Below are 115,343 nucleotides of genomic sequence, written 5' to 3' on the forward strand. Positions count from 1 at the left end.
TTGGTTCGTGCCTTGCCTGCAGAAGTCGACTTGCTCATAGCTACGAAAATACCCGTCGCATTCGACTTGGGAACACGACGGGCATAACCCCTATGGAAGCTTCACACGGGAATCCCTCCCATGTTGGCCAACCAGTGGTTACTTCATGTACTTCTTGCAGGCCTTGAAGGCGGAGTAGCCAGCGTACTGAGCGGTGGAGCCCAGCTCCTCCTCGATCTCCAGCAGACGGTTGTACTTGGCGATACGCTCGCCACGAGCGGGGGCACCGGTCTTGATCTGGCGGGTGTTCTTGGCGACGGCCAGGTCGGAGATGGTGGTGTCGGGGGTCTCACCGGAACGGTGGGAGACCATGGAGGTGAAGCCGTTGGCCGTGGCCAGCTCGATGGCGTCGAGGGTCTCGGTGACGGTGCCGATCTGGTTGAGCTTGACCAGGAGGGAGTTGGCGGCCTTGAGGTCGATGCCCTTCTGCAGGCGCTTGGGGTTGGTGACCAGGAGGTCATCTCCCACGAACTGCAGGCGGTCGCCCATGGCTGCGGTGATCTTCTGCCATGCGTCCCAGTCCTCCTCGGCGAAGGGGTCCTCGATGGAGACCAGGGGGTACTTCTCGACCAGGCTCTGGTAGTAGTCCAGCATGTAGTCGGCGTCGCGGTCGTCACCGTCGAAGCGGTACTTGTTGGTCTCCTTGTTGTAGAACTCCGAGGAGGCCACGTCCAGGGACAGGCCGATCTGCTTGCCGGGCTCGTAGCCGGCCTTCTCGATGGCGTCCATGATGTACTTGAGGGAGTCCTCGTTGGACTTCATCTTGGGGGCGAAACCACCCTCGTCGCCCAGACCGGTGTTGAAGCCGTCCTTCTTGAGGACGGACTTCAGGGTGTGGTATACCTCGACACCCGCACGCAGGGCCTCGCTGTAGGTCTCGAATCCGTAGGGGGAGATCATGTACTCCTGGATGTCCGTGGCGAAGTCCGCGTGGGCACCACCGTTCATGATGTTCATGTTGGGAACGGGCAGGATATGGCCATTGGTGCCGCCGATGTAGCGGTAGAGGGGAAGCTCGGCGGACTCGGCCGCGGCATAGAGGGCGGCCAGGGAGACGCCCAGGATGGCGTTGGCGCCCAGCTTACCCTTGTTGGGGGTGCCGTCCAGCTCGATCATGGTCTCGTCCAGGGCGCGCTGGTCGCTGGCGTCCATGCCGATGACCTTGGGGGCGATGATCTCGTTGACTGCCTTGACGGCGTCAAGAACACCCTTGCCCATATAGCGGGACTTGTCGCCATCGCGACGCTCCCAGGCCTCGGCCTCACCGGTGGAGGCGCCGGAAGGCACCAGGCCCAGTCCCTGAGCACCATCAACGGTATCCAGAACGACCTCTACGGTCGGGTTTCCACGGGAATCAAGAATTTCGCGCGCGTATACGCTTTCAATTGCTGCCACAACTACTCCTTTAACGTTTGGTTGATTGACACTCATCAGGATAGTTGCTTTTGTGGACGAGAGCAGGCAAATCAGCCACAAAGTTACGTTAGCGCTAACAGTCCATGTTTTGCAATACACTACAACTTGGCTTACCTGGCAGGTCCATCAGCATAGACCGCCGACCTGGAAGCCATTCCTGGCCCCGCCTGAACCCTAGAGCAGCATCTCCATGGTGGTCTTCTGTGGTTTGAGTCCCAGGGCCCGGTAGAAGCCAAGGGCTTGCTCGTTGCCCTCCCAGACATTGAGCGTCAGATTGTAGCAGCCTATGGAGGCCGCATACTCACGAACATGCCTGAACAGGGCCTGGCCCAGATGTCTGCCCCGTGCCGCCTTATCCACGCATAAGTCATCCAGGTAGAGGGTCCACAGGGGGTTCATGGCTCGGTTGCCGGAATCCTGGACCAGCCGGGTGAAGGCATAGCCAAGGACCTTGCCACTGTGCGGGGCCACCGCCGCGAAGACCGGACGGTCGAAATCCTCCAGAATCCGGGCCAGGTCCCCCTTGTCGTACTTGGCGCCATCGGGGTGGAAGAGGTCGGGACGCAAGCTGTGGTGCAACTGCAGTGTCTGTCTGAGCAAGCTATGAATCCCATCAATATCGTCAGCTTGCGCACTGCGCACCTCAACGGACACATCTTTGTCGGCAGTCGTCATTGTCTGCACCTTCCATCCTGGTATGCGGCGCCCAGACAGGTCTGAGCGCCGTTGGTACTCACACCCTAACCAAGAGTGACAGCACAGGCCCCATCCTTCCCATTATCCGATATGTGCTTGTAACGGATATGGATGGACCAGCGCAGACAGATCCACTGCCAGCCTGCAGACCCACCCGAGTTGAGCGGCTAGGCCTTGACTCCCCCGGTCCAGGACAGGTCCTCCAGAAGCTGGCCAGTCCATTCCACAATCTCCCGGCTGTCCATGGGCTTGGAACCCAGGGAACCGGAGAATGGGGCCGGAACCAGCAGGGTATGGGTGAGGGCCCGATACTGGCATCCCGGGTATATACGATTCATCCTCATGACCAGGGATTCCGGTGGATCGATCTTGCCTACCCTGACCTTGGAACCCTGACCAGCTATCTCGCTGATGCCCATGGCCCGCGCCTTGTTCCTCAGGCGAGCCACATCGAAGAGCGACTCGAATTCCTGGGGAGGTTTCCCATAGCGGTCGGTCAGCTCCTCAAGAAGGTCCTTGAGATCCTCCTCATTGCGGGCGGAGGCGAGCTTGCGGTAAGCCTCGAGCCGCAACTTGTCGGAATCAATGTAGGAGACGGGAATGGAAGCCTCAATGGGCAGGTCTATGGTCACGGAGACCGCTTCGATCCGCTCGGGCTCCTTGACCTGTTCCACGGCCTCAGAGACCATGCGCACGTAGAGGTCGAAGCCGACCCCCTCGATATGGCCGCTCTGCTGGTCGCCCAGGAGGTTGCCGGTGCCACGCAGCTCCAGATCCTTCATGGCCACGTCATAACCGGCCCCCAAGGCCGTGTTCTGGGCTATGGTGGTCAGGCGCTCGTGGGATTCCTCTGTCATGGGATGAGTGGGGTCGTAGAGGAAGTAGGCGTAGGCGCGCTCCCGGCCACGGCCGACCCGCCCCCGAAGCTGGTGGAGCTGGCTGAGGCCGAAATGCTCGGCCCGGTCAAGGATCAGGGTGTTGGCATTGGAGATATCCAGCCCTGTCTCGACAATGGTCGTGCAGACCAGCACGTCGATGTCCCTGTGCCAGAAGTCACGGATGGTGGCATCCAGCTGCTTCTCCCCCATCTTGCCGTGTGCCACACCGACTCTGGCCTCGGGGACCAGTTCGTGGATCCTAGCGGTGATCTTGGCGATGTCCTGGACACGGTTATGGACGTAGAAGACCTGGCCGCCCCGTAGGAGCTCGCGCCTGATGGCCGCCGTGACTTGGGCATCCTCATAGGGGCCCACATAGGTGAGGACCGGCATGCGGTCCTCGGGAGGGGTGGCCAGGGTTGACATCTCCCGGATGCCGGTGACCGCCATCTCCAGCGTGCGCGGGATGGGCGTGGCGGACAGGGAGAGCACGTCGACATTAGTCCGCAGGGCCTTGAGGGTCTCCTTGTGCTCCACGCCGAACCGTTGCTCCTCATCAATGATGAGCAGGCCCAGATCCTTGAACTTGATCTTGGGATTGAGCAGCTTGTGGGTGCCGATGACCAGGTCGATGGTGCCATCCTCCAAGCCGGCAAGGGTCTCGTCGTTCTCCTTCTTGGTCTGGAAACGGCTCAGGGCCGCCAGCTTGACCGGGAACCCCTCATAGCGTTCGCTGAAGGTCTCGTAGTGCTGCTGGACCAGCAAGGTCGTGGGCACCAGCACCACCACCTGCTTGCCGTCCTGGATGGCCTTGAAGGCGGCCCTGACCGCTATCTCGGTCTTGCCGAAGCCCACGTCCCCGCAGATAAGCCGGTCCATGGGCACCGGCTTCTCCATATCGGCCTTGACCTCGTCGATGGTGGTCAGCTGATCGGGGGTCTCCTGGTAGGGGAAGGCGTCCTCGAGCTCCTTCTGCCAGGGGGTGTCGGAACTGAAGGCGAAGCCTGCGGCCGCCTGCCGGGCCGAATAGAGCTTGACCAGGTCCTGCGCTATCTCATGGACGTGCTTGCGGGCCTTGGCCTTGGTGGAGGCCCAGTCTGAGCCTCCCAGCTTGTTGAGCTTGGGGGCCTCGGCGCCGATGTACTTGCTGATCTGGTCCAACTGGTCGGTGGGAATGAAGAGCTTGTCAGCCGGGGCCCCACGCTTGGAGGGCGCGTATTCGATGACCAGGTACTCTCGGGTGGACAGGTTCTCCCCCGAGCCGATGGTGCGTTGCCGCATGCCGACGAAACGGCCGATGCCATGCTGTTCGTGGACGATGTAGTCGCCGGGCTTGAGGTCCACCAGATCGATGGCCTTATGCCGGCGCTTGGGGGTCTTGACCCCGCCCGAGGCGCTGTTGTGACCGGTCAGGTCCCGCTCGGTCAACAGGGCCAGTTTGGCCGCCGGGTCGATGAAGCCGTCGATGGCATGAGAGCGGATGACATCGAAATTGCTAATGCCGGTTTGACTGATCACGCGCTTGAGTCGGTTGAGGGTGCCCTGGGCCGGCGAGGTCAGGGTCAGCGAGAAGCCGGCATCGACCAGCCCTTGGATGCCGGCCGAGGTCTTGGACTCGTCCCCCCTGAATTCCGTGGGCGCCTGGGCGTCAAGCTGGAGCTTACCGGCCTGGGACTGGTCCACACTCAGGGAAGTGAGCTTCCAGACCTCATGATCGGCATACTCCAGAGAGTCGATGGTCTCGTCATAGTCCAGGAAAGAGGCCTGGTCGAAGCTGATGGGGGCTCCGGAGCCTTGGCCACTGGCGGCCACATGCCAGGAGGCGGCCAGGAACTCGTTGGCCGTCTTGGTCAGGTCACTGGCGGCCCGCAGGAGGATCTCAGGGTCGTTGAGCATGATCAGGGCGTCTTTGGGCAGCAGACCAGCAACACCCTCCATGTCGTTCACCAGGGCGGGCATGAGGGATTCCATACCCTCTACCGGTATGGCGTCGGCAAGGGATTCCAGCATGTCATCGGCGTTGGGTATCTGGCCGATCAGCGACCTGGCCCGCTCCCGTATGGCATCGGTCAGCTGGATCTCCCGGCAGGGGGTGGCCCAGATGGCCGTCAGCTCCTGGCCGTAGGTGCGCTGGTCGGAGGCGTGGAACTCCTTGATGGAGTCAATCTGGTCGCCAAAGAATTCGATACGGACCGGATGGGAGGCTGTGGGCGGGAAGACGTCGACGATGCCACCGCGGACAGCGAACTGGCCACGGTCCATGACCAGATCGACCCGGCTGTAGGCGTTCTCCACCAGACGACGGCTGGCCTCCTCCAGTGGCAGCTCCTCGTCGCGCCGGAAGACCAGTGGTTTAACCTCTGCCAGTCCCCTGACGATGGGTTGGATGAGGGAGCGGACCGGCATGACCAGGATGCGGATCGGCCCGAACATGTCACTGCCGGGTTCCGGATGGCGCAGGCGGCGCAGCACGGCCATCCTGCTGGCCACCGTATCGGCCCTAGGCGAGAGCCGCTCATGGGGCAGGGTCTCCCAAGCCTCGAATTGGGCTATGCTCCGGGGGTCACCCGAGTACCAGGAACGCAGGGCCTCAACGGTCTCCTCGGCCTGCCTACCTGATGCCACCACAAGCACCACGGTCCGCCGGGCGGCCAGGGCAGCCACCAGGGCCGGTCTGATGCCCTCGGACGCGGCGATGGTCAGCTCACGCCTCTGGTCGGATAGGTCCTGGGCCTCCTGGCCTTCGGTCAGCTGGAGGAAGGCCGGGTCCTGGGCCAGCTGTGCCAGGAGACCTGAGAGTGCACCCTGATCGGGGGAAGCCTGGTCCAGTTGCCGATCGGTCATACCGCCGCCCTGCCTTCCACCTGTTCGGGCATGTGATGGTTGAGTTCCTTGATCTGCCTGGGACTCACCTGCCATTGAAGCGCTCCTGGGCCTCAGCCAATCCGTCAATGACGACGGTCTCCACCGCGTCGGCCCCATCGGCCAGGAACTCAGGCAAGGCCTTGCGCTGGTCGGCATTGAAACCGCCCAAGACCCAGTTCACGGTGTTCTCGTGGGCATGGACCCCCCTTTGCGCATGGCCCACCCCAAGTCGAACCCGTGCGTATTGATTGCTTCCCAGGGAACGATCAATGGATTTGATGCCATTATGCCCGCCGGCGGAACCACCCACCTTGATCTTGATACGGCCGAAATCCAGGTCCATGTCATCATGGACCACCACGATGTGTGCGGGGTCAATATGATAGTAGGAAGCTATGGAGGCCACGGCATTACCGGACTCGTTCATGAAGGTCAAAGGCTTGGCCAGGAAGAACTTGACCTGCTCACCATTGAGGCTCATGACACCCTTGCCAAGCTTGGCGAGGCCCTTGTGGTCCTGCATGGTCAGAGACCAGCGTTCGGCCAGCACATCGGCCGCCATGAAGCCCATATTGTGACGGGTTCCCTCGTACTTGCCGCCAGGATTGCCCAGACCGGCGATCAACCAAAATTCAGAACCCATGACTTATTCCTCCTCTGCCGCACGGCCATAGAGATTCTACACAAAAGAAGCGACCGCTGCCCCTAGTGCGAAAGGGGGCGTGGAACTTTGGGGACTATAGGGACAGGTACCAGTAGGAGACATCATGCATGCGCCGGCTGTCCCTGGCCGCTGCGGGCAGGCACCCACCATACTCGAAGGCGAAAGGTTCCAACACATGGCGACTGGCGAGATTGTCGTCGAAGATGTAAGCCACCATCAAGCCCAGGGACAGGATCCTGGATTGCTCCAGGAGCGCTTGTACCAGGTGGGAGCCAACGCCACTGCCCCGGGCGTCGGAGGCCACGTAATAGCTGATCTCCTGGTCTGCTCATAGCCTGGGCGGAAGGAATATGGCGACAGGGAGGCATACCCCAGTACCTTGCTCCCTCCCTGGCCACCAGCACCGGAAGTATGGCTGAGGCCTGGTGGAGCCGAAGCCAGGCCGTTCTGTCCTCAAGGGTGACCGACACCAGATCGGCCGTGGATCCGCCTTGGATAATGGCCTCATTATCAATGGCGAGGACCGATGGCAGGTCCTCATCCCTGCATGGACCTATGGCAAGTCCCTGAAGGGGTCCGGCCCCAGTCAACCCATCGCAGCCAGGAGGCTGGTCACTCACCGCTCGCCACCCCACTGAGCTGGGTCGCCTTGCCCAAAGCGTCCTTCAGACGGTTCTGCGCCTCACCATAGGCGCTGAAGTCACCCTGCTTGAGGGCCTTGTCTGAGTCCTTCATGGCCTGTGCAGCCTTGTCCAGAGACTCCTTGAGTTCGGGGCTCAGGGTGCCCGTCACCTTACCGGTCTTGGCCTGGCCGGCCGTCTGGTCTTCAGCGCCTGATTGGTCCTGGCCGTTCATGCTGGCGTCGACCTTGCCGGACCTGGCGTTCGTGGCATCACCCGCCGAGGCCCCGGAGTTCCCTCCGAAGACCTGGTCCAGGGCCTCGTCCAGGGTGTCGGCGAATCCCACCTGGTCGCCAAAGGCCACCAGGACCTTCTTCAAGAGGGGGAAGGAGGTCGAGCCGGAGGATTGGACATATACCGGTTGGACATAGACCAGTCCACCACCCAAGGGCAGGGTCAGCAGGTTGCCCCTGTTGACCTTGGTCGAACCGGATTCCAGGAGGTTGAGCTCCTTGGAGACGTCCGCCTTGGAATTGAAGTTGTTCTGGGCCTGGCCCGGACCCGGCACGTTGGAATCCTTGGGGAGCTCCTGGAGCCGGATGGTTCCGTAGCTGTCACCGATCCTGCCCTTGCTGGAGCCTGCGTCCGAATCCACCGACAGGAAACCGGTCAGGATCTCACGCTTGGATTCACCCGCGGGAATATACGTGGAGGTCAGGGAGAAGAGGGGCTTGCGACTGCCACCGGTCTGCAGGGTCAGATAATAAGGTGGTTGCAGGATGTCGCGCTGCTGGGCCTCCTTGGACTCGGTCGGATCGACCGGAGTCTGCCAGAAATCCTCACCGGAGAAGAACTGTCCAGCAGAATTCACATGGTATTGGGCCAGGAGCTTGCGCTGGACCTTGAAGAGGCTCTCCGGGTAACGCATATGGCTCATGAGGTCACCCGAGATGTCGGAGATCTGATGATACTGGCCGGGGAATATCTGCTCCCAAGCCTTGATGACAGGATCGGTCTTGTCCCAAACATAGAGGTCCACCGATCCGTCATAGGCATCGACCGTGGCCTTGACGGAGTTGCGGATGTAATTGGCTCCCTTGGAACCCAAGCCCTTCACTGTCGAGGAGGAGACTGTGGTGGAGTCAGCCGTAGCCTCCCCCAGGTCCGTCATCTGCGAGTAGGGGTAGGCATCGGAGGTCGTATAGCCGTCGACGATCCACTTGACCCTCCCGTCGACCACCGCCGGGTAGACACGCCCATCCAGAGTCAGGTAGGGAGCGACCTTGGCCACGCGCTCCTTGGGGCTGCGGTCGTAGAGGATCTGCGATTCGGAGGTCACTCTGTCGGAGAAGAGGATCTGGTCGGAACCGAAACGGATGGCATAGAGGATCCGGCTGAAGAGGTTGCCCACCGACGGGCCTCCCTGCCCCTTGAAGCTGTTGGTGGCACCCTCGGAGCCTGTCGGGTAGTCGAACTCCCACTTGCCCCTGTCGGCCGGCGCCCCAACAATCGAGTATTGGGGGGCGTTGGGAGAGAAGTAGATTCGGGGCTCGTAGTGCTGGCTGTCAGTCAGCTTGCCCTGGGTGGGGATGCCGGACTCGAAGAACTGGGGCTGGCCATCAGCGGTGACCTTGTTGCCATAGGCGGCCACCACTCCGTATCCGTGGGTGTAGACGGTGTGGTCGTTGACCCAGTTGCGGTTGTCGTTGCCGTTGAGGTCCAACTCACGGGCGGCGATCACCGTGTCCTGGCTGCTGCCGTCCACATCGTACTTGTCGACGGCCAGTGTGTCGGCGAAGGTGTAATACTGCTTGGACTGCTGGAGCTGTTTGAAGGTGGGTGAGACGATCTGGGGGTCAAGGAGGCGAATCTGCGCGGTGGACTCGGCATCCGAGGCCAAGGCGCCGGACTTGCCTTCAGTGGTCGCCTTGTACTGGTCGACCTTGAGCTTGGAGAGGCCGTAGGCCTCCTGGGTGGCCGTGATATTGCGCTGGATGTAGGCGGATTCGGTCTCCTGGGCATTGGGGTCAACCCGGAAACGCTGGAGGAGCATGGGCCACAGGCCTGTAAGAACCAGCGACAGCACCAGGCTCGTGGCGATGGCGACCACTGGGGTCCGCCAGGCCTTGAGGGCAGCCATGGCCCGCACTGAGGTAGGCGCCGGACCCTCCAGGGCATGGGAACGCATGAGCCAAACACCAAGCACAATGCCCAGAACCACCGTCAATGCGGCCATGACCAGGGTCAGGGGGATGGTGGCGTGGACGGAGGTGTAGGAGGCGCCGGTGATCCGGTCGCCATCCTGGGTCAGGCTGCCGAAGACACCGACCGCCTGCTGGATGCCCCAGAGGGTCATGTTGAGCATGAGCCAGATGGCCAGCTGCCGGCGGGCCCGCTTGGTGACCCTGAAGAATCCCCGTCCCTCGACCGGCATGGTGATGCGTATGCCGCCCATGAGCACATGGGTTACCAGGGAGAAGACCAGGCCAACCAGCAGCAGGAGGCCAGCTGCCGACAGGAGCATCCGCAGACCGGGCAGCACGAAGACGTAGAAGCCGTTGTCCAGTCCAAATTGCGGATCCTTGCTGCCGAAGGACTGGCGGTTGAACATGAGAAGAATCTCTGACCAGTTGGAGTTGAAGCGGGAGCCGAAGAAGAGACCCACCACCAGGGAGACGACCACGGCGACCCGTTGGGCGGTCTTGGAGGAGATGCCCTTGCCGACCTCGACGATGTCACCCCGGATGCGGAAGGTCGATCCATCTGAGGAATCGGGCCTGGCCCGAATGGCCAACCTGGCAGCCAGGTATGAGACCAGGGCCATCAGTATGGCATAGGCCAGCCACAGACCGATCTTGGTACCCAGCTGGGTCCAGACCACGCTCTGGAAACCCAACTGCCCATACCACATGAGGTCAGTGATGAAGTGGTCCAGACCGAAGAGCAGTCCCAAGAGGACCACCAGGGCCAGGACCAGGCCGATGAATATCTTGGTGCCCCTGCCGACTCCTTGACCCTTACCGGGCTGGTAGGGAACGCGGGTGAGCCGAGGCGCGCCAGGGCCTTGTGGTGGCCGTGACTGGCCACCGGCGGTAGGTCCGTGGCCGTCACCATCGACCTCGACATTGAGGACCACCGGATCATCGTCATTGGTCGATTGCCGGCGGGAGGACGTGCGGGGGTCCTGGTCGGGGTCGAACAAGGGGCCGAAGATATCAAAAAAGGACATACCACAAGGGTAGCGGCAGGTAGGGAGCTTACGCCATCAGCCGTAAGGCTGATTCCGCATGTCCCAAGCCTGGTGAGGCTCGGCACATATGGGGAGGCGGAGGTGGCAGAAGGCACATGTTGAAGAACCGTGACCGATCCTTGGCTCATACATGCGTGTTGTGACGGCCCTTACGCCTATTATTGGTAATTCGTTCCCACAAGCCGAACCCACATGGGACTGGACGGAACGATGATGAGCAAACAGTAGGCCCAAGCGGAAAACAACCGTCACACAGAGAGCGAAAAGGGACATCATGAGCGACAGCGACTCAGTCAACCATTTGGGCAGCCGCCAGAGGCTGCTCTTGACCTTCACGTTCTTCTCCATGTTCTTCGGAGCCGGAAACCTGATCTTCCCTCCCCTCCTTGGAGCACAGGCCGGTCAAGCCACACCCCTGGCAACCCTGGGTTTCATCATTTCCGCAGTGGGCCTGCCCATTCTGGCCGTTCTGGTCGTGGCCAAGGTCGGCGGTTTCAGCCAATTGGCTTCCAGGGTCTCCCCGCGCTTCGCCCTGGTCCTGGGCGTGGTCATCATGCTGGCCATCGGCCCTTGCTGCGCCATACCGCGCACGGCCACCACCTCCTTTGAGATGGCAGTCGGCCCCTTTGCCGGTTCCCAGAAGGCCTGGCTGGCCCGCCTGGTCTACTCTCTGGTGTTCTTTGCCCTCTCCTTACTCTTCAGCCAGCATCCCGAACGTTTGTCGAAGGTCCTGGGACGCATCACCACGCCTCTGCTGCTGGCCCTGATTGTCATCCTGTTCATAGCCTGCCTCCTGCAACCCCAGCATGAGTTCAAAACCCCCATGGGTCCATACGCCACGGGTCAGCTGACTAGGGGCTTTGTCGATGGCTACCAGACCATGGACCTGTTGGCGGCCCTATATTTCGGCATCGTCATCTCGGCCAATGTCCACCAGCTCGGCATCTTGGACAGCAAGGGCAACCGGCATGAGACCGGACTGGCAGGGGCTGGCACCGGCGTGCTCCTGGTCATCATCTATGGGGTGCTCTCCTACATCGGTGCCTTCTCGGGCTCCCTCAAAGCCATCAATCCGGCCAGCGACACAGGGGCCACGGTGCTGACCAATCTGACCGGTCAGCTCTTCGGCAGCTATGGGACGGCTTTTGTGGGCCTGATCTTCGTCATCGCCTGCTTCAATGTGTGCACCGGACTGATCTCCACCTGCTCCAGCTACTTCGCCGAACATTTCCATTCCCTGGGCATCCATCAGCTAACCTACCGATTCTGGACCATCCTCTTCGCCTTCTTCAGCTTCCTGGTCTCCAACGCCGGGCTTTCCGCCATCATCACCGTGTCTCTGCCCGTCCTGAGCGCCCTCTACCCCATCGCCATCGTACTGGTGCTGCTAGGCTTCGCCCACCAATTCTCCGACCGTTTCAGCCGTGTCTACGCCTGGACCGTGCTGCTGGTCGCCATCTACAGCATTGTGAACTGCCTGCTGGAATTGGCGCAGGTCTTCGGCTTCGCTCCGGCAGGTGCCCTGGACCTCATGGGATCCCTGCCCCTGTACAGCGAGCAGTTGACCTGGTTGATTCCCGCCCTTCTTGGCCTGGTCATCGGTACCATCGACTCTCTGATTCGCGGGCCGCAGGACCTGCACAAACTTCTGACCAGCGCCAAGAGCTAGGAAAGCCGGGTCAGACCACCAGGGACAGGCCCAGTACCGACAGCAACCCCATGAGGGACATAACCGTGGTGGCTGTGGTCCACGACATGAAGGTCTCCTTGAGTGTGAGCCCAAAGTATTCCTTGATCATCCAGAATCCTGCGTCATTGACGTGGTCCGCTATGACCGAACCAGCCCCGACAGCCAGCACCATGAGGGCCGGGTTGACTCCGGTGGCGGCAATCATCGGCGCCACTAATCCGGTGGCGGTCAGGGAGGCAACCGTAGCGGAGCCCAAGCACACACGGAGAACGGCCGCCAGCAGCCAGGCCGCCAGCAGCCAGGCCGCCAGCAGCGGGGGCATATTGATGTTGGTGAAGATCTCTGAGACATACTTGGCGATACCTCCATCAACAAGCACCTGCTTGAAGGCGCCACCGCCACCGATGATCAGGAGCATCATGGCTATCTACTTGACTGACTCGGTCATGGAGGACGCAATCTCGGGCATCTTCCTGCGCTGGGCGAATCCCATGGACCACATGGCGAAGAGCATGGACAGGAGCATGGCGGCATCCGGAGCGCCGATGAATTGAATGACCATGTTGACCGGATTGCCCTTGGGTAGGGCGAAGGAGCATATGGTGGCCAGGGCAATCAGGAGCACAGGCATCATGGCGGTCAGTACGGAGATGGCAAAGCCAGGAGTGTCATCATCCTTGTATTCCTTGAACTCACCCAGTACGGCAACATCAATGTTGGTCCGGTACAGGCGGGGCTTGGCGCGGTGCAGGACCATATTGAACAGCGGACCAGCCACAAGGACCGTGGGAATGGCCACGATGATGCCATATATGAGGACCTGCCCCATATTGGCTCCAAGCGATGCCGTGATGGCGGTCGGTGTCGGATGCGGCGGCAGGAAGGCATGGGCCACATTGAGTGTGATGGCCATGGGAATGCCCAGGTACATGAGGGGCATATCCAATTCACGGGCGATGACAAAGATGATGGGCAGCAGCACCACCAGGCCCACCTCGAAGAAGAGCGCGATGCCCACAATGAAGGAGGCCAGGACTACGGCTATCTGGATGTGCTTGCGCCCAAACCGGTTAATCAGCGTCTTGGCGATGCGATGGCCCCCACCTGAGTCGGAAACCAGTTTGCCTAGCATGGAACCGAATCCGAAGATGATGGCCAGGTGCCCCCAGCTGGCCTCCGATACCGGTCTCTATGGTGCCGGGAATCTTATCCACCGGAATCTGCAGCACCAAAGCCGTAAGGAAAGAGGTGATGACAAGGGATACGAAGGTGTTGAGCTTACATTAATATCAGCACTGCTACGGCGCAGGCCACGATGACTAATGGCATGATCATGCTTTCTGTGTGTGGTGAATATCCTGCTGGCGGCGCCCAGCGCCCACAAGGCCCGAATCAGGCGGGGAAGAATCTGCTATGACCTTTCCCTAAGTCTGACGGTTCATTGGCACTGACCAGAAATGGGATGGTTGGGTCTGAGCCCTGTGCGCATGACCTGTGCGGCATTACACAGGGGGAGGAAGGAGCAGCTTAGCGAAGCAGATAGCCTCCATCGACAGGCAAGGTGACACCGTTGATGTAATCGGAGGCATGCGAGCAAAGAAAGACCATGGCTCCCATGAGTTCCTTGGGTTCTGCCCAGTGGCCGGCGGGGATATGCTCACGGATTTCAACGCTACGGACGGGATCCTCCTGGAGGGCCTTGGTCATGGGGGTGTTGATATAACCGGGAGCCAAGGTGTTGACCTGAATATTGTGGGGGGGGGGCCAGGGCATCGGCATAGGCCTTGGTAAGCCCCACCACCGCGTGCTTGCTGGCCGTATAGGGATAGATGACCTTGCCGGCTCGGAATGATTGCATGGAACCGATGTTGACGATTTTTCCGGAACCCTGGTCGATCATGATCTTGGCCACCTCGTGAGAGAGATAGTAGAGCGCATTGAGATTGAGGTCGATGACCGCCTTCCAGTCCTCATCGGGGAAGTCGACCAATTCGTGACGACGCTGCATACCGGCATTGTTGATGAGCACATCAATGCGACCATACTCCTCCGTCACCTTGTTGACGATGGCCTGGGCCGCAGCCTCCTCGGTGATGTCCTGTTCCATGAAGACCACCCGACGGCCAGCATCCTCCACCTGCTTCCGGGTCTCCTCCCAACCCTCACGGCTGGAGGAAACGACGAAGACATCCGCTCCCACCTTGCTTACAGCCTGGGTGTAGTACTTGCCAAGACCGCTTGCTCCACCGGTGATCAGCACCACTTTCCCTCTCAAGGCGAAAGCGTCAATCGAAAATTCAACCATGGGCTGCTCCTTCCTTGCGTCTGCCGCCGAATGCCGGCCAGAATCAATCCTCTTCGACCGACAGACTAAAATATCGTTACACCTAAATACTGTTCTTTCAGTAACGACATTTGGTGTATCGTTTCCCCTACTATAGGATCGACAGTGCAACTTGTCAAGATTAGCAGCACCGGTAAGATGGCGCTAAGCACCCAGAGGAGGGAACATGGCCAAAGCGACCATAGCCGATATAGCCCGCGAGGCCAATGTCTCGGTGACAACGGTCTCCCGCTTCATCAACGGGAACTATGGCAAGATGAGCGAGGCGACCAAGAACCGCGTCCAAGAGACCGTCGATCGCTTGCAATACCACCCCAGAGCATCGGCACAGAAGATGCGACAGGACCACACCCATGTGGTCGGTGTCATCGTGGCTGACATTTCCAATGTCTTCTCCTCCCTGCTGTTCAAGGGCATCTACACGGAGCTTCAACCAGCCGGCTACGATGTCATGCTGATGAACTCAAACAACAGCCTCGGTGAGGAATCGGACGAAATAGGCCGGCTGCTCTCACAAGAGGTGGATGGACTGATCATCCAACCCAATGCCAGGGATTTCTCAGCCTATGCCTCCATCACCGACAACCGCACCCCCCTGGTCATGGTCGACAGGCGCAGCGAGGGGCAGCCTGCCACGGTCTCATCGGTGACCGCCGACAATCGTGAATCATGCCTACGCTTGGGACTGGAACTGGCAAGACGGGGCTATGAGAACATTCTCCCCCTGAGTCGAACCGGCAGTCAGATCTCAGCCCAGTCGTCTCGCGTGGAGGGCTTTCAGGAGGCTGGGGAACGGACCGGAAGCTTGGTCATGCCCATGGAGGTCGGCGACCACGGGCAGGAATGGATTGGCAAGGAGCTGGACAGGACGGTCAGTCATCTCAAAGGCAAAACGGCGATAATCTCCCTGATCGGCCCCCTCCTCTTTGACCTTCTTGATGTCTTCAAGGGGCTTGACTGGAGTTTCCCGGAGGATATAGGTCTCGTCAGCTTTGACGACTGGTCCTGGTCGCGTTATGTAGGCGATGGAATCTATCTGCTCCAGCAGGACCCCCAGGCCTTGGGGCAGGCCTGCGCCCACAATCTCCTTGAACAGATGGGGATAGCCGCCGAAACGGGCGAAGGGGACCCCTATGGTGCCAGCCGGCAAATAACGCTGCCGGTCGCCTGCATAGAGGCCCCCTCCATCTGAATCCACTCATGCCAAGCTGCCGAAGTGGTTATTCGCCTCGGCAACCAGCTGTTTCAAGGGTTCCTTTAGGCATCCTCACCCCTGGCGATGACGCCGGTGGCGTGGCCCAGGGCCTTGAGGCCGTGGTATACCACGAGGACCACGACGGTGCCTATGGCGATGCCGTTGAACTTGACGCCCGATATGGCGAAGCCGAAGTCGGCGATGCCGATGATCATGACCACAGCTGCGGTCATGACGTTCAGGGACTTGTCGAAGTCGACATGGTTGTCGACCCAGATCCGCACACCCATCATGCCGATCATGCCGTAGAGGAGGGTCGTCACCCCGCCCAGGACTCCAGCGGGGATGGTGTTGATCACGGCCCCGAACTTGGGGCACATGGATAGGATCAGGGCAAAGGCGGCCGCACACCAGTAGGCGGCGGTCGAGTAGACCTTGGTGGCCGCCATGACGCCGATGTTCTCGCCGTAGGTGGTGGTGCCGGAGCCGCCGCCGAAACCGGCTATGGCGGTGCCCAGACCGTCGGCGAAGAGGGCGGTGCCGATCTGGTCGTCGTAGTCACGGCCGGTCATCTGGGCCACGGACTTGACGTGCCCAACATTCTCCGCGATCAGGACCATGACCACCGGTATGAACATGGGCAGGATGGAGAAGTCGGCTTGGGGCATATGGAAATGGGGCAGACCCACCCAAGCCGCCTCACCGACGGCCGCGAAGTCGACCTGGCCCCGGATGCAGGCATAGATATAACCGACCAGCACACCCAGCAGGATGTTCAGGCGTCCCAGGAGGCCACGAAAGAGCATGGCGATGACCAGGACGGCCACCAGGGTGACGATGGCGGTGTCGGGAGCCTTCTGGAAGTTGCCCCAGACCGAGGGGGCCAGATTGAATCCGATGATGGCCACGATGGCCCCGTTGACCACCGGGGGCATGACCAGATCAATCCACTTGGACCCGGCGAAGTGGACCAGGATGCCGACCAGGGCCAGGATCAGACCGGTGACCATGATGCCGAAACTGGCTGCGGGCAGGCCCTTATGGGCAGACGCCACGGCAGTAATAGGGGCTATAAAACCAAAAGAGCTGCCTAGATAACTAGGCAGCCGATTGGAATTAATCAGGAGGAACAATGCCGTGGACATTGCCGTGAAGAACAATGTCGTCGCCGGATCGAAGCCGGTCAATATGGGAACGAGGAATGTGGCACCGAACATGGCGACCACATGCTGGGCACCAATGCCGATCGTGCGCCCCCAGGTCAGGCGTTCATCGGGTTCGACCACCTCGCCCGGTTTCAAAGTCTTTCCATCACCATGCAGTTTCCAAGTGAAGAGACTACGCACCAGTTGTTCTCCTTTTGCTCACGGCGTGGGCCCGGACTGCCCGCGCGCCCTGGGCCATTGTAGTGGGCACCTGGACAAGACCCCGTAAAAGTCAGACCCGCTCCCCCAGAATGGAGCCCCTACAGCGGCCGGAGAACCAACCGAAAGCTGGGCAGGCTCGCCTCTTGCAGGCATCGAAGCAAGCGGCTCAATTCAGATGGGGCTTGATGGCCCTGACCTTCTCCATAAGATCCTCATTGGAGAGCTTGGTCCGTTGGAAGGTCCGCCAGGCTTCCACATGGGTTGACCATTGCCCAGTCCGGGAATCCTGCTCGGGCCAGGCCGTCTGGACCCAACTGAGCGTGGCGCCCACATGCCCTGTCTTGGGGTCCCGCCGTGTGTAATGCAGGCAGATGCAGTTATGGAACTCCCATGACCTGTTGGAGATTCGAAACATGAACTCCTCATCCGAGAGGTCCTCAAGCACCATCATCAGCGCGTGCATGAAGTCCCCGTGGGCAACAGCCATGACCTCCTGCCCATCAGCATTGGCATCAAGCCAACGAACGAAGGCCGAGGCGCGGACATCGGCCACATCGGCTATGGAATCACCGGCCGGTGCCCGCCAGTACATGGGGTCCTCCCGGCGCAGGATGGCGTTTCGCCTGTAGTCCCGCTGATATTCCTCAGGGACGATGGTGACGATTTCACCCAGGGACCGCTCCCTCATGGTCCGCGTCTCCAGCCATTGGGCATTAGGCAGCTTGAGGAGGGCGGCGGTCTCCCTGGTCCTGGTGTAGGGGGAGACCAAATAGGTATCGAAGACCTGACGCTGGCCCCTGATCCAATCCCCCATGGCGGCAGCCTGGAGCCTACCCATAGCGGTCAGCCGCCAGCAGCGGTCGGGAACGGCTATGTTCGCTTCGGTGAATTGCGAGTCATCCCCACCGCGCAAGGTGGCATCCATGGCGTTGGCTTCTGATTCCCCGTGTCGCATGATGTATAGATCCATCGGCAACCCCATTATGTACTCCTTCAACGTCGTTGGTGACACTCGTACATCAATCGTTTTACTAGACACCAGGACTTGCCCTCACCCACTGCAACTAAGCCTGGCGGGACAGCCCGCGAAGCACAAGCGCAGGTTCTGCTTTCCGCCAGTATGACTGAGGGTGAACAACCCCGCTTCGCGCGCCGCTGCTGGCCACCCCACATACTTGGGAGGGTGGCCACTTCTCGTTTTAACGGGGCCCTGTCCTACATGTGCGGCTCTTGGGCACGGACCACAGCGGCCAGCTCCTCATTGGTCAGCTCCATATGCTCGAAGCTGCGCCAAGGTTGGGAGTGGACGGTCCATTGACCGCTCTCGGGATCAGGGACCGGCCAGGAGGCCTGCACATGGGAGATAGTTGCAGATACATGGCCGCTGTGGGGATCGCGGCGGGAATAGTGCAGGCAGATGCAGTTGTGAAAGTCCCAATCATGGCTGCTGATCCGATGGATGAACTCCTCATCGGGAAGATCCTCCAACAAGAGCATGAGGGTATGCATGAAATCGCCATGGGAGACGGCGATGACCGACTGGCCCTCAGCCCGGGCCTGCAGCCAGTTGATGAGCCCCTGGGCCCTGACCTCGGCGACCTGTGCCAGGGTCTCACCGGCCGGCGCGCTCCAGTAGAGGGGGTCTCCCCTCCTTACCACTGCATTGCGGTGGTAGACCTCCTCATAGTCATCGGGGCGCATGTTGTCGATCTCGCCCAACGAACGCTCCCGCATCAGCCGGCATTCACACCAATGGGCACCGGGCAGGCCAAGCTCAACCGCGGTCTCCCTGGCACGCATATAGGGAGAGACCAGGTACCTGTCGAAGGCAGGGCCCTTGCCTTGCAGCCAAGTGCCGATGCAGCGTGCCTGCTCGCGCCCCTTGGCGCTCAGCCTCCAACCCCGGTCGGGAATGGCCAGGTACTCCTCGGTGAAGCGCGAGTAGTCCCCCTGCCTGCCCTGCTCCTGGATGACATTGGCCTCAGACTCCCCGTGTCTGACCAGGTATAGATCCATTGGCATACCCATATGTACTACCTCGTTCCTGATGCTGTGAGGGACAAGCCCTAATCCCGATCATGGTCTCTACCAGGCATCACTGCCTGGAAACAATCTCTGTAGGCACCAATCTACAACATGGCCCGCAAAAGATAGTCCCGCAGTACCACGGCCTGGTTATGGTCCTGGTCCTTGGCGGCATAGAGCAGGGTTATTCTGGGGTGCTGCCGGCAGATCGCGGTCAGGTCACCGACCAGAGGTCTGCGCCCTTCCAATTCCTGACAATAGAGACTGGCATATTCAGCGAATCGCTGCGGGTCATGACCATACCATGTTCTCAATCCGTTCGAGGGCGCTATCTCCTTGTACCACAGGTCGACAGCGGCCTTCTCCTTGGACAGGCCACGGGACCAGGGCGATCGACCAGGATACGGAACCCATCGGCTTCGGCTGCTGCCTCATAGGTTCGTTTGATGACAATACCCATAGCTCTCCCATTCCCGGCACAGCACTCAAGCAACCCAAACTGCACCAGAGCCAGACTATATCGAGGCCAGGCAGGTTGGAAAGCCCCGCAGTGAAAACCCCGCCACCAGCGAAGACCTCATACCCTGCAAGCCTTGCCTTGATCGTAAGCGGCCACAGGTTCCGCAAACCGCAATCGTCAGGCGAGGAAGCTCGGACCATACTGGGCACAGAAATTCCCATGCACCTGTTCGCCGAGGGGTATGACAGGCCTAGCCTAACAGCAAGGCCAGGCGATCAGGAATCGGTTCATCAGCGGCTCTCACTAATTTGACGGGGAACATAGTATTCAGCACCATCTTTTATCAGCACGATTGCTATTCAACCCCTTCGATACCCCAGAGCCCATCTATCGAAGATTTCAAGAATGTTAGTGACATACTTGCAAGATTTCGAAAATATTAGTGACGTGTACTGGTTCAGCATCCTGTGAACACTCCCTTAATATGCCGAGAGACGAGGGCAGCTAGGGTTTCCGCATGGTCTTCGGGGGCACAGGAGAATCCCGCGGACGAGAGAGGGGCCATTTCGCTTCCTCAGGTGAGTGGAAACGCTATGGCCCCTCAATGCGTTCAGTCGGCTGATGGACGGGACTCAGACATTGAACTTGAATTCCACCACGTCACCATCCTGCATGACGTAGTCGCGACCCTCCTGGCGCAGCTTGCCCTCCTCCTTGATTCGGGCCATGGAGCCTTCGGCGGCCACGAAGTCCTCGTAGGAGACGATGTCGGCCTTGATGAAGCCGCGCTCGAAGTCGCTGTGGATGGCTCCGGCGGCCTGGGGGGCGGTCCAACCCTGGTGGATCTGCCAGGCCCGTACCTCCTTGACACCGGCGGTCAGGAAGGTCTGGAGGCCCAGCACGTCGAAGCCCACCCGGGCCAGCTGGTCCAGGCCGGATTCCTGGAGGCCGGCATCAGCCAGCATCTCGTGGGCGTCATCCTCATCCAGCTCGGTCAGGTCGGACTCGAACTGGGCGTTGAGGAAGATGGCCTGGGCTGGGGCCACGGAAGCGGTAAGCCGGTCCTTGAGCTCCTGGCGCTGCAGTTCGTCGTCATCCACATTGAAAACGTAGATGAAGGGCTTGGCGGTCATGAGGTGGAGGTCGTAGAGGTCCGCCTTGTCGATCTTGCCTGCAGCTGCGGCATGGTCGATGGTCTCCCCGGCCTCAAGGATGGCCTTGGCCTGGTTGACGGCCCCGATGTATTCCTTGGTCACCTTGCCGCCGCGCTGGTCCTTCTCCAGCTTGGGCAGGGCGTTCTCGATGGTCTGCAGGTCCGCCAGGATCAGTTCGGTGTTGATGGTCTCGACGTCGTCGGCGGGGTCGACCTTGCCGTTGACATGCACGATGTCCTTGTCCTCGAAGGCACGGACCACCTCGCAGATGGCGTCTGCCTCACGGATGTTGGCCAGGAACTTGTTGCCCAGGCCCTCACCTTCGGAGGCCCCCTTGACGATGCCGGCGATGTCGACGAAGGTGACGGTTGCCGGCACAATCTTCTCCGTGCCGACCAGCTTGGCCAGGACCGGAAGCCGCTTGTCCGGCAGGGGCACGATGCCGGTGTTGGGCTCGATGGTGGCGAAGGGATAGTTCTCCGCCAGAACGTTGTTGCGGGTGAGCGCGTTGAACATGGTGGACTTGCCCACGTTGGGCAGGCCGACGATTCCGATAGTTAAGGACATGTATTCCAGTCTAAGGCCACACTGGACGGAAGCCCCCAAGGTCGGGTCAGTGCTCGCAGATGACCTCCGCGTGGTCTCCCCGAACAAGGATGGCCTGGTCGTCTCGGATGATCCTGAGCTTCAGGATCTGCAGGTACTTCCTGATGATGGCGGCCGTGGCCGGATTGGCCCAGGGGGTTCCATAATGGGGCACCACCGAGAAGTCCACCAGGCCCAAGCCCTGGGTATCGCTCAGTTCGGGAGCCCTCCCGGCATCATCCATCTCACCGATATAGGCGATGTCGGGAGCGGTGATGACGGCTCCAGCGGATTCACCCACATAGATCTTGCCCCGACGCACCTGGTCGACGAGCATCCTGTCGGCACCGATCCGTCGTAGCTCCTGGAGGAGATAGAAGGTGTTGCCGCCGCCAATATAGATGATGTCGCAGTGGGTCAGAGCCCGGTGGACCAGCCGGGGTGAGACCTTGGCCACATCCACCGTGCGGACCCGCAGACCCATGCGTCGCAGGCGTCGGGCGGCCACACGGACGGCCTGCTGGTGGACTTGGGGATTGCTTGCTGTGGGTATGTAGAGCACGCTCTTGCCACGGAGCTGTGGCTCCAAATCAACAAGGAGATCAGAAACCGACAGGAACTGGGAAACAAGCAGCATCCTGATTCCCCGCCCTCCCCCATCAGCACTTGGGCGGATGCCATGGCGATGAAGTCCGGGAAGTTCGCTCAGCCTTGCCACACCCCGCCAATAGGACACCTTCCACTGATAGAAGAGGACGGTCAGCCGCTGGAGGGTATCAAGCAGGCGGACCCAGATACGCTCCATCCCCCCTTGCCTGGGACGCCGGAACCGCTTCAAGCGCATATCAACCCATGACCTTTCCCAGGCCTTCGCCACAGCCATCACCCCTGCCTGTCCACCCAGGCATGGACGCCCTTACAGCTGTGAACCGACCAAAGGACGGACTTCTTACTGGGCCCAGTGACCGTGTACTGGCCTGTACATCCTGCAGGTTACTCCTGGATGGCGTCGACTGCCGAGATGACAGCCCCACGGAAGCCGGCCATCTCCAGGGCGGACACGCCACGGATGGTGGTGCCACCGGGCGAGCAGACCGCATCCTTGAGGGCGCCGGGGTGGGCGCCGGTTTCCATATACAGTGCACCGACCCCCTCAATCATCTTGGCTGCCAGCCGGTAGGCCGTCTGCCGCTGCAGGCCATACTTGACTCCGGCATCGCCCAGGGCCTCGAGGAAAATCTCGGCGAAGGCAGGTCCGCAACCAGCCACTGAGGAGCCGATGCCCATGTACTGGCTGTCCACTCGCTCGATCAGGGAGATGGGAGCGAAGAGGGACTCGAAGAGCAAGCGCTGCTCCTCGCTATAGCTGTTGGCCGTCTCCGTTACCAGTACACCCTGCCCCACGGCGATGGGCGTGTTGGGTATGACGCATTGGATGCTGGCCTGCTCCCCCAGCAACTCCTGGTACTGGTCCAGGGTCCAGCCCGCAGCGATGGAAAGGAGCATCTTGCCCGGTTGGGCCACAGTTGCCTTGACCGGAGCCAGCACCTGTTCGATCTGGTAGGGCTTGACAGCCACCACGACCATATCCGCGGCTTCCACCACTTCCTGGGCCGAGTGCAGGGCCCGTGCTCCAAGCTCCTGCACTGTGTGCAGGAGCTTGTCGTAGTGGGCTGCGCAGGCCACGATGTGGTCGCCGGCCAACTGTCCCGATGCCACCAGACCCTGGGCGATGGCCTGGGCCATGTTCCCATAACCGATGAATCCAAGGGTCAGATTGGCCATTGCTCCGCCCGTGCCGTGGGTTGTCTCATGCTCGCCTGCCATGCCGGTTCCTTTCATACCTACGCCTGTTCTTACCATCTTGGCATATGGTCACCATACTCCCCGCCCTGCCGTCGGAACAGCGAACAGAACCTCTCAGAACAAGCCCTCCAGATCCCCGCGATCTCGAGCCTCCTCAAGCAGGCGCCCAAAGACATCGCCGCCATGAATGCCGTCATGCTCGTACTGGTTGGTGGTCCAATAGTGGGAGTGACCTATGTGGGCCAGGGTGTCGAGCTGCAGCCCTGCATCAACATACATGTCGTCGAAGTAGACAGCCGACTGCAGGGGGACCTCATTGCGGGCCAACTGGTCCTCGTCGTATATGCGACCGAAGTGGGTGTCTTGCATAAGCAGGTCCATGGCCCCCCGGAATGGCCGCAGGGCACGCTCCTCTTCAAACATCCAGGGGAATGTGGCCTCGCCGGTGAAGTTGAGGGGACGGAAGTCAATGGCGAATTCGGGATGCCGGCCCCTGACCTGCTGGGCGGCCCAGGCTATTGGCTCATCGAGTTCACCATCCGCATAGATGAACTCCTGAAGGGGCCAATACAAGGGTGTTGAGCTGGTTGCTGCCATGAAGGAGGCCAGGAAGCTATCGGAGAGCTCCAGTCCTTCCTCAACCTGTTCGTCAGCGGCCTCCGGGGACCCGTCACCTCCGACAAAGGCCTGGTCAAAGAGCCAATGGGCCCGTTCAAAACCGGCTTTCATCCCGAAGTCGGAACCCAAGCTTTGCAGGCGTTCGACCGTCAGGGGGTCGCCGTTGGGCAGGCGTACCCTGCCAGGGTTTTCCAGCAGGAAGTCGGCAACCGCTGCCACACGTTTCTTATCCTGGGGATAACGCTCGTAATACTGGCCGCATTTGGAGACCATACGGGGGAAGGTGTGTTCGTACAAGACCTGTGCAGAAGCGGGGACATGGGGTATGCCGCCGGTGGTGAAGGCCGCTTGCACACCTTGGGGGAAGAAGGAGAGGTAGGTCAGGGTCAGGAAGCCGCCAAAGCTCTGGCCCAGGGTGACCCACTGCCTTCCAGCGAATTCAGTCAGGCGCAGGTGCTCGAAATCCCTGACGATGGAATCAGCCAGAAAGTGCTTGAGATGGTCTGCCTGGTCACGGGCGGTTTCAAACCGGCCCATGACGTGCGAGTCGATGCAGGAGGACCGGCCGGTGCCCCGTTGGTCAGGCAGGACCAGGCGGAAGTGATTGAGGGCCTTATCAATCCATGGCTCACCGGACCGATTCAAAGGCCGGGGACCTGCACCACCTGGGCCGCCCTGGAGGAAGACAAGGAGAGGCAGATCATCGTGCACATGCTCAGGAGCGGACACAACCCGGTAGAAAAGGCTGATGGACGGTCCCGCAAAGCCCTGCCCAGGGGTCTTGCCCTTCCAATCCAGGGGAACCTTGATGGAATGGTCCTCAACATACATGCCGGGTACATAGGAACAGGAAAGCAGGGTCATGGCACTTCTTCTCTATAGGTGTTCTTCCGCACAGCCGTCCGCGCGGCTCCTTCTCAACGCCAACCAGCTTAGCCTGCCTGCCCTTGGAACACTGACATTGTCCATTTCACCGACCGACATGTCAGGTCGTGCCGTATGGTTCCTTGAACATCATTCCCAGGGTTGATGGTGGAGGCTCGGGCTTTCCGTTAGCCTTGGGGCATGAGTAAAACGGAGCGCTTCATTGCCTGCTGCCGGCGGCATGTGCTGCTGGTGGACAGCTTGGGGATGCTTCTTTTGGGTCTGGTCTTTCTCACCTTGGTTCCCTTGAGCACCCAGGACATGGGGACCAACGAGCCGGGACTCCTCTTCGACAATGGCGTGGCCCAGCAGCTGGTCTGGTCCTGGCTGGTCCTCCTGCCGACCGCCGCAAGACGGTGGAAGCCCGAAGCCAGCACCCTGGCATACGTGGCCTTGGTCGCCCTGCACCTGGTCTTCGGGCCCATCCTGATCTACCCGGACCTCCTGGCACCACTCATGCTCTATTCGGTCATCGTCTACGGCAACCCACAGCATTCCACGATCTACGTGCTCATATCACTGGCCATGAGCCTGTGTTCGGCGGGTATCACCGGCTGGGTATCCAATATGGGATCACTGCTGGGGTCGATCAGCGACCCTGACAGCTCTTGCTCCACCAGCGCCACCGGCCAGTTGCCGACCTGGACCTGCGCCAGGACCATACTCGCCCAGGAGGCCGTATGGCTGGCCGTAGTCCTGCTCATCATGGTATCCACCATCATCATCGCCTACTGGCAGCGAGCGCGACTGGCCACCATCCGGCTCATGCAGGAACGCAATGCCGCCCTGGAGGCCTCGCGCGAGGAGGACAGACGCATCGCCGCCCTAGCCGAACGGGCCCGGATCGCCCGTGATATGCACGATGTGGTGGCCCATACCCTCTCCATTCTCATCGTCCAGGCCGATGGGGGCAGATACGCCGGCACACACGACCAGCAACTGGCCAGGCAGACCATGGAGACCATCCGCCGGGAGGCCGAACGTGCCCTCCATGACATGAAACGGCTGCTTGGGGTCTTTGGGGGCTCCATTAATGCTGACTTCGCCGACATGGACAAGCTCTTGGACCAGGCTAGGCAAGCCGACCCCGAGTGCAGCTTCAGCTACCAGGTCACCGGTAGGCCACAGCCAGAGGCACTGGGCAGGCAAGGGTCGACCACCGCCTACCGCCTGGTCCAAGAGGCTCTGACCAACATCCGCAAGTACGCGGGACCCCAGGTCAAGGTAAGCATTGAGGCGGCCTGGAAGGGTGAGGCCCTGGAACTACAGATCCGGGACAATGGTCGCGGAGCGGCCGCAGGTCTGGACGGCCACCAACCTGGCTATGGGCTAATCGGCATGCGGGAGCGGGTCGAAGCCTTGGGTGGACGACTCTCTACGGGGCCGATTGCTGGCGGGGGTTACAAGGTGGAGGCCGTCATACCGATCGGATCAGCACCGGTAGCCAGCAAGAACCAGGATTCGACCGGTAAACCGGACCCCCATGACAAGACGCCCGCCAAAACCACCGGCGGCAAGGCCTGGCAGCTGCCAATCCCGGCCTCCCGCAGGGGGAAATTGCTGGCGCCTCTCAGGGAATTCTATGCTGGCAGGTCCCTGGACCTAGCGGTCCAACCTGTATCCCAAGATTCTCAATCGGCACTGGGGCCGAACCAGTCAGCAGCCGACACGACCATCGGCAAGCAGATCTCTGGCAGCGCACGCAGACATGCTCCCAATTGGATCGAACGGGTCTCCCGTTGGACCCAGTTGCACTATTTCGCCATGGACCTCTGCCTGGCAGCCTTCCTCATCCTTGTGGAGGCCGTCGGCTTTTGCGTCCCCCTTGTCTCCCCCCAGGTATCCCAGGTCTTCGGCAACACCGTCACGCCCCTGGAGCTCCTGTGCTCCCTCATCTCCTTCATCCCCTTGGGCCTTCGCCGCCGCCTGCCCGAAGCCAGCGCCTTCAGCATCGCCATCATGGGCTTGTTGGGGCTTTTCTTCTTCAATGGCTATATGCCCGAAGGCGCGGTCTTTGTGCATGTCTTCATCTATTCGGTCACCCTCTACGGGTCTGCCAAGGCCCGCCCATGGACCATGGCTTTCATACTGCTGGGTTCACTGAGTCTGGGTCTTACCTTGGGAGTGCGACAGCTTGGCTACCAATCCCTGAGCCAGTTGCTGACGAACAGGGCCACGGCAGACGCGCTGCAAGTCTTCAGGCATTCCCTCTTCCTGCCCACTACGCTGGCCAGCACCGCGACGGCCCTGATCAGTTGCCTGGCCGCCATGGCCATGGCCCTGTGGCGCCGGTCCAGTGGATCCAATGCCCTGATCCTTCGTGATCGGCAGGAGGCGCTCATGGCGGAACAGGCCAAGGAACGCACCTTTGCCGCCAACTTGGAACGGGAACGTATCAGTACCGCCATCCAGTCCGAGGTCAGTGTGACCCTCACCAGAGTCATCGATCAAGCGGTCCAAGGCCTTCAGCTCCTGGATCAGGCTCAGGTGGAGGGCCGGGAGTTGCCCGCTCAGAGCATATCCCGGTCCTTCGCCTCCATCGCCCACCAGGCCCGCCAGGCCCTGGCTCGCATGAGGGAACTTCTGGGGATCCTGCGCCAAACCGGCTCCAGTGATGACGACAGTGCTCAAGGGCCAGTAGCGGCTACAGCGCAAACAGCACAGGGGCCGCAGGCGAGCCAGGGCCAGTCGGGTAATCAGGGCATGCAACTGGCCCCGTCGGCCTCCCTCGACGAGCAACTGGCGGCCTTGAAGCAGCGGGCTGACTCTGCATGATAGAAGGCGTGGAGCATCTTCGGCATTGGCCCAGTGGCAGCGGCTGGGAGTCTGGACGGATTGGAACCGCCTCCAGGACCTGCCAGCAGCTGGGCATATCCTGGGAAACCACGACGAGTCAGGTACTGTGAGGATATGGGTCAAGTGCAGAAACGAATTCGTGTGGTCATAGCCGATGACCAGAGACTGGTCAGGTCCGGTTTCGCCATGGTCATCAACTCGCAGGAAGATATGGAGGTGGTGGGCCAGGCTGGCGATGGGACCGAAGCCGTAGCCCAGGTCGAGCAGCTCAGACCCGACGTGGTGCTCATGGACGTGCGTATGCCCGGCATGGATGGCATCGAGGCAAGCAGGAAGATCACGGCCTTGAAAACGCCTGACCTGGCACATAAGGAAGGCATGGACAACGGCAAAACCGGTCCATGCACCCATGTCATCATCCTGACCACCTTCGACCTGGACGAATATGTCATGGCCGCCATCAACGCCGGGGCCTCAGGCTTCCTCCTCAAGGACACCGAACCTGAGACCCTCCTGGCCTCCATACGCACGGTCTACCATGGCAACGCCATCATCGCCCCCACGGCCACCAAAAGGCTGATCGAACAGATGATGCTGGGGACCCTGCGTAATGACCAGACCGGCAAGTACGGTCAGCCAGCAGACCCAAACCATCCCGGAGCCCAGAGCTCACAGGGCACGCAAACCCCTTATAGGGACCCGGAACTCGATGAGCTGACCGACCGGGAGCTTGAGGTCCTCATCAAGATAGCCCACGGCCTGTCCAACCAGGAGATCGCCGACAAGCTCTTCATCAGCCTGCCCACCGTCAAAACCCACGTAGCCCATATTCTGGCCAAGATCAACGCCAGGGACCGGGTCCAGGCCGTGGTCTTCGCCTACGACAACCAGCTGGTCTGACCCCACGAAGCTTGCGGGCACAACTTCAACTATCCGCACATCCGCACATCCGCATTATGACGGTTTCATCGTTTCAGACGGGAAAAAGGCCGATGATGCCACCGGGAGATTGGAAGTCTCCCTGGAAAGCACACCGGCCCAGGGTTGCCGTCAGGCGGAAGAGGTGGACCAACTGCCCCAGCCTTGGCCCAAGCATCAGCATGGCAGCTTGGGCTAGGGCTGATATGGTGCCTAGGCCTCGGCCAGGGCCTGCACCGGGGAGGTCCTGACGGCCCGGCTGGCAGGCAGCACGGAGGCTAGCAGGGCCGCGGCCACGGAGATCAGTAGAATCATGACATCGGTCCCCCAATCAATAGGGAAGGCGACCGATCCCAGGGAACTGAAGACCATGTAGGAACCCAGCCAGCCGAAGACGGTGCCCACCAGCACACCCACCAGGCTGGTGACCAGGGCTATGAGCAGGGCCTCGCCGGCCAGGGAGCGCCGCAGCTGCCCACGGGTCATGCCGATGGCCCGCAGGGTGGCCGACTCCCGGGTACGTTCGATGACCGACAGACTCAGGGTGTTGGCCACGCCGATCAGGGCTATGAGCACGGCCACGGCCAGGAGTCCCACCAGTAGACCCAACATGACGTTGATGGCCTGCTCCCAGAGCATTCTTTCAGCCACCGGCCCTGAAACCACAATCCCCTCGCTGGAGGAGGTGATTTCCTGCACCTTCTGGAGGCTTTCCGCAAGGCTGGTGTCCGAGGCTTTGGGGTCCATCCTGGCCAGAAGGATATGGCTATCGGCCGTGAGTCGTCCATCGTCGAAGAGGGTACGGTCGACGAAGATGGAGCTGCCCTGGACGCTTGCCCTGCTGTAGTCGACCTGCTGTACCTGGAAGGAACACCGAACGCCAGCATCTGCTGTCTGAGGCCTGTGGCCCTTATCCTGGTCCTGGTCCCCACTTGGGGCGGCTTCACTAGTCGGTTCAGGTTGGCTGGTCTGCGAGGCTCTCTGGTAGACATCCACATCGGCCCGGTCGCCGGTGGTCAGCTCGAGACCATCAGCTTGTTGGGGGAAGAGGGCCTGGTCGCCATGGATCTCCTTACCCTCCAGACCGACCTTCATGACCTTCTGCAGACTTGCGGCATCCTTGACACCGACCAGGGACACCCTAACCGGGTTCCCCTGCTTGTCCTTGATGTCCCTGAGCTCCCCCTGGGCGACCGGGGCGTAGAGCGTCTGCTCCACACCGGCGACTTGGGCGATTCTTTCGGCCTGGGAATGGCTGATGCCGCTGTCTTGCCCGTTAGCGGACACACTTTGGGCGATCAGGTCCACGCTGTAGCGGGTGGACAGGGCATGGTTGAGGGTCTCCTTGGCTGATGCGGCACCGGTCCCCAGACAGGATACCAGGGTCACGCCAATCAGGAGGGCCACTCCAGTGGAGGCGATGCGGCGGTGGTTCTTCTGGATGTTGGCGGAGGCTATGCGGGCCGAAGGACCTACTATGGATGCCAAGGCTCCCACCCCCCGCATCAGCAGCGGCATCCAGAAGACAGCGGTAATGATGAGACCCAGGAAAATCAGGGCACAGGCGCATACTGCCATGAGAAGCAGCTGGGCACCGCCATCGCCGTCGGCCAACTGGCCTTGGCTCTGAAGGACCTTGAGCTGGCTTACCGCCAGGAAGGCCAGGACCAGGCCCAGCAGGATCATGATGGATCCCAGTATGCCACGGACGAGGCTGGACTTTCGTTGGTCAGTGACCTCCAAGGGACGCAGGGCCTCCAGAGGGCTCACCTTGGTGGCCAGCCGGGCCGACCCCATGGAGGCCAGGAGGGTCATGACCAGGCCGAAGGCCAGGGGCATCAGCAAGACCGGCCAGGTCAGGACCAGCTGGGCTCGGACCCCAATCCCATCCAGCAGCTGATTCTTGAAGACCAGGGCCATCAATCCGATGCCCGCACCTACTCCCAACAGGGAGGAGACCAGACCAAGGCTGAACGCCTCCATGAGCACGGACTGGTAGAGCTGGGCCTTGCGGGCGCCAATGGTCCTCAGGAGGGCGAAGGTCCTACGCCTCTGCGCCACCAGGACCTGGAAGGTGTTGGCGATGACCAGGCCAGCGACCAGAAGGGCCAGGATGCCGAAAGTCAACAGAAAAGTGGTGATGACGTTGGTGCCGTTGCGTGACATGCTCTTCATGTTGACATCACTGGCCTCCTGCCGGCTCATGAGGTCATAGCCCTGGGGAATGACCCGGTTGATCTGCTCACTGGCAGCGTCCACCTTGGCTGGACCCAGATCAAGGTAGACAGTGTTGACGGGGATCTCGTCCGTGCCACCCAGGTCGGAGAAGACGACGCCGAAGACGTCCAGGGAGACCAAACCGGCCCCACCATAGGCCTCGTAGACCTTGTCTGGATCATCCGTCAGGCCCACCAGTCTGGCTGTGGCCGATGAGGAGAATTGCTCAGAGGGCTCGTCGAGCTTGACAGTGTCACCGACCTTGACCCCGATTCTTTGTGCAACCGGCTTGGGCAGGGCCACCTCCCCCTTGGCGTCCGGATCAGGCTGCCGGCCCTCGACCAGCCTCACTGGAAGCATCCTGCTGGAGTGCGAACTGAGGATGGCCTGAATGGAGTAATGCTCCTTCCCCTTGCTGGCCTGGATTTGGTTGGAGATGTCGGGGCGGATGGCCCTGACGCCGTCGATGGTCTCAATTCGGTCCAAGGGCATCTTCTTGAGTACGTGTGCACCAGCATCACTGTTGTTGACCTGATCCTTGACCCCTATGGCATAGTTGGCCTGGGCGAACTGGTTGGTGAGCTGTCTGGCCATGGCATCGTTGAGCCCGTTGCCGAAGAGGAAGGTGGCGGCGATGAAGGCGGTGCCGACCACTATGGCGATGCCGGCGGGAACGAGCATCTTGACGTTTTTTGACATGAGTTTGATGGTGATTGACCACATGGTGAGTCCTTTACATGTTCGCGGATTCGGTTCACTGACGGTACTGGGGACTCAGCCCTGTGCCCGAAGGCCATGGGCAGGGCTCTGGGCATGTCTGGTCCTGCTTCCTGCCCCAAGGGCCTGCCCTGACCTAAGGGCATTGCCAGCCCCCTCCGCCTCATGGACCAGGAGCTGGCTCATGGCCTCGGCGCTGGGGTCGGCCTGGTCGGCGACAATCCGACCATCCGCGAAGACGATGGCCCGGTCGGCATAGGAGGCGGCCACGGCATCGTGGGTGACCATGATGACGGTCTGGCCCAACTCCCGGACCGACTGTTTGAGGAAGCTCAGCACCTCAGCCGACGACAGGGAGTCCAGGTTGCCGGTGGGCTCGTCGGCGAAGACGATGGAGGGCTTGGAGATCAGGGCCCGGGCTATGGCCACCCGCTGCTGCTGACCGCCGGACAGTTCGTTGGGCCGGTGGCCCAGGCGTTCCCTGAGACCCAGGGTGTCCACCAGCATGTCGAACCATGCGCGGTCAGGCTTGTTGCCCGCCAGGGTCAGGGGCATGATGATGTTCTGTTCGGCCGTGAACATGGGTAGAAGGTTGAAACTCTGGAAGATGAAACCGATCTGTCTGCGGCGAAGGAGGGTCAGCTGCCTATCGTTCAGGCGGGTGATATCGGCTCCGTCGAAGATGATCCGGCCTCCGGTCGTCCCATCCAAGCCGGCCAGGGTATGCATGAGGGTGGACTTGCCGGAACCCGAGGGGCCCATGATCGCCGTGAACCGTCCCTTGCCGAAACGGATGTTGACCCCCCGTAGGGCATGGACCGCACCGTCCCCGCGCCCATAGTCCTTGACCAGATCGATGGCCTCGATGGCCGTGGGGGTGTGGGGAATCCCCGGACTCGCCAAGTCCCCGGAATCGACAAGGGCAGGACCTGCCTGGCCGTATCCGCCGGCATGTGTGGGGTTCAGTATTCTATCGGCCATGGGAATCAACCCTTTCTATGCTTGCTACTCCTATGTGCATGGCCCCTTCAGGGCCCATGGCCTCAATCTAGGGGAGTTGACCGGCTCCCGACATCGTGCCTGGGATTGAATTGCGCACCATATCCGTCGCCTCCCTCATCCCCAAGGACGATGCCCAAGCATCCAGCACAGCCAGCCCACCCCTTCTCAGTGCGAGTTATGAACCTGCCGGCTACTTCGAGTGCATTCGCCCAGGCATGCGAAAACGCGAGATATGGGCAAAGAGAGAACTGTCCCATATCTCGCATGTGGCTGCTGCCGGGGTAGGGTGGCGCCCCTAACGGGCCAGACCGGAGGCATGCAGGGCCTGGAAGCCGGTCTCCAGGTCGGCCAGAATGTCGTCTATGTGCTCGGCGCCGATGGACAGGCGGATGGTGCCCTCATGGATGCCTAGTCCTCCAGCTCCCCGGCGGTCTCCTGGGAGTGGGCGGTGGCGGCCGGATGGATGACCAGCATCTTCACATCAGCCACGTTGGCTAGGAGGCTGAAGAGATGGAGGCTGTCGATGAAGACCTTGGCCGCCTCCTGCCGCCCTTGATGTCCAAGGTGAAGATGGACCCGCCGCCCCGGGGAAGTATCGCTGGTGAAGCTCATGGTCAGGCCGGCCAGGGATTGCCGGATGGCAGACCGAGGCCACCTCGGGTACGGTCTGCAGGTAGTTGATGACGGTCAGGGCGTTGCTGACATGCCGTTCGACCCGCGGGGAGAGGCCCTCGGCCCCCTGGAGGAGCAGAAAGGCCGCGAAGGTGCTGAGGTGGCCCCGGTGTCGCGCAGGAGGATGGCCAGGACCCGGGTGACGAAGGGGCTGCCCCCCCGTGCCTCATAGACGTTCATGCCATGATAGGAGGGGTCGGGTTCGGTCAGTGGGGGGGGGGGAACCTCACGGGAACCACTGACCAGTCGAACCTGCCCCCCGAAGATCAGGCCTTCCAATGTGGTGCCGTGGCCGCCGATGAACTTGGCGCGATTCGACCACGATGTCGGCCCCATGCTCCAGGGGTCCTGAAGAGGTAGGGGGTGGCGAAGGTGTTGTCGACAAAACCGGAAGCCCGTGCTTGTGGACGATGGCGTCGATGGCCTCGAAGCCCGACAGGCCGGCGTTGGGGTTGCCGAAAGTCTCGAAGTAGACCAGGTTGGTGTTCTCCTGGATGGCCTGCTCGAAGTGGGCGGGGTCACGCGGGTCCACGAAGCTGGTCCCGATGCCGTCCCTGGGCAGGATGTGCCTGAATAGGTCGAAGGCGCCTCCGTAAAGGTTCTTGGAGGCCACGATGGGGTCGCCCTGCTGGAAGATGTTCCTAATGGCGTAGTCGACAGCCGCGGCGCCTGATGCCACCACCAGAGCCGCTGTCCCGCCTTCCATGGCGGCAAGTCACTCCTCAAGGATGGCCTGAGTGGAATTGATCAGACAGCCGTAGATGTTGCCGGGATCCGAAAGGCCGAAACGGTGCTCGGCCTGGTCGAAGTCATCGAAGACATAGGAGGTGGTGGCGTAGATGGGTACCGCTCTGGCTCCACTGTCCGGGTCTGGCTGCTCCTGGCCGGCATGGAGCTGGATGGATTCAAAACGGCAGTCATTATCTGCTGGGTCATGGCTCTTCCTTGCTGTTCGCTTGGACCCCATTGCCTCCGGCCGCCCGATGCGTCACACCGACTGCTGGGCGGCGGCTGGCGTCAACATGGAATCTAGGTAAGCTAGGAGGAAGGTCGAATCAACTCCGAGGCCGCCACACAGTGACCGCCTACCACTAGGAAAGAAGCCAGGCATGTCCACCACCAGCACCCTGTACCAGCGTGAAGCATCCTATATCCCCCGTGTCGCCGCCGTTCATGACATGTGCGGCTATGGCAAGTGCTCGTTGACCGCGGCCATACCGATTCTTTCGGCGGCGGGTTGCGATGTCTGCCCGGTGCCCACGGCCCTGCTGTCAGCCCACACCAAGTATGAGGACTTCACCTTCCACGACACCACGGAGATTCTGTCCGGCTACCTCGATGCCTGGCGGCAGGAGGATGTGGCCTTGGACGGTGTCTATAGCGGCTTCCTGGGATCAGCCGGGCAGGTGGCCATCATTCAAAGGCTCTACCGGGAATACCCCAAGGCCCTGCGCCTGGTCGACCCGGTCATGGGCGACGGGGGCAAGATGTACCCCACCTACACCACGGAGCTATGCCAGGCCATCACCAAGCTGGCGGACGGTGCGGATCTGCTCATGCCCAACCTCACCGAGGCGAGCATCCTGACCGGTCGGCCCTACCCGGGCCAGGATCTGGACGATGGGCTGGTGACGGATTGGCTGCAGGCCCTCCTTGACCTGGGTGCCAAACATGTTGTGCTCAAGGGCATCGACCGTGGGGATGGCAAGATCCGCAACTATGTGGCCAGCCATGAAGCCGGCGCCGGCGCACGTGAGGAACTCGTCCACGACAGGCTGCCCTACATGATCCACGGCACCGGCGATGCCTTCGCCTCCGCCATGTGCGGGGCCCTCATGGCCGGGAAGACCTTGGCGCAGTCAGCCCAGGTCGCCGGCGCGTTCGTCCGCCATGCCATGGAGCACACCCGCCAGCAGCCGAACTTCGAGGCTCGCGGGGTCAGCTTCGAGCTGGACCTGGCGGAGTTGACTGGACTGGTTGGCTGAAGGTCCACCTGGCGGCTTCCATCTGCCCCTCCTGGCCCCTGAGAGTCCAAGGCCGGTACACCCGTTGATAAGGGTGGCCGGCCTTTCCTTTGCCTCGCGCCCCTATGGCTGGCTGGACTCATGGCTGGGCGCCCAACAAGGCCGGCAGCGGACCGACGAACAGGCTGTGGATAAGTCCTGGCACTACCCACAGGTCCGTCCACAACGACACGCCGACCCCAAACCTTCGACCACAGGCCACGGTTTTACCACCGCCAGGACGGCGCTTCTGGTCGAATGGTGACATGACGAACACCAGCAAGACCACAGCAACGGTCAAGTCCCCCGCCCCCCAGTCACCAGCCGATGCCAGCACCCAGGCCCTGGCCGGCCTGCTCACCGACCCATCGGTCAGCAGCCGGCAACTGGGCCGCTTGGGTGAGCAATATGCCCGGTCTTGGCTGGAGGAGCAAGGCTGGCGAATCCTGGACCATAATTGGCACAGCCGCTATGGGGAATTGGACCTGGTGGCCTTGGATCCTCAGGGTTTGCTGGTCTTCGTCGAGGTCAAGACCCGTAGAAGCAAGCTCTATGGCAGCCCTCAGGAAGCCATCACCGCCCACAAGCGCCTGACCCTGCGCCGGGCTGGGGTCCAATGGTTGATGGACCCGGAAAACCATGTGGCCCATACCGGTAGCAGCTTCGACGTCATCGCCGTCAGCGTCCACCAGGGGCAGGTCCATCTGAACCACATACGGGAGGCTTTCTGATGGCGATCGGCAGCTCATTATCCGTAGGACTCATCGGTCTCAAGGCCTTCATCGTGCAGATGCAGGCCTTCATCTCCCCCGGACTCCCCTACTTCTCCATCATCGGCCTGCCCGACACCTCCCTGAGCGAGGCCCGCGAGCGCGTCAAATCCGCCTGCCAGTCCACTGGTTTCTCCTGGCCCCAAACGAGGGTTACGGTCAACCTCTCACCGGCCTCCCTGCCCAAACGTGGATCCACCCACGACCTGGCCATCGCCGCCAGCGTACTGAGCGCATCCGGGGCGATTCCCCATGACTGCCTGGCCAACACGGTGCTGCTGGGTGAGCTCAACCTTGATGGAACAGTATTGCCCATCAATGGACTCCTGCCGATCCTCCTGCATATCAGAGGCCAGGGTGTGAGGCGGGTCGTCATTCCCCAAGCCAACAGGTCAGAGTCCGAACTGGTGCCGGGACTGGAAACACTTTGCATTCGGCATGTGGGGGAACTGATTGAACTGATGGGTGGGCAGGCCAGCTACCATGTAACCGACGAGACGGTCCTGGGCCGCCAGGGCATGGAGGGCACAAACGTTGAGCCTGAAGGTTCCACAGGCGACATGGGCGAGGTGCTGGGCCAGACCCACACCAAGTGGGCCCTGCAGGTGGCGGCTGCTGGTGGTCACCATCTGCTGATGACCGGGCCGCCGGGATCAGGCAAGACCATGCTGGCCTCACGGATGCCTGGCATCATGTGCCCTCTGAACGAAAAGGAACAGTTGGAGGTGGCCTCAATCCGGTCCCTGTGCGGGACTTTGCCATCTTTCGGCATCAGCGACCTGCCACCCTTCGAGGCGCCCCACCATACTGCCTCCACAGCGGCCTTGGTGGGAGGAGGTTCGGGGGTGGCGCGACCCGGCGCCATTACCAGGGCCCATAGGGGCCTGCTATTCATGGATGAGGCACCGGAGTTCGCCTCCAAAGTTCTGCAGACCCTGCGCGAGCCCTTGGAATCAGGCTATGTGGCACTTTCTCGCGCCAAGGGAACCACATACTATCCTGCCCGCTTCCAACTGGTCATGGCGGCCAACCCCTGCCCCTGCGGCATGGGGTACGGCAATGCGGAACGCTGCAGCTGCAAGGAGAAGGACCGGGTCAAATATTTCTCACGCCTATCAGGACCCATCCTTGACCGTATCGACATACAGGTCGAGGTGCCGCCGGTCAGCCATATCAACCCGAACCAGTCCTCAGCCACCGACAACAGCAGCACTATGCGCCAGGAGGTGGTCGAGGCCCGGAAGGCAGCAATGGAGCGGTTCACGGAGCAAGGCTGGTCCTGTAACGCCCAGGCTTCGGGTTCGTGGCTGCGCAGCATGACCTCCGACAAGGCCGTGCGCTTGATCAATGATGCCCTGGAGTCAGGCAGGCTGAGTCTGCGGGGCGCCGACCGGGCCATGCGCTTGAGCTGGACCCTGGCCGACATGGCTGGCAGGTCCTCCCCCGGCCGAGACGAGATGCTGCAAGGCATCATGCTGCGAACGAGGACAACATGAGAGCCGCCCCCATGCAAGGAAGCCAGACGAACGCCGAATTGGCGCGGATCGACATGGAGACCCTCACCATGGCCCTGCTGACCTACTGCCTGGATGGGGCGGATGCCCTCATGTTTGCCTGCCTGAAGGGGGCCGATGATCCCAGGCAGATCCTGGGTCTGCTGCTGGCGCTCTCTGGTCGCGATCCCGGTGCCTTCGACCTGCCAGCCCCAAGAAGCCACCAGGCCGCTGCCGGAGAACTTGACCGCATCTTCTGCCTGGGCCTGAGCCGTTGGGGTCGAAGCGTCAACCATCAAGCCCTGCGTTCCCTCCACCTGTCCCGCGACAGGTGGACCCATCGTCTGGACAGTCTGCCATCGGGCAGGCTGGACAATCTGCTGCCTTGGCTTACCGCTGAAGGCAGCCAGTGGATCATCAGCCCCAGCAGCCCCTATTGGCCCCGGCAACTGGCAGACCTATCCATCCGAAAGGATTGGGCCCCTCCCCTGTGCCTATGGGGCCAGGGGGACCCGGGCGCCCTGGTGTCATGCCCCCAACCCATGGCCATCGTGGGGTCCCGCGGCTGCAACGACTATGGCAGGCAGGTGGCCTACAGCCTGGGACGGGAAGCGGGGCAGGCCGGGCACCTGCTGGTGTCGGGAGGGGCCCTGGGGTCTGATGCCAGCGCCCACCGGGGATCCCTGGCAGCCTGCAGTGAATACGGGTTGGCTCATGCTGGCAGGACCGTCGCCGTCTTTGCCGGAGGATTGAACCACCAGGGGCCACAGTCCAACCTTCCCCTCTTCGAGACCATCCTCGCCCAGGATGGTGCCCTGATATCAGAGCTGTGCCCAGGCACCATTCCCGAACCCCGACGCTTCCTGCTGCGCAACCGGATCATCGCAGCCCTGGCCTCGGTCGTGGTGGTGGCCCAGGCCCGCTTGCGCTCGGGCGCCCTGAACACGGCCAACTGGGCCGCCGAACTGAACAGGGAGGTCTATGCTGCACCAGGAGCCATCGACCAGCCCGCCAACGCCGGCTGCAACCGTTTGATCCTGGAGGGCAAAGCCACCATTCTCACCTCTTCCAAGGCCTGCACGCAGATATGCCATGAGGGGCACCGACCACTGTTCCCACAGGCCCAGGCCCCCTACTCAGGCATGATCACACCCGACCAGGCAAGCGGCAGAAGGGTTCCTATAGATGGCACACTGGTGGGGCAGGAGGGCATGGATGGCGACGGGACCCGTCAGACCAATGAACCAACCGCAAGGAGTCCCCTGGCCCAGGCCATTCTTGCCGCCCTGCGCCACTGCCGGCGGCAGAAGGAGGATGCGACCATTGACCGAATCCTGACCCTGTCCCAGCGCCGCATGGCTGAGCCAATCCCCATTGGCCAACTCAACCAGGAGCTAGGGCTATTGGAGATGGAGGGTGCCATCTTTCTGAGGGGAGGAAGCATCAGTCTTGCCACTGGCAGCGGCTGAGGTCCACCAGCCAACCCTCGGCCCCGGCATTCTTCTGGCACTTGACCGGGGGCGTGAAGGCCACACCCTCCCCCTCCAAAAGGACCCGCTGCTCCTCGGGGCCGCCAAAGGCGAAGCCTGGGGCAAGTGACCCGTCGCGGAACACCACCCGATGGCAGGGGATCATGCCGGGTTCGGGATTGACATGGAGTGCATAGCCCACGAACCTGGCATTGCGGTGGTTGCCAGCCAGAGCCGCCACCTGGCCATAGGTGGCCACCAGGCCCCGGGGAATGCGCTTGACGACCTCGTAGACCCGCTCATTGAAGGACTCAGGAGTAGACATACCTTCATTATCCGCCCTGGCACCCCCTAGCTCACCGGCAGTCAACAAGGCGGCGCAAAAACTGGGCGGAAGCTCTAGAGACCCAGAACGACACGCCTGAGGCTTGGAATTACGTGGAAAATGAGGGTCCAGTCCCTGGCTTGGCAGATGGGGCGTGCAAGAATCATGTACATGAGTCCCAAAGATCTGGAAGACATCTATGACGTGGTCATCGTGGGAGCCGGTGCGGCGGGCCTGTCAGCCGCCCTTGGCCTCCTATACTCCCCTCAAGTCGCAAACGAGCGCGAATCCGGCCAGGAACCCAAGATTCTGGTGGTCTCCAAACTGCAACCCCTGAGGTCCCATACCGGTTCGGCCGAAGGCGGCATTGCAGCCAGCCTGGGCAACAGCGAACATGACGATTGGCATTGGCACTACTACGACACCGTCAAGGGCGGAGACTGGCTGGTCGACCAGGACGCGGCACGAATACTGGCCCAGGAGGCACCGGAGACCGTCATCAACCTCGAGCGCTCAGGGGTGGCCTTCTCCAGGACCGACGATGGGCATATCGACCAGCGACGCTTCGGCGGCCATACCGCGGATTTCGGCCAGGCTCCGGTCCGTCGTGCCGCCTATGCCGCCGACCGGATTGGCCACCAGATCCTGTTTTCCCTCTGGCAGCAGTGCGTTGGTCTGGGTGTCCGGTTCGCCGAGGAATGGTATGTCAGCGACCTGGTCCTGTCATCACAGCACCACAGTAATCAGGCTGACCTGTCGCAGGAAGCTGCCGTGGCGGGCATCGTCGCCTTCGACAGCGCGACCGGCAAGGTCCATCCCATCGCCGCCCGCCAGGTGCTCCTGGCCACAGGTGGGGCCGGAAGGCTCTTCCACACCACGTCCAACTCCTGGGACCTGACCGGTGATGGCATGGCCCTTGCCCTGGAGGCCGGCCTGCAGCTGGAGGACATGGAGTTCATACAGTTCCACCCCACCGGGCTTGGCCATACAGGAATCCTCCTGTCCGAGGCTGCCCGGGCCGAGGGAGCTACCCTGCGGAACGCCGAAGGTAGGGCCTTCATGACCGACTACGCCCCCGACCATGGGGACCTCGCCGCCCGCGACGTGGTCAGCCGCTCCATCATGAGCGAGATCGACGCGGGCAGGGGTGTGGCCGACCCCAGCGACCCCCAGGGCGCCAAGGATTGCGTATGGCTGGATATGACCGACATTGATCGCGACCATATGCTCCAAACGCTCCCGCAAGTGGTTGAGACCATACAGGAGTATGCCGGACTTGACCCGACCATGGACCTGGTGCCGGTGAAGCCGACCGCCCATTACACCATGGGCGGCATTCCCATCACCACCGAAGGCCGGGTCTATCAGTGGATGGATGGGGAACGCCGGGAGATCCAGGGACTGCACGCCGCGGGGGAATGCTCCTGCCTGAGTGTCCATGGGGCCAACCGTCTAGGAGGCAATTCCCTTCTGGACGCCTGTCTGTTCGGCAAGCGGGCCGGGCTTGACATGGCCGCACAGCTGCTAGCCCTCGGGCAGACTGAGGGCGCTGTTACTGCCAGGAACCAGGTCGAAGAGGCAGCCCGGCGCCGGGAAGGCAACCTCCTGTCACTCTTGGAAAACCAGGGTGCTGATGTGCCAGGTGACGCTGCCGAATCCGCCAGCGGGCCGACACCGAAGAACGAGGGAAGCAGAGGCGATTCGCAGTCAGCGGACCCCCACAACGCCTACGAGCTTCTGGCCCGACTCGGCCAGATCATGGAGACCGCCGTGGCCGTGCGTTGTGACCAGGAGGGTATCGACCAGGCTCTGGCGGCCTTGCACGGTGAGCTGGAGCCGCAGATCAAGACCCTGCGTTCCCATAGTGACAGCAGGGTCTTCAACCAGGAAGTCACCGCCATATGGGAGGTCGGCCATTTGGCGGAACTGGCCGATGTGGTCCTGAGGGCCTCGGCGGCCAGACAGGAGTCGCGCGGTTCCCTCAAACGTGTCGATTTCCCCGACCGTGACGACCGGCGCTATCTGGTCCATTCCATGACGGCTGAAGGATCCGAGCCCAGCTGGCAGCCGGTGCACATCCTCGACATGCCGCCCCAGGCCAGGCAATACTGACCCTATCCGCCGGGACACTGAGCAGACCCCGGCTCCGCATGCCCCTGCAAGGCTGGAAGGTCCGGACCCACAGCAGCTCCATGGGCTGTTGCTGGCGTGCCGACCAGGTTCATGGCAGACTGTAATGTCGTGTGGTGGCACAGGCATTGCCTGCTGGTCAGGAGGTCCGGCCGACCGACAGCGGAAGGAAAGGTGAGTCCATGAGCGGTGATGTGGCAAAGGCCAGGGTCACCCTGCGCATCAGCAGGTTCACCCCCAGGGCCGAACAGGCCGCCAAGCGTCCTTCCAGCCCCTTCGCAGCCAAGTCCTCCTCACCCTTCGCCAAATCCACCTCCCCCTTCGGCGCCTCGTCCGCACCCAGACGTGCCCGGGGCAAACGCTGGACCCAGGACTATAGCCTCGTGGTTCGCCCTCAGGACAGTATTCTGGACTGTCTGCTGACCATCAAGCGGACCATGGACCCAACCCTGGCCTTTCGCTACTCCTGCGGTCACGGCATGTGCGGCTCGGACGCCGCGGCAGTCAACGGTACGCCCACCCTCCTATGCAAGACCAGCGTGGGCCAGTCGGCCCAAGGGGCGGCCGTGGCCGCTGGCTCGCACTGCGGCTTCCGTCATACCAGGCCTGCCGAGGGTTTTAAACAGGCGGACCAGCAACCAGACCAGCCCGTCAAGGCTACTACCGATAGGAACGACCAATATCATCAGGACAATATGATCCAGCAGGCAACCGATGGAATCGTGGATCTGGGAGTAATCGAACTGGCCCCCCTGCCTGGATTCCCGGTCCAACGCGACCTGATCGCAGACATCGACCCCATGCTGGACCAGATCACCAGGCTCAAACCCTACCTCCAGACCGACGGCAAGCTGGCCACCACCAGCGAAGGTAAGGTGGACGTCTTCGAATACCTGCAAAAGCCCGATGAACTGGCCAAGTACGAACTGCTGAGCAACTGCATAGCCTGCGGCGTATGCGAGGGCAGCTGCCCCGTCTATGCCGGCGGCAACCCCTTCATGGGCCCGGCCGCCCTGATCGCAGCCTCCAGGTTCATCAACGATTCACGCGACCAGGCCCAGGATGCCCGCTTCGATGCCATTGACACCGAGGATGGGGTGGCTGCCTGCCAGTCAGTGCGGGCCTGCAGCCGCCAATGCCCCCGTGGTATTGATGTCGGCGAGGAGATGTGGCAGCTGATATCCCGTGTCGGCCAGAGGCAGGAGCAAGACCTCGCCTAAGCCTCCGGGAGTAGTTGCCGCTACCATAGGAAAGCATGAACAAGAATTCATATAGCAACCTGGCCAAGGCTTGGGATTTTGTCGAGAACACCGTGTTGGAAGGCCAATCGCAGGATATGACCCGCCTGCGCATGGAGGCCCAGGAGGCCGGACTCCACCAGGGCTCCGCCGCCCAGGCCGATTTTCTCAAGATGCTGGTTGCCTTGACCTGCAGCACGTCCATCATCGCCATCGGCACCGGGTCTCTGGTTGAGACCCTGGCGCTCATCGACGGTTTGGACCGGGTCTATGCTGGCGGCCAGACCGGCTCTTACACACCAGGGCCGGCCAGCGACCCCAAGGAGGCACCCGGCCCTCACAGCGACCATAGCGGAGGCCAACTGACCGCCGTGGATTCGAGCGCCCAGGGTATCGAGGCCATCCGGCGTTTGTTCACCAACCTGTCAGACCACAGCAGGACCACGCTCAGGGCGGTCAATGCTCCAGCCAGCGTCTTCCTGCCACGGCTCAACGCCGGTGTCTACCAGATGATTGTGGTGGCAGGTGAAGCCGGCAACTACCAGGCCGCCTTTGACCAGGCCTCACGGCTCCTGAGCGACCACGGTCTCATCGTCCTTACCGACATGTTGGCCATGGAGGGCCCCGATGCCCAGGGCGGGCTGGTCAATCCCGCCGACCGCAGCGACAAGGCCGTCGCCATGCGGACACTCCTGGACGACCTTGTGTCGGACGAAGGCTTTGACACCAGCCTCATCCCAGTGGGAACCGGTCTGCTGCTGGCCCAGAAACGCTGAGTCAGTCCGGCGGGCGAAACTTCACGCCCCTTGCCGCCCAGGCCATTGAGCCAGGAGTTGGAGGAGAAAACCGCTGTGTGGACCTATCACGCAATCGCCACAGCGGTTGCCCCTTGGTTCTCCTCTACTGCCGGCCTCTCCCTATGCCGATCAAGGCAACCCGCACAGCCTCGTCCGGGTCGTCGGTGATGATGAACAGGTCCGGATCCAGGGGTGAGATCATCCGCCTGGCGGCCACCGGACCGGTCAGCCAATCCATGAGTCCCTGCCAGTAGTCCCGACCGAAGAGGACGACTGGAACGGACATGATCTTATGGGTTTGGATCAGGGTCAGCAGTTCGAACATCTCATCCAGGGTTCCAAAGCCACCGGGGCAGACGATGCAGCCCGATGAATACTTGACGAACATGGTCTTGCGTACAAAGAAGTAACGGAAGTTCATACCCAGGTTCACCCACTGGTTGATGCCCTGCTCGTGGGGCAGCTCAATGCCCAATCCCACAGACTTGCCACCAGCTTCCGCCGCCCCCTTGTTGGCGGCCTCCATAATGCCTGGACCACCTCCGGTGATGACGGCCACACCGGCTTGGGCCACCTGTCGCCCCATCTCCACGGCCGCCTGATACTCTGCCTCCTCGGGCTTCAACCTGGCTGAGCCGAAGATGCTGATGGCCGGCCCCAGTTCAGCCAAGGCGCCGAAGCCGTCCACAAATTCAGCCTGGATGCGCATGACCCGCCAGGGATCCATATGGAGCCAGTCGGCCGGCTGCCCGGCTTTGAGCAGGTTGCCGCTGGTCGTGTCCTGGGGAATCATGGCCCCCCGCATGACCACTGGTCCACGCCTGTATGTCTCCCCCAAGGGCGACTGTTGATCGGACTTCTGCTGCTTGTTCAACTCTCCCGCGCTCATGCTGTCCTTACTTGTTCATGCTCATCAGTGTCAGTTCTCATCTTAGGTCCGAACGTGCCAGCAGGTCCGCAGGCTCTCAGCGCAGGTCGCCTCAGCCCCCGTGGCCAGCCCATGGCCATACCCTTTTCTTGACCACACCTGGCCACCAGCGGCCCTCTTGTTGGTCACCAGCGTTATCATGCCTCTATGACCACTAGTTTGATCTCTTGGAACATCGACTCCCTCAATGCCGCCCTGACCGGCAAGAGCGACCGCTCAGCCCTAACCCGTGACCTCCTGGGATCATTGGCGGCCAGACAGCCTGACATCCTGGCCATCCAGGAGACCAAGCTACCCGCCGACACCGGCAAGGTCGACAAACTCCTCAAAGCCATCGGCGACCTCTTCCCCGGCTACGCCATCGTCCACCGGGACTCGGCTCCCCCAGCCCGCAAGGGCTACGCCGGCACCATGAACCTCTACAAGCAATCCCTACCCGAACCGAAGGTGACCTACCCCCAGATCCAGGCACCGGACAGCATGGATGCCGAAGGCCGCATCATCACCCTGGAATTCCCCGACTTCTTCGTGACCACGGTCTACACCCCCAACGCCGGCTCGGAACTGAACCGCTTGCCCGACCGGGGCCAGTGGGATGACCGCTACCGGGCCTACCTGCAGGAACTGAACTCGCACAAGCCGGTTCTGGCCTGCGGTGACTTCAACGTGGCCCACAAGGAGATCGACCTGGCCAATCCCCAAAGCAACCATTTCTCAGCCGGCTTCACCGACCAGGAGCGCGAAAAGTTCGGGCTCCTGCTCAAGGCTGGTTTCGTCGACAGTTTCCGCCAACTGCACGCCGACGCGTCAGGCTTCGACGACCAAGGCCACAGCATCTACACCTGGTTCGCCCAGCGGGTGCCCACCAGCAAGGCCAACAACTCCGGCTGGAGAATCGACTACTGGCTGGTCTCCCGGACCTGGGCCGACAGGATCGTGGACTCGCAGCCCATCGATAGCGGCCAAAGGCTGGACCACCTGCCCATCAGCCTAACCATGGACATCTGACCGCCGCCCCATACATCAGTACCCCCCCCCCATCATCAACCGAGCGCAGCACTCCGGCTACCGGAGCGCTCATTTGGAGGTCAGTGATGGTTACAGTGATGTTTACACTGCGGGCCGGGAGGCTACTGGCACATGAGATTGCCAGCGGCCTCCCGGCCCGCATGTGGTGTATGGCCATGGACTACTCGATCCAATAGGCCAGGGACTTCAGGGGCGCGGCCTCCAGGCGATCCTGGAACTCCTTGATCTGCTCGGGGTCCTTGCAGGTCTCGGGGAAGCACATGTACCTGGTGTCGAAGGGGCGCTCGCCGGTCAGCTTGACATCGATGACCGAGGCCTTGTCGGCCTTGCGGGCCTCAGCGAAGGCTTTCCTGGCATCATCCAGGGTGCGGACAGTGAAGCCCAAGGCCCCATAGCCCTCCGCGACCTTGGCCCAATCGGTGTCTGGCAGGTCCACACCGGAGAGGGGCTGGTGGGAGTCATCCAACTGCTCGGCCTCGATGAAGCCCAAGGTCTGGTTGGAGAAGACCACGTTGATGACCGGTGCATGGTACTTGAGCTGGGCCAGGATCTCCTCGCTGAGCATGGCGAAGCCTCCGTCACCAGACAGGGAGTAGACGGTGGAATCCGGGTACTCGAGCTTTGCGGCCAGGGCACCGGGAACCGCGAAGCCCATGGTGGCGTGCTTGCCGGAGACGCACCACTTGTTGGAGGGCTTGATCTTGGCCAGCCGCAGGAAGTTGATGTCTACATTGCCCACGTCGGGTATGAAGATGTCGTCGTCCTCCATCTGCTCATTGATGATGTTGAAGATGGGCTCGGGACGCAGGGGCGTACGCTCGTCGTTCTTGAAGGAGTCGATCCACTCGTCCCAGTTCTGCTTGCTCTTCAGGCAGCCGCGATAGTAGGGCTTGGCCTCCTGCTCGCTGCCGGCCTCGATGATGGCGCGCAGGGCCAGCTTGGCATCGGCCTGGATGGCCACGGAGACCTCGGGCTGGAAGCGCTTGCCCAGCTTGGCCCCATCAATGTCGATCTGGATAATCTTCGTGTAGGGGGCCACGAACTTGGACCCGAAGGGGTTGTCGGACCCCACCCAGAGCATCAGGTCGCACATGTACTGTGCCTCGGTGGCGGTCTTGGTCGCCACTCTGCCGGCCGACTGGAGGTAGGCCGGGTAGCCGTCCTCCACAATGCCCTTGCCGGGGAAGGTGGATGTCAGCGGCATCTTGTACTTCTCGGACATCTCGATGAGCTCATCGTGGGCACCCTTGGCACCCATGCCGAAGTAGAGGAGGGGGGCCTTGGCCGATTCAATCAGCTTGACGGCCTCCTCGATCAGGTCCTGGTGGGGAGGGGTGGGTAGGGGCTTGCGGAAGTTCCTGGCCGTGGCGACCGGCAGGTCGTCGATGTCGGCCCAGGCCAAGTCCTTGGGGATGGTGATGACGGAGACACCGTTGTACTTATAGGCACGGCGGATGGCCTCGTCCACCAGGACCGGCAACCCTTGGGCGTTGGTGGCGGTGCGGTTGAAGACGGCCACATCGGCGAACATGGGTTCCTCATCCATTGCCTGGAAGAAGTCGATGTTCATGAACTCCTGGGGCACCTCGCCAACCAGGGCCAGCATGGGCACGCCGTCCTCCCGGGCATCATAGAGGCCATTGAGCAGATGAACCGCGCCTGGGCCCGAGGAGCCGAAGCAGACACCGATGCGTCCGGTCAGCTTGGCCTCCGCCGCAGCCGCCAGGGCACCGCCCTCCTCGTGACGCACCTGGATGAAGTCGATCCTGTCCTTCTCGTTGTGGATGGCGTTCATCATGGAGTCGAAGGAACCGCCGGGCATGCCGTAGATGCGCGGCACTCCCCAAGCCTCCAGGACCCGCAGGACCGCGTCACCCGCATTGATCTTCGTCGCCGCACCCGCGGTGCCGTTTGCTGTTTCCATATCCGTACCTCCTTGATGGGACCGGCTAGCTATGCCGATTCTTCCTTGAGTGGCGGCATCATCCTCAATGCCACTCGCACCCTTACTAGCAGACTATTACAAATTTCTGGTTTCTAGTGGCCCATTCAAGAGGAAGTGAAAAAGTTCACACCCAGCCAGGCATCGTCACCGCTGCCAAAGGGCCACACCAGCGGGAAAAGCCCTGGCCACGGCCCGGACTTCATCTGGGTGGGTTGGCTGCTATGGGATCAATCGGTTTTCCTGCCTTAAACCATGCGATGACGATTTGCGTGCGGTCTCTCAGGCCGGTCTTGCCAGGGATGCGGCTTACGTCTCGCATCACCTAGGTGATCTCGCTGGTAAGGTGCCCGGCAATTCCCTGATTGGACAGGCCTTGGGCGATGAGTCCTGCAAACTCATAATCCCTTGGAGTGAGCTTGCCCAGTTGTCGCTTGGCTCTGGCGCCATCATGCACGTGATGGGCATAAGACCTGTCTGTGTTGATGAGTTCCGCGGTGTTGCGTGGGGTCAGTACCGCAACGCCATCGGCGACTGCCTGTATGGCTCTGTTGAGGTCTCGGGTCAAAAGTTCGTTGAGCAAGAACCCGTAGCCTCCGGCATGCAATCCATCGAAGGATCGACTCCGCGGTGTGCAGGCTGGTCAACCCTCTGGCTGGGATGGCCCGGGCTTGCATGACTGGCACCAGCATGAGTGCCAAGGCTGCCGGCAGACACAGTGAAGCGAGGATGCGATGCAACCACCCCACCGTTATGGTTGGGGTGATGGACACCGGCAAAGACTCGACTTGACTGATGCGACTGATGGTCCGGATGGTCAGCAGCGTACCGATCAAAGCCACTGTCACCCCGCATAAGGTTCCTGCGGCCCAGGACGCCAACTGGTGACTGGCAATGAAGGGCTGCCGTCCGATCACAAACTGCGACGTCGCCCAAGCATACAGGGGGCGGACCTGTAGGAAAGAGGCGGCCTGTGAGAGCAGCTGGCCGCGAGCGCCAGGATGAGCACGCGCAGGCAGGTGAGTCCGGTCAGCTGCCAGGGTGTGGCTCCTTGTAGTGCTAGGAGGGCGAGGTTGCGGCGTCGTTGTGCGATTAGCGAGGATACCACTTGCGGGATGATCAGCACGGCGGCGATGGGGAGGGCCACGAAGGGGGTCATAAGATTTTGCCAGCCTGTTCTGCCTTGCACGTCCATGTCAGGTATGGTGCTGACAGCCTTGGCTGAGGAGAGCATGATGGCGAGTAGGACCAGCATGGTTTGTGAGGCCGTCAGCACGAGCGTGACGCCGCTCCATGCCAGGGGTGCGTCTGTGATCGCATCAGACACCGGCTGCCAGTATGGAGTCCCTGTCGGCTATGGCTATATGGCCGTCGTTGAGTCGCACGATGCTGTCGCATTGTGAGACGGCTTCCGGGCGGTGGCTGACCATGACGCCTGCATGGCCTGGATGGGTGGCGAAGGCGGCGAGTTCGTTGACGACATGTCTTCCGGTGTCTTGGTCGAGGGCGGCTGTGGGTTCATCGACGAAGATGACGTCGGGATCGGAAAGCAGGGTGGGGGCCAGGGCCACTCGTTGTTGTTCGCCTCCCGAGAGGAGGGTCACGTTGGCTTCGAGTGGTTCGTCGATGCCCAGTGTGGAGAGCATGTTGGTCGCTAAGGCTTTGGGATATCTGGTCTTGCGCAGGGTAAAGGGCAGTTTGAGGTTGTCTTGCGCGCATTGAGGGCACCATGTTGTAGGACTGGAAGACGAAGCCAAGGTGTGCTCGGCGGAATCATGCCGAGGCGGTGGGCCCCATGTCGGATATACTCTCGCTCAGTATGTCCACATGGCCTGAGCTGACGGGCTCAAGACCGGCCAAACAGTAGAGGATGGTTTATTTCCCGCTGCCTGAGGGGCCGATGATGCCTGTCATGGATTGCCAGGGCGCAGTGAATTCCACCTGGTCCAAGATGGTTATGGTTTCCCTTTTTCTTGGGGATACTTGTTTGCATAGGCCGGATGTGTGGATGGGGGTTTGTCCCTGTCGGTCGGCCGGATGGTATATGTGTTCCAAAGGTAGTCCAGTGCTGGTAGATGAAAAAATGGCGGTGTGAACGTGTGGCGTGCTGTGAGCGGCTATATACTGAGCCACTCCAATCATCAGAACCGCCTCTCATCCATAATCCAAGATGGACGGTGAACCCGTCCGCCAGAACGATTCTTGCAAGCTGGGCCAGTCGAATCAACGTCGGTGGGTGCTTTGCCATCTCCAGATGGCATTCCCGATCAAGGTCAAGGCCACGGCAAGAGACGTACTCGGCAATGAACCTCACTTCCGCTCCAGAGGCAAACGATGAACAGTGGTCGAACCATCAGACCATGGAGGGCGCTCCCATGCCGTCTCGATAAGTGCGAGCCCATTTGATAGCTCTTTCCCTTGCAGTTCTCGTTGGGGGGACATGATTCCTGATTGTTATCGTCAGGGTATCCATTACAACATGGATGTGATCACTCCCTCATCGAGGGGTGCTACTCAGGGAAGTAGGAATCATGAATATCAAGGCAGCGGTGCTTTCCGGGACCAACCAAGATCTGGATATCAGCGACATCGAATTGGATGAGCCCGGAACGGAGAGGTCCTCGTCAAAATGCTGGCCACGGGAATCTGCCACACGCACGCCACGGTCAACATCGGATTGATTCCCGCCCCCTTCCCCATTGCTCCGGGCCATGAGGATGTTTGAATCGTCGAACAGGTCGGCACCGGGGTTAGCGACTTCAAGCCTGGCGACCAGGTCGTCATCGGTTTCACCTCCTGCGGCGGGTGCAAGTACTGCCGTAAGGGTCTGACCGGTGCCTGCGAGCGCTTCCCGGAGCTGAACAGGGCGGGGCCATGAAGGATGGCAGCACCGCCTGCATACCAGTGATGGCAAGGATGTCTCCATTTTATTCGGCCAGTCCTCCCTGGCCACCTATGCCGTGACCAGCGCCAACAGCCTGGTGCAGGTCGAGGATGATGTCGACCTCAGGATTCCTGGCCCCTAGGATGCGGTTTCATTACCGGCTCCGGTACGATCCTGAACTCCCCGGCCCCGCAGGCAGGCTGCAACCTAATCATCTTCGGCACCGGTGCCGTCGGTCTGGCAGGTATCATGGCGGGTGCCACCGCCAATTGTGCCCACGCCATCGCCGTCGACATCAACGACGAGCGCCTGGAGCTATCCCAAGACCCTGGGTGACACCAGACCATCATCAGCATGAATGAGGGTGTTCCCACCCGTGTCAAGGAGATTCCTGACGGCAGGGCGCCGACTGCGCCATGGATACGACAGGTGTTCCCACCGTCGTCAACAACGCCCTGCACTCCCTGGCCTTCAGGGTCCATCTGGCGACCCTGGCGGTCTCCGGCAAGCCCACCGACATCAATATGACCGACGAGCTGGTCACCCCCTCCATCAGCATTTCCGGTGTTATTGAGAACGATGCCATTCCGCAGGGCTTCATCCCCATGCTGGTCGGCTTCTACCGCAAGGGCCTCTTCCCCATCGACAAGCTGACCAAATTCTACGATCTGGACCAGATCGACCAGGCCTTCCAGGACTCCACGGACGGCAAGATGGGCATATCATTCTCGACAAGAGCTACGCGCCGGGCAAGTAGCCAGCAGGCTGCCACCTGAACAAAACAGCTGCCGCCGGCTTCCCAGTACATCAGGCAAGTTGGCGGCATACTCATAGTTTGACTCTGTACGTTGACCGCAGCAGCCACTGCGTCAGGTCAGAGCGGTCAGTTCGGTTCAGACGAAACAGCGTTCAGTCCTGTGCCAAGGCCTGGTCCAGGCCAGCAACAAGGGCGTCCATGAACCCCTCCGTATCCAGCCAGGCCTGATCGGGCCCAATCAGGGTGGCCAGATCCTTGGTCATGCTGCCTGAAGAGACCGTGCCGATGACCACATCCTCCAGGGTCCTGGCAAAGGAGGCCAGCTCAAGGTTGCCGTCCAGCTTGGCGCGCTGGCCCAGCCCTCCGGTCCAGGCGAAGATGGAGGCGATGGGATTGGTGGAGGTCTTCTCCCCCTTGAGCCACTGGCGGTAATGCCGGGTGACCGTGCCGTGGGCCGCCTCGGTCTCCATGGTCCGCCCGTCGGCCGTCATCAGGACGGAGGTCATGAGCCCCAGTGATCCGAAGCCCTGGGCTATGAAGTCCGATTGGACATCCCCGTCATAGTTCTTGCAGGCCCAGATGTACCCGCCCTGCCATTTCAATGAACTCGCCACCATGTCGTCGATCAGGCGATGCTCATAGGTCAGACCCGCCTCCTGGTAGGCCTGACGGTACTCCTCCTCGTAGATGCGGGCGAAAATGTCTTTGAAGTGGCCGTCGTAGGCCTTGAGGATGGTGTTCTTGGTGGATAGGTAGACCGGGTAGTGGCGGGCCAGTCCATAATTGAGGCAGGCCCGTGCGAAGTCCTCGATGGAGGAGTCCAGATTGTACTGGGATAGGGCCACCCCAGGGCCAGGGTAGTCGTAGACCACCCGTTCGATGGGGTCTCCTCCCCCTTCAGGGGTGAAGGAGACCGTCAGCCTGCCCTTGCCTGGCACACGGAAGTCGGTGGCCTTGTACTGGTCGCCGAAGGCATGGCGGGCCACTACGATGGGCTTTGTCCAGTTGGGCACCAGGCGGGGGATGTTGTCGATGACGATGGGTTCGCGAAAGATGGTGCCACCCAGAATATTGCGTATGGTGCCATTGGGCGAGCGCCACATGCGCTTGAGGCCGAACTCCTCCACCCGGGCCTCATCGGGGGTGATGGTGGCGCATTTGATGCCCACATGCTCACGTTTGATGGCCTTGGCCGCATCAATGGTGACCTGGTCGTCAGTGGCGTCCCTGTTGACTATGCCTAGGTCGTAGTAGACCAGATCAAGGTCAACATAGGGCTTGATCAGGCGCTCGCGGATATCCTTCCAGATCACTCGGGTCATCTCGTCGCCGTCCAATTCCACGACCTTGCCGGCCACCTTGATCTTGCCCATCATCACCCTCCGTTAAGCATGCACTGCCGCAGTCCATGATTCCGAGCCCCTCAACCTTCCCTTTACCCAGAGACATAGTGGCATCAGTAGTCGGCTCGCAACAAATGAACATCAGTTATTCGACGGTTCCAGAGTCCTCCGGGCTGAGCAGGCATGGGTTCCGCATCAGTCTTAGGTCTATCCGCATCGTGTTACTAAACAATGCCGACTCTGATATCTCGATGTGAATGACAGGTTACCGGTGGGAAACACTCCACTTCCCGGCAACTATGCGCACACCGCCGGACCAGCCGACGGCGCACAGAAGGCAGAACCTTGCCAGATAGCCCCCTGCGAGGATCACAGCCTTACAGGGGGGTGGTGGGGTGTTAGGAGACCTGATCAAGACCCTGGTAGAGGGGGAAGTCCTGCACCAGGGAGTCAACCCGGGCTTTGAGGGCGTCCACATCGGCCCCCCTGCCAGCGATGAGGCCCTGGGCGATGATGTCGGCCACCTGCTCGTATTCGGCGGCGCCGAAACCACGGGTGGCCAGGGCGGCGGTGCCGATACGCAGGCCGGAGCTGACATTGGCCGGACGCGGATCGAAGGGAACGGTGTTGCGGTTGACGGTGATGCCGATGGAGGCCAGGAGGTCCTCCGCATCCTTGCCAGTCATCTCACTGTCGCGCAGATCAACCATGACCAGGTGAACATCCGTACCGCCCGTCAGCACTCGGATGCCCTGGGCTTGCAGGTCAGGGGCATTGAGGCGGTCAGCGATGATCCGGGCCCCCTCAAGGGTCCGGGCCATCCGGTCCTTGAAGTCACTGCCGGCAGCCAGTTTGAAAGCCACGGCCTTTGCGGCGATGACATGCATCAGAGGGCCGCCCTGCTGGCCGGGGAAGACGGCCGAATTGAGGGCCTTTGCATATTCCTTGCGGGCCAGGATGAAACCGGAACGGGGACCGCCCAGGGTCTTATGGGCGGTGGAGGATACAACCTGGGCGTAGGGCACCGGGCTCGGGTGCAGACCGGCCGCGACCAGACCCGCGAAGTGGGCCATATCCACCCACAGCTTGGCTCCGACCTCGTCGGCGACCTCACGCAGGGCCTTGAAATCCTCCACACGCGGGTAGGCCGACCAGCCGCCGATGATGACGGTGGGGTGGGTCTCCAGGGCCCGCTGACGCACGAGGTCAGGATCAATCAGGAAGGTCTGCGGATTGACCGTATAGGTTTCGGCATGGTAGTAACGGCCGGAGAAGTTCATTCTGGTGCCGTGGGTCAGGTGGCCACCGTGGTCAAGGGCCAGACCCAGGATGGTGTCCCCCGGCTTGGCCAGGGCTTGGTAGACCGCAGCGTTGGCCTGGGCTCCTGAGTGGGGCTGCACATTGGCGTATTCGGAGCCGAAGAGGTCCATGGCGCGATGGATGGCCAGCTCCTCCACCTGGTCCACGAATTCGCAGCCACCATAGTAGCGCCGGCCGGGGTAGCCTTCCGCGTACTTGTTGGTCAGAACCGACCCCTGGGCCTGTAGCACAGCCTTGGGCACGAAATTCTCTGAGGCGATCATCTCCAGGCCCGCGTGCTGGCGCCCCAGCTCCGCATCAAGCAGTCCTGCGATCTGTGGGTCGACATCGGCGATTCCAGCCTCAAAGCCACGGCGTGCCCGCAGACTTCCCGCATCTTCCATATCCGCTCCCCTTGCTCAGCCAAAGCTGCCTGCCAGGCAACGGACACCGCCCGCTGCGCCACGTGTGAGATGGTCATACTCTATCAAACAACAGGACTCCCGCCGATGTGAGCTTGCTTACTCTTCCCAGCAACACGCACATTGTCTACAATCAGCCCTCAACAGGCAACTTGGGTCCACATGATGCCGCGCCGCATTCAGCATGAAGGCCTGGCTTCCACGCACCAGGCAGATACCCCAACAGCACAGACTAACGGACACACATTTCGGCCATTAACCAGGATTCTAAAGCATCACATTCAGTTTCAATGTCCGCCATTAACCCGCAGTCTGGCCATGGCGGCACTGATACAACAAGGCCGCCGGCGAACCGGCGGCCCATGGGCTCCCGCGGCTGGGCTTGAACCAGCGACATTCTGATTAACAGTCAGACGCTCTGCCAACTGAGCTACGCGGGAATGTCTGCATGCCCAACAAGCGCTGAGCACAGTTTCAACATAATAATGAGCTGGCAGCCTTCACGCAAATTGGCGTGTCGCTATGAGCGGAGCGAGTCACTGTCGGCGCCACTCAACAGTCTCGTCAGCTGCTCTAAGTATTCCTGGTAGGCGGCGGCGCCCTTGGCGCTCAGAGTGATGTAGGTGATCGGCTTACGGCCCTCAAAGGTCTTGGACTGCTTGAGGTATCTGGCCCCCTCCAACTTGCTGAGATGAACCGAGAGATTGCCCGGAGTCATATTCAGCAGCTGGCGGAGCCGCTCAAAGGAGATCTCCTCTCCCTGGCCCACCCTGGATAATACCGTCATGATGCGCAAGCGGGACGTGGCATGGATGATCGGATCCAATTCAGACGACATGTTCGTCCCCCCGAACGCCCCGCACACGGTTGGCCCGGTAGGTCAGTAAGGCCAGGGCCAGGAAGCAGCCACCTCCCAGCAGGGCCATGACCAGGTAGCCGACCGTGCCGGCCAGGAACAGCGTGACCACACACAGCAGCAGCATGAAGACGACACACAGGAACATGGGAAGGTCGAATGAGCCCAAAGAGCTTCCGGCCATGTACTGAATGCCGACGATAAGCACCGCGACGCTGTTGTAGAGCATGGATATCTGCCAATCCTGGAGTCCGAAGTGCGTGACCATGACGGTGCACATGCTCATGCCGAAGATGAAGGCCAGGATCCACGACCACCCGAAGGCCGTGCCCCTGATGTTGCTCTCGCCACGGAAGCCACTGCCCGTCCTCACCCCAAGAACGATGCTGAGGACCACGCCCACCATGATGGCCAGGCCGTAGAGAAGAAAGGCCCAGAGGCTGGGGACCGCGTGGTTGAGCAGGGAGGAGACGGCCAGGGTCAGGTAGGCGACCATCCACACCAGCCCCCAGACCAGGCAGATGCGCTGCGAACCGGATGCCAGCATTGACGATACCCTACGGTTCTGCTCATTGACCAGCCCCAAGGCCTGGGCGGGGTTCTCTATGGCCTCGGCCTCGGCCTGGTCGCTCTGAGCCCTATGGGCCGGCAGCTGGGATGTCTTGTCGCTCATGGTCATACCTTTCGGGAAGTGCTCGCCGTCAAGCGCTCACTGTCAGGGATGACCATCCGTAGTCATCCGCTAGCAAGTACTTTATGTTGCAAAGTACTTTGTGCCAAGTACCGACATCAGGACGCCTGTTCAGCTCCCTTCAACCAGCTGCTGCTGTAGCTGAGCTTCCAGCCTCACTGGTAGATCTGCCACATGGGCATGGCGGAGTCGATGGAGAAGTCCATGGCTGAGGGGCGCACGCCGGCCTCGACCAGGTTCACGCCCAGCATGGCGACCATGGCCCCGTTGTCGGTGCACAGCTTGAGTTCGGGAATGCGGACCTCCACCCCCTGCTCCTCCCCCACTTCCAGGAGCTTGGCCCGCAGCTGGGAATTGGCCGAAAAGCCTCCGCCGACAATCAGGGTTCGGGAGTCGTACTCCTGGCAGCCCAGCATGGCCTTTCTGGCCAGGACACTCGCCACCGAATCAGCCAGGGAGGCACAGACATCATCGACCGGGATGTGCCGGCCAGCCGCCTCTTCCTCCTCGATCCAACGGGCCACGGCGGTCTTGACACCGGAGAAGCTGAAGTCGTAGGGGTGTTCACGGCCAGCCTTGCCTTGGGTCAGGCCCTGGGGCACGCGGATGGCCTTGGGGTCGCCGCTCTGGGCATGGCGGTCGATATGAGGGCCACCAGGATAGGGGAAGCCCAGGAGCCGAGCCACCTTGTCGAAGCATTCCCCGGCAGCGTCGTCCAGGGTCGTGCCGACCACGTCGACATGCTTGGCCACGTCCTCAACGTGCAGGAGGGAGGTATGGCCTCCCGAGACAATCAGGGCCAGGGTATCGGGAGGGAAGGGGCCGAACTGTAGCTGGGTCACCGCAATATGGCCTATGACGTGGTTGATGCCGTACAGGGGCTTGCCAGCCGCCCAGGCCAGGGACTTGGCACCAGACACGCCCACAGCCAGGCAGCCGGCCAGACCGGGCCCTGCGGAGACGGCGAGGGCATCGACATCGGACAGGTCAAGATCGGCTTCGGCCAGGGCTTGACTGACCACCGGCACGAAAGCCTCGGCATGGGCCCGGGAAGCGATCTCGGGAATGACACCGCCGTAGCGCGCATGCTCCTGCATGGAGGAGGCCACCACGTTGGACCGCAGCCGCCGGCCTTGGACCACAGCCGCCGCCGTCTCGTCGCAGGTGGACTCGATGCCCAGCACGATCGGTTCGCTCATAGTCCTCTTCCTTCCTTGCCTTCAGGCGCCTGGCCGCTGAAGCCCACCAGCCTGGGGGCCAGGTCCAGGGCCATGGTGTAGGCATCGACGTTTTCAGGCTGATAGTAACGCTTGCGCAGTCCAAGACGCCGGAAGCCGAATCTGTCATAGAGGGCCAGGGCCGGCCCATTGTCGACCCTGACCTCCAGCAGCATGCGTGTGGCCCCCTGCTGGCGGGCCCGCCCGATTAGGGCCTCCAGAAGCCTGGCCCCTATGCCCCTGCCCTGCTGGGCGGCCTCCACACCGATGGTCATGAGTTCGGCATCCTCGCCGTCAAACCAAAAGCCACCGTAAGCGCGTAAGTGCATATCCCCAAGGGCGGCATGGGGATTGACCGGGTCTTCCTGAGCCATCGACGATGAGCCCTCTGCTGCCGGGGAGCCAAGCCGGCCATCGGCAGCGGGAATGTCGAGCAGGTAGGTTCTCGCCGGCGCACTAAGCTCATCCCTGACCATGCCAGGAGTCCATGCCCCCGGTCCGAAGAGTTGGACCTCAAGCCGGGCGATCTGCTCGACGAGGCTATCGAGATCCACCGTGCGCGCGTCGACCAGCATCAGCGCAGCCTGTCAGCCTGACCGTTGCCCAACACCCGCTTGAGGGGGTTGGGCACGGAGACATCGGGCCGACGCAGGTAGAGGGGTTCGACTGGAGCCTGGGCAGGTTGGCCAGGCTTGGCCAGTCGACCATGCTCAGCTCGCTCGGCGCAGTGGGCGAACAAGGCAAGGCCGGGGGCTCCGGCGTCAAGGACCGAGGAGTCGATGACCTGGCCCAGATGCTCACCCACGACCTGCCAGTCCTGGGCGTACTTGGCCGCCCCATGGCCCACCAGGTCCACCAGGCACCGGCACCCATCGGCTGCCGTCAGGGCCTCCAGCTGTTCCAGCAGCTTGCTGGCGATGTTGCTGGGATAATCAATATCCATGGGCAGGAGGGTTCGGACACCGAAGGCTTGACCGGCATCATGGGATGTCTGGTCGTAGGGGGGGCAATCATAGAGGGCATAATAGAGCTGCTTGCGGCGGGCATCGTTGACGGCCAGGGTCACATGATGGATGGGCTCCTGCTGGCCGCCACTGGCCGCCGCTGACCCTAGCAGACCACTCAAGACCTCCTTGCCCGACAGCTGCCCGGCCAGATCCCTATCGGCCTGTGGGAGGGTATCCGCTCCCTTGTCGCTGCCTGCGGCACGCAGCAGGGCGGTCATGGCGGCCTGGGGGGCGAGAATGTCCTGGCCAAGCAGCTCCGCCCCGCAAGCGAAGGCCAGGGCCTTGGCAGCCACGATGCCCGCCCTCAGGCCGGTGAAGGGGGCCGGTCCCACCCCTACGACTATGCGGTCAAGGTCTGATGCCTCCAGTCCGGCCCCCTCCACGGCTGTGGCGATGTTGCGCTGGAGTCGTTCCACATGGGTACGCGAATCGGTTTCCACTATGGGCTCATGGCCCACCAGTCCAACCGTGGAACCATAGGAACTATCAATGACCAGGGTATTCATGGCGCCTCCCGCTTCTATGACCTCTAGCACTCTACAACGCCGGGCCAACGCGGTGAATGGCGATGGGCGGCAACTTCCACCGTCCGCCGGTTCTGCCAGCCCGGCAGTTCCTATAAAGACAGGTCCCGCCAGCGAGCGCCCACAGGATTGAACGTCACCAGGCGGCGACCGTCACCGGTGAGCTCCCGCTCCCCAGCGGATGCGACCCTAGCGGCGGCTGGCGGGCGCTCTATGTGGATTTCCAAACGTTCAGACCCCAAGGCGGAGGCCATCTGCTCACCCCACTCCATCAGCACGACGGTGCCCTCACTGGGGTCTTCCAGTTCCTCGTCCAAGCCCAGGGATTCCAATTCATCGAGCAGGCGCCCAACCTGGTCCTGGCCGGGGGCGAAACCGTTGCCACCCAGCCGGTAGGCATCCACATGGACCAGACGGGCGGGGCTGCCGTCGGCGAAACACCCCTGGAGCTCCCTGGCGATGGTGAAGGTTGGTGAGACGATGGGTCCGCTGATGCCCAGGCCCCGGCCGAATCCCTGGGCAAGGGTGGTCTTGCCGGCACCCAGGGGGCCGGACAGAAGCAGGAGGTCACCGCCTCGCACCTGGCGGGCCAGACGCTCGCCCAGGCTTCGCATGTCCTCTCCGGTGGGCACCTCCACCTGCCGTGGCAGGCCGCCACTGTTGCTTCGCTCAGGCAGTGTCCTCCCCATGACCTGACTCCCCTCGTTCTCGTTACCCTGTATGGCCCTAGCACCGCCCTGGCCTGCCGCGCCCATGAGCCCGGCTAAGCGACCCTGCCCTTGTGGCTGATGAGTTCGACGGCCCGTTCAACCGCATAGACCGGATCTCCGCTGCTGGTCTTGCATTCCTCATCCGCCCAGGCCAGCATCCGCAGGCAGGCGCTCAGCCCTTGGGAGGTCCAGCCCGACAGCTTGCGCGTGGAGTTTTTGATGGCCCAGGGGTTGGCCTTGGCCTCAGCCATGGATATGCTCCCCGACCGGACCGCCGAGGCCTTGGCCAGGGTCCTCAAGCCCACGGCCAGGGCTCCCACCATGGCGATGGGCTGGGTCCCCTGTTCCAGCACGGTCCGCAGAGCCACGACGGCCTGGGCGGTCTTGCCCTCTATGGCCAGGTCGGATACGGCGAAACCGCTGACCTGTGGATTGGCCGTCAGATATTGGTTGACCCGGTCAACACCCATGGGGTCGTCCTCGAAGTCGAAGCAGAGCTGGGCGCACATGGCCGCCAGTTCGCTCGTGCTCTCCCCCAGGACCGATACGAGTTGCTGGGCGGCCAATGGGTCCACCCTGCGCCCTTGAAGCTGGAACTGCCCGATGACGAAATTGAGCTTGGCCTCCGGCTTCTTCAAATCGGCCACGTTCTCTACCTGGGCTCCAGCTGAGGCGGTGAGCTGGGTGATGATCTTCTTGCCCTTGGCGCCACCGGCATGCTGGCATATGACGGCGCTGAAAGCGGAAGGATTCGCCCCTGCCTCCTTGCCATAGGCGACCATGGCCTCCACGAGCTTCTCATCGGCGTTCTGCAAGTCGGAGACCATGACTACGAAGAAGTCGCTGAGCAGGGAGGGACTGACGGCCTCATCAAAGGCGTAGTGGTCACAGTCACCGGCATTGAGCTCGATGACCTCGGCCTCCGGTCTGGTCGCCAAGGCCTCATCCCGCAGCTGCCTGAAGCGTTGGTTGTTGAGAAAGCTGTCCCCTCCCACCACAATCCGCAGCGGGGCCGGAACGCTTGCACTAGTCTTCGCCATACTATTCAATGTCGCCGTATCGCTGGACAAGTGCGGGGCAGGCAGCTTCACAAACTTGGCCAACAGTCTGCCCCGCACGGGCCACAGCTATGGCTCCTTTCCTTCTTCTTGTGTCTGCCGGCCTGGTCCCGGCCTTGACCAGTGGCCAAAGATCCTACGGGTATCGCTCCACCAAAAGCGAAGGCGGGCCATCATGGTCAACCGATGGGGTTGACCCAGCCCAGCGGCTTCGCCTGCTCGCCGCCTGCCCTGCTGCCACAGCAGATGGACGATATGGAAGGAGGCCATGATGGCGATCTCCAGCAACAGCATCAGGAGGGCCCCACCGGCCCCGCCCGCCCAGGGAATAAGGAAGGAGGTCTGGCTGCCTAGGCTCTGGGCGGTTCGCTCCATGACCAGGGTTCCAGCTGAGGAGAGCCAGGCCAGAGCATAGGCCAGGGTCTGGTTCCACGTTGCCAGGAGCAGGGCCGCCAGTCCGGTCAGGGTGGAGAAGTCCACGAAGGGCGCCACCAGCATATTGGCCGGCAGGGAGAGCAGGGGCAATTGTGGCTGCATCAGCACCTGGATGGGTAGGGTGAAGGCCTGGGCGCTCAGCGTCATGGCCATCATCTCCGCCAGAACCTTGGGTAGGTGGGCTGATAGGCCCCTAGCTATAGGTCTGGCCATGGTTCCTATGCCCAATACCGCGGCAACCGATAAAGCGAAGCCGTAGCTCCTGGACATGGCGGGATTGACGAGCAGGACACCCATGCTGGTCCAAGCGAGGCTGCTCACCAGCTGCGACGGCCTCCCCCGCCACATGCCGCAGGCCCCGATCAGCCCCATCACCAGGGCCCGGAGGACTGAATCCGACGGATACACCATCAGGGCCAAGGCGCAGTAGGAGGCCGTGACAGCCAGGGCGACCAGCTGCCGAGGTAGGAGCAGCCGGGCGCACAGACGGCGGATCAAGGAGGCCAGAAGTGCGAAATGCCCGCCGGAAACGGCCATCAGATGCATGATGCCCGCCTGCCGGAAATGGGTGGTCAGCATACTGGCATAGGTCTGGTTGACAGGTTGCCGCTCCCACAGCCCTGCAGACTCTGTCAGCCCCTTGATCGGCTTTCCTGCGTCCTTCGAGCCTTCAGAGTCAGCTGTGGCAGGCTGTCCCAGGTAGTCCTGACCCAGGAGTCCAACGGTCAGGCCAGGGACCAGCACCCGACCCTGGTCCGACAGCCTATCGGTGACCTGGAAGAAGGACCGCCAGGAGGCATGGACCACCCGCTTGATCCATGGCGCCTGTGCGAGCACCTCGATATGTCCATCCTGACCGGTCAGCCAAAGGGGCAACCGGCCTACGGGAGCCAGCCTCAACTGGCCACTGAGTTGAATATGGGAACCTGCCAGCAGTGTGGAGCAGGCCCGCTGGTCTGTCAGCAGGAGCCTGACAGGACTGTGGCTGGTGACCTGCCTACCCTCGCGTGTTATGCTCTCCAAGCTGCCATCAGCCTGGCAGAGCGCCTGCCGCATGGACGAGGCCGTGACCGGACTGGTCAGTCGCAGCCGCGCCTGTATGCTTGCCCCACCCTGGCTGGCATGGACCATGGCCGGATCGCGGGACTGCATCAGGTCCGTCGACAGTGAGGCCAAGGCCCCCAGCAGGATGGTCAGCAGCATCAGCAGCAATGACGGGCGTAGGCCACGAACCAGGCTGCTGCAGAAGGACCAGCACCTACCCGGCAACCCCCGCTCCTCACAACGGCTGAGCACCAGGACCAGGAGGACCAACAGCCCCAGGCAGACCAGTATCAGCCAAGCCTGCGGGGCCGTGAAGGCCGGCTCGCCCGTGGTCCAGGAGCCAAAGCAGCCATGGGCCAGCAGCATACCGGCCCACATGCTGATGCCGATGGGGACCATCCTCCAATCCTTGCTGCCGGCCTCCATGCGAGGGTTGGCCCCAGTCCCTGTATGCATACCCTTCACCTCCTCCATTCAATCCGCAATCCAGAAACCTTCCGGCCCCTCCCCCGCACCACTCGTTGACCAACTGGGTCGGCAAGGTCCACCAGGCGAATACCGACCCGTCGCAGGTCTGGGTCTAGACCCTGGTCTGGGGACGCAGTTTGTCCAAGGTCTTGGCACCTATGCCGTCGACCTCCAGGAGTTGGTCGACGCTGGTGAAGCGTCCTATGCGCTGCCGATATTGGACGATTCTTGAAGCCATGACCGGCCCCACCCCCTTGATGGTGGTCAGTTGGTCGACCGTGGCTGTATTGAGGTCTATCCGGGCATCAGCGCTCTGAGTGGACTGGGAGCCAGAGGGGTCTTCCCCAGCCTGCCGGTCCTCCTGTCCGGCCGGATTCCCCTCTTTCGATGGTTCCCCGGCCCGCTGGCCGCCGGCCTGGCCCACATCGGCTTGTCCTTGCTTGCCGGAGGCTGTCTGCTGGTCCTGTCTGCCGGCCCGCTCTTTCTTCCCCGCTCGGGATGCTGACGCGGCAGTGTGCGAGTCGAGGGCAGCATAGTTGAGGGACTGCTGGACGAGCAGGGTCAAGGAGGCGCACAAGGCGGCCACAAGCACAAGAATGGCGATCAGGGCATGTATAGGCCGCAAGGCCAGCCTAGGTGTGTGGCGCCTGGCATTCAAAAGTGCCTGAGGCCTCCCATCGCCGGGGCGAACCCCGACCATGGACCCCAGATCCAATCCATGACCATGGCTGCCAGCCTTATGGGTCAAGGCATCGTTGCCCCTGTTGAGCCCAGGGAAGCTTTGGTCCTCTGCCTCCTCGAGTTTGCCGGCAGACTTCATACGGGCTGAAAACTCCCCGAAAGGAGAACCCTCCTCCCCGCCCAACACAGGGGAACCAGAGGCAGCCATAGGGGCATGCAACTCGCTGGACTCGCCTGGGACCGGACAGCCACCACCGGCAAGACCTACGGGAGCATCCCTATCCGAGTCATCCCCATGGTCCGTCTCCACCCGTGGCGGCAAGGCGACAGGAGGGGCCGGAGAAGCCCTGATTCGTTGTCCTGAAAGCATAAGGTCCATGGCCCCACTATGGGGGACCATGGACCTGTTCCCCAGCCTTCAGCAGCTATGTGGTCGAAGGCTGGCACTTATCCACAAGCGGGCGTGTCGCCATTCATCCTCCCCCAGCAGCTACAACGGTCCACTGCCCGGGGCCGCCGCCTACTGGGCAGGAACGATGGAGACGATCTTGGGGGCCTTGACGATCACCTTGTGGGGCTTCTTGCCTCCCAGGCGCTCGGCGACGGCCTCCAGGGCCATGGACTCCAGCTCGTCGGCCGCGATGTCGGGGCTGACCTCCAGCTTGGCCCGCACCTTGCCCTTGATCTGGACCACGGCCGTGACCGCATCCTGACCGGTATAGCGTTCGTCCGCCTTGGGCCAGGCCTGCTGGGCCAGGGATTCCTGGTGGCCCAGACGGTTCCAGAGCTCCTCGCTGATGTGCGGGGCAATGGGTGAGAGCATGAGGATCAGGGGCTCCACGGCGGCCCGGGGGACCTTGCCTGCCCCCAGGGAGGTCAGGTGGTTGTTGAGGACGATCAGCTTGGCGATGGCGGTGTTGGGACGCATGGCCTCCATCTCCTCGGTCACCTGGCTGATGGTGTTGTTGAGGAGCTTGAGGGTCTTGAGGTCCGGCTCCCCCTCGCAGATATGGACCTGGCCGCTGTTCTCGTCGACCACGTTGCGCCAGAGCCGCTGCAGGAAGCGCATGCCGCCGATGACATTGCGGTCGTTCCATGGCCTTGACTCGTCCAGGGGCCCCATGTTCATCTCGTAGAGCCGGAAGGTGTCGGCGCCGTAGTCCCGGTACATGTCGTCTGGGGTCACGATGTTCTTCAGGCTCTTGCCCATCTTGCCGAATTCCCGGTGGGCCGGCTGGCCATGCCAGGTGAAGGTCGGCTCGCCGGAGGCATCGGGCTCCCCCTCCTCCACCTCGGCCGCGGGCAGGTACTGGCCCCGGTCGTCCGTGTAGGCGTAGGCCTGGATCATGCCCTGGTTGAAGAGCTTGTGGAAGGGTTCGGCCGAATCGACGAAGCCCAGGTCGTAGAGGACCTTGTGCCAGAAGCGGGAGTACAGCAAGTGCAGAACCGCATGCTCCACGCCTCCCACGTAGAGGTCCACACCACCGGAGGCGCCGGCGGTCTCGTTATGGTTGGGCCCCATCCAGTAGTCGTACTCGTCACGGTCCACCATCTGCCGGCTGTCAGCCGGGTCCAGGTAGCGCATGTAGTACCAGCAGGAACCGGCCCAATTGGGCATGGTGTTGGTGTCGCGGTGGTAGGTCTTGGGGCCATCGCCCAGGTCCAGGGTTACGTTGACCCAGTCCTGGTTGCGGCTCAGCGGCGCCTCCGGGTTGGATTCAGCGTCGTCGGGGTCGTAGGTCTTGGGACTGTAGTCAGGCACCTCGGGCAGGTTGATGGGCAGCTGGTCGTCAGGCACCAGGTGGGCCACGCCCTCATCGTCATAGACAATGGGGAAGGGTTCGCCCCAGTAGCGTTGGCGGGAGAAGAGCCAGTCACGCAGGCGGTAGGACACGGTGCCCTTGCCCACCCCGGCGGACTCCAGCCAGGCGTTCATCTTCCCTATGGCCTCGTCAACCGTCAGCCCGTCCAGCGACAGGGCGTCACCCTTGACCTTGGTGGCGTCGATGGAGGAGTTGACCACGATGCCCTCGTGGGAGACGTAGGGGGCCTTGCCCTGGTAGTCGTCCAGGGTCTGGCCCGATTCAGGCAGGGGCTTGACCGTGTAGATGACCGGCAGGCCGAAGCGCTGGGCGAAGTCGTAATCGCGCTGGTCGCCACCGGGCACAGCCATGATGGCACCGGTGCCATAGCCCATGAGCACGTAATCGGCGGTGAACAGGGGCAGCTTGGCGCCGGTCACGGGGTTGATGGCATAGAGTCCGGTGAAGAGGCCGCTTTTCTCCCCTGCCTCGTCGACCCGGTCCTTGGCGGTCTTGGCCTCGGCAGCCAGACGGTACTGGCGCACGGCTTCCCGGGGGGACCGGTAGCCGCCGGTCCAGGACTCCGGCGTGCCCTGCGGCCAGGATTCAGGGAGCTCGCGCAGCAGGTCATGCTCGGGCGAGACCACGGCGAAGGTGCTACCGAAGAGGGTATCGGGGCGGGTGGTGTAGATCTCCATATCCCGCTCGCCCTCGGCCGTGGGCACGGCGAAGTGGACGGAGGCTCCGTGGGATTCGCCGATCCAGTTGCGCTGCATGAGCTTGACCTTCTCTGGCCAGTCGATGGTGTCCAGGTCCTCGATCAGCCGGTGGCCATAGGCGGTGATCCGCATGGACCACTGTCGCAGCTCCCGCTGGAAGACAGGGAAATTGCCACGTTCGGAACGGCCCTCGGCCGTGACCTCCTCGTTGGCCAGCACCGTACCCAGGCCCGGGCACCAGTTGACCGGGGACTTGGAGATGTAGGCCAGACGATAGTCGTTGAGCAAATCGGCCTGTTCGGCGGCCGACAGGTCATCCCAGCTGCGCCCCTCATGACCGGGCATGGCCTTGCGCCCGGACCTGAAGAGCTCGACCAACTCCGCAATGGGACGGGCCGACCCCACTCCCCCGTCGGCGCGCTGGTAATCGGGGTCGTACCAGGCGTTGTAGATGCGCGAGAAGATCCATTGGGTCCAGCGCACATAGCCGGGGTCGATGGTGGCGAAGGAGCGTCGGTCGTCGAAGCTCAGGCCCATACGGTGGAGCTGGTGTCGCATGTTGGCGATGTTGGCCTCGGTGGTCACACGGGGGTGCTGCCCAGTCTGGACGGCGTACTGCTCGGCGGGAAGACCAAAGGCGTCGTAGCCCATGGCGTGCAGCACGTTCTCGCCCTTCATCCGGTGATAGCGGCTGACCACATCGGTCGCCAGGTACCCCAGGGGGTGGCCCACATGCAGGCCCTTGCCCGATGGGTAGGGGAACATGTCCATGGCGAAGAAGGGCTTGCGGCCCTCGGCGTTCCTGCCCTTCCCGTCGGTCAGGTCGCCGGACACGTTGGCCGCCCAGAAGGTGCCCTGCTCATCCCAGGTTTTCTGCCACTTCTCCTCTATGCCCTGCGCCATCTGCGCGTTGTATCGGAATGCCGGCTCCTCGGGGTTCTGGCCCTCAGCCGCTGTGCTTTGCTGGTTCTCGCTCATAGTATTGGATTATCGCCGTGCAACTGGACACCAGCCAGCCGGGCATTACTATGTGAAACGGCCATAGGACCGGCGCTTGGGCGCGTTGGCCTGCCAGTCCCCTATTTGAAGAGGCGCGATCGGGTCAGGAACCAAGTGACGACACCGGCCAGGACCATGGACGAGACGACCACGATGACAAAGCCCCAGGGGCTGTCGGAGAAGGGCATGCCCAACATGCCGTCTTGGAAGTTCATGCCGTACATGGAGAAGATCAGGGTGGGCACCGCCAGGGTGATGGAGATGATGGTGAAGATCCGCATCACGTTGTTGAGGTTGTTGGACACGATCGAGGCGAAGGCGTCGGTCATGTTGGCCAGGACCTGGCTGTAGATGTTGGCCATCTCGATGGCCTGCTTGTTCTCGGTGATCACGTCCTCAAGGAGGTCGGCGTCCTCCTCGTACTGCTTGATGCGGCTCAGGGTGTTCAACTTCTCCATGACGATCTCGTTGGACTTGAGGCTGGTGGTGAAGTAGACCAAGGTCTTGCTCAATTCCAGCAGCATGAGGATTTCCCTGTTCTGCATGGAGTGGCGCAGCTTGAGTTCCAGCTTGTCGGATTCCCTGTCGATGATGCGTAGGTAACGCAGGTAGGTGGTGGCGTTGCGGTAGAGCATCTGCAGGATGAAGCGGGACCTCATGAAGGTGTTGAAACCACGGATCTTGCCCTCCATGAAGGGATGGAGAATCGGGGTGTCCTGCATGCAGACGGTGATGATCATGTTCTCGGTGACGATGATCGAGAAGGGGATGGTCTCGTACCAGTCCCTGCCGCTGCGCTCCTCCACGGTGGGGATGTCCACGATGATCATCGTGTAGTCATCCTCAACATCGACGCGGGAGCGCTCCTCATCGTCCAGGGGGGCGCGCAGGTCGGCCAGATCCACTCCGGTCTCCTGGGAGACGGTGGCCAATTCCACATCGGTGGGCTGACACAAACACAACCAGCAGTCCTCCTGTGGTTGCTCGATGGACTCCACCTGGCCTTCGACCGTCTTGAACATCTTCAGCATTCGCGTCTCACCCGCCTTTCACGTGCCCTTCCCCGCAAGGCCCATCCTCACTCGGGAATGCGTCGGCCGGCAGTGGCTGGCATCTCACCGGAAGTCATATGTTTCCGGCCCATCAGCCCGGACTAACGTCCAACCGCACAACCTCACCTAGGATAGTCCATCAGCGACCCTTGAACGACACACCCGCCGGCCCTTGGGCCGGCCATCTGCCTAGAGTTCAATCCACTCCGGCATGTCTGGACCGTGCAGGTCGGCCGGACCATTTTCCCAGTCCACCAAGGAGGCCACCGCTGGGCCTTGGTTGAAGGCTTCCAGCTGCCATTCCAGGCCGCCGTTGAGACGATGGATGGGCTTCATGACCGACCAGAAGGCGTTGCGCATGCGCCCCATATCCATCCGGCTGTCAGGATCCATGCCCAGCAAGGTCGCGATGGTGGCCACAATCCACGATCCATGCCCCACCAGCAGGAGGGTCTCCGACTCCTGGGACTGCGAGCTTTGGTCGAGCATATCCAACACCGCCTCGGCCCCGCGCCGGCCGGTCGCCCCCTTGGATTCGACACCATAGGTCGGCTCTTCGCCCAGGTCCGCCTTCCATGCCGCATAGGCCTGGGCATCCATGGCCTCGATTTCCTGACGGGTCAGGCCCTCCCACTGGCCGAAGGCGCGTTCACGCAGCCGAGTGTCCAAGTGAACGGGCAGGCCCACAAGGTCGGCGAAGGCGTGGGCGGTCTGCTGGGCCCGGAAGAGATCCGAGGACACGATGGTCATCTTGCGCTGGGCCGCAGGGGCATTGAGGAATTCGTTGATGTCCGAATCCTTGTTGGCCTCCGCCCCGGGGTGGGCCAGCAGTTCGGGGTTGCGGGCCACCGCCGAGACCTTGGCCCAATAGTGGTTCTGGGCCAGCTGATAGGCGCTCTGGTCCACCTGCCACAGCCCGACGATGTCGAGGGGGATGTCGATCTGCCCCTGCATGCGACGCTGTAGATTAAATGAGGTACGTCCGTGCCTCAGGAAGATTACCTGGTCAATCATGCCCGCCTCCTATTTCCTTTCCGGCCCGGCCCCATGCTGCCAGGTCCCCTCGCCGCCCGGTCCGACCGGTTTGGCCACTGTCGTCAATCCTATCGATTTGCCTGCCGTAGTGGTGGACACCATGGGGCAGTGGCGTTGCGGGAGAAGAAAAAGACTGCCGACTGCCGTGGCCACATCCAAGCGGGCAACAGCTGACAATGGGGAAATGCTAGTCCCCTTAGCACACTACTTCCCTGCCCTCGAATTTCGCGCAGACAGAACGTTTACAGGGCTGTATTGACAGAATGTCAAACCCCTAACTATACTGGTTGCAAGGTTGTTGACATAATGTCAATGTGTCTTGGGAACCACGAACTCGTGGGACCCTCGTCACACTGATAAGGCACAGAAGAAGCGAGAGATGCAGACAGTTCCAGATAAGGGCAACCAGGGACAGCCCACCCCGGGCAACAAGACCTCCTCCATGGGCAAGCGCGAGCAAATAGTGCAGGCAGCCCACGAAATCTGCCTGGCGAAGGGCTTCACCCACATCACCGTAAGCGACATCGCCAACCGTGTGGGTATGACCAGGTCCCTCTTCTACCATTACTTCCGAGATAAGGATGACGTGGCCGAAGCAGTTCTCGACAACGCCATAAACTCCATCATCGCCCGCCTTGACGCTTGGAACGAGACCCGCGAACCCGGCAACGTGGACAAGGCCCTGGATGACATCGTCCGCTTGATGAGGAACATCATCAACGATGAGGGACCCTTCAGCCAGAGAATGGTCCAATCCGGCAACGGCGGCCTGTACATACGGTTCGTGGACCAGGTCACCGAGCGCGTGGCCGATTACATCGAGAAGACAACGGTCAAGGATTTTCTGCGCGTACACGGCGAAATACCGATTCGCTACCCGCGCGAGACCATCATGCTGCTCATCTCCGGGTCCATCGCCATGCTCAGGGAACACCAGGAGATCAGCGACAAGATCATCAAGCAGATCTTCGCCCAATCACTGCACCTGGAACCGTACCTGCAGGATTAGGCCCATGAATTTGTGACCCCGCCCCATAGGGCATCAGCTTGCTCCACGGACCCGGCCACACAGGAAAAAACAACATACACGAGATAGAAGGAAGTAAGCACCGTGTTATTCCAAGTCTACGGCTCCAACGCCGTCTACCAATGGCTGGGCTGGGTACTGGTATTCTGTGCGCTGATAGCGGCCAACGAGATTGCCCGCCGTACCAAGACCGGAGGCATTATTTGCTTCATGGCCATTCCGGCCGCGTTGACTGTCTATTTCATCAGCATCTATGTGGGCGTTGCCATGGGAGCCGAATGGGCCCTGAACAACCCGACTTACACGGAGATGAACGGCTGGTTCCACTACGCCAAACTCTATGCGGCCACCGCAGGTTGCATCGGCTTCATGATCCTCAAGTACGGCTGGGGAAAACTCGGCAAGGTCAACTGGTTCAAGTGCTTCCCCTTCATCATCGTCGCCATAAACATCCTCATCGCCATGGCCTCCGACTTCGAGTCCGCCATCCGCGGCTGGGGCGGCACCTTCGTCTCCAGCGAGGGCGTGACCCTCATGGGTGGCTGGTTCAACGTGTTCAACGGCATCGCCGGCCTGATCAACATCTTCTGCATGACCGGCTGGTTCGGCATCTACGCCTCCAAGAACAAGCAGGATATGCTCTGGCCGGACATGACCTGGGTCTTCATCGTCGCCTATGACATCTGGAACTTCACCTACACCTACAACTGCCTGCCCACCCACTCCTGGTACTGCGGCCTGGCTCTGCTTCTGGCCCCCACCTTCGCCAACTTCCTGTGGAACAAGGGTGGCTGGATCCAGAACCGCGCCAACACCCTGGCCATCTGGTGCATGTTCGCCCAGGTCTTCCCCCTCTTCCTGGATACCAACCACTCCAAGTTCGCCGTCCAGTCGGTCAACAACCCCAAGGTCAACCTGGTACTCTCGATCATCTCCCTGGTCGTCAACATCATGGCCCTGGCATACATCCTGTGGCGCGCCAAGCAGCAGGGCGTCAACCCCTGGACAAAGGAGATCTTCGGCGGAACCCGTGACTTCGAGCAGGCCATGGCCCGCGCGGAGAACCCCACCCTGGCCGCCGCCGCCAAGGCCAAGCTTCAGGTCATGAAGGCCGGCTCCACCAAGTGAGTCTGTTTGCAATCACCATGCAGCTGACGGCCCCCACTCAGCATCAAGCAGTGAGATAGCGCCAGTTGGCAAGCCCTGGAGGGTCCGAGATTCATCTCGGACCCTCCTTTGGTATGCCTGAAAAACTCGCGGGCTTTCCATGCGCCCTGGCCATCCCCTAGCCAGGAGACCCAACCCTACGATGACTTGATTGAGGGATCTCGCAAGTGAAGACCTTGCTCCCCTACGCCTGGTCCGGTCGGCGGCTGACCACCCGGCCCGCTTGCCGCAGCCTGGCGGCCAGTCCCTCCGCATCCAGACTTTTGGAGACCAGGTCCTCCACCCAACCGTACAGAGCGTTGTGACCGGGGTCAGGGGAATCGTCAATATCGAGCTCCACCCCACGCATGGCGATCAGGGCCAAAGCAATACGGATGGCGGTGCGCTTGTTGCCGTCGCCGAAGGGATGGTCACGGACCAGATAGGCCGCGAAGGCGGCCGCCTGCTCGAATATGTCAGCGAACCGGTCGGCGGGACTGCGCCCAAAGGAGGACAGGAAGGTGGAGGCCACCACCGATTGAACCCTGTCGGCCTCATCCCCCTTCTCGATGGCATAGCCACCAGTGGCGGTCATCTCGGCCATATGGGTATCCAAGACCGACTGGACGAAGGCCAGAAAATCCTGCTCCCTGTCCAATTCCAGGGCAGGCGCCAGGTCGGACCAGTCGGCTGAAGCAGAGACAATCTGAGAACTCACAGGGTCATGGCTTGCTATGGTTTCCAAGAGCTGGTCCCGATCTCCCAGCTGGCCTGGAATCCAAGCCTGCAGGACATTTCGGTAAGGGTTGAGCTTTGGCTTCCTGCCAGGCTGACTTGCTGATCCCATGGCTGACCGACCTCCTTGTCTCGCTCAAGCATTTTTCAAGATCCTAAAGGTGTTTGGCCAGCGGTAATTGACATGACCGATGGCCGAGGCCAGGCTGCCGGCATGAACAGGAAGATCCAGACCATCACGGGAGCGGATAATGTCATCTCCCGCAATCACGCTTCCATCTCCCCCCTGGTAGGCCTCCAACCAAGCCGACCCCTGCCTGCAGGCGAAGCACACCATGTCGTAGGCGGTCATGAACCCATACTTGGCCATCACCCCATCAAGGAGAGGCAGCAGGGAGGCGTCATCAGGAATGCAGCCGCGCGGCCGTGTCACCCGCCGTCTGCCGTAGCCCTTGAAGGCCTGTACCACCGCTGGTTCGACGGGTCCCACCTCCCATGCCTCGATGGCATCGGTGAACAGTGGGGTGTGATTGTTGCGCAGGGATTCAACCTGGGCGAAATAGACCAAGCTGTTGAGCATGAGGTTGGTCATGATGGTCGTGGAACCGTAGCGATCAATAAGCAGATTTGCCACATCGAGGGAATTCATGCTGTCCTCCCTCTCCAGCGGTCCTTGGTGCACGTCGAATAGCGTGCGCATTATCGCAGTCCATCTCAACCCCGCGGACAATCATACGTTGACCCTAATGACTTTGCACGCCCAGCCTTAGCGCAGCGAAGGGCCCGGTTCATAGGAAACCACAGGTAGAAATGATGGAAGCAGATGTCTGGGACTTCGCAATCTCGCTGTTCCACGTACCCAACGGCAGCGGGCAGGACCATTGGCGCCTGCGCCTTACGCCCGTTGCCACCGCCCGCCACAAGCAACAAAGGCCACAGACAAAGAGCCGGCGACCACCCACATGTATGCGGGGCAGTCGCCAGCTCTTATCATCGCTTCAAGCAACCGACCGGTCAGATGCCGAAAAACTCGGTGGCGATCTTCTCCACGGTGTCTCCAGCAAGCTGAGCTGCGTCGTTCTTTGTCTGCATGATGCGGCCAAGGAGCTTGTCAGCCTCTTCAAAATTCAAGGACTTGCCAGCCTCCTTGGAGATGGCGACGATATCGTCAACGCCGTCAGCATCGGTCAGCTTATCGATCAGTGTCTGCTTATCCATGTTCAATACCTCTTTGTGTAGTGGTTGACTACACCAGTATAGGTCCATCCCCCTATGGTCGGGCACACCATCGCCGCGGAGCCCTCTCGCGCGCCACTCCCCGCGCCACACTTGCCGCAGTGACCAGGGTAGGGCTCTCTTGATAGAGTGAATCCATCACACACGCCTCCATGAATTGTCGAATCGTGACAGAGAATTGAGTGGACATGTCATCGAATGCCAATGGATCATCACACGACGAGCCATTCACCGCAACAGCAGAACCATCCAACGGGCACAATCCAAGACCGACTCCACAGCCAGCTCCGTTGAACAACGGTCAGAATCCTGACGGCAATCCGAAACCTGCCACTCACGCCCACAGCTGGAAAGCGCTTCTAGCTTCCATATGCGCCATCGCCATCTTTCTGTCCTTGGGGCTTGGCTTCTGGCACTCGCATACGAGAAGGAACTACCAGCACTTGGAGGACTCGTACGCCAAGCTTGAACGGAAACTCGACCGCAAGGACGATGCGCTGAAATCCGCGAAACACAAGATAGATGAACTTGAGGACCAGCTTGACGACACCACCGATGCGCTCAAGACAGCCCAGGACCAGCTGCGGACTTCTGGCTTCACCCCGGCAACACCCGATGACCGCACCTTGCCTGATGATGAAAACCACCACCATCACCAGCAGCAGCACCAAGACGACCACAGTCAGCACAAAGACAGTCCAGACACTCAGGCCGACGCTGTGGGCCGCGGCGACTACTGCGACACACCTGGGGAACAGAAGCCTGCCCGCAGGGGCGGACTGCTGACCTGCAAGACCCCGCGCAATGGCGGACACCTGCGCTGGCTCTACTGACCAACACAAAGCCCCGAGACCATCCACCAAGCTGATCTGAATACCGTCGATACCCATGCCGCCGGCATCCTTCACCGCCGTTCCCCAAACCGCTGCCGCTACTTCCAGTTAGCCATCCAGCAACCAAGATCAGCAGACTCCTCGGATGGAACCCCGGCAACAGATAAGGTTCCTCCGACTGGTCCAGCCCTCGGGCCCAAGCAACCATTTACCTATGCTGATGGCCGACAATCCGGCCGGGATTGGGCGCTCGCCCATGCCCGGCCGGATTGCAGAAGTCAGTCCTGGCTAATCACCAGCAATGACTTGATGGCTGTGCGTTGATCCATGGCCTCGTAGGCCTCCTGCACATGGTCCAAATCGAACCGCTTGGTGAATACCTTGCCGGGGTCAATCACATGCTGAAGCACAGCGTCCAGGAGCAGATCCTTGTCATAGGTCGTCACCGATGCGGCACCACCACGCAGGCCGATGTTCCGCCAGAAAAGCTCGGTCGTGTTGGTCTGAGGGTTCTGGGGTACACCCACACGCCCCACCAGCGAACCAGGCCGGCCCAGCTGGAGTGCGGTCTGCACCGCCTGATCGGTTCCCACGCATTCCAGTACCGCGTCGGCAGCGTCGCCATGCGTCAGATCCATAACAGCTTTCACAGCGTCATCACCACGTTCCGCCACTATATCGGTCGCGCCGAATTCACGGGCCAAACGCTGCCTGTCTTCATGCCTGCTCATGGCTATAATCCGCTCGGCGCCACGAAGCTTGGCCGCTATGATGCCGCAGAGGCCGACTGCTCCATCACCCATGACCACGGCGGTGTCGCCCTGCGCCACTTCGGCACTGGCGGCCGCATGGTAACCGGTGGCCATCACATCGGAGAGAGCCAGCAGTGAATTGAGCGTATCGTCGGAGTAATCGGCCGGACTGCCAGGGATTGGGACCAAACCCCAGTCGGCATTGGTGTATCGCAGGTATTGCCCCTGATATCCGCCATTGCCTCCCGGCTCCTGGTTGGAACAGTTGCCATCGAATCCTGCCCGGCAGGCGGCGCAATGGCCGCAGCCATGGGTGAAGGGAACCACCACGAAGTCGCCGGGCTTGATGGCTGTGACATCATCACCCACCTCCTCCACGACCCCTATGGCCTCATGCCCCACGAAAGTGTTGGCCTTGCGCTGCGATATACCCCGGAACCACCAGAGATCCGATCCACATACACAGGCGCGAATAATACGGACGATCGCATCCGTCGGCTTCTCGATGGTGGGCATGGGAGCCTCGGCCACCACAACGGTGCCTGGCTTTACGAACATTGCTGCTTTCATGCGTTTACTTCCTTACTTTGAATACTGAAATGTGACCTGTTTGCCTTGCGAACCGGCAGGGCTCTTTCCGCCCCGCAGTTCGCCTAACAGGCCTGTTCACATTGAATGTGTGGGTCAGTAGACGGGCCTGGGCTCGCCCTGGGTGTCCGGGTCAGCCATGCCAATGCTGTCCCGCGAGTAGAGGCTTGGATCCTTGATCAGGCGCAGAACCAGGTCGGCCACACTGGCTCTGGACCCGGAGACGCCAAGATACTGCTCGTGCCTTGTGGTGACCGTGTACTTGATCTCATTGCGATCGTTGAGCCAGGGCAGTCGCAAGGTCGTGTAATCCAGACCGGATTCCTCCAGAAGCCGGTCGGAATCTATTGCAGCCTGTAGGCCCCACTTGACCTGTTCATGGTTCCAGACACCGAATTCCCCAGGAACCTCGCCATAAAGACCCAGAATGTTGGTGAAGAGCACACGGTCCACATGATTGCTTTTCATGGCTGATATGACATTCCTGGTCATGGCATTGTCTCTGTCATGATCAACCACAGCGACAAAAACCATATGCTGGCCAGACATTGCCTCTTCCACCGACTTGGGATCCTCCAGATCCGTCTCCACGACGCGAACCCGTGGGTTGTCAGCCAAATCAGCCAATCGTGGGCTATTGCGCAGGCCGAGGGTCAGTTCGACATCTGTGAAGGCCTCCTCGTGGAGGATCCTATCCTCGACAATCCTTGCAATCTGACCATTTGCCGCCAAAATCAAGAGTTTCATCCTTGTTTCCTTTCCTGGTTTGGGTAATGCATTCATGCCGGCACTTACCGACTGGACCGTCGGCTGTCGGCTTTTTACTCGGGAGATTTATCTCAATGGGTATCGCTGGCTGGCAAGCTGAGTAGCCACCGACGAAACTCATCACGCCCGACCTCGGCAAGCCTGTCCTCAACCGAGAAATTGTCCAGCAGCACTGAGGTTGGCGGCAACAGCGACTTGAGCATCTTCTGGGTATCTCCGGACCCATAACCTGCATGGGTGGAGAATGAGGCCACGGCTTTGCCTGCCAAACGACCTCCATACTCCTTCATAAAGGAACGCATCGGATTTGCGGGGGTCATATTCCATATGGGATGCCCCAGAAGAATCAGCTGATAGGAAGCAATGTCGGGCATATCATCTGCCTCCAGCTGAGGCCAGGCCCGCCCAGCTTGCTCGGCGACGGCCCGATCGACCGTCATATCGTAGTCGGCTGGGTAGGGTTGACTCACGACCAGCTCGTAGATGTCGCTGGACAGGACCTCGCTGGCAAACAGCGCCTGTTCCTCGGTGTTACCGCTCCGGGAGAAATAAACAACTAGCGTTTTCGACCCGGTGCCCAGGGAACGAACGGGACCCGCGAGCGCGTTGGTGTCCTGACCATCGGAGCGTGCTCCCCTACCCATGCTTCTGGCTGTCATTGCTTCACCTTGGTTTTCTCGGATGAAGTTCTTGCGACTGTTGAGAAACCCCCTGAGCCAGTCAGATACGGTCTCATGACTTCAGGCAGCTGATTGCGGCTGAACCCGCGAACCGCTTCCAGGGGGTTGACCATGGACTCCGCTATGGTCCAGGTCAGCACGATGCCGTACATCTGCGTCATGATGAAGGAGGACATACCCTCAACCGACAGGCCGGATCCCAGGGTACCGGCCTTCACCATCAGGTCCAGCAGGCGGCTAAGGTCTCGCCGGTCCTGGTCCCACTTCCCGTGACTGCCTGAGGCTGTGGCGATGTACCTGACCCATTGCCTAGCCAGGCCGATCCTGGCATCCACAATCACACCCATATAGGCCAGCAGATATTCCTCGACAGCCTGGACCGGAGGGCGGGTGGCATAGTCCTCGACCTTGCCGGTGACGTCGGCGAAGTGGGCCTGGCTTAGGGCCTGGATCAGCGCCTCCTTGCTCTCAAAGTAGTTGTAGAAGGTTCCCTTGGCTATGCCGCAGGCTGCAACCAGCTCATCCACGGACACATCCTCATACCCATGCTCGCCGATCATCCGGTCAGCGACCGTCAGAATCTTTGATCTGGTCATTCTGGCCTTGTCCTCACGCCTACCCATCCGAATCACCTCCAGGTCCAGCATAACCTCGCGGAGCCAAGAAAAATGACCGTCAGTCATATTTATGTTCCCAGCAGAATCCCGCCCACTCATCTGCACCCGCCTACCCAAATGTGGCAACATCGTCGCTAAGGGGATGTGCACCGAGTAATTGGTCACATTAAGGCTTGGTAAATAACAAATTACGCAGCAACATGCGCATCAGGACACTTTGTTACTTTTGGGGCAACGGACAGAGGGGCCCCATGGCATCGCTGCCGTGAGATGAGCCAGCAGCAGGGTTGTTGGGCGAAGCCGGCGGGCTTTTGAGAAGGGCGGCGCTCGATGATTACCTAAGCGCTGACCTGCACGTATCTGATTTACAACACCGACTGCCCGCTCCCCCGCAGCGAATATCCCAGACTGGTTCCAGGGAGAGGGGGGCAACACTTGTGTTGCCACTGCCCATAGAGCTCACCCAGACGCTTGGCAACCTCAATGCTGATGTATAGCAATCCAACGGCAGGTGGACCGGGAGGGCTGGCTTCATACCTTGGTCTGCCTTGGCGTGAGGGCCGATTACAGCATGGTCAATTCTTCAATGGCACGGCCGCCATGACCATGGGTTGGGCAATGACCCATGCTTGTCACCAAGCCGGGAGTCCGGAGTCACAGCCGATTAGAGCCTAGTCACAATGCATCGGGAGCGTACCGACCGTGAGAGCCCTCATGTGCCTGCCCACTTGCCGAGAAATCGATGGGCAACAGACGTATATGGATGCGGACTCACGGCCGTGATCAGCGGATGTCCGCGTGCAGGGTTCGATGGGCATCGGTAGACTGAAGAAGGTTGAACACAGGGAGGCTTCATGAAGTATTGTCCGAATTGCGGTGCCGTATTGGAGGAAGGGGCACGATTCTGCCCGCATTGCGGCCGGGCTTTGTCAGAGGCTTCCTTGGCTCCGAAAGCTGACAGGGATGAGCGGACGGACCAGCGCGACGATGATCAGACGGCATCTCCCGCAGCAGCAACGGATGCACCTTCAAGCTCCACGCAGCCCTCTGAAGCAGCAGCGACGGCAACAGACGAGGGGCAAGCACCGACGCCGACCGAAAGCACGGCGATACCCGCAACGACACCAACAGACAAGCAGGAAACAAGGGCGACAACGGATGCAAGCCAGGCAGCCCAGGTCGATACTGAGACCCAATCTGCCGACCCATCCCGCCCCCATCCCCATCGCATGAGGTTCATCGTCTTGCTCATGGTGGTGCTTGCCCTGGTTCTGAGCGTCAGTGGCTTCGCGGGCTACAACTACTACCGGTCCCATTCTCGCTCCTATGCCCTCTCCCAGTACAAGGGATCGAAGGAGGCCCTGGACAAGGCACAGCGGCAACTGGCATCGGCCATCACCCAGGCCGACAAGTCCGCAGGGAAGATCAAGCAAAACCAGGTCGACCGCCCGACCACAGTATCGCAGTACAGCAAGTCAATGTCAGCGGCGACCAAGGAGCATACGGCCAAAGCACCGACCATCAAGCATCAGGATACAGCCAGCATCGAGGAACTTAACGCTGCTGCGGCCAGCAACCTGCGGTCAGCCACCTCCATGACGGACGCGGGCAAAGACCTGTCTGACAAGGCCAAGGCCGTCGTGGACTCCAAAGCCTCGGCGGACAAGACCCTCTCGCCAGTCGACCAGAAGGTCAAGGCCGCTGAAGACCAGAAGAAGGCCAGCGACAAGGAGGCCCAGGCCCACAGCCTCGACCTCAAGGCCCTGGCAGCAGGGGATTATTCCAGTCTTGAGGGCACCTGGACCAACCAGGACGGGGCCTGGATGAAGATAGAGCAGGGCAAGGTCATCCCCCAGAACCCCATCGAGGGCACGATCCCGCCCTATCCACTGGTCCAATGCAAACGCGTGGAACCGTCGGGGCTGCCCAACGACCAATGCGTCGTGCGCCCCATGCCCGCCTCCCAGTTCCAGCTGGTCCAGCAAGGGGCCATACAAAGGAACCACGGCCGGGGACCGGACGCACAGTACACCATCCTCGCCGTCCAGAAGGGTGCCGAGCTTTACAACACCGGTTACCTCCACCCCCGCATAATCCCTGACCCCACCGACCAGACACGGGACCGAATCATCCCCGGATATAACAGCGGCCAGGGCCAAGGACCCCTGTGCGGGAACGCCAGCTGCGCCTACTACCGGGACAAGGACAGCCAGTCGCTGTCGCCGCAGACCCAACAGAAGCTGGATGCCGCCGTCAGCAAGGCCCAGAAGGCGGTTGACGGTCTGACCCAGACCTGGGCAAAGGACTCCAAAGCCGCCTTCCAATGCCGACTGGACCTGTTGACCGGCAAGAGCCAGGGCTGCCCCACCAGTTCGGCGGCCACCGAGTCCAAGAGCACCGGTGTGGCCAATCTCGACCAGATCAAGAACGGCGACTTCTCCTCAATCTCCGGCATATGGTGTGATGCCGCCAACACCTGCATCACCATCAAGAAAGACGGAAGCTACTCCCCCATTCCCGACCGTAACCATGGCAAGCTCATCCACTCGGACCAGTCCTGGCTCCAGGACGGCGGCAAGAGCGGGGTCATGGAACTCATGGATCTGAACGGCCCCCAATGCTTGGATCAAAACGTGGTCCCCGACAACTGCGACGGCGCCCACACCATCTGGCCCACCAACCTGCTGTACTTCCCCAAGGGTTCGGCACCCTGCCCCAACAGCGATGTCTGCTGGGCCTTCGGGTCGGATTCGACCCTGCAACCCACCGACTTCGACACTTCCAGCCCCTTCTTGGTCTCCATGTCCAGACATATGAACGAGATGCCCAGCAACGAGACCGTCTACCGCTTCAAGGGCCCGGACATTCCCACGCCCAAGAGCGCCATGGAACTGACCGCCCTGGGCAAGGGTGATTGTTCCTCCATCCAGGGGCGGTGGGTCAGCCCCGATGGAGCGGTTTTCGACTACCAGGACCAATGCCCCAGCTTCAGTTATGTGGATGGATCAGGCAATCCGACCCGGTGGCAGAAGCCTGTGGTCCACGAGAACTGGGCCATCCAGTCCAACACCAGCTACACGGCCGGCGGTGGCGACAGCAGGGTCTTCATACCCGCCGGACACAAGCTCCCCGACAAGTATCTGAGGCTCTACAACGCCCCCACCGACAACTCGGATGTCAGCAAGGACAGGATCTTTGAGGTTGGCGGCATGGCCGGGCAACAGGACCGGGACCCAGCACAGATCGCCCACTACCGGCAGTAAGCGCCCACTACTCCGGCTCGCCAGACGGCTGAGGGTCGGAGTAGTGGGCACCATCGGCGAGCCCGCCTGTACCGAAACCCTTATTCCTGTTTGCTGCCGTCCACTGTTCAAGCACTTTGTGGACTAAGCGGCATCAGCATTTTTGCGGTAGTCATGATTGTGCTCACAACAGGCCTCCACGCCACCACCGGCTTATTCAAGAAGATGCAACATTGAGCATCCGCGGGGAGATCAACGGTCAGGGTGGTCCTGGGTTAGGGTTCACGGGACCACACCTGGTAAAAGGACTTCGCATGGAATGCTGTTGCTTGTATTGGATTGTCTCGCCTAGTGCCCCCTATTTGAGCGGATATTCTTCACCTACGCCTAGCTGTCACCCTTCGTGCGGCCTATGAACCACTGCGCGAGCGTGATCAGCACAATCAGTATGAATGTGATGAGCCATATCAGACGGAGGCGACGACGACATCATGCCGCAGGGTCATCAGCAAGGCCGCAATATAGGTGCCTACAGATAGTGACAGATTTTGGATCATCCGCTGCAAGGCACCGATCGAACCCTGCTGCTGCACCGAAGACAGGCTTAAGACCGATGAGACGTTCGCCATCTGGAATATGCCTCCCACCGACTCCATAGAGCAGACTGGCCCACATGGCCTTACTACCTCAACAAGGAGTTCGGCATCGAAGTGGGCACCATGACCGCCACCCACGCCTACACGAGCTCCCAGATGCTCCTGGATGGACCCAAGCGAGGCAAGAAGGACCTTCGGACCATGCGCGCCGCCACAAACCACACGGTCCCCCACTCCACCGGTGCCGCCAAAGCCATCGGCCTGTTGATCCCTGAATTGGCTGGACGCTTGAATGGCCACGCCCAGAGGGTAGCAGTCCCCGACGGCTCCCTGACCGAATTGGTGACGGTCCTCAAGACCTCGAATCTCACCGTGGACCAGGTGAACGAGACCATACGCAGCCACACTGTCGGCAACGAGAGCTTCTCCTACAACGACCAGCAGATCATCTCCTCGGACGTGGTCGGCACCACCGCCGGCTCCACGACCCAACCCAGACCGAAGTCACCGGCAGCGGCCAGACCCAGATCATCAAAACCGTCGCCTGGTATGACAATGAATACGGCTTCACCTGCCATATGATTCGTGCCCTGGACCATCTTGCCAGACTCTAGCCCAGCACGGTTTTGGCGATTCCAACACTCATCACAGCGAGACTAAGCGGTCAATAAGAGGACGGCTCGTAGTCTTACAGCCCGCCCACACTGAACATAGAAACCCCTCAGAATTCCCTTGATTGCGAGGGGTTTTATGGTTGCCTGACAAGCCTGAAGAGAGTGGATGGCAGGTCTTTGCCGGAACAACACGGCCCGCCATCGACCGGATCAAGTTCCACATACCCGTCAGATACCCCAACAGTACAAGCTGACAGACACTCCATTGGGCGCATAACCCCTGACTTGTGTAGTACATCATGCATAATGTTGCACGAACTGACCATACTCGGAGAAGCAGAAACCCCTGGAAGCTAATGTCTCCAGGGGTTTTACCGTGCGCCAGACAGGATTCGAACCTGCGACCTGCTGATCCGTAGTCAGCTGCTCTAATCCGCTGGGCTACTGGCGCAAACTACTATTGTCACCAACCTGTCAGACACCTGGCCGTTTGCGACAACTCATATAAGATACCGCGACTGGGCCCGTAAGGCAAACAAGGCGTGTCGCAAAACAGCCTGAGGCTAGGCGGCACGGCGCCGGGTGGCCACCGACCGACGGACCGACCAGCCATGGGTCAGGCTCCCGCCCTCGCCTTCCTTGACCTGGGTCTGCAACACCGGTTCGCCGTCAGCCACCAGCTTGGGGCTATCCACGCCGCGCACGGCGCTCTCGTCCACAATGACCTGGATCACGTCCTCCATCTGCGGGAGGCTGAACATGGTGTCTTCCAAAGTCTTCTCGATGATGGTACGCAGGCCACGGGCACCGGTCCCCTGGTCCATGGCGGTGGCGGCGATGGCGGCGATGGCCTGGTCGGTGAAGGCCAGGTCCACCCCGTCAACGGCGAACAGCTTCTGGTACTGCTTGATCAGGGAGTTGGCCGGCTCGGTCAGCACCTTGCAGAGGTCCGCCTGGGTCAGGTCCTTGAGCACGCTGATGACGGGCAGGCGCCCTATGAACTCCGGCAGGAGGCCGAACTCGGCCAGGTCATCGGCTGTCACCTGCTCCAGGAGCTCCTCCTTGCTGACCTGGTGCTCATGCCAGGAGGCCCCGAACCCACTCTCGTGGCGGCCAAGCCTGGTCTCCACCAAATCGTCCAGACCCACGAAGGCACCTCCGCAGATGAAGAGGATGCCCCGGGTATCAATCTGCACGGTCTCCTGGTCCTTGTGCTTGCGGGTACCCTCCATGGGCACCGAGGCGATGGTGCCCTCAAGAATCTTGAGCAAGGCCTGCTGGACGCCCTCTCCGCTGACATCACGGGTAATCGAGGTGTTCTCTCCGGACTTGCGGGCTATCTTGTCGATCTCGTCGATATAGATGATGCCCTGCTGGGCCCGGGCCACATCGCCCTCAGCGGCCTGGAGGAGGCGTTGCAGTACGGTCTCCACATCATCGCCCACATAGCCGGCCTCGGTCAGGGTGGTGGCATCGGTGATGACGAAGGGCACGTTCATGACCTTGGCCAAGGTCTGGGCCAGGTAGGTCTTGCCCACACCGGTGGGCCCCATAAGCAGAATATTGGACTTTGCCACCTGCACGTCGTCCAGAATCCCGGCAGGCCCTTGCTCGGACTGGGGCTGGTCTTGCCCGCCCTGGGCCTGGGCAGCCGTGCGGTCCAGCTTGCGGGCCAAGTCCCGCAGTTCCATATTGACCCGCTTGTAGTGGTTGTATACGGCCACGGACAGCGCCTTCTTGGCCTCGGATTGCCCGATGACGTACTTGTCGAGATAGGCGTAGATCTCGGTGGGCTTGGGCAGGCTGAGCACGCTGATCTCGGCATCCTGCTTGCGGTCCTCGGAGATGATCTCCACGCACAGGGCGATGCATTCGTCACAGATGGCCGCGCTGGGCCCGGTCACCAGCTTGTGGACCTGACGTTCGCTTTTACCGCAGAAGGTGCAACGAGGCGCGTCTTCGTTGTAACTGACAACCCGTCCCATGGACTTTCCTTTCCCTGGCCACAAAGCCTGCGCAACCCTTCCACCGAGCTAGGCAAGGCAGCCCTGCATGGCGGCTTACCGGAGCTAGCGAGGGTCTACTTACGACCATACCCCCAGCAGCAACTGTAGGGGGTACGTGTTTGTGGAGATGTGATGACCTTCATGGTCGGCGCCGGCAGGCCGGACAACGGCCCGCAACGGCACAGCCCAACGGAAGGCAGGGCTTACTTGCGGTGTTCCAGCACCTCGTCAACCATGCCGTATTCCTTGGCCTGGTCGGCGGTGAGGATAGTGTCCACCTCGATGTCCTTGCGGATCTTCTCCACGTCCTGGCCGGTGTGCTTCGCCAGGGTCTCCTCCAGCCATTCGCGCAGGCGGAGCATCTCCTTGGCCTGGAGCTCTATCTCGGTGGCCTTGCCAAAGCTCTGGTCGATGGCGGGCTGGTGGATCAGCACGCGGGCGTTTGGCAGCATGAGTCGCTTGCCTTCGGCACCTGCGGCCAGGAGGATGGCTGCGGCGGAGGCGGCCTGACCCAGGCATACGGTCTGCACGTCGGGCTTGATGTACTGCATGGTGTCGTAGATGGCGGTCATGGCCGTCATGGAGCCACCAGGAGAGTTGATGTACATCATGACGTCCCGGTCGGGATCCTGGCTTTCCAGGACCAGGAGCTGGGCCATGATGTCGTCGGCTGAGGTGTCGTCCACCTGCACTCCCATGAAGATGATCCGGTCCTCAAAGAGCTTGGTGTAGGGGTCCTGGGTCTTCATCCCATAGGGGGTCTTCTCGCTGAACTGCGGGAGGACATACCTGTTCTGGGGCATGAGGCCGGATATGCCACGGGGGCCTGCCAGCCGGTCTGCGCGGGCAGCGAACTGGGCTTCTTCACTAGCCATGGATTCACTCACCTTCCTGAATCGTGCTTGAGGTGTTCATGGTGCCCGGCGTGGTGACGATCTTGTCGAAGAAGCCGTACTCCAGGGCCTGCTGGGCGGTGAACCAGTGGTCATACTCGTTGTCTCGGTAAATCTCCTCAAGGGTGTGGCCGGTCTGCTTGGCCGTCAGCTCGGAGAGGGTCTTCTTCATATCCATGATCAGCTCGGCGTTGATCCGCACATCGGTCGCCGTCCCACCGACACCGCCGGAGGGCTGGTGCATGAGAATCCGGGCGTGGGAGGTGGCGAAACGCTTGCCGGGGGTGCCCGAGCTCAGCAGGAACTGCCCCATGGAGGCGGCCATGCCCACGGCAACGGTGGCCACGTCGGGCTCGATCAGCTGCATGGTGTCGTAGATGGCCATGCCGGCGGTGATGGAGCCACCGGGTGAGTTGATGTAGAGCCAAATGTCCTTTTTGGGGTCTTCGGCGGCCAGCATGAGCATCTGGGCGCAGATGACGTTGGCGTTGTCATCCTTGACTTCGGAGCCAAGCCATATGATGCGGTCCTTAAGCAGACGATTGAAAATCGGGTCCGTGATGGATGGGGCCTCGCCCTCATCCATCGAGGGTGAGGATGTCAGGAATTCTGCCACCATGTCTCCTTCTGAGCTATATCAGCTTTTGATACCACCCACACAATACCGCCTTCAACCGACCATGCCGCTACATTTGCGCTAATTGCGTGAAAGGCGGACCTGCTGCCAATGCAGTAGCCGCTTGGACACCAAGGCCGACATGGCCACAGCCAACCCCACTGGCACAACGAGGGACATGCCACTGCCGGTCAGCTCCATGACCAGACACATGGCCATGAGCGGCGCCTGTTGCGAGGCGGCCAGCAGGGCGCAGGCACCAATCAGGGCGCAGGCCGCCAGGGAGTCTTGGGGAAAGGCCGCAATCCAGCCCAACCCCATTATGGCCCCGACCGTGGCTCCCAGGGCTATGCCTGGCTGCAGGACTCCGCCGGAGGCCCCAGAACGGATGGTCAGCAGGGTTACCAGGCCCTTGGCGACGGCAACCAGCAGCAGCATGAGCAACAAGCTGGAAAGTGCCTGGCCGGCGGTCCCGGCAGAGAAGGCCGGTTGGGCCGCGGCCCGGCCATTGCCCATGACCTGGGGAAGCCAGATGGCCACCAGGCCGGTCACCAGGCCAGCCAGGGGCATCTGCCAGAGCATGGCGCTTCCCTGAGTGGGCTTATGGGCTTCAGCCCAGTTGGACCCACAGCGAAAGAGGGTGCCACAGACCCCGCAGACCACTCCCCCAAGCAGGGCGAAGACCATGATGCTGGGGGTGGCATGGGCCTGGAGATGGGGCAGCTGGTAGAAGACCTGGTCACCTCGTATCAGCGATGCCGTGAAGGCCGCGACCGAGGAGGTTCCCAGGGCCATCAGCACGGTTTCGATGGTGATGTCCACCAGAAGAATCTCCAGGGCAAAGAAGAGACCCGCCAGGGGCGCATTGTAGACACCGGCCAATCCAGCCGCAGCGGATATGGCAACAATCAGTCGCCGATCCTGGTCCGCCAGCTTAAAGAGGCCGCTGAAACGTTGCCCCAGCATGGCACCCAACTCCCTTGGTGCCACCTCCCGACCTATGGAGGCCCCACAGCCCACAATCACAATCTGCGTGACCACATGGAGGAGGGTCTGCCAGCAGGGCATGCCTTGCCCGTCCACCGCCTGCTTGACCGAGGGAACACGAGGGCTGCGATTGCGCAAGAACCACCAGACCAGGGAGGCCAGTGTCAGCCCCAGCAGGACGGACAGGCAGCGCCGCCAGGGGGCCACATGGAAGGGACCGGGAATGGAGGGACTCTCATGAAAACCCAGGGCCAGTGATTCCACCATGGTCAGTAGCAAGCTCAGCAGACCCGCGGCCATGCCGATCAAGGCGCCCAGAAGCAGGATGGCCGACACCTGCCAGACCAGCCGGTCGGCACGCTGCAAGGACGCTGGTGACTTGTTAACAGCCTTACCCATGGCCTGCTCCTTTCCCTCGTCCGCTCCCCCACTTCCATATCGTGCCAGGCCCCGGACTCGATGTCAGCCGTCAGCTCCTGCGAATCCCCCACGCGAAAGGGGACCGGGAGCCGAGCTCCTGGTCCCCTTCTCAGGTCATCGCGTAGGGGTCACTTGACCACGCGGCACTGACTGCTTGCAGCTAGAGCCTCACTCAGCCGACAGCTCGTCAGCCACGGCCGCTGCTGCGGAGGCCGCCTCCACGCTTTCGGACTCCTCAGCCTCCTCTTCGGAACCCAGGAAGGCGCTCAGGTCAAGCTCCTTGCCCTCGCTCTTGAAGGTCACGGCACGCATACCGGCCAGCAGGCCCTTGGAACGACCGACCTCCTGCACGGCGGAACCCAGCTGGCCGTTGGAGACGATGGCGTTGATGAACTGGGAGGGATCCATGCCGTACTGCTGGGCGATGGAGGCCAGGAAGTTGGTCACATCGGCCTGGGAGACCTGGACTTCCATCTTCTCCGCCAGGGCGTCGAGCACAATCTGGTCCCGCAGCTCCTTCTCGGCGGATTCCTCCGCCTCCTTCTTCTGCTCAGCGGTGGCCTTATCGGAATCGGCGGTCAGGCCCTTGAGGTGTTCGGCGGTGGCATCCGCCTTGACACCCTTGGGAACGGGGATCTCCAGACCCTCCTGGAGCTTGGCCAGGAAAGCGTCGCGGGCGTCGGTGGCCTGGCGGGCTTCGGCATCACGCTCGCAGGACTTGCGAATATCGGCCTTGAGCTCATCCAGGGTGTCGTACTCGGATGCCTCCTGGGCGAACTCGTCGTCCAGGTCAGGCAGTTCCTCGGCCTTGACGGAGTTGACCTTGACCTTGATCATGGCCTTCTCGCCCTGGTGGTCGCCGGCCTCAAGGGTGCCCTCGAAGCTGGTCTCCTCGCCTGCGGACAGGCCCTCAAGGGCCTCATCCAGACCATCAAGCATGGTGGCGGAGCCAAGCTCGTAGCTCACACCCTCCTGGGAGTCGACGGACTCACCATCAATCTGGGCGTCCAGGTCAATGTTGGCGAAGTCGCCCTTCGTGGCGGGCCGATCGACACCGACCAGGGTGCCGAAACGCTGGCGCAGGGCATCCAGGCGCTTGTTGACATCATCATCGGAGATCTCGGCCTTGGGCACGTCAATCTCCATGCCAGCCAGGTCGGGCAGCTCGATGTCGGGGCGACGCTCGACGGTGGCCACGAACTTGAGCTTGGTCTCGTCCTTGGCGGACTCGGGAACCTCCTGAACATCAATCTCAGGCTGGGCCATGGGGCGGATCTTCTTCTCCTCCAGGGCCTTGGAGTAGAGATCCGGCACACCGGCGTTGACGGCCTCGCCAGCCACCGCCGCAAAGCCGATCCGCTGGTCAATGATGGCGCCAGGCACATGCCCCTTGCGGAAGCCAGGAATGTTGACCTGCTTGGCGATCTCCTTGCGGGCCTGGTCCAGATAAGGGTCGAACTCTTCGGGGTCGACGGTGACGGTGAGCTTCACCTTGGTGGGCTCAAGATTCCTGACGCTGATTTTCACGCTGATGCTCCTGAATACTTACGGTTCTTCGTCAATACTTCTGCCTATAGGCAACCGTTACATAATACCGCGACTCAAGGACTCAGCAACCAACCCAATCTGCCATTCCCGCGCCCCCTGTTCCCTGAGGAATCCGGGCAGATCCAGACCTTCGGTAAGATCCATCCAGCACAGGTTGCGCAGAATCTGTGGCTTGATGACCATGTCAACGGGTGTGTGGGTGTCATCGGCTATCTGGCCGATGATGGCCTTGGCCCGCCTCAGCCGCTCATAGCGTTCGGGATGACGTTCCTTCCATAGCTTCATGGACCGGGGCGCATTGACGGATGCTGCCTCCTCCTGAAGGGTGGATTGATCGGCCCACTGGTCCCGGGGCAGGTTCAGGGCCTCTTGGATAACCCGTTTCCAGACACTGGGCTTGACCTGACGCTGGATGGGGGCATAGCGCTCGAACATCTTGTCCTGCTCGGTGCCCATATGGATGCGGACCCGCTCATTAAGGGAACGGATACGACGGAAATCCTGCCCCCTCCGGGGCTTCTTCTGGGCGGCCTCGATGATGGCAGCATCCGATAGGAGCAGGGTGGGAGCAATGTCGTACTCCCTGGCCAGTCTGTCACGTTCCTCCCACAGAGCCTTGGCCACGGTCTGTCCCAGCCGGTCACGGTTGAGTTTGCTGAAATGGGAGATCCTCATCCAAGGAACTGGGTGCTGGGCCTGGTGGCCCATGCCCTTGGCCAGTCGGTACTCGAATTCCTGCCGGGCCCATTCCTCCTTGCCGGCCGCTATGAGGTCGGCGGTCAGCATGGCCTCCAGCTCGATGAGCAGTTCCACGTCCAAAGCGGCATAATTCCGCCAGTCTCTGGGCAGGGGACGATAGGACCAGTCGGCGGCGGAATGTTCCTTGGCCAGACTGATGTTGAGATAGTGCTCCGTTACAGCCGCCAGGCCAAAGTGACGCAGACCAAGCAGTCGCGCCGCAACTTCAGTGTCATAGAGGCCGGCCGGCCTCATACCCAGATCGGCGAAGCCAGGCAGGTCTTGAAGGGAATCATGCAGAATCCAGACGGCGGAACCAATGGCCTGGTTGAATTCCTCCCAGTCGGCCCCGGCCTCGCGCAGGGCAAACGGGTCGAAAAGCACAATGCCCGCACCCTGACGTTTGAATTGCACCAACCAGTCCTCATGGCCATAGCGGTAGCCGGAGGCCCGTTCGGCATCCGCGGCCAAGGGCCCCTGAGCCTGGGCGAAACGCTCACACGCCTTGTGGAAGCCCTCCAGGGTATCGGTAACCTCAGGAACACCCTCTTTGGGTTCCGTCTGCAAGCCAGGTTCACCGCTCAAGACGTGCGGCCTCCTTCTGTCTATACTGCCGTCTGGTCCTCGCTCACCCTGTTGCCAGGGTCCAATTGTGCTGCCGAACGCAGAAAATGCGCCCACACATCCACCTGCTCGCCGGCATTCCAGGAACCGGATGCGGATGAATCAGCCGGCGTCCACGATACACGCATCTGGCAACCAGAGCATGGAAGATCCTGGTCCAGCCCGAAATGCGTATCGTGGGACAAGGTCACCGTCCCGTGAATATCCATGGCACCGCCTCGGCGAAGATAGCCGGACATCTCATCCCAGTAGATGGACGGTGTCAAAGGATTGTCCTCAAGCTGGCCCAAAGGCAGATCAGCATATGCCGCGCAACGCCAGCCTGCGGGCCCAGACTCCCGCTCCCCCCGGTACAGCAGGGATATCCACCCCTTGGCCTGGCGGAATTGGGGTAGGGCCTCACCGCCCCCCTCCATGGCCATGATGGTGCCAGCTCCCCGGTATGACCCCATGGGGTCTGATTGGTAGGAGGTCGCCATGCCATCAACCATGCTGATACCGATACCGAAGTCAGCCTGTGCTTTGGGCACCGGAATCTCCCGATAGCTCATGCCAGCCAGGTGCCGTATGAGGCTGACAGACAGCACCGCCTGCCAGACCTCATCAGGAACATTATGGGGACGAACCAGCTCCCTCGCTGCCGTTCCCTCTGTCTGTCTCTCCTGGAGGTCAGATACCGCTTGGGGAAAGGTATAAATATCTGCCATACTTTCTAGGCTACGACCAGCGGGTCTGACTTAACGGATTTGGAAGGTATGTTGTCGATTTCGAGACATGTTTTCCACCCTCCACAGGCTGCACTGCGACCCAGGTCTCAGTAGAGAGGCGTCCTTCAGGATGGGCCATATTGGGTCGTTCTCTCGACCATGAATCAGTCAGAGGATCTGCCCTACTGGGCGGATGGCACACCAAGTATGCCTATAGTCACAAAGCTGCGAACATGCGGAAGGTGCACGGTAGGACCACGGTGGGCACAGACGCTTGTGGCCTGCTGCCATGGTCATGGCAGGAGACCACAAGGCTCCAGGTGAGGACAGCCGCTAGGACTCAGCCCGCACTGGCGGTCAGAGACCCTGAGGAATTAATAGACCACGAAGCCGTGACTCTCGAACTGCTCCTTGACCCTCTTCCTGGTATCAGCGGACGGGCCTTTCTTGTCTTCCAGCTTGTAGGGTATGCGCAGTTCATGCCACTTGGGCCGGCCCAGTTGGTGAAAGGGCAGCACATCAATATGCTCGACGGATTGGCCGAACTGCTCGCAGATCCTGGCGACATTCTCCACGTTCTCCACAGCGTCGGTCAGGCCTGGGACCAGCACGAAACGGACCCAAATCTTGACCCCATGCTCACGCAGACGGTTACCGAAGGCGATGGTTGGAGCCAAGGCCCCCTCAGTCACCTCATGGTAGGTCTGCTCATCGCCGGCTTTGACATCCAGCAGGCAGAGGTCTATGTCGTCGATCATCTCATCGCTATAGTTCTTGTTGAGGAATCCGGCCGTATCCAGGCAGGTGTGCACTCCCATCTCCTTGGCCGCCCGAAAGACCCTGGAGACGAAGGCTGGCTGCATCATGGACTCTCCACCGGAGAAGGTGATGCCACCGCCAGTGGCCTTGAAGACATCCTTGTAGCGTTCGACTTTCTTGACCATGGCATCCAGATAGACCGGCTGGCCATCGCGCATCTTCCAGGTGTCGGGGTTCTGGCAGAACTGGCAGCGTAGGGGGCAGCCGCTCATGAAGACCGTCATACGGGTGCCGGGTCCGTCCACGGAGGTGTTGATGTCCCAGGAATGCACAAAACCAATATCTCCGGTACGCAGGGCGTTGATCCGGTCGTGCCGGTCCAGACCGATCGGGGATTCAAAACCCGACAGTCCGCCCATCAGTGTCTGGCTGGCATATTCCTTGGACTCCTTGAGCATATGTGGCTTGGTGGTGTGGAATTGTGTGGCCAGGGCCATGCTGCCCTCCTTCAAGATCGTTGGCACTGTCTCTAGTGTCGTTCAACCAGTACAGACTACTGGTTGCGCCGAAGTATGTGTACTTGCTATCAGCCGAACATACTTACCTCACTGTGGAGCCCCAATGCCGCCCCTGTCGGCTTGTGCTGGCATAGGGAGGGCAGGGACATAGGAGCGGGGGCGGAGCCATGACTAGCCCCGCCCCCGCTGCACCTATCTCTGGCTCACAGAGCCGCCATCATCAGTCAGTGACGGAACCCTGGTGGAAGGTACGGGAGATGACATCCAGCTGCTGCTCACGGGTCAGCTTGACGAAGTTCACCGCATAGCCCGAGACACGCACGGTCAGGTGCGGGTACTTTTCGGGGTGCTCAACGGCATCCTCCAGCTGCTCCTTGCGCAGGACGTTGATGTTGGCGTGGTACAGACCATGGCCATTGCCAGCGTCCAAGATGCCCACCAGGTTGCCGATACGCTCGTCCTCGTCACGGCCCAGGCCGTCGGGGGTAATCGTATTAGTCAGCGAGACGCCATCCAGAGCGTCGTTGTAGTCGATCTTACCGACCGAGAACATGGATGGCAGCATGCCGTGGGAATCCATACCGTTCTCCGGGTTTGCACCAGGAGCGTACGGGGTGCCCTTCTGGTGACCGGAGGGGAAGGAACCTGTGTTGTGGCCATACTCGACGTTGGAAGTGATGGTCAGGACCGACTGGGTGGGGACGGCACCACGGTAGACGGGAAGGCGCTTGACCTGGCCCATGACGGTGGAGACGGTCCACTTGGCCAAATCGTCGGCGCGGTCATCATCGTTGCCGTAGATCGGGAAGTCGCCGACGGTCTTGTATCCGACCACCAGGTCGTCGTCAGCACCCTCTACATACTCAGCCTCATGGCCTTCGAGGTTCTTGGCGTCCTTGTTGTAGATCGGGTAAACCTTGGCATACTTGATGGCTGACAGGGAGTCGGCCGCGATGGACAGACCGGACATGCCGCAACCAAGGGTACGGTAGACCTCCTTGTCGTGCAGGGCCATCTCAATGGACTCGTAGGCGTACTTATCATGCATGTAGTGGATGATGTTCAGGGCCTCAACGTAGGTCTCCGACAGCCATTCCAGAGCCTTCTCGTAGTTGTCCTTGACCTTCTGGTAGTCCAGGCTGCCATCGGCTTCGGGAGTGATGGGCTCGATGTAGCCCTTGTCGATGACCTGCATGCCGGTCATCTCGTCGCGGCCACCGTTGATGGCGTAGAGCAGGGCCTTGGCAGAGTTCACGCGAGCGGCGAAGAACTGCATCTGCTTACCCACACGCATCGGGGAGACGCAGCAAGCGATGGCCGCATCGTCGCCCCAGTGGTTGCGGATTTCCTTGTCGGACTCGTACTGTATGGCGGAGGTGTCGATGGAGACACGGGCGCAGAAGCGCTTGTATCCCTCAGGCAGCTTCGGATCCCAGAAGATGGTGATGTTGGGCTCGGGGCCTGGTCCCAGGTGTTCCAACGTCAGCGTGGCCAGCAGACGGAAGGAGGTCTTGGTGACCATCGGGCGGCCGTCATCGGCGAAGCCGGCATCGGACCAGGTGGCCCAGTATGGGTCACCGGAGAAGATGTTGTCATAGTCCTTGGTACGCAGGAAGCGGACGATACGCAGCTTCATGACGATCTGGTCGATAATCTCCTGGGCGTCCGTCTCGGTGATGAGACCCTTCTTCAGGTCGCGCTCGAAGTAGCAATCGAAGAAGGCGGAGTTGCGTCCGAAGGACATGGCGGCACCGTCCTGGCTCTTGACGGAGGCCAGGTAGCCCATGTAGGTCCACTGGACAGCTTCCTGGGCGGTCTGAGCAGGACGGGACAGGTCCAGACCATACTCGTTGCCCAGCTTGATCAGCTGCTTGAGGGCGTTGATCTGATCCTGGTGCTCCTCGCGGAAGCGAATCCAGTGCTCGATTTCGGTCTCGGTGAAGTCGTTGCGGTAGGGAATCGACTCTTTGTCGCGCTTCTTGAACTCAATTAGGGCGTTGACGCCGTAGAGGGCCACACGGCGGTAGTCGCCGATGATGCGGCCACGGCCGTAGGCATCGGGCAGACCGGTGAGAATCTTGTTGTGGCGGGCGACCTTGATGTTCTTGGTGTATACGGCGAAGACACCATCGTTATGGGTCTTGCGGTATTTGGTGAAAATCTTCTTGACTTCGGGATCAGGCTCCTTGCCAGCCTCCATGAGGGCCTGCTCGACCATGCGCCAACCACCGTTGGGCATCATGGCGCGCTTGCAGGGCTCGTCGGTCTGCAGACCGACGATTACATTGTCGACCTCGGGGCTGTCAATGTAGCCGGCGGGGAAGGCGTCGATGCCAGCAGGAGTGTGGGTATCGACATCATAGACACGCTGCTTGCGCTCTACTGCCAGGTAGTTGTCGTCCAAGAAGTTCCACATGTGCTTGGTCTTCTCGGTGGCGTCCGCCAGGAAAGACTCATCGCCCTCGTAGGGGGTAAAGTTCTTCTGGATGAAATCGCGAACGTCGATGTCATTCTTCCAGTTCTCACCATTGAAGCCCTCCCAGGCCTTGGCCTGGAGTTCCTCAGCAGAGAGAGCGGTTTGATCAACTGCAGTCATTATCACTCCTTGATGCTGGTCTGCAACGCATCTTCACGCTGCGTTCGCTTTCCAGTGTAGGCGTATTCTACAAGTTATTTCTTTGCCATGAAAGTGATATTGGTCACATTTTGGGCCTTTAGGGACACAAAAGAAGCATGTGGCACTCGTCGCAAAAACCAGTTGGGCTGCTGTGAGGCTGCTCACCAAGGCTTCTGGGGCAGGTCGCCATTGGAATCAAGGAAGCCGCCGGCATGGTCTGCGCCGAGTCCACCATGCTGTTGGGTTCTTGAAGAATCACCATCATTCGACGTGAAGTGAGCACCTTGCTCCATGTCGGCATCCGTCTCCTCATCACCCTCCCAGGCGGCTCTCCAGCGACGGTCCTCCTCCTCCCAGTCATCATTGCGCCGGTCGGCTATCCGCCAGGCCTTGAGGGCGGCCTCCCGTGACCTGTAGGGTCCCATACGTTGGGTGGCGGGCGAGAGCATGCCCAATTCAGGCTGACCGGTCTGCGTATTCAGATACCACCGCAACTCTTCCTTCGCCATCGTCCAATCCCCAATCAATCGTCCATGCCCTCGGCTTGCCGGCTATTCGCGGAAGGCGTCCGTCACGGGAAGCCGCCGGTCCCGCCCGAAGGCCAAGGCGGTGACCTTGGGCCCCAGGGGGTACTGACGGCGCTTCCATTCGGCCCGGTCGACCAGCCTCATGACCGTATCGACAGTGACGGCATCAAAGCCACGGGCCAGCAGGTCCGCCCGCCCCTCCGCACACTCTATGTATGCGGCCAGCACCCGGTCCAGAAGCTCGTATTCGGGCAGGGAATCCGAATCCTTCTGCCCGGGGCGTAGCTCAGCCGAAGGGGCTTTCTCTATGCTGGCGACAGGAATCATGATGCCCTGTGGCAGCGGTCTGCCAGATTCCCGCCGCTCATTGCCGACGATCCGCAGCCCCCCAATGCCCACACCGGCCTGGGCGGCCTGGTTACGCCAGCGTGCCAGGTCCCAGACCCGGGTCTTGAGCAGGTCCTTGATGGGAGCATAGCCACCGATGGCGTCGCCGTAGATGGTGGAATAGCCGCAGGCCAGCTCGGATTTATTGCCGGTAGCCAGGGCAAGCAGACCCTTGGCGTTGGAATAGGCCATCACGATGACCCCACGGATGCGGGCCTGGAGGTTCTCCGCCGCGATGCCCTCAAGGCCGAGCTGCCTCTGGAAGGCCTGGAACATGGGCTCGATGGGTTGGACATCGTAGTGGGCGCCCAGCCTGCCGGCCAGGTCGGCCGCATCGTCCTTGGACCCGTCCGAGGAGTACATGCTGGGCATGGAGATGCCCCAGACCCCTTCCCCACCACAGGCATCAGCTGCCATGGCGGCCACCAGGGCCGAGTCGATGCCGCCAGACAGGCCCAGGCACACACCGGTGAAATGGTTCTTGTCCATATAGTCCTTGAGGCCCAGCACGCATGCGGTGTAGACCTCCTCGTCTGCCTGGGGCATGGGTGCTATGCTGCTGGTCCGCTGATGATTTGCATCCGGGTCGAAGTCGAAGTAGCTCAGGTCCTCCGTGAACATGGGCGAGCGCTCCAGGAGGCTGCCATCGGCATCAACCACGAAGGAGCCGCCGTCGAAGACCAGGTCGTCCTGGCCGCCCACCTGGTTGAGGTAGACCATGGGAGCCTGGACCTCAGCAGCCCGTTTGGCCGCCAGATCCAACCTGGTATGGGTCTTACCCTCCTCATAAGGAGAACCGTTGATGGTCAGGAGCAGGTCGATGCCCTGCTGGGCCAGGTCGGCCACCGGCCCGCCGTCCTGCCAGATGTCCTCACAGATGGCTAGCCCTATGCGGGCACCGAACACTTCCAGGACCACGGGCCGCTCCCCCGGCGTGAAGATGCGGAATTCGTCGAAGACACCGTAGTTGGGCAGGAAGTGCTTGTCGTAGCCAGCCCAGACCCTGCCCTCATGGAGGACCACCAGCCGATTGCGGGGCTTGGCGGCGGCATGGTCGGTGCCTACGGTGCCCACCATCACGTAGAGTCCGCCCAGTTGCTGGTCGGCGAGGTCACCGGCCAGCTGATTGGCTGTGTCCCAAGCGGCCTTGCGGAATGTTGCCCTGAGGGCCAGGTCCTCTATGGGGTAGCCGGTCAGGGTCATCTCCGGGAAGACCACCAGCTGGGCCCCGGCTTTGGCGGCCTGGGAGCTGTAGTCGAGCACCTTGCGAGCATTGCCGGCCAGGTCTCCCACACAGGTGTCGATCTGGGCCAGGGCGATACGAATCTGAGTCATGACTCCATCCTAACGCTGGATGCGCATGCACACAGCAGACCGCTTGCGCTCCGGGCCTACAAGCGTCTGTCTATTGTGAGAGACTGAAGGCATGAGCACTATTATCATGCACACCTCAGAAGGTGACATCAACATCGACCTCTTCGACGACAAGGCACCCGAGACCGTCAAGAACTTCCTGGGCCTGGCCACGGGTACCAAGGAATGGACGGATCCGACCACGGGCGAGGGTTCCCATGAGAAGTTCTATGACGGACTGACCTTCCACCGGATCATCAAGGACTTTATGATCCAGGGCGGCTGCCCCCTGGGCACCGGCACCGGTGGCCCCGGCTACGAGTTCGATGATGAGATCGACCCCTCACTGACCTTCGACAAACCCTACCTCCTGGCCATGGCCAACGCCGGTCTACGCAGGGGCCGTGACGGCCGCCCCCACGGCACCAACGGCTCGCAGTTCTTCATCACCACCGTGCCCACCCCTTGGCTCAACGGCCACCACACCATCTTCGGCCAGGTGGCCGATGATGAGTCCAAGGCCGTCGTCGCCAAGCTGGAGGCTGTCCCCACCGATAGTGGCGACGCTCCACTGGAGCCTGCCGGCATCGTGTCCATTGAGGTAGTCGCATAGAACTTCCACCGACCGCATAAGGCGCCCCTCCCGCATTCCTACGGGAGGGGCGCCTTATATTTGGCGCTGGCCGGCCAGCTCTTCCGGGGCACCAGAGGGCTTGACTCGGTGATGCCCGCCAGCCCTTTGTGCTTTTAGCCAAGCGCATGCGGCAAACCACACAGCGTCAACAAACAGCTGGCTCCCATACCTTCAGGTATGGGAGCCAGCTGTCTTATGTTCTCAGCCGTAAGGACTGGACCGCTACCTTATGGCCCAGGCTTACTGGCTACCGGTCAGTTCCCGAGCTTACGGACCAGTTGGAAAGCCAGTGCGGCCAGCAGGGACAGGAGTCCAGCCAGCAGAGCCGGAAGGATGGGCGAACCTGTCGCTGCCAATTTCCCCGCAGGCTTGGCTGCCGGATCCTTGTCTGCCGCATTGGCAGCGGATGGGTCTTGAGGAGCGGCCGGAGCGCTGGGCTTTTCAGGGGTTCCAGGGTTGACAGGAGCACCCGGGGTTCCGGGGTTACCAGGTGTACCGGGGTTACCAGGAGTACCGGGATTACCCGGAGTTCCAGGGTTTCCAGGAGTTCCAGGGTTACCCGGAGTTCCAGGGGTACCCGGAGTTCCAGGGTTTCCAGGAGTTCCAGGGTTACCCGGAGTTCCAGGGGTACCCGGAGTGCCAGGGTCAGTCCCCTGAACAATCCAGCGAGCCTTGACCTTGGCATCAGCCGTCATGGCCTGTGACCAGTCGAAGATGCTGCCGTCCGCCCTATACCAGTCCAGGAAACGGTAGCCTGCCTTAACCGGGTCTGCGGGCCTGACCGGGGTGTGGCCAGCAGGAACCCGCTGCACGACAGCCTGCTCCCCATTGTCAGGATCGATGGTCAGCTGGTAGGTCAACGGGGTCCCGCCAGGGTTGCCTGGGTTGTTGGGGTTCACAATCCACCTGGCCGTGGCCTGGGCATCGGCGGTGAGGGGATTGGCCCAGTTGTATGGGGACCCATTGGAGGTAAACCAACCGGCGAAGCTGAAGCCTGGCTTGCTGGGGTCGGAGGGCTTGACCGGCAGGTCACCATCGTTGACAGTCAGGACGATGGGAGCTGACCCATTGTCGGGATCCAGGGTCAGACGATGGGTGATTCGATTCCATTGGCCGTACAGCACCGTGTTGCTGGTCACCGGCGTGGTCCAAGACCAGGGGGTGGTGCCGGCCTGGTCCGTGGTCCACCCACTGAAGGTCCATCCTGACTTGGTGGGGTTGGCGGGCTGGGTGAGGGGGCTGCCCGCGTCGATGATGACCGGGGATATGGCACTTACGCCAGCTCCAGGCTCGAAGCTCACCTTGACCCGAGGGGTCCAGCGGGCATGAAGGGTCATGATGTGGCTGCTGTTGGCCTCCGCGGGTCCGATCTTGCTGCTGCCAAAGCTCCACTGACGACCGGCGGTGGGGTCGGTCCACCAGCCGGAGAACCGAGGAACCTCACCGTTGATGGGGGCGTTGGGCTTCCTGCTGGGCTCGCCCGGATTGGTGGGGCCAGGCAGCGAGTCATAAGGAATGTTGGTCTGGTCGGGGATGGTGAGGCCAGGAACACCAGTGTCGAACTTGATCGTGTACCTATCCACGGTCCAGTGCTCCTTGAGCACCAGGTCACTACCAGTGACGGTGTCGTTGGCCATATTCCATGGGCTGCCGTCTGACAGCCTGTCCCAGGAGAGGGTATAACCAGGCCGGGTGGGCAGGGTGCCGTCCGTGGGCATCTTGCCGCCGAGCTTATCACCGTCATTGACGAGGATGTCGGCCACCGAGGAGGGCGTGCTGCCGTCCTCCTGGACGAAATGGACCGACCTCAGCGCCTTGGTGATTTTCTGGGAGATCTTGCCTGAGAAGGTCAGCATCTGAGGAGACGGCGGGGCCGGCAGGTCGATATCATCCTCAAAGTTGAAGGAGTACTCCGTGCCGAGGTTGACACTGGCTGCTGGCCAGGTCACCATGCCGGTGGAGGCATCGTAGGTGCATCCGCCTGGCACACAGGTGCTGGTATCGACATCCGCGTAATAACCGGTCGACGAGTCGATAATGGCCGACTGCATGCTGAAGGGCTGGCCCATGCGGGCACCGATATCGGGTCGTTTCACATCCTTGTTGGCCCAGCTCATCACGGTCCAGGTACGCCCTGTGTCCGCATCTGTTTTAAAGACATAGACCCTAGCAAGGTCGTTCTTCAGTGGGGTCAGGTCCTCGAATGCGTTACCCATGAGGCTCAGACCGTGCAGGTTGGGCATGTTCGCTGTCACCGCTGCCACATCCGCGGCAGTGATGACAGGCTGCCCGTTGACTGAGCCGAGATTATGGATGCCCAACACGTATAGACCAGTCAAACTACTCAAGGGTGAAATGTCGGTAATGTGCGGCAGGAGGTTGCCGTTGTTGTCTGTGAGAATATCGCCAACATACAGATAGCGCAAGGAGGAGAGACCCTGCAGGGGTCTGAGGTCCGAGATCAGATTGGTATAGGCGGACAAGGTGGTGAGCGCCGGCAGGCCACTGAGTGGAGCCAGGCTTGATATCCGGTTGCTCTCCACAGACAGCTCTTTCAGTGCGGTGAGCCCGCTCAGAGGAGCCAGGCTGGTGAGCTCGTTATAGGACACATCCAGGGCTTCAAGCTTGTTGAGACCGGCGAGTGGTGACAGATCAGTCAGGTGGTCATCATGCAAGGTCAACTTCTTCAGATTATGAAGGAGCTGCATACCTTCCAAGGATTCAAGGGTCGAGTAATTCCGGGTGACCTGTGTGATGGCGTCGTAATCGGCCTGGGTGGCTCGGTAATTGACCTTGTTGGCGCCGACGAGGTTGTTTCCAGGAATCCGGTAGGCAACTGACATGGCCAGATCGGTGTTGACCCCGTTGTTGGGAAAGCAGTCAGCCACCGTGGGACCGCTGACGTGGTCTGTCCCGGGGGTACAGGTCATTGCATATGCGATGGGAGTGGGGGCCAAGATACCCAGTCCCGTCACCGTCATGATCATTACAATCAGCAGGCCCAGCATACGTGTGGCTGGTTTCCGTAAACTGTACATAGAGGAATTCGACCTTCCTGTGGTCACAGATGTTCCGTAATGTTTCCCCCCATGCATGCAGCACCTACCCCCACAAGACTGCGTAAGGCAGGGATGCTGCGGGACTGAATGTCCCAATCACTGTAGGAACAGTACACAACAAAGCTGGCAAATCCAACTCGCCAGGCGTGCTGATTACCGCCATAGCTGGTGCGAACAAAGACCGGATGGCGGTCGAAGCCGTGTGCTGCGGGCATTTATACACATTTTGGCTGTATTGCCGAGACAAGGCCTTGGGCCGTATGAGATTACCATCATACCCCTGCCCCCATTGCGATCAGCGTTCGCGAATCTTGCGCAGGCGGGACTCGGCTGAGTCCTTGGATCCGGTGATCCGGTAGACATCGAAGACACCATCAATCTTGCGCACGGCGGCAAGGACCCGGTTCAGGTGTTGGGGTTCGGCCATTTCGAAGGAGAACTGGCTGGTGGCCACCCGGTCCGTGCCTGTGGAGACCGAACCGGAGATGATGTTGACCCCGTGGTCCGAGAGCACCCGGGTCACGTCGGAGAGCAGGTGGGGACGATCCAGGGCCTCTACCTGAATCTTGACCATGAACAGGCCCTTGCTTGAGGTCCACGAGACCTCGATGACCCGCTCCGGCTGGTGCTTCTCCAGGTCCAGCATGTTCTGGCAATCGGCCCTATGGACTGAGACGCCATCGTTGCGGGTGATGAAACCGACGATCTTGTCGCCTGGGACCGGGGTGCAGCAGCGGGCCAGCTTGACCCAGACATCCCCCACTCCCTTGACGGACACGCCCAGGGTGGATTTGGAGGACTTGGCCCGCTCCACCCGGCGCAGGGGCAGAGCCTCCTGCTCGACCTCCTCGTTGACCTCATCGGAGCCAGCGTCATGGATCAGGTGGGAGATGACGTTCTGGGTGGAGATCTGCCCCTCGCCGATGGCCGCGAAGACCGCATCGGCATTGGCGAAGTTTAGCTCATCGGCGATGCCGACCAGGGCCTCGGGGGTCAGCAGGGATGAAATGGGCAGGCTGCGCTTGCGCATGGCCCGGGTCAGCTCGTCCCTACCCTCCTCGATGGCCTCGGACCGGCGTTCCTTGCTGAACCATTGGCGAATCTTGTTGCGGGCCTTGGGACTCTTCGCGAAGCTCAGCCAATCGCGTGAGGGGCCGGCCGTATCGGATTTGGAAGTGAGGATCTCGACGGTGTCGCCGTTCTCCAACTTGGTGTCCAGAGGGACCAGACGACCGTTGACCCGAGCCCCCATGGTCCGATGGCCGACCTCCGTGTGGACGGCATAGGCGAAGTCGACCGGTGTGGCCTCGGCGGGCAGGGAGACGATCTTGCCCTTGGGTGTGAAGACATATACCTCCGCCCCACCCAGATCCTGCTTGAGGGAACCCAGAAACTCATCGGAGTCAGGAGTCTCGCTGGTCCAATCGGCCAGCTGCTGGATCCATTTGAGGTTGTCGGCCTCGCTCAGCTCCTGGTTGTCGGCGTCCTTGCGCTGCCTGTCGTCCTTGTCTGGCTCGGACAGGGGCCGGCCGGCCTGGCCGTTCTCCTTGTACTTCCAATGGGCGGCGATGCCGAACTCAGCCCGCCGATGCATGTCCCAGGTCCGGATCTGAATCTCCACCGGCTTGCCGCCAGGGCCCACCACCGTGGTGTGCAGGCTCTGGTACATGTTGAGCTTGGGCATGGCGATATAGTCCTTGAAGCGCCCAGGCACTGGGTTCCAGCGGGCATGGACGGCCCCCAGGGCCGCATAGCATTCGGGGATGGAATCGACGATGATCCGCACACCCATCAGGTCGTAGATGTTCTCGAAATCGTGCCCCCTCACGATCATCTTCTGGTAGATGGAGAAGTAATCCTTGGGGCGGCCGGAGACGGAAGCCTTGATGTGCTGGGCGTCCAGGTCCTCATTGATCTCGGCCAGAATCTGTTTGAGGTAGACATCCCTCTGCCCAGCCCGACGGGCCACCAGCACCACGATCTCGTTGTAGATCTTGGGGTAGAGGCTCTTGAAGCTCAGCTCCTCCAGTTCGGTCTTGATGGCGTTCATGCCCAGGCGGTTGGCCAGGGGGGCATAGACATCGAGGGTCTCGCGTGCCTTGCGCTGGGCCGAACTCTGCTTGACATAGCGCCAGGTACGGGCGTTATGGACCCTGTCGGCCAGTTTGACGACCAGCACACGGACATCCCTGCTCATGGCCACGACCATCTTACGAATGGTCTCGGCCTGGGCGGAGTCGCCGTATTCCATATTGGTCAGCTTGGTGACCCCATCGACCAGGCCGGTGATGGTGTCGCCGAACTCCTCCCGGCATTGGTCCAGGCTGTAGTCGGTGTCCTCGACCGTGTCATGCAGGAGGCCTGCGGCCACCACGACGGGGCCCATCCCCAGGTCGGCCAGGATCTGGGCCACGGCCAGCGGGTGGATGATATAGGGCTCCCCCGATTTGCGCCGCTGTGCCGAATGCTGCCTGACGGCCCTCCGGTAGGCCCGCTCCAGCACGTCCAGGTCGGCCCCCGGGTGGTGGGAGGCGCACATGAAGACAATGGGCTCCAGGGGGTTCAGAGGGTCGTGGCTGATCTCGCAACCCAGCCTGCTGGCGGCATATTCCAGCTGCGCGGGCTTGGCCTTGGCGGGCCCATCAACCTGAGGGAGGTCCGTGGACTTCACTTGGTCAACTGCCTTGCGCCCGGTCTCAGCATCGGCCTTCGTCACCATGACCACCTCCCCTTGCTTCTTCCTGTATCCTACTTGCCGGATTACTCAGCCTTGGCCGACACGCCACTGGCGCCAGAATGGGCACTTGAGACACCCGTTGACCCGAAGCCTCGTTCCGAACGGTCGGAGCCAGGCAGCTCCTGGGCTTTGATGAATTGCGCCTGCACATAGCGCTGAATGACCAACTGGGCGATACGGTCACCTGGATGGAAGACAGCGGTATGTTCCGGGTCCAGGTTGATCAGCGGGACCTTAATCTCACCCCGGTAACCGGCATCAATCGTTCCAGGGGCGTTGAGGACGGTGACCCCCTGCTTGGCGGCCAGACCGGACCTTGGGTGTATGAGGGCCACATACCCCGCCGGCAGGGCCATGGCGATGCCGGTAGGAACCAGGGCCCGCTGGAAGGGCTTGAGCACAACATCCTCAGTGGTCCTCAAGTCCGCACCAGCATCGCCCGCATGGGCATAGATGAGTTCTGGCTCCTGTCCGTCGACCAGGGACCGGACCAGCACCTCTACGGTTTCCGGCTCATTATAGGAGGGGTCCATTGCCATCAGGCGGCGCACTCCTTGCAGACCGGCTGACCGTCGCTGGTCATGTGGTCCAGCTGACTGCGGTGCTTGACCAGGAAGCATTCGGAGCAGATGAACTCATCGCCCTGCATGGGAATGACCGTCACGGAGGCGTCCTCATTGCTCAGGTCGGCGCCGGGCAGTTCGTAGTCCTCGGCGATGGCGTTCTCGTCATCGTCGATGTCACTGCTGGTGTCTTGGACACCTTTGCTGAGTGCCTGCAGGGATTCCTCATCATCATCTTTATTGCGGGGAGAATCATAATCCTGGGCCATGGCAATCCTTCCATCTGTTGTAGGGTGTATGCGCCATAGAATACATGACGTTTACCCCGCACAGGATACACGATTTGAAATCGTCGTAAAGTACGACACGTGGGGCACAATGGAATATGGAGACTAACTGGCGGCTCCAGAATAGGAAAGTGGTGCACAAATGCCTGATAAATCGCTGGAAGAGGCGCGCTTCGACCATGTGGCGGACACGGGTGACCTCATTTTCTCCGCTGCAGGATTGAAATTCGCTGTAAGAGTGAATGACAGGCTTGAACGTGCCATCCTTGAGGCCAAGCAGATTCAGTCGGAACACCTGGAAAACCCCTATAGCAAGCCGGCCCCGGCCCTGCCCATCTCCCAGATTCAGGCCCTGATCCGCGCAGGAGCCGACCCCGCCCAGGTTGCGCAACGATATGAGCTCAGTGATGCCCTGGTTCGGCGTTTCTCAGCGCCAGTGGAGACGGAGAAACAGTATGCCATCGAGCAGTTCCTGAATGTGCCGACAGCCAAGGAGAGCCGGGTCCACAACACCTCCGAACTCATCGAACGCCACTTGGCCCTTGCCGGTATCGGAATGGAGTCTGTGACCTGGAAGGCGACGCGCCGGGGACTTGAACCCTGGAAGATCACCGCCGAGTTCGCCTCGGCCGGCCGCCAGGTCACAGCCGAATGGACCTGGAACATGCACGACAATGCGGTGGTCTGCCGCAATGCTTCGGCACAGAGCCTCTTCGGTGTCAGCAAGGCTGGCCACAAGGGTGCGGATGAGAGCATGACGAGCGACGGGAGCGGCACTACCGCATCCTCGGCCGCCAATTCAATAAGTCAGATACCAGGTGATTCCGTTCGCTCGGCCCGTATAGAACGGACGGTGTCCGCCTGGCAGCAGCAGGATGCCGGCAGTGCGCAGCAGCCGTCACAGGGAACCGGCAGAGCTCAGCACAGTAGGTCAGCGGACGAACAAGCCCAGCAGACCAATTTCCAGCCCGCCCTCCCGGATCCTTCGCCTGCCCAAGAGACCCATGGGGCTAATTCCGGCAGTCAAGGCAGTGAGCGTATAGATCTGTCGGCCCTGACACCCCACCTCCCCCACGGCTCGGCCCGACCCAGCCCTGTCAAGCCCAGCGACCAGGCCGAAGGCGGAAGCAAAACAGCCCCCACCCAGCAGCCGAAGCCGGATTCCAAACCTGCCGTGCTCTGGGAGGAGAGCCCCGACCAGGAGGCCGATAGGGATTCCCAGCGGCAAGACCAGGCCATAAGCGATACGGGCCAGGCAACAGGGACCAAGGGCAAGGCCTCCAAGCGCAAGTCCGGGCGCTCCGCCGTACCCAGTTGGGATGAGATCCTCTTCGGAGACTGAGGTCAGTCGGCAAGCGGGGACATAGGCTTTAGGTCACGGACCACAGGGACCACAGGGATGAAAGTGACCAAGTCACTCATGTCTCTGGCTCGTCTCTAAGTCCTGCCTTCAGCCAGGCCTCCCTTCTTCGCAATGCCGCAACCGACACACGGTCTGGCGCGCAGGGGTTCAGAGCACCAGCCAGGTATGCGGCCAATGTTCGCACTCCCTGGTCCTGTGGCCAGTGCGCGCTATATGAGGTCAATCAGACAGGGAATATCCTGCTCAGCGGCCGTCAGTGATCCATGGACGCTGGGCAGGCGGGTGGCCTGGGCGCTCTGGCTGCGTGAATCCACGATGGTGACCGCTTCAGCGGCGCAGACCAGCACATCGCCGATCATGGGGATGATTCGCTCCTCAACCGGCCCATAGAGTCCCAGCTCCAGGGCTTCCTGCCGGGTCATGACCCTGGCCCTGGTACCCAGATGCTCCCTCCAGCGCCTGGCTATATCATCGGCCTCCACATCCGGTTGGGCGTAGAGCATGGTGAAGCGCGGCTCACCCCCAACCAGGGCGACGCCTCGGGCCAGATCCTCTTCCTCGGCAATATCTATGCGCTGGTTTGGGTCCGTGGAGATCATGCCATGGTCGGCCGTGATCACTATCAGGCAGCCGGCCGGAGCGTTTCTGTGAAGGGTGGCCAGCTGGGAGTCGATGCTTTCCAGGGCTGCGATCCACTGGTCGGACTGCCAACCGTAGGCATGGCCGTTCTTGTCAGCGTCGCGGATGTATAGGTAGGTCAGACCAGGCACCCGTGCGGCTTGCGCGGCGTTCCTGGCACGCTGGCCCGGAGCCATCTCGCCGATGTAGTCGGAGCCACGCAGGGCAGCCTGGGTCAAGGGGGAATCGGCGAATTTAGGTAGACCCGATGACGTGACCCGTACCTCCTGGCCAGCCAGGGACTCGAAGATGGTGGGCTGTTGCTGCAGATCCAGGGGTTTGAGAGCCGACCGGAACTGGATGAGTTGGGAGAGCTTGCCGGTCTTGGGATTGCGTTGGGTGTAGCCGGTCATGCCCGTAAGGCCTGGACAGGTGCCGGTGCCGAAGGTCCCCATGGCTGCCACCGTGGTGGTCGGCGCACAGCTGGCGATGGGGCGCTGGTTGACCTCCTGACTCATCAGCGAGCGCAGGTAGGGCGCATGGCCCAGGCGGGCCTTGAGGTTCCAATAGCCCAAGCCGTCCACCAACACCACGATGGCCGAGCTGGCACTGGGCAGGCCCAGGGCCTCCTGCAGGGCCTTGGGATCCCGGTGCACTGCTGTGCCTACGGGGTGCCCCAGACTGGCCGTCAGGGCCGGCAGTAGGGAGGAAAGATGGAGGGCGCCACCACGGGGCCCTTCCAGCAGCTCCCCTCCCCCCGACTGGCCCGGCTGGGGTGAGGCCATGGGGTCCTGGTCGCCATAGGTGGCTGGTTCCCGCAGGCGCAGGAGTTCCTGGGTGCTCGGCAGATCGAGGTTCATGGCTTCCATTCAAGCACCGCAGGGCGAACAATGTCGTTTGACCGCTCGGTCCGATACCATGGTTCGGTTGGTCGTTTCGTAAGGAGTCTGGTAACAAGCATGGCAAGACGCGCACAGAAGGCTGGGCCTGGGTTCGACCCCCACACTGTCAAGGAGCATATCGTTGAGACCCCCCTCAAGGAGGAGATGAGCAAATCCTTCCTGGAGTATGCCTATTCGGTTATCTATGCCCGAGCCCTGCCTGACGCCCGCGATGGCCTCAAGCCGGTCCAGCGGCGGATCATCTACCAGATGGGCCAGATGAACCTGACACCGGACAGGCCCTACATGAAGTCCGCCCGTGCGGTGGGTGAGGTCATGGGCAAGCTCCACCCCCATGGGGACTCGTCCATTTATGAGGCCATGGTCCGATTGGCCCAGCCCTTCGCCATGCGCCTGCCCCTGGTGGATGGCCACGGCAACTTCGGCTCCCTTGACGACGGGCCTGCGGCCTCCCGGTACACTGAGGCCCGCCTGGCCCCGGCCGCCCTGGGCATGAATGCCGACATCGACGAGGATACGGTCGACTTCACACCCAACTATGACAACAAGCTCCAGGAGCCGACGGTCCTTCCCGCGGCCATTCCCAACCTGCTGGTCAACGGGGCATCGGGCATCGCCGTGGGTATGGCCACCAACATGGCCACCCATAATCTGGGCGAGGTGGTGGCCGCGGCCAAATACCTGATGCGCCACCCAGATGCCAGCCTTGACGACCTGATGCGCTTTGTACCTGGCCCTGATTGGCCCACCGGCGGCATTATCATCGGCCGCGACGGCATACGTGATGCCTATGAAACGGGCCGGGGAACCCTAACCACCCGTTCAGCCACCCACATCGAGAATGTGACCGCCCGCAAGAAGGCCATCGTGGTGACCGAGCTGCCCTTCATGGTGGGACCGGAACGTGTCCTGGAACGTATTTCCGAGGGGGTCAAGAACCATAAGCTGGAGGGCATCTCCGGGGCCATCGACCTGACTGACCGCCATAACGGCACCCGCCTGGTCATCGAGATCAAGACCGGCTTCGACCCCAACGCCGTCTTGGCCCAGCTCTTCAAGACCACACCCCTGGAAGACAACTTCACCATGAACAACGTGGCCCTGGTCGGCGGCAGGCCTCACACCATGGGTCTCAAGGAGATGCTGCGGGTCTGGGTGGAACACCGCCGGGTCGTCGTCCAGCGCCGCAGCGAGTACCGCAGGAAGAAGGCCCTGGAACGCCTGCACCTGGTGGAGGGCCTGCTCCTGGCCATTGTGGACATCGACGAGGTCATTCAGGTCATCAGGACCTCGGATGACGCCGAGGCCGCCAAGCAGCGGCTCATAGCGGTCTTCGATCTGGACGAGGTCCAGGCCCAGTACATCCTGGACCTCCGCCTGCGTCGGCTGACCAAGATGAGCCGGATCGAGCTGGAGAGCGAACGGGACGAGCTCAAGCGCAAGATCGAGGAGCTGTCAGCCATCCTGGCCTCAGCGCAGGAGTTGGACAAGGTCATTGTCCAGGAGATGGATCAGGCCGTGAAGGCCTGGGGTGACCCCCGCCGCACCCTGCTCTTAGACAAGGATGCCGACGGCAACCTCCTTCCGGTGCGGATCTCTGGCGACGAGGAGGCCAGCAAGGCCGCCGAGGCCGCCATCCATGTGGCTAAGACGGTCTCCTCGGCCTCGGCCGAACTCAAAGCGGCTGCAGCGGCCCGCAAGGCAGGTCAGGAGGACGCTGCAAAGGCCGCCCTCCAGCTTGATGACGAACCCTGCGCCGTCATGATGAGCGCATCGGGCCTCATAGCCCGTACCGGGGCCTGCGCCTTGGATGTCTGGCAGTCACGGTCATCTTCGGACATTCGCCTGGCCGACGACCAGATCGTCACCATCTTCAGGACCAGCACCCTGGCCAGCTATGGCCTGGTGACTTCAGCCGGGCGACTAGTCCTGGCCCATGTGGCCGACCTGCCCAGTCTGCCGGATGCCGAGGTGCTCAGCCTGACCGGAGGCGTCCAGGCCCAGGAACTCCTGACCCAGACGGAGGACACCGATCCCGTGGCCGGGGAACGGGTCGTGACCGCCATAGCCCTGACGGACCAGGAAGCCCCACTGGCCATCGCCACCCGCTCCGGCATGGTCAAACGTTGGAACCGTGAGGCCCCGTCGACCATGGATTCATGGCCCATCATCGAGTTCAAGGACCCCCAGGACCAGGTGGTATTCGCCGCACCCGCCCAGGATGAGGACCGTCTAGTCCTCATCTCCACCGACTCCTCGCTTCTGACCTTCGATGCCAAGCTGGTCCGCCCCCAAGGCAGGACGGCCGCCGGCATGGCCGGCATCAGACTAGCTGACGGAAGTCGCCTCCTGGCCTTCAACGTGGTGCCGGCCGGCAAGGTGAGCTGGACCTACGAGGAGGGTGACAACGGCCTTTCCTCGACATCCGGTGCGGTGGTCCTGACCGTGGCCGGCGATGCTGAGGCCCTGCCTGGCACCGAAAACGGGGCGGCCAAGGTGACGCCTCTGGAGATGTACCCGACCAAGGGCAGGGGCACCGGCGGTGTCCGCTCCCAGCGCCTGCTCAAGGGGCAGACCGCCCTGCTTCTGGCCTGCGTGGGATCCTACCCCCTGCATGCCTCGACTGAAGGCGGCAACCCCGTCGAACTGCCCAAGCCCGACATGCGCAGGGATGCATCAGGCCTTGAACTGGACGCCCCCATTGCCTATGCCGCCTAGGAGAAAGCACAGGGAATCAGCTAGCAGGGAGCTTCTGCTTGCTCCGAAGGATGGCTGGCTGGATAGATAGACTGATGGAAAGAAGATAAGCGGTAGGGGGTCAGCCCCATAGGGCTGACCACGAACCCGCCGGCAACCAGCATCCGCCAGCAGTTGGCATATTTGGATAGGGGCTACCCGTTGATGTCAAGGATGGTGGAACTTGACCTGTTCATGCTTCTTAGGGCTGTGACCTGGTTGATATGGCCGCACACAGATGGTCCTCCTGTCTTTGGAAGACATGGAGGTGGTGTCCCTTGGGGCTGTAATATGAGCACCGGAATGCCGTGAGACAACACCAAGGGTGAGCAGGATCGTCTGAACGGTTTAGGCAGGTCCCTGCCGCTATCGCCGGCATCGTCCACAGGCAGGAGCGGAGGCCAGTCGAAGACAGGCCATTGAGGTTGGCCGGATCCACGAGGTCCACCAGTAGGGACTCGGCAGCCTGGCCGACTTCCAGCTGTGAAGCCCGGTCTCGCAGCCTGTCGGCCGCTTCCTTGCCGGTGAACTGGGCTGCCGACAGTCAGTCGACAAAGAGCCCACGAATAATGGTCCCCATTCCGTCCATGGCCTTGAGCAGAGGGGAGAAGCCGCTGAAGCCTCCGGCAAGACCCTCCTTGTCAACTAGGTCGGATGCCGACAGGCCATACCGGTCCAGAAGGCCCTCCAGCTGGGCCAGGTCCTGGTGCGCCCGACCTACCGCTGCATCCGCCGACTTCACCAAGAACCACCAGCCACTCAAGTTGTCGGGCAATGGGTGCCTCTGGACCCAGTGCAGCCACATACGGACCGGACAGGAAGGCTGGGAGGTCCTACCCTGGCCCTGAAGATGAGGTCGCGGACAGGTGCGAAGAAGCTGTCGCTGACCTTCACCTGCCATACCGAGAACCAGAGGAACCGGGCCAGGCTGTCATGGGTAGGCGGGGATTGGCGAAACCCACCGGTCTGCGGGTCGACCAAAGTCTGGCGAAAGCCCCTGGCAGCCAGCAATCTCACAAGCCGGTCGGCCTGGTACGCGCGCGCAGATTGCAGGAGCTCCAGCAGTGCCTCCTCCAGGGTGTCGCTTCCTGCAGATGGGTCTGACTCCGGCCCGCAGGTCTGGGGTGGATGTGCCTCGGCGGCTGCTTCACATCCTATCGTCTTGTACCCACCTGTTCCGTTTGAGGTGATGTCCTCTTGATCGCCTCTTGGCACCAGGAGCTGGTCCAGGATCCATGTCTGGTAGCCACGAAGCCTGGCAGGCAACACGGCGAACTCCTAGAGGGCAGCCGGCAGGAGCAGGCCCACCAAGACCGCCAGCAGGTCCAACAGGTCATCCGGAGTCGCCTTACCTGAGATGGGCTCTCCCCCATACCCCGACTGTCAATCCCCCTGTCCGTCCACAAAGGACTGGAAGACCAGGGCTTCGACCGGTTTAAGCCCGGGCCTTGGCCAGCAGGGCATCCAGCTCATGGCGGCCGAGGCCGCAACCAGACCCAGGTCCTGGACCAGCTGGTCGGCGGTCAAGGGACCGTGGGTCTTCGCATAGCGGACCACCCGCCCAGGCTGGTCACTGGGGTTCAGAATGTTCGCGAAGATCCGTTCGACCAGCTCCTGCTTGACCTGCCCGACCACGTCCAGGTCAAGGGATACAGCTGATCTGGCCGCTGCCCAGAAGCCCTTCGAACACCTGAAGGTCAAGACCCAGCAGACGGGCCTGGCGCTCAGCTTGGAAGCTGTCCCCTGGTATATAACCGCACCCAGGATGCCAAAGAGAAGATGATCAGCCAAGGCAGAGGGGGGTTTGGGTGGACACCTGGATCAGGCTTACCTTGCCTGTCTGGAGGTCGGCCATGAGCCTGTGGAAACTGGGCATGCCGTAGACATCCTGCAGACATTTCCTCACCGACTCCAGAAACAATGGGAAGCCCAGCCGTGTCCTTGCTGCGGCCAGCGGCTGTAAGGACCATAGACGCTGCTGCCGGGGGAATCCTGCTTCCAGGCCGGTCTGCGGCAGGAAGAGGGACCGGTCCACACACTCCCGGAATCTGGCGGCGAAGAGGACCGAATGGCCCAGCTCCCCCTTCGCTAGCTTCACGCCCTGCCTGGATTGAATCTGAGGAGTTCCCATAGGTCGGGTAGGCTCTGCCCCTGCGGCAGGCGGATGACGATGCCCTGGTCCGCGGCGTAGACCTGGCGAATCCTTCCAAGCCAGGGGCAGCCAGAAGGCGAAGAAGTCCTCGAATCATAGGTTCCGGTCATCATGCCCATAACCAAGTCAAAGATGCCCCGGTCCAATGCTGCAAAGGGGACCTCGCCCCGGACCAGGCAGAACCAGTCATCGGGGTCCAGGTCGTCCATGGGGCGGCAGAGACAGTCTGCTGGGCCAGGATATCCAAGGGGTTGGAAATCACCCGGTGCGGTTCTATCTTGCCCGGCCTCCATAGCCTCGATAGTCGCTCCCCAGCCCTATGAGCTCCTGGCGGATCGGTGGGTAGAGGATGTCGTGGGAGCGGCCGCCGACATGGTATTCTGCCCGGCCCACCCGTTGCAGGCAGGAGGATACCGACAGCGGTGAGGCCACCTGGATCACCAGGTCAACCACCCCATGTCTATGCCCAATTCCAGGCTGCTGACGACAACCACGCAGCGCGGGTGCCAGGCCTTGAGGGATTCCTCCATGCTCATGCGACGCTCCATGGACACCGACCAATGGTGGGCCATAACGATGGTCCCACCCACGGGCAGCCGATGGACCATGTTGATGGAGGACCCCACCACCGAGTCATAAAGCCGCCTGCCACCCCCCATACTGGCCCTCTTCGGCCTCTCCACTGGTCTGATCCGACGAGGCCTCCTGCTGCATCATCTTCCCATAGAGGTCATTGAGGGTGGCGGTCAGCTTTTCCGACAGCACTCTGGCATCGACAAAGACCAGGGTGGTCCAGTTGCTGAGGATCTCCTCCACCAGGCGTGTTCGCAGACCGGCCATATCAACTTGGAGGGCCAGTCACCGGTCCCATTATCCATGGGTCCAAATGCTTTCGGCTTCCCGCCGACGCCAGGCTGAGGTAAGCCGCCGGGACGGCAATTCCAACTCTGCCAGTCATATGACGGCGTGCGCTTCGAATCGACCAGCTTGAGGTCCATCTGTGGATGAGTGCCCGGGTCCGCAATGGCCACCGGCCTGTCGCCGCCCAGGAACCTGGCCATCTCCTCGGCCGGCCTGACGGTGGCCGACAGGCCGATTCGTTGGATGAGGCGGCCGACCAGCCGATCCGGTCGCCCCAGACTCAGGATCAAATGGGCACCGCGTTTGCCGTCGGCGAGCGTATGGATCTCATCGACGATGACGGTCTGCATCTGGTCGAGGTGCTGCGGGCCTTGGAGGTGAGCAGCAGGTAAAGGGACACTGGGGGTGGTGACCAAAAAGTCGTGCGGATGCAGGCCGGCCTCCAGGCAGGTGTGGCGGATGCCCACCAGGAGAGCCCGGAGATTCTTGGCGATATCTACGCCCAGGGCCTTAAAGGTGAGAGGTAGAGGACCTTGGCACCCCGCTTCCCTTGCCTCGGACTGGGTTCTTGTGCTGTCGCTCTGGGTCCCGAAGTCCTGCCCGTCGCCTTCTGCCAGCGTGCCCACCACTCTGGCATCTGCTGGCTCAGCCGTCTTTCCCTGCCCCCTTGGGCCGGTCCGACGAGGCCTGACTGAGTCATCTATGACCGACAGGAAGACCGTCAAGGTCTTGCCGGAGCCCATGTACCAGGACCAGCACATGCCCACCCTGACCGACACAACCGGCCAGGCCGCCTCCTATACCTCAGTAGGTCCAGGGAAGGCATGGAGAAACCAGTCTCGCCATCGGTGCCGAAAAACCACCCATAGAATCGAACATATGTTCGATTATGGCAGGAAGCGACGACGGGCCACCACCAAGATGTGGGACCGGCGACCATGGATCAGACCACTCGTGTGAAGGGGCAGTATCAGTGCTTCCTGTCCGATTCCCGCCAACAGCAAGCCCACCGTCAGAAGAAGGAAGCCTACCTTGGCCCCCTTGAGGACAGCATCTCCAGGCGCTTCGCTCGGTTCCGGTATGGGATGAGGAATCGGTTGCCGGGTCCCCGTTATGATCATGCGATGTGTGTTGACACCATAAGGCGTACAGGTCATCAGGGTGACCATGTCCTTGCCCGGCACCACTGCGTACAGATGTGTGTCCTCGGGGTCAATGACATGAATCCCAATGATCCTATACCCCATGGTGTGGTCCAGGGTGTTCACGTAGAAGATATCGCCCTCTTGGAGCTCATCCAAGCGGGTAAACAGCAAGGCACCGGCAAGTCCACGATGACCGGACAGCACACTGTTGGTGGAGGAACCACCAATCGGCAGGCTGGTACCATATAGGTGCCCAGCCCCCGAAGCCAGAGCCTGGTCCGAGGTGCCATGGTAGATGGGCATCTTCACGGAAATCTTTGGCACAGAGATGGAACCCATGACACCATCTCCGATATTCAACAGACGCTGATATCGCTTGTCGCGCTGAGAAAGGGTAGGCGACCCGTCCCCCGGCGAGAAGGGATCCGATGCCTCCCCCAGGGTCTCCTGGCCGGATGCCGCAATATCACGGTTGTAACGACGCGCTGCCTCAAGTTGCCTGGATATCCGAGCACTGGGCCAAGCGCTCACCGCCTCGGCTGTGGCCTGGGCACGGGCGGACTGTTGCCGATAACTGACATACTGGACCACCGGCATCCAGAGAAGGCAGGCCAAGGCCAGGAAGAGGCACAGCACAATGCCCCATTGAAGGATCTCATCCCTGACAAGCCTACGCGAGCGTGGTGTGCCCAGCTCGACACCGATAAAAATCTCGGAGAAGGCAGCAGCACCCAAATCATCCAGCGCACATACAACCCGTCCGGCATCAGTAAGGGACAATCGACTCTGATCGGCATCGCCCGAGAACCGTTCGGCTTGCCTGACCAATCGCTCTTCCATAGTCATCTCCTGATAGCCGGGGTGAGGGACCCATTGGCCACTACCCCGACTAATTCGTCCGGCCTCTTACATAACAAGGGCCGGCCACCGTGGAGGGGGTATCCACGGAAGTCGGCCCAAGGATGGATTACATGACCTGGGGGCCCCTGACCGCAACCAGCTCAGCGATCATTCGCTGGAGGAGAGCACGGCAGGAATCTCCACATCATGGCTTGTGTCATCCCTGAATCTCTGATCCGTGACGCTTGACGACAGCCAGGCAGATGCCTGCAGCCAGGAAAAGCAAGGCCAGAAGCAGGGCCAGGAAGATGCCGGCTCCACCAGTCAGAGGTAGTTGGGAGATGGAATTGACATTGAGGACATCGACCGCATTCGGAGCAGCCGTCGGAGCGGCAACGACACCGGGGACCGGCATGGACACAGCGGCAACAAGGCCCCAGGTGTCGTTTGTGTTGGAGAAGAGGGGCTTGGATGCATCCGCCTTGCCGGCATTCACCCTAGTCTCGATTTTCTCGTCGAAGGAGGGCTTGAAGGTCCCGGAAAAACCTTCAGGCGCCTTGGTTTCAGCCACCGTATAGGTGCCGTCGGCCAGACCATCGATTTTCAACAGGCCCTTGTCGAGCTTGCCGGCATCGGTGTAGGAACCGTCCGAAACCTCCAAAGTATCGGTCGCATTGGTGTTGGCAGCTGACTGGTCAGCGGCCTTCTTGTATGAGCCGGGAATGACGACTCCTCCGGGGTTCCCGACCTTCATGAAACGGACCGAGGTACCAGTGCTCTTGTCCTTGATTTGGAACTGCGCACCAGAAAGGGAGGAACCATCGGCCTTGGCCTTCTTCTGCACGCTGAAGCTGTAGAAGTAGACATTGGATAGATCCTTGGTGTCCGGGTCGTTGATCACAGTGGAGCCACCGGTTCCATCATTGTTGGTCGGAGGGTTGGCGGGGTCGTTGGAGTACTCCAGAGACACGCCGTTGCTGACCGTTCCAGAGGTGGCTGCGTCATTAACCTGCATCCAATAGTCAATGAAGATGGTCTTGCCGTATTCGTAGGGGTCAGATTCCTTGATATGAGATGTAAGATCGACAACCAGATGATGGTCGCTCGCATCCATGCTAGCCGCGTACTTGCTGTCGGCTACTGGTGTGGAACTGGCGATGCCAGCCTCGTCAGAAGCCACATAGACCCTGACACCATGAGTGGCATCGGAGGGATCAATGACCGTCAGACCGGCCGATGGCTTATCGGTGATGCTGTACTTGTAGATGGGGAAACCGGTGGTTAGCGGAACACTGGCGGTAACCCGATAATGGACATAGTCGCCTATGGAGACACTGGAACCCTTGGCAGGGTCGACAACGACCTTCTTGGAGAGGCTAGGCACATTGTTCTTCAGCATGACCGTACCCAGTTCCACAGCAGCCGTCTCACCCTTGAACTTGGTGTAACCAGCGAAGCTGGGGCTGGCTGTTGCAGCAACAGGAGTGCCGAGCATCATGGGGATGGAGGCGGTGTCAAACTGAGTGTCTGTATTACCGGGGGCCGTGGTGTCCTCAACGAGGTAGAGCCCCTGGGCGAGACCGTTGAAGGTCAGCTCTGCATCGGCATCTGCAGCCACAGTGGCGGGAGTCTGGTCCTTCTGGGCCACAGGAGCGGACTCTATCGCACTCTGGAAGTCACTCTGCTGAGCCAAGGCGGTCACAAAGGAACGCAATTTGCCATCCCAAGCCGAGGGCTTCTCAGCGTTTGAAGTGGTGTCCTGATTACCCGAACCAGCCGCAGTCGAGTTGAAGCCCAGCCACTTGGAGGCTACTTCACCTACAGGATTACCTGCAAATCCGGTCGCCGCCGGACCACCGGTCACGGT

Annotated in this window: 95 protein-coding genes, 2 tRNA genes and 7 pseudogenes (2 of these 104 running past the window's edge); 25 read left to right on the top strand and 79 right to left on the bottom strand. The window is 61.3% G+C overall.

Annotated elements, in window-relative coordinates:
• The 7 genes from CRD60_RS02850 to CRD60_RS02885 form a co-directional block, all read right to left on the bottom strand.
• A protein-coding gene (locus CRD60_RS02850) for an FtsB family cell division protein (RefSeq protein ID WP_113859798.1) crosses the window boundary here: on the bottom strand, positions 1–38 show its start. The gene continues 523 nt to the left of window position 1, outside the view; 38 of the gene's 561 nt are visible here — the first part of the coding sequence; the start codon lies at positions 36–38; the stop codon falls past the left edge of the window.
• Between the two features lie 100 nt (positions 39–138).
• Positions 139–1,434, bottom strand: a complete 1,296-nt coding sequence (gene eno, locus CRD60_RS02855) for a phosphopyruvate hydratase (RefSeq protein WP_113859799.1) — start codon at positions 1,432–1,434, stop codon at positions 139–141.
• A gap of 195 nt (positions 1,435–1,629) precedes the next feature.
• Positions 1,630–2,130, bottom strand: a complete 501-nt coding sequence (locus CRD60_RS02860; RefSeq protein ID WP_113859800.1) for a GNAT family N-acetyltransferase — start codon at positions 2,128–2,130, stop codon at positions 1,630–1,632.
• Positions 2,131–2,318: 188 nt separating this feature from the next.
• Positions 2,319–5,873 carry a transcription-repair coupling factor gene (gene mfd, locus CRD60_RS02865; protein ID WP_236630792.1) on the bottom strand — a complete coding sequence of 1,185 codons (3,555 nt, stop codon included), beginning with the start codon at positions 5,871–5,873 and terminating at the stop codon, positions 2,319–2,321.
• A 64-nt stretch (positions 5,874–5,937) separates the two neighbouring features.
• The gene (pth, locus tag CRD60_RS02870) at positions 5,938–6,537 is read right to left on the bottom strand and encodes an aminoacyl-tRNA hydrolase (protein WP_113859802.1); all 600 of its coding nucleotides are present in this window, start codon (positions 6,535–6,537) and stop codon (positions 5,938–5,940) included.
• 94 nt (positions 6,538–6,631) lie between these two features.
• Complete coding sequence (locus CRD60_RS02875; protein ID WP_113859803.1) at positions 6,632–6,874, bottom strand: GNAT family N-acetyltransferase; 243 nt, start codon at positions 6,872–6,874, stop codon at positions 6,632–6,634.
• 296 nt (positions 6,875–7,170) lie between these two features.
• Positions 7,171–10,407 (bottom strand): UPF0182 family membrane protein, encoded by a 3,237-nt coding sequence (locus CRD60_RS02885; protein ID WP_113859805.1) that lies wholly within the window; start codon positions 10,405–10,407, stop codon positions 7,171–7,173.
• Positions 10,408–10,702: 295 nt separating this feature from the next.
• Here CRD60_RS02885 and brnQ point away from each other — a divergent pair, with 295 nt between their 5' ends.
• Positions 10,703–12,097 (top strand): branched-chain amino acid transport system II carrier protein, encoded by a 1,395-nt coding sequence (gene brnQ / locus CRD60_RS02890; protein ID WP_113859806.1) that lies wholly within the window; start codon positions 10,703–10,705, stop codon positions 12,095–12,097.
• Between the two features lie 10 nt (positions 12,098–12,107).
• Here brnQ and CRD60_RS09020 read toward each other — a convergent pair.
• The 4 genes and pseudogenes from CRD60_RS09020 to CRD60_RS02905 form a co-directional block, all read right to left on the bottom strand.
• Positions 12,108–13,250: pseudogene (locus tag CRD60_RS09020) on the bottom strand (gluconate:H+ symporter).
• Positions 13,189–13,386 (bottom strand): annotated as a pseudogene (locus CRD60_RS09400) (hypothetical protein); the annotation flags it as partial. The pseudogenes CRD60_RS09400 and CRD60_RS09020, both read right to left, overlap by 62 nt.
• Positions 13,387–13,645: 259 nt before the next feature.
• Complete coding sequence (locus tag CRD60_RS09025) at positions 13,646–13,825, bottom strand: SDR family oxidoreductase (protein WP_236630793.1); 180 nt, start codon at positions 13,823–13,825, stop codon at positions 13,646–13,648.
• Positions 13,791–14,423, bottom strand: a complete 633-nt coding sequence (locus CRD60_RS02905; RefSeq protein WP_236630794.1) for an SDR family NAD(P)-dependent oxidoreductase — start codon at positions 14,421–14,423, stop codon at positions 13,791–13,793. The genes CRD60_RS09025 and CRD60_RS02905 overlap by 35 nt, the downstream gene beginning before the upstream one ends.
• Positions 14,424–14,628: 205 nt before the next feature.
• Between CRD60_RS02905 and CRD60_RS02910 the strand changes: the two genes are divergently transcribed.
• Positions 14,629–15,654, top strand: a complete 1,026-nt coding sequence (locus tag CRD60_RS02910; RefSeq protein WP_113859808.1) for a LacI family DNA-binding transcriptional regulator — start codon at positions 14,629–14,631, stop codon at positions 15,652–15,654.
• Between the two features lie 65 nt (positions 15,655–15,719).
• On the opposite strand, the gene CRD60_RS02915 is transcribed toward CRD60_RS02910, so the two are convergent.
• From CRD60_RS02915 to CRD60_RS02950, 8 genes and pseudogenes are all read right to left on the bottom strand, one after another.
• Positions 15,720–17,003 (bottom strand): uracil-xanthine permease family protein, encoded by a 1,284-nt coding sequence (locus CRD60_RS02915; RefSeq protein ID WP_113859809.1) that lies wholly within the window; start codon positions 17,001–17,003, stop codon positions 15,720–15,722.
• 187 nt (positions 17,004–17,190) lie between these two features.
• Positions 17,191–18,006, bottom strand: a complete 816-nt coding sequence (locus CRD60_RS02920; protein WP_113859810.1) for a histidine phosphatase family protein — start codon at positions 18,004–18,006, stop codon at positions 17,191–17,193.
• Positions 18,007–18,239: 233 nt separating this feature from the next.
• Positions 18,240–19,052: a histidine phosphatase family protein gene (locus CRD60_RS02925; RefSeq protein WP_113859811.1), complete on the bottom strand. Its 813-nt coding sequence runs from the start codon at positions 19,050–19,052 to the stop codon at positions 18,240–18,242.
• A gap of 101 nt (positions 19,053–19,153) precedes the next feature.
• Positions 19,154–19,509 (bottom strand): annotated as a pseudogene (locus CRD60_RS02930) (DUF488 domain-containing protein).
• A gap of 632 nt (positions 19,510–20,141) precedes the next feature.
• Positions 20,142–21,230 carry a redox-regulated ATPase YchF gene (ychF, locus tag CRD60_RS02935; protein WP_113859812.1) on the bottom strand — a complete coding sequence of 363 codons (1,089 nt, stop codon included), beginning with the start codon at positions 21,228–21,230 and terminating at the stop codon, positions 20,142–20,144.
• 46 nt (positions 21,231–21,276) lie between these two features.
• Positions 21,277–22,053 carry a Type 1 glutamine amidotransferase-like domain-containing protein gene (locus tag CRD60_RS02940; RefSeq protein WP_201737194.1) on the bottom strand — a complete coding sequence of 259 codons (777 nt, stop codon included), beginning with the start codon at positions 22,051–22,053 and terminating at the stop codon, positions 21,277–21,279.
• A gap of 188 nt (positions 22,054–22,241) precedes the next feature.
• On the bottom strand, positions 22,242–23,033 hold the full coding sequence (proC, locus tag CRD60_RS02945; RefSeq protein ID WP_113859965.1) for a pyrroline-5-carboxylate reductase: 792 nt from the start codon (positions 23,031–23,033) through the stop codon (positions 22,242–22,244).
• 135 nt (positions 23,034–23,168) lie between these two features.
• Positions 23,169–24,536: an alpha/beta fold hydrolase gene (locus CRD60_RS02950; RefSeq protein ID WP_113859813.1), complete on the bottom strand. Its 1,368-nt coding sequence runs from the start codon at positions 24,534–24,536 to the stop codon at positions 23,169–23,171.
• A 201-nt stretch (positions 24,537–24,737) separates the two neighbouring features.
• On the opposite strand from CRD60_RS02950, the gene CRD60_RS02955 reads away from it, so the two are divergent.
• On the top strand, positions 24,738–27,371 hold the full coding sequence (locus CRD60_RS02955) for a sensor histidine kinase (protein ID WP_113859814.1): 2,634 nt from the start codon (positions 24,738–24,740) through the stop codon (positions 27,369–27,371).
• Between the two features lie 135 nt (positions 27,372–27,506).
• A complete protein-coding gene (locus CRD60_RS02960) occupies positions 27,507–28,292 on the top strand; it encodes a response regulator (protein WP_113859815.1) in 786 nt (261 codons plus the stop codon).
• Positions 28,293–28,523: 231 nt separating this feature from the next.
• Here the strand turns inward: CRD60_RS02960 and CRD60_RS02965 are convergent, their stop codons facing one another.
• Positions 28,524–31,250 carry an ABC transporter permease gene (locus CRD60_RS02965; RefSeq protein WP_113859816.1) on the bottom strand — a complete coding sequence of 909 codons (2,727 nt, stop codon included), beginning with the start codon at positions 31,248–31,250 and terminating at the stop codon, positions 28,524–28,526.
• Positions 31,251–31,301: 51 nt separating this feature from the next.
• Positions 31,302–32,225: an ABC transporter ATP-binding protein gene (locus CRD60_RS02970; protein WP_113859966.1), complete on the bottom strand. Its 924-nt coding sequence runs from the start codon at positions 32,223–32,225 to the stop codon at positions 31,302–31,304.
• Between the two features lie 307 nt (positions 32,226–32,532).
• Here CRD60_RS02970 and CRD60_RS09325 point away from each other — a divergent pair, with 307 nt between their 5' ends.
• A complete protein-coding gene (locus CRD60_RS09325) occupies positions 32,533–32,658 on the top strand; it encodes a hypothetical protein (protein ID WP_330848975.1) in 126 nt (41 codons plus the stop codon).
• On the opposite strand, the gene CRD60_RS09030 is transcribed toward CRD60_RS09325, so the two are convergent.
• From CRD60_RS09030 to CRD60_RS09035, 3 genes and pseudogenes are all read right to left on the bottom strand, one after another.
• Positions 32,655–32,858 carry a PLP-dependent transferase gene (locus CRD60_RS09030; RefSeq protein WP_236630795.1) on the bottom strand — a complete coding sequence of 68 codons (204 nt, stop codon included), beginning with the start codon at positions 32,856–32,858 and terminating at the stop codon, positions 32,655–32,657. The genes CRD60_RS09325 and CRD60_RS09030 overlap by 4 nt on opposite strands.
• Positions 32,859–32,883: 25 nt before the next feature.
• Positions 32,884–32,997, bottom strand: a pseudogene (locus CRD60_RS09270) (hypothetical protein); the annotation flags it as partial.
• Between the two features lie 147 nt (positions 32,998–33,144).
• Positions 33,145–33,885, bottom strand: a pseudogene (locus CRD60_RS09035) (PLP-dependent transferase).
• 142 nt (positions 33,886–34,027) lie between these two features.
• Here CRD60_RS09035 and CRD60_RS02980 point away from each other — a divergent pair.
• The 5 genes from CRD60_RS02980 to CRD60_RS03000 are packed head-to-tail and all read left to right on the top strand — an operon-like array spanning position 34,028 to position 38,653.
• Complete coding sequence (locus CRD60_RS02980; protein ID WP_113859817.1) at positions 34,028–34,903, top strand: pyridoxamine kinase; 876 nt, start codon at positions 34,028–34,030, stop codon at positions 34,901–34,903.
• Positions 34,896–35,186 carry a hypothetical protein gene (locus tag CRD60_RS02985; RefSeq protein ID WP_145961902.1) on the top strand — a complete coding sequence of 97 codons (291 nt, stop codon included), beginning with the start codon at positions 34,896–34,898 and terminating at the stop codon, positions 35,184–35,186. The genes CRD60_RS02980 and CRD60_RS02985 overlap by 8 nt, the downstream gene beginning before the upstream one ends.
• A gap of 1 nt (position 35,187) precedes the next feature.
• Positions 35,188–35,652, top strand: a complete 465-nt coding sequence (locus CRD60_RS02990) for a YraN family protein (RefSeq protein WP_113859819.1) — start codon at positions 35,188–35,190, stop codon at positions 35,650–35,652.
• Positions 35,652–37,187 carry a YifB family Mg chelatase-like AAA ATPase gene (locus CRD60_RS02995; protein ID WP_113859820.1) on the top strand — a complete coding sequence of 512 codons (1,536 nt, stop codon included), beginning with the start codon at positions 35,652–35,654 and terminating at the stop codon, positions 37,185–37,187. Before CRD60_RS02990 ends, CRD60_RS02995 begins: the two co-directional genes overlap by 1 nt.
• The gene (locus CRD60_RS03000) at positions 37,184–38,653 is read left to right on the top strand and encodes a DNA-processing protein DprA (RefSeq protein ID WP_236630796.1); all 1,470 of its coding nucleotides are present in this window, start codon (positions 37,184–37,186) and stop codon (positions 38,651–38,653) included. The genes CRD60_RS02995 and CRD60_RS03000 overlap by 4 nt, the downstream gene beginning before the upstream one ends.
• On the opposite strand, the gene CRD60_RS03005 is transcribed toward CRD60_RS03000, so the two are convergent.
• Entirely contained in the window at positions 38,628–38,978 is a 351-nt protein-coding gene (locus tag CRD60_RS03005) for an MGMT family protein (RefSeq protein WP_113859821.1), read from the bottom strand. The two genes, CRD60_RS03000 and CRD60_RS03005, sit on opposite strands and share 26 nt — an antisense overlap.
• Positions 38,979–39,149: 171 nt before the next feature.
• Between CRD60_RS03005 and CRD60_RS03010 the strand changes: the two genes are divergently transcribed.
• The 3 genes from CRD60_RS03010 (at position 39,150) to CRD60_RS03020 (ending at position 43,122) form a co-directional block, all read left to right on the top strand.
• On the top strand, positions 39,150–41,090 hold the full coding sequence (locus tag CRD60_RS03010) for an FAD-binding protein (RefSeq protein WP_113859968.1): 1,941 nt from the start codon (positions 39,150–39,152) through the stop codon (positions 41,088–41,090).
• Between the two features lie 200 nt (positions 41,091–41,290).
• A complete protein-coding gene (locus CRD60_RS03015) occupies positions 41,291–42,328 on the top strand; it encodes a succinate dehydrogenase/fumarate reductase iron-sulfur subunit (RefSeq protein WP_113859822.1) in 1,038 nt (345 codons plus the stop codon).
• Between the two features lie 35 nt (positions 42,329–42,363).
• On the top strand, positions 42,364–43,122 hold the full coding sequence (locus tag CRD60_RS03020) for an O-methyltransferase (RefSeq protein ID WP_113859823.1): 759 nt from the start codon (positions 42,364–42,366) through the stop codon (positions 43,120–43,122).
• A gap of 124 nt (positions 43,123–43,246) precedes the next feature.
• Here the strand turns inward: CRD60_RS03020 and CRD60_RS03025 are convergent, their stop codons facing one another.
• Positions 43,247–44,032 (bottom strand): LOG family protein, encoded by a 786-nt coding sequence (locus CRD60_RS03025; RefSeq protein ID WP_113859824.1) that lies wholly within the window; start codon positions 44,030–44,032, stop codon positions 43,247–43,249.
• A 186-nt stretch (positions 44,033–44,218) separates the two neighbouring features.
• On the opposite strand from CRD60_RS03025, the gene CRD60_RS03030 reads away from it, so the two are divergent.
• Entirely contained in the window at positions 44,219–45,079 is an 861-nt protein-coding gene (locus CRD60_RS03030) for an exodeoxyribonuclease III (protein WP_113859825.1), read from the top strand.
• A 181-nt stretch (positions 45,080–45,260) separates the two neighbouring features.
• Here CRD60_RS03030 and spxB read toward each other — a convergent pair whose 3' ends face one another.
• The 3 genes from spxB to CRD60_RS09040 form a co-directional block, all read right to left on the bottom strand.
• Entirely contained in the window at positions 45,261–47,024 is a 1,764-nt protein-coding gene (gene spxB / locus CRD60_RS03035; RefSeq protein WP_113859826.1) for a pyruvate oxidase, read from the bottom strand.
• A gap of 931 nt (positions 47,025–47,955) precedes the next feature.
• A complete protein-coding gene (locus tag CRD60_RS03045) occupies positions 47,956–48,369 on the bottom strand; it encodes an FtsX-like permease family protein (RefSeq protein ID WP_127975629.1) in 414 nt (137 codons plus the stop codon).
• Positions 48,362–48,799, bottom strand: a complete 438-nt coding sequence (locus tag CRD60_RS09040) for an ATP-binding cassette domain-containing protein (protein ID WP_236630797.1) — start codon at positions 48,797–48,799, stop codon at positions 48,362–48,364. The genes CRD60_RS03045 and CRD60_RS09040 overlap by 8 nt, the downstream gene beginning before the upstream one ends.
• Positions 48,800–49,662: 863 nt before the next feature.
• Here CRD60_RS09040 and CRD60_RS09405 point away from each other — a divergent pair.
• Positions 49,663–49,920: pseudogene (locus tag CRD60_RS09405) on the top strand (alcohol dehydrogenase catalytic domain-containing protein); the annotation flags it as partial.
• A gap of 422 nt (positions 49,921–50,342) precedes the next feature.
• On the top strand, positions 50,343–50,702 hold the full coding sequence (locus CRD60_RS03065) for an MDR/zinc-dependent alcohol dehydrogenase-like family protein (protein ID WP_113859830.1): 360 nt from the start codon (positions 50,343–50,345) through the stop codon (positions 50,700–50,702).
• 133 nt (positions 50,703–50,835) lie between these two features.
• On the opposite strand, the gene CRD60_RS03070 is transcribed toward CRD60_RS03065, so the two are convergent.
• The 15 genes from CRD60_RS03070 to CRD60_RS03140 all read right to left on the bottom strand — a co-directional run bounded on the left by CRD60_RS03070 (position 50,836) and on the right by CRD60_RS03140 (position 68,024).
• Entirely contained in the window at positions 50,836–52,056 is a 1,221-nt protein-coding gene (locus tag CRD60_RS03070; RefSeq protein ID WP_113859970.1) for an NADP-dependent isocitrate dehydrogenase, read from the bottom strand.
• A gap of 368 nt (positions 52,057–52,424) precedes the next feature.
• A complete protein-coding gene (glyA, locus tag CRD60_RS03075) occupies positions 52,425–53,729 on the bottom strand; it encodes a serine hydroxymethyltransferase (RefSeq protein WP_113859831.1) in 1,305 nt (434 codons plus the stop codon).
• A gap of 385 nt (positions 53,730–54,114) precedes the next feature.
• Positions 54,115–54,187, bottom strand: a tRNA-Asn gene (locus tag CRD60_RS03080).
• 80 nt (positions 54,188–54,267) lie between these two features.
• Positions 54,268–54,585: a transcriptional regulator gene (locus tag CRD60_RS03085; protein ID WP_113859832.1), complete on the bottom strand. Its 318-nt coding sequence runs from the start codon at positions 54,583–54,585 to the stop codon at positions 54,268–54,270.
• Positions 54,575–55,276: a hypothetical protein gene (locus CRD60_RS03090; RefSeq protein WP_113859833.1), complete on the bottom strand. Its 702-nt coding sequence runs from the start codon at positions 55,274–55,276 to the stop codon at positions 54,575–54,577. Before CRD60_RS03090 ends, CRD60_RS03085 begins: the two co-directional genes overlap by 11 nt.
• Positions 55,277–55,449: 173 nt before the next feature.
• A complete protein-coding gene (gene tsaD, locus CRD60_RS03095) occupies positions 55,450–56,493 on the bottom strand; it encodes a tRNA (adenosine(37)-N6)-threonylcarbamoyltransferase complex transferase subunit TsaD (protein ID WP_113859834.1) in 1,044 nt (347 codons plus the stop codon).
• On the bottom strand, positions 56,490–57,086 hold the full coding sequence (rimI, locus tag CRD60_RS03100) for a ribosomal protein S18-alanine N-acetyltransferase (protein ID WP_113859835.1): 597 nt from the start codon (positions 57,084–57,086) through the stop codon (positions 56,490–56,492). The genes tsaD and rimI overlap by 4 nt, the downstream gene beginning before the upstream one ends.
• Positions 57,086–58,024, bottom strand: coding sequence for a tRNA (adenosine(37)-N6)-threonylcarbamoyltransferase complex dimerization subunit type 1 TsaB (gene tsaB / locus CRD60_RS03105; RefSeq protein ID WP_113859836.1), 939 nt, complete (start codon positions 58,022–58,024; stop codon positions 57,086–57,088). Before tsaB ends, rimI begins: the two co-directional genes overlap by 1 nt.
• Before the next feature lie 110 nt (positions 58,025–58,134).
• Entirely contained in the window at positions 58,135–58,731 is a 597-nt protein-coding gene (tsaE, locus tag CRD60_RS03110) for a tRNA (adenosine(37)-N6)-threonylcarbamoyltransferase complex ATPase subunit type 1 TsaE (RefSeq protein ID WP_113859971.1), read from the bottom strand.
• A 74-nt stretch (positions 58,732–58,805) separates the two neighbouring features.
• Positions 58,806–59,792 carry a DNA polymerase III subunit delta gene (gene holA / locus CRD60_RS03115; protein ID WP_113859837.1) on the bottom strand — a complete coding sequence of 329 codons (987 nt, stop codon included), beginning with the start codon at positions 59,790–59,792 and terminating at the stop codon, positions 58,806–58,808.
• An 87-nt stretch (positions 59,793–59,879) separates the two neighbouring features.
• Entirely contained in the window at positions 59,880–61,745 is a 1,866-nt protein-coding gene (locus CRD60_RS03120) for a ComEC/Rec2 family competence protein (protein WP_127975630.1), read from the bottom strand.
• A gap of 124 nt (positions 61,746–61,869) precedes the next feature.
• The gene (locus CRD60_RS03125; protein ID WP_161522174.1) at positions 61,870–62,577 is read right to left on the bottom strand and encodes a ComEA family DNA-binding protein; all 708 of its coding nucleotides are present in this window, start codon (positions 62,575–62,577) and stop codon (positions 61,870–61,872) included.
• Between the two features lie 381 nt (positions 62,578–62,958).
• Positions 62,959–65,937, bottom strand: coding sequence for a leucine--tRNA ligase (gene leuS / locus CRD60_RS03130; protein WP_113859840.1), 2,979 nt, complete (start codon positions 65,935–65,937; stop codon positions 62,959–62,961).
• Between the two features lie 101 nt (positions 65,938–66,038).
• Positions 66,039–66,989: a magnesium transporter CorA family protein gene (locus tag CRD60_RS03135; RefSeq protein ID WP_113859841.1), complete on the bottom strand. Its 951-nt coding sequence runs from the start codon at positions 66,987–66,989 to the stop codon at positions 66,039–66,041.
• A 210-nt stretch (positions 66,990–67,199) separates the two neighbouring features.
• Positions 67,200–68,024, bottom strand: coding sequence for a histidine phosphatase family protein (locus tag CRD60_RS03140; protein WP_113859842.1), 825 nt, complete (start codon positions 68,022–68,024; stop codon positions 67,200–67,202).
• Between the two features lie 400 nt (positions 68,025–68,424).
• Between CRD60_RS03140 and CRD60_RS03145 the strand changes: the two genes are divergently transcribed.
• Together CRD60_RS03145 and CRD60_RS03150 are read left to right on the top strand one after the other, a co-directional pair.
• Entirely contained in the window at positions 68,425–69,054 is a 630-nt protein-coding gene (locus tag CRD60_RS03145) for a TetR/AcrR family transcriptional regulator (RefSeq protein ID WP_236630798.1), read from the top strand.
• A gap of 102 nt (positions 69,055–69,156) precedes the next feature.
• The gene (locus tag CRD60_RS03150) at positions 69,157–70,200 is read left to right on the top strand and encodes a DUF5692 family protein (RefSeq protein ID WP_113859843.1); all 1,044 of its coding nucleotides are present in this window, start codon (positions 69,157–69,159) and stop codon (positions 70,198–70,200) included.
• Positions 70,201–70,423: 223 nt separating this feature from the next.
• Here CRD60_RS03150 and CRD60_RS03155 read toward each other — a convergent pair whose 3' ends face one another.
• From CRD60_RS03155 to CRD60_RS03165, 3 genes are all read right to left on the bottom strand, one after another.
• On the bottom strand, positions 70,424–71,065 hold the full coding sequence (locus CRD60_RS03155; RefSeq protein WP_113859844.1) for a type II toxin-antitoxin system death-on-curing family toxin: 642 nt from the start codon (positions 71,063–71,065) through the stop codon (positions 70,424–70,426).
• A gap of 24 nt (positions 71,066–71,089) precedes the next feature.
• Positions 71,090–71,602: a Panacea domain-containing protein gene (locus CRD60_RS03160; protein WP_113859973.1), complete on the bottom strand. Its 513-nt coding sequence runs from the start codon at positions 71,600–71,602 to the stop codon at positions 71,090–71,092.
• 365 nt (positions 71,603–71,967) lie between these two features.
• A complete protein-coding gene (locus tag CRD60_RS03165) occupies positions 71,968–72,171 on the bottom strand; it encodes a hypothetical protein (RefSeq protein ID WP_113859845.1) in 204 nt (67 codons plus the stop codon).
• Positions 72,172–72,632: 461 nt separating this feature from the next.
• Between CRD60_RS03165 and CRD60_RS03170 the strand changes: the two genes are divergently transcribed.
• Positions 72,633–73,022: a hypothetical protein gene (locus CRD60_RS03170; protein ID WP_113859846.1), complete on the top strand. Its 390-nt coding sequence runs from the start codon at positions 72,633–72,635 to the stop codon at positions 73,020–73,022.
• A 278-nt stretch (positions 73,023–73,300) separates the two neighbouring features.
• On the opposite strand, the gene CRD60_RS03175 is transcribed toward CRD60_RS03170, so the two are convergent.
• The 4 genes from CRD60_RS03175 to CRD60_RS03190 all read right to left on the bottom strand — a co-directional run bounded on the left by CRD60_RS03175 (position 73,301) and on the right by CRD60_RS03190 (position 76,433).
• The gene (locus CRD60_RS03175) at positions 73,301–74,344 is read right to left on the bottom strand and encodes a zinc-dependent alcohol dehydrogenase family protein (protein WP_113859847.1); all 1,044 of its coding nucleotides are present in this window, start codon (positions 74,342–74,344) and stop codon (positions 73,301–73,303) included.
• A gap of 114 nt (positions 74,345–74,458) precedes the next feature.
• Positions 74,459–75,109 carry an NAD(P)H-binding protein gene (locus CRD60_RS03180; protein WP_113859848.1) on the bottom strand — a complete coding sequence of 217 codons (651 nt, stop codon included), beginning with the start codon at positions 75,107–75,109 and terminating at the stop codon, positions 74,459–74,461.
• Positions 75,110–75,201: 92 nt separating this feature from the next.
• Positions 75,202–75,789, bottom strand: coding sequence for a flavodoxin (locus CRD60_RS03185; RefSeq protein WP_113859849.1), 588 nt, complete (start codon positions 75,787–75,789; stop codon positions 75,202–75,204).
• Positions 75,786–76,433, bottom strand: a complete 648-nt coding sequence (locus tag CRD60_RS03190) for a TetR/AcrR family transcriptional regulator (RefSeq protein WP_161522175.1) — start codon at positions 76,431–76,433, stop codon at positions 75,786–75,788. The genes CRD60_RS03185 and CRD60_RS03190 overlap by 4 nt, the downstream gene beginning before the upstream one ends.
• Before the next feature lie 848 nt (positions 76,434–77,281).
• On the opposite strand from CRD60_RS03190, the pseudogene CRD60_RS09410 reads away from it, so the two are divergent.
• Positions 77,282–77,350, top strand: a pseudogene (locus tag CRD60_RS09410) (zinc ribbon domain-containing protein); the annotation flags it as partial.
• Between the two features lie 18 nt (positions 77,351–77,368).
• Positions 77,369–79,690 (top strand): DUF6287 domain-containing protein, encoded by a 2,322-nt coding sequence (locus CRD60_RS03195; protein WP_236630799.1) that lies wholly within the window; start codon positions 77,369–77,371, stop codon positions 79,688–79,690.
• 446 nt (positions 79,691–80,136) lie between these two features.
• On the opposite strand, the gene CRD60_RS03200 is transcribed toward CRD60_RS03195, so the two are convergent.
• Positions 80,137–80,316, bottom strand: a complete 180-nt coding sequence (locus tag CRD60_RS03200) for a hypothetical protein (RefSeq protein WP_127975631.1) — start codon at positions 80,314–80,316, stop codon at positions 80,137–80,139.
• Here CRD60_RS03200 and CRD60_RS03205 point away from each other — a divergent pair.
• Complete coding sequence (locus tag CRD60_RS03205) at positions 80,299–80,847, top strand: hypothetical protein (protein ID WP_407923164.1); 549 nt, start codon at positions 80,299–80,301, stop codon at positions 80,845–80,847. The genes CRD60_RS03200 and CRD60_RS03205 overlap by 18 nt on opposite strands.
• 409 nt (positions 80,848–81,256) lie before the next feature.
• Here CRD60_RS03205 and CRD60_RS03210 read toward each other — a convergent pair.
• The 12 genes from CRD60_RS03210 to CRD60_RS03265 all read right to left on the bottom strand — a co-directional run bounded on the left by CRD60_RS03210 (position 81,257) and on the right by CRD60_RS03265 (position 95,561).
• Positions 81,257–81,330, bottom strand: a tRNA-Arg gene (locus CRD60_RS03210).
• Between the two features lie 112 nt (positions 81,331–81,442).
• The gene (gene clpX / locus CRD60_RS03215) at positions 81,443–82,864 is read right to left on the bottom strand and encodes an ATP-dependent Clp protease ATP-binding subunit ClpX (RefSeq protein WP_113859853.1); all 1,422 of its coding nucleotides are present in this window, start codon (positions 82,862–82,864) and stop codon (positions 81,443–81,445) included.
• Positions 82,865–83,088: 224 nt separating this feature from the next.
• Positions 83,089–83,760: an ATP-dependent Clp protease proteolytic subunit gene (locus tag CRD60_RS03220; RefSeq protein ID WP_113859974.1), complete on the bottom strand. Its 672-nt coding sequence runs from the start codon at positions 83,758–83,760 to the stop codon at positions 83,089–83,091.
• A 4-nt stretch (positions 83,761–83,764) separates the two neighbouring features.
• Positions 83,765–84,397, bottom strand: coding sequence for an ATP-dependent Clp protease proteolytic subunit (locus tag CRD60_RS03225; RefSeq protein ID WP_407923161.1), 633 nt, complete (start codon positions 84,395–84,397; stop codon positions 83,765–83,767).
• 78 nt (positions 84,398–84,475) lie between these two features.
• On the bottom strand, positions 84,476–85,780 hold the full coding sequence (locus CRD60_RS03230; RefSeq protein WP_201737195.1) for a chloride channel protein: 1,305 nt from the start codon (positions 85,778–85,780) through the stop codon (positions 84,476–84,478).
• 189 nt (positions 85,781–85,969) lie between these two features.
• A complete protein-coding gene (tig, locus tag CRD60_RS03235) occupies positions 85,970–87,328 on the bottom strand; it encodes a trigger factor (RefSeq protein ID WP_113859854.1) in 1,359 nt (452 codons plus the stop codon).
• Between the two features lie 57 nt (positions 87,329–87,385).
• Positions 87,386–88,672 carry an HRDC domain-containing protein gene (locus tag CRD60_RS03240; protein WP_113859855.1) on the bottom strand — a complete coding sequence of 429 codons (1,287 nt, stop codon included), beginning with the start codon at positions 88,670–88,672 and terminating at the stop codon, positions 87,386–87,388.
• A 20-nt stretch (positions 88,673–88,692) separates the two neighbouring features.
• A complete protein-coding gene (locus tag CRD60_RS03245) occupies positions 88,693–89,418 on the bottom strand; it encodes a DUF3000 family protein (protein ID WP_113859856.1) in 726 nt (241 codons plus the stop codon).
• Positions 89,419–89,792: 374 nt separating this feature from the next.
• Entirely contained in the window at positions 89,793–90,674 is an 882-nt protein-coding gene (gene pflA, locus CRD60_RS03250; protein ID WP_113859857.1) for a pyruvate formate-lyase-activating protein, read from the bottom strand.
• Positions 90,675–90,915: 241 nt separating this feature from the next.
• Complete coding sequence (locus CRD60_RS03255) at positions 90,916–93,291, bottom strand: formate acetyltransferase (RefSeq protein WP_113859858.1); 2,376 nt, start codon at positions 93,289–93,291, stop codon at positions 90,916–90,918.
• A gap of 182 nt (positions 93,292–93,473) precedes the next feature.
• Positions 93,474–93,821 carry a hypothetical protein gene (locus CRD60_RS09045; protein ID WP_236630800.1) on the bottom strand — a complete coding sequence of 116 codons (348 nt, stop codon included), beginning with the start codon at positions 93,819–93,821 and terminating at the stop codon, positions 93,474–93,476.
• Positions 93,822–93,863: 42 nt separating this feature from the next.
• A complete protein-coding gene (locus CRD60_RS03265) occupies positions 93,864–95,561 on the bottom strand; it encodes an NAD+ synthase (RefSeq protein WP_113859859.1) in 1,698 nt (565 codons plus the stop codon).
• A 91-nt stretch (positions 95,562–95,652) separates the two neighbouring features.
• On the opposite strand from CRD60_RS03265, the gene CRD60_RS03270 reads away from it, so the two are divergent.
• Positions 95,653–96,192 (top strand): peptidylprolyl isomerase, encoded by a 540-nt coding sequence (locus CRD60_RS03270; RefSeq protein ID WP_113859860.1) that lies wholly within the window; start codon positions 95,653–95,655, stop codon positions 96,190–96,192.
• Positions 96,193–96,467: 275 nt separating this feature from the next.
• On the opposite strand, the gene CRD60_RS03275 is transcribed toward CRD60_RS03270, so the two are convergent.
• From CRD60_RS03275 to CRD60_RS03290, 4 genes are all read right to left on the bottom strand, one after another.
• Positions 96,468–99,101: an InlB B-repeat-containing protein gene (locus CRD60_RS03275; RefSeq protein ID WP_161522176.1), complete on the bottom strand. Its 2,634-nt coding sequence runs from the start codon at positions 99,099–99,101 to the stop codon at positions 96,468–96,470.
• A 466-nt stretch (positions 99,102–99,567) separates the two neighbouring features.
• Positions 99,568–101,991, bottom strand: coding sequence for a RelA/SpoT family protein (locus CRD60_RS03280; protein WP_113859977.1), 2,424 nt, complete (start codon positions 101,989–101,991; stop codon positions 99,568–99,570).
• Positions 101,992–102,032: 41 nt separating this feature from the next.
• A complete protein-coding gene (gene dut / locus CRD60_RS03285) occupies positions 102,033–102,548 on the bottom strand; it encodes a dUTP diphosphatase (protein ID WP_113859862.1) in 516 nt (171 codons plus the stop codon).
• The gene (locus CRD60_RS03290; protein ID WP_113859863.1) at positions 102,548–102,841 is read right to left on the bottom strand and encodes a DUF4193 domain-containing protein; all 294 of its coding nucleotides are present in this window, start codon (positions 102,839–102,841) and stop codon (positions 102,548–102,550) included. Before CRD60_RS03290 ends, dut begins: the two co-directional genes overlap by 1 nt.
• Before the next feature lie 160 nt (positions 102,842–103,001).
• Between CRD60_RS03290 and sepH the strand changes: the two genes are divergently transcribed.
• Positions 103,002–104,201 carry a septation protein SepH gene (gene sepH / locus CRD60_RS03295; RefSeq protein ID WP_113859864.1) on the top strand — a complete coding sequence of 400 codons (1,200 nt, stop codon included), beginning with the start codon at positions 103,002–103,004 and terminating at the stop codon, positions 104,199–104,201.
• Between the two features lie 230 nt (positions 104,202–104,431).
• Here sepH and CRD60_RS03300 read toward each other — a convergent pair whose 3' ends face one another.
• On the bottom strand, positions 104,432–105,700 hold the full coding sequence (locus CRD60_RS03300) for an alkaline phosphatase family protein (protein WP_113859865.1): 1,269 nt from the start codon (positions 105,698–105,700) through the stop codon (positions 104,432–104,434).
• A gap of 99 nt (positions 105,701–105,799) precedes the next feature.
• On the opposite strand from CRD60_RS03300, the gene CRD60_RS03305 reads away from it, so the two are divergent.
• On the top strand, positions 105,800–108,460 hold the full coding sequence (locus CRD60_RS03305; protein WP_113859866.1) for a DNA gyrase/topoisomerase IV subunit A: 2,661 nt from the start codon (positions 105,800–105,802) through the stop codon (positions 108,458–108,460).
• 562 nt (positions 108,461–109,022) lie between these two features.
• Here CRD60_RS03305 and CRD60_RS03310 read toward each other — a convergent pair.
• The 10 genes from CRD60_RS03310 to CRD60_RS03360 all read right to left on the bottom strand — a co-directional run.
• A complete protein-coding gene (locus CRD60_RS03310) occupies positions 109,023–109,220 on the bottom strand; it encodes an Lhr family helicase (RefSeq protein ID WP_127975632.1) in 198 nt (65 codons plus the stop codon).
• A gap of 641 nt (positions 109,221–109,861) precedes the next feature.
• Complete coding sequence (locus tag CRD60_RS03320) at positions 109,862–110,269, bottom strand: hypothetical protein (protein ID WP_113859869.1); 408 nt, start codon at positions 110,267–110,269, stop codon at positions 109,862–109,864.
• Positions 110,262–110,576 (bottom strand): hypothetical protein, encoded by a 315-nt coding sequence (locus CRD60_RS03325; protein ID WP_161522177.1) that lies wholly within the window; start codon positions 110,574–110,576, stop codon positions 110,262–110,264. Before CRD60_RS03325 ends, CRD60_RS03320 begins: the two co-directional genes overlap by 8 nt.
• Positions 110,573–110,839 carry a hypothetical protein gene (locus CRD60_RS03330; RefSeq protein ID WP_113859871.1) on the bottom strand — a complete coding sequence of 89 codons (267 nt, stop codon included), beginning with the start codon at positions 110,837–110,839 and terminating at the stop codon, positions 110,573–110,575. Before CRD60_RS03330 ends, CRD60_RS03325 begins: the two co-directional genes overlap by 4 nt.
• A 64-nt stretch (positions 110,840–110,903) precedes the next feature.
• Positions 110,904–111,083 carry a hypothetical protein gene (locus tag CRD60_RS03335; RefSeq protein WP_113859872.1) on the bottom strand — a complete coding sequence of 60 codons (180 nt, stop codon included), beginning with the start codon at positions 111,081–111,083 and terminating at the stop codon, positions 110,904–110,906.
• Positions 111,068–111,289, bottom strand: a complete 222-nt coding sequence (locus tag CRD60_RS03340) for a hypothetical protein (protein WP_113859873.1) — start codon at positions 111,287–111,289, stop codon at positions 111,068–111,070. The genes CRD60_RS03335 and CRD60_RS03340 overlap by 16 nt, the downstream gene beginning before the upstream one ends.
• Positions 111,264–111,470 carry a hypothetical protein gene (locus tag CRD60_RS03345; RefSeq protein ID WP_113859874.1) on the bottom strand — a complete coding sequence of 69 codons (207 nt, stop codon included), beginning with the start codon at positions 111,468–111,470 and terminating at the stop codon, positions 111,264–111,266. Before CRD60_RS03345 ends, CRD60_RS03340 begins: the two co-directional genes overlap by 26 nt.
• Positions 111,377–112,252 (bottom strand): DEAD/DEAH box helicase, encoded by an 876-nt coding sequence (locus CRD60_RS09415; protein ID WP_407923165.1) that lies wholly within the window; start codon positions 112,250–112,252, stop codon positions 111,377–111,379. Before CRD60_RS09415 ends, CRD60_RS03345 begins: the two co-directional genes overlap by 94 nt.
• Positions 112,253–112,378: 126 nt before the next feature.
• Complete coding sequence (locus CRD60_RS03355; protein WP_127975633.1) at positions 112,379–113,476, bottom strand: class C sortase; 1,098 nt, start codon at positions 113,474–113,476, stop codon at positions 112,379–112,381.
• Positions 113,477–113,693: 217 nt separating this feature from the next.
• Positions 113,694–115,343, bottom strand: partial view of an isopeptide-forming domain-containing fimbrial protein gene (locus CRD60_RS03360; protein ID WP_113859876.1) — the 3' portion only. The gene runs 306 nt beyond the window's last position; the window shows 1,650 of its 1,956 coding nt (coding positions 307–1,956); its start codon lies beyond the right edge, outside the window; it ends in the stop codon at positions 113,694–113,696.

It is taken from the genome of Bifidobacterium aemilianum, assembly GCF_003315635.1.
In the GTDB taxonomy this organism is placed as follows: domain Bacteria; phylum Actinomycetota; class Actinomycetes; order Actinomycetales; family Bifidobacteriaceae; genus Bifidobacterium; species Bifidobacterium aemilianum.

Bases quoted from the DNA above. Each gene is read 5' to 3' on its own strand.
- CRD60_RS02860 (WP_113859800.1), bottom strand. From the start codon at position 2,130: ATGACGACTGCCGACAAAGATGTGTCCGTTGAGGTGCGCAGTGCGCAA.
- mfd (WP_236630792.1), bottom strand. From the start codon at position 5,873: ATGACCGATCGGCAACTGGACCAGGCTTCCCCCGATCAGGGTGCACTC.
- pth (WP_113859802.1), bottom strand. From the start codon at position 6,537: ATGGGTTCTGAATTTTGGTTGATCGCCGGTCTGGGCAATCCTGGCGGC.
- CRD60_RS02885 (WP_113859805.1), bottom strand. From the start codon at position 10,407: ATGTCCTTTTTTGATATCTTCGGCCCCTTGTTCGACCCCGACCAGGAC.
- brnQ (WP_113859806.1), top strand. From the start codon at position 10,703: ATGAGCGACAGCGACTCAGTCAACCATTTGGGCAGCCGCCAGAGGCTG.
- CRD60_RS09025 (WP_236630793.1), bottom strand. From the start codon at position 13,825: ATGACCAAGGCCCTCCAGGAGGATCCCGTCCGTAGCGTTGAAATCCGT.
- CRD60_RS02905 (WP_236630794.1), bottom strand. From the start codon at position 14,423: ATGGTTGAATTTTCGATTGACGCTTTCGCCTTGAGAGGGAAAGTGGTG.
- CRD60_RS02910 (WP_113859808.1), top strand. From the start codon at position 14,629: ATGGCCAAAGCGACCATAGCCGATATAGCCCGCGAGGCCAATGTCTCG.
- CRD60_RS02920 (WP_113859810.1), bottom strand. From the start codon at position 18,006: ATGGGGTTGCCGATGGATCTATACATCATGCGACACGGGGAATCAGAA.
- CRD60_RS02925 (WP_113859811.1), bottom strand. From the start codon at position 19,052: ATGGGTATGCCAATGGATCTATACCTGGTCAGACACGGGGAGTCTGAG.
- ychF (WP_113859812.1), bottom strand. From the start codon at position 21,230: ATGTCCTTAACTATCGGAATCGTCGGCCTGCCCAACGTGGGCAAGTCC.
- CRD60_RS02940 (WP_201737194.1), bottom strand. From the start codon at position 22,053: ATGGAGCGTATCTGGGTCCGCCTGCTTGATACCCTCCAGCGGCTGACC.
- proC (WP_113859965.1), bottom strand. From the start codon at position 23,033: ATGGCCAATCTGACCCTTGGATTCATCGGTTATGGGAACATGGCCCAG.
- CRD60_RS02950 (WP_113859813.1), bottom strand. From the start codon at position 24,536: ATGACCCTGCTTTCCTGTTCCTATGTACCCGGCATGTATGTTGAGGAC.
- CRD60_RS02955 (WP_113859814.1), top strand. From the start codon at position 24,738: ATGAGTAAAACGGAGCGCTTCATTGCCTGCTGCCGGCGGCATGTGCTG.
- CRD60_RS02960 (WP_113859815.1), top strand. From the start codon at position 27,507: ATGGGTCAAGTGCAGAAACGAATTCGTGTGGTCATAGCCGATGACCAG.
- CRD60_RS02965 (WP_113859816.1), bottom strand. From the start codon at position 31,250: ATGTGGTCAATCACCATCAAACTCATGTCAAAAAACGTCAAGATGCTC.
- CRD60_RS02970 (WP_113859966.1), bottom strand. From the start codon at position 32,225: ATGGCCGATAGAATACTGAACCCCACACATGCCGGCGGATACGGCCAG.
- CRD60_RS09030 (WP_236630795.1), bottom strand. From the start codon at position 32,858: ATGAGCTTCACCAGCGATACTTCCCCGGGGCGGCGGGTCCATCTTCAC.
- CRD60_RS02980 (WP_113859817.1), top strand. From the start codon at position 34,028: ATGTCCACCACCAGCACCCTGTACCAGCGTGAAGCATCCTATATCCCC.
- CRD60_RS02990 (WP_113859819.1), top strand. From the start codon at position 35,188: ATGACGAACACCAGCAAGACCACAGCAACGGTCAAGTCCCCCGCCCCC.
- CRD60_RS02995 (WP_113859820.1), top strand. From the start codon at position 35,652: ATGGCGATCGGCAGCTCATTATCCGTAGGACTCATCGGTCTCAAGGCC.
- CRD60_RS03000 (WP_236630796.1), top strand. From the start codon at position 37,184: ATGAGAGCCGCCCCCATGCAAGGAAGCCAGACGAACGCCGAATTGGCG.
- CRD60_RS03005 (WP_113859821.1), bottom strand. From the start codon at position 38,978: ATGTCTACTCCTGAGTCCTTCAATGAGCGGGTCTACGAGGTCGTCAAG.
- CRD60_RS03010 (WP_113859968.1), top strand. From the start codon at position 39,150: ATGAGTCCCAAAGATCTGGAAGACATCTATGACGTGGTCATCGTGGGA.
- CRD60_RS03015 (WP_113859822.1), top strand. From the start codon at position 41,291: ATGAGCGGTGATGTGGCAAAGGCCAGGGTCACCCTGCGCATCAGCAGG.
- CRD60_RS03020 (WP_113859823.1), top strand. From the start codon at position 42,364: ATGAACAAGAATTCATATAGCAACCTGGCCAAGGCTTGGGATTTTGTC.
- CRD60_RS03025 (WP_113859824.1), bottom strand. From the start codon at position 44,032: ATGAGCGCGGGAGAGTTGAACAAGCAGCAGAAGTCCGATCAACAGTCG.
- CRD60_RS03030 (WP_113859825.1), top strand. From the start codon at position 44,219: ATGACCACTAGTTTGATCTCTTGGAACATCGACTCCCTCAATGCCGCC.
- spxB (WP_113859826.1), bottom strand. From the start codon at position 47,024: ATGGAAACAGCAAACGGCACCGCGGGTGCGGCGACGAAGATCAATGCG.
- CRD60_RS03065 (WP_113859830.1), top strand. From the start codon at position 50,343: ATGGATACGACAGGTGTTCCCACCGTCGTCAACAACGCCCTGCACTCC.
- CRD60_RS03070 (WP_113859970.1), bottom strand. From the start codon at position 52,056: ATGGGCAAGATCAAGGTGGCCGGCAAGGTCGTGGAATTGGACGGCGAC.
- glyA (WP_113859831.1), bottom strand. From the start codon at position 53,729: ATGGAAGATGCGGGAAGTCTGCGGGCACGCCGTGGCTTTGAGGCTGGA.
- CRD60_RS03085 (WP_113859832.1), bottom strand. From the start codon at position 54,585: ATGTCGTCTGAATTGGATCCGATCATCCATGCCACGTCCCGCTTGCGC.
- CRD60_RS03090 (WP_113859833.1), bottom strand. From the start codon at position 55,276: ATGAGCGACAAGACATCCCAGCTGCCGGCCCATAGGGCTCAGAGCGAC.
- tsaD (WP_113859834.1), bottom strand. From the start codon at position 56,493: ATGAGCGAACCGATCGTGCTGGGCATCGAGTCCACCTGCGACGAGACG.
- rimI (WP_113859835.1), bottom strand. From the start codon at position 57,086: ATGCTGGTCGACGCGCGCACGGTGGATCTCGATAGCCTCGTCGAGCAG.
- tsaB (WP_113859836.1), bottom strand. From the start codon at position 58,024: ATGAATACCCTGGTCATTGATAGTTCCTATGGTTCCACGGTTGGACTG.
- tsaE (WP_113859971.1), bottom strand. From the start codon at position 58,731: ATGGGGAGGACACTGCCTGAGCGAAGCAACAGTGGCGGCCTGCCACGG.
- holA (WP_113859837.1), bottom strand. From the start codon at position 59,792: ATGGCGAAGACTAGTGCAAGCGTTCCGGCCCCGCTGCGGATTGTGGTG.
- CRD60_RS03120 (WP_127975630.1), bottom strand. From the start codon at position 61,745: ATGCATACAGGGACTGGGGCCAACCCTCGCATGGAGGCCGGCAGCAAG.
- CRD60_RS03125 (WP_161522174.1), bottom strand. From the start codon at position 62,577: ATGAAGTCTGCCGGCAAACTCGAGGAGGCAGAGGACCAAAGCTTCCCT.
- leuS (WP_113859840.1), bottom strand. From the start codon at position 65,937: ATGAGCGAGAACCAGCAAAGCACAGCGGCTGAGGGCCAGAACCCCGAG.
- CRD60_RS03135 (WP_113859841.1), bottom strand. From the start codon at position 66,989: ATGCTGAAGATGTTCAAGACGGTCGAAGGCCAGGTGGAGTCCATCGAG.
- CRD60_RS03140 (WP_113859842.1), bottom strand. From the start codon at position 68,024: ATGATTGACCAGGTAATCTTCCTGAGGCACGGACGTACCTCATTTAAT.
- CRD60_RS03145 (WP_236630798.1), top strand. From the start codon at position 68,425: ATGCAGACAGTTCCAGATAAGGGCAACCAGGGACAGCCCACCCCGGGC.
- CRD60_RS03155 (WP_113859844.1), bottom strand. From the start codon at position 71,065: ATGGGATCAGCAAGTCAGCCTGGCAGGAAGCCAAAGCTCAACCCTTAC.
- CRD60_RS03160 (WP_113859973.1), bottom strand. From the start codon at position 71,602: ATGAATTCCCTCGATGTGGCAAATCTGCTTATTGATCGCTACGGTTCC.
- CRD60_RS03165 (WP_113859845.1), bottom strand. From the start codon at position 72,171: ATGGATAAGCAGACACTGATCGATAAGCTGACCGATGCTGACGGCGTT.
- CRD60_RS03175 (WP_113859847.1), bottom strand. From the start codon at position 74,344: ATGAAAGCAGCAATGTTCGTAAAGCCAGGCACCGTTGTGGTGGCCGAG.
- CRD60_RS03180 (WP_113859848.1), bottom strand. From the start codon at position 75,109: ATGAAACTCTTGATTTTGGCGGCAAATGGTCAGATTGCAAGGATTGTC.
- CRD60_RS03185 (WP_113859849.1), bottom strand. From the start codon at position 75,789: ATGACAGCCAGAAGCATGGGTAGGGGAGCACGCTCCGATGGTCAGGAC.
- CRD60_RS03190 (WP_161522175.1), bottom strand. From the start codon at position 76,433: ATGGGTAGGCGTGAGGACAAGGCCAGAATGACCAGATCAAAGATTCTG.
- clpX (WP_113859853.1), bottom strand. From the start codon at position 82,864: ATGGGACGGGTTGTCAGTTACAACGAAGACGCGCCTCGTTGCACCTTC.
- CRD60_RS03220 (WP_113859974.1), bottom strand. From the start codon at position 83,760: ATGGCTAGTGAAGAAGCCCAGTTCGCTGCCCGCGCAGACCGGCTGGCA.
- CRD60_RS03225 (WP_407923161.1), bottom strand. From the start codon at position 84,397: ATGGTGGCAGAATTCCTGACATCCTCACCCTCGATGGATGAGGGCGAG.
- CRD60_RS03230 (WP_201737195.1), bottom strand. From the start codon at position 85,780: ATGGGTAAGGCTGTTAACAAGTCACCAGCGTCCTTGCAGCGTGCCGAC.
- CRD60_RS03245 (WP_113859856.1), bottom strand. From the start codon at position 89,418: ATGGCAGATATTTATACCTTTCCCCAAGCGGTATCTGACCTCCAGGAG.
- pflA (WP_113859857.1), bottom strand. From the start codon at position 90,674: ATGGCCCTGGCCACACAATTCCACACCACCAAGCCACATATGCTCAAG.
- CRD60_RS03255 (WP_113859858.1), bottom strand. From the start codon at position 93,291: ATGACTGCAGTTGATCAAACCGCTCTCTCTGCTGAGGAACTCCAGGCC.
- CRD60_RS09045 (WP_236630800.1), bottom strand. From the start codon at position 93,821: ATGGCGAAGGAAGAGTTGCGGTGGTATCTGAATACGCAGACCGGTCAG.
- CRD60_RS03265 (WP_113859859.1), bottom strand. From the start codon at position 95,561: ATGACTCAGATTCGTATCGCCCTGGCCCAGATCGACACCTGTGTGGGA.
- CRD60_RS03270 (WP_113859860.1), top strand. From the start codon at position 95,653: ATGAGCACTATTATCATGCACACCTCAGAAGGTGACATCAACATCGAC.
- CRD60_RS03280 (WP_113859977.1), bottom strand. From the start codon at position 101,991: ATGGTGACGAAGGCCGATGCTGAGACCGGGCGCAAGGCAGTTGACCAA.
- dut (WP_113859862.1), bottom strand. From the start codon at position 102,548: ATGGCAATGGACCCCTCCTATAATGAGCCGGAAACCGTAGAGGTGCTG.
- CRD60_RS03290 (WP_113859863.1), bottom strand. From the start codon at position 102,841: ATGGCCCAGGATTATGATTCTCCCCGCAATAAAGATGATGATGAGGAA.
- sepH (WP_113859864.1), top strand. From the start codon at position 103,002: ATGCCTGATAAATCGCTGGAAGAGGCGCGCTTCGACCATGTGGCGGAC.
- CRD60_RS03300 (WP_113859865.1), bottom strand. From the start codon at position 105,700: ATGAACCTCGATCTGCCGAGCACCCAGGAACTCCTGCGCCTGCGGGAA.
- CRD60_RS03305 (WP_113859866.1), top strand. From the start codon at position 105,800: ATGGCAAGACGCGCACAGAAGGCTGGGCCTGGGTTCGACCCCCACACT.
- CRD60_RS03330 (WP_113859871.1), bottom strand. From the start codon at position 110,839: ATGGACGACCTGGACCCCGATGACTGGTTCTGCCTGGTCCGGGGCGAG.
- CRD60_RS03340 (WP_113859873.1), bottom strand. From the start codon at position 111,289: ATGGGGGGTGGCAGGCGGCTTTATGACTCGGTGGTGGGGTCCTCCATC.
- CRD60_RS03345 (WP_113859874.1), bottom strand. From the start codon at position 111,470: ATGGCCGGTCTGCGAACACGCCTGGTGGAGGAGATCCTCAGCAACTGG.
- CRD60_RS09415 (WP_407923165.1), bottom strand. From the start codon at position 112,252: ATGTGCTGGTCCTGGTACATGGGCTCCGGCAAGACCTTGACGGTCTTC.
- CRD60_RS03355 (WP_127975633.1), bottom strand. From the start codon at position 113,476: ATGGAAGAGCGATTGGTCAGGCAAGCCGAACGGTTCTCGGGCGATGCC.